At 69.0% G+C, this 114,519-nt stretch carries 105 protein-coding genes, 1 tRNA gene and 1 riboswitch (2 of these 107 cut by a window edge); of the genes, 59 read left to right on the plus strand and 47 right to left on the minus strand.

Annotation, left to right across the window (positions count from 1 at the left end; translation table 11 throughout):
* Positions 1–1,075 carry the 3' portion of a glycerol-3-phosphate dehydrogenase/oxidase gene (locus OG876_RS33140; RefSeq protein WP_328520618.1) on the plus strand. 638 nt of this gene lie to the left of the window's left edge, so only the last 1,075 of its 1,713 coding nucleotides appear in the window; its start codon lies beyond the left edge, outside the window; the stop codon is at positions 1,073–1,075.
* Here OG876_RS33140 and glpK read toward each other — a convergent pair whose 3' ends face one another.
* From glpK to OG876_RS33165, 5 genes are read right to left on the minus strand one after another with little or no spacing between them, the layout of a single operon-like run.
* Positions 1,076–2,593, minus strand: coding sequence for a glycerol kinase GlpK (gene glpK, locus OG876_RS33145; RefSeq protein WP_328520619.1), 1,518 nt, complete (start codon positions 2,591–2,593; stop codon positions 1,076–1,078).
* Positions 2,594–2,653: 60 nt separating this feature from the next.
* Positions 2,654–3,412, minus strand: a complete 759-nt coding sequence (locus tag OG876_RS33150) for an IclR family transcriptional regulator (RefSeq protein WP_328520620.1) — start codon at positions 3,410–3,412, stop codon at positions 2,654–2,656.
* A 46-nt stretch (positions 3,413–3,458) separates the two neighbouring features.
* Positions 3,459–5,978: an ABC transporter permease gene (locus OG876_RS33155; RefSeq protein ID WP_328520621.1), complete on the minus strand. Its 2,520-nt coding sequence runs from the start codon at positions 5,976–5,978 to the stop codon at positions 3,459–3,461.
* Positions 5,978–6,727, minus strand: a complete 750-nt coding sequence (locus OG876_RS33160; RefSeq protein ID WP_328520622.1) for an ABC transporter ATP-binding protein — start codon at positions 6,725–6,727, stop codon at positions 5,978–5,980. The genes OG876_RS33155 and OG876_RS33160 overlap by 1 nt, the downstream gene beginning before the upstream one ends.
* A gap of 49 nt (positions 6,728–6,776) precedes the next feature.
* On the minus strand, positions 6,777–7,664 hold the full coding sequence (locus OG876_RS33165) for a RecB family exonuclease (RefSeq protein WP_328520623.1): 888 nt from the start codon (positions 7,662–7,664) through the stop codon (positions 6,777–6,779).
* A gap of 208 nt (positions 7,665–7,872) precedes the next feature.
* Between OG876_RS33165 and OG876_RS33170 the strand changes: the two genes are divergently transcribed.
* The 4 genes from OG876_RS33170 (at position 7,873) to arc (ending at position 12,760) form a co-directional block, all read left to right on the plus strand.
* Positions 7,873–8,736, plus strand: a complete 864-nt coding sequence (locus tag OG876_RS33170; protein WP_328520624.1) for an intradiol ring-cleavage dioxygenase — start codon at positions 7,873–7,875, stop codon at positions 8,734–8,736.
* Between the two features lie 48 nt (positions 8,737–8,784).
* The gene (locus OG876_RS33175) at positions 8,785–9,936 is read left to right on the plus strand and encodes a site-2 protease family protein (protein ID WP_328520625.1); all 1,152 of its coding nucleotides are present in this window, start codon (positions 8,785–8,787) and stop codon (positions 9,934–9,936) included.
* Between the two features lie 52 nt (positions 9,937–9,988).
* Entirely contained in the window at positions 9,989–10,945 is a 957-nt protein-coding gene (locus OG876_RS33180; protein WP_328520626.1) for a tRNA (adenine-N1)-methyltransferase, read from the plus strand.
* 69 nt (positions 10,946–11,014) lie between these two features.
* Positions 11,015–12,760, plus strand: a complete 1,746-nt coding sequence (gene arc / locus OG876_RS33185) for a proteasome ATPase (protein ID WP_328520627.1) — start codon at positions 11,015–11,017, stop codon at positions 12,758–12,760.
* A gap of 62 nt (positions 12,761–12,822) precedes the next feature.
* Here arc and OG876_RS33190 read toward each other — a convergent pair whose 3' ends face one another.
* Entirely contained in the window at positions 12,823–13,671 is an 849-nt protein-coding gene (locus OG876_RS33190) for an alpha/beta fold hydrolase (RefSeq protein WP_328520628.1), read from the minus strand.
* A gap of 124 nt (positions 13,672–13,795) precedes the next feature.
* Here OG876_RS33190 and OG876_RS33195 point away from each other — a divergent pair, with 124 nt between their 5' ends.
* Both OG876_RS33195 and OG876_RS33200 read left to right on the plus strand, forming a co-directional pair.
* Complete coding sequence (locus tag OG876_RS33195) at positions 13,796–16,624, plus strand: ATP-binding protein (protein ID WP_328520629.1); 2,829 nt, start codon at positions 13,796–13,798, stop codon at positions 16,622–16,624.
* Between the two features lie 60 nt (positions 16,625–16,684).
* Positions 16,685–17,038 carry a hypothetical protein gene (locus OG876_RS33200; protein WP_328520630.1) on the plus strand — a complete coding sequence of 118 codons (354 nt, stop codon included), beginning with the start codon at positions 16,685–16,687 and terminating at the stop codon, positions 17,036–17,038.
* A 16-nt stretch (positions 17,039–17,054) separates the two neighbouring features.
* Here OG876_RS33200 and OG876_RS33205 read toward each other — a convergent pair whose 3' ends face one another.
* The 4 genes from OG876_RS33205 to OG876_RS33220 form a co-directional block, all read right to left on the minus strand.
* The gene (locus OG876_RS33205; protein ID WP_328520631.1) at positions 17,055–17,885 is read right to left on the minus strand and encodes a hypothetical protein; all 831 of its coding nucleotides are present in this window, start codon (positions 17,883–17,885) and stop codon (positions 17,055–17,057) included.
* On the minus strand, positions 17,882–18,463 hold the full coding sequence (locus tag OG876_RS33210) for an RNA polymerase sigma factor (RefSeq protein ID WP_328520632.1): 582 nt from the start codon (positions 18,461–18,463) through the stop codon (positions 17,882–17,884). The genes OG876_RS33205 and OG876_RS33210 overlap by 4 nt, the downstream gene beginning before the upstream one ends.
* 72 nt (positions 18,464–18,535) lie before the next feature.
* The gene (locus tag OG876_RS33215; protein WP_328520633.1) at positions 18,536–19,276 is read right to left on the minus strand and encodes a phosphotransferase; all 741 of its coding nucleotides are present in this window, start codon (positions 19,274–19,276) and stop codon (positions 18,536–18,538) included.
* The gene (locus OG876_RS33220; RefSeq protein WP_328520634.1) at positions 19,273–19,773 is read right to left on the minus strand and encodes an NUDIX hydrolase; all 501 of its coding nucleotides are present in this window, start codon (positions 19,771–19,773) and stop codon (positions 19,273–19,275) included. Before OG876_RS33220 ends, OG876_RS33215 begins: the two co-directional genes overlap by 4 nt.
* Positions 19,774–19,846: 73 nt before the next feature.
* Between OG876_RS33220 and dop the strand changes: the two genes are divergently transcribed.
* The 8 genes from dop (at position 19,847) to OG876_RS33260 (ending at position 27,384) form a co-directional block, all read left to right on the plus strand.
* Entirely contained in the window at positions 19,847–21,367 is a 1,521-nt protein-coding gene (dop, locus tag OG876_RS33225) for a depupylase/deamidase Dop (RefSeq protein ID WP_328520635.1), read from the plus strand.
* A gap of 58 nt (positions 21,368–21,425) precedes the next feature.
* On the plus strand, positions 21,426–21,635 hold the full coding sequence (locus OG876_RS33230) for a ubiquitin-like protein Pup (protein WP_328520636.1): 210 nt from the start codon (positions 21,426–21,428) through the stop codon (positions 21,633–21,635).
* An 8-nt stretch (positions 21,636–21,643) separates the two neighbouring features.
* Positions 21,644–22,486: a proteasome subunit beta gene (gene prcB, locus OG876_RS33235; RefSeq protein WP_328520637.1), complete on the plus strand. Its 843-nt coding sequence runs from the start codon at positions 21,644–21,646 to the stop codon at positions 22,484–22,486.
* 37 nt (positions 22,487–22,523) lie between these two features.
* On the plus strand, positions 22,524–23,369 hold the full coding sequence (gene prcA / locus OG876_RS33240; RefSeq protein ID WP_328520638.1) for a proteasome subunit alpha: 846 nt from the start codon (positions 22,524–22,526) through the stop codon (positions 23,367–23,369).
* A complete protein-coding gene (locus tag OG876_RS33245; RefSeq protein WP_328520639.1) occupies positions 23,366–23,980 on the plus strand; it encodes an NUDIX hydrolase in 615 nt (204 codons plus the stop codon). The genes prcA and OG876_RS33245 overlap by 4 nt, the downstream gene beginning before the upstream one ends.
* A gap of 12 nt (positions 23,981–23,992) precedes the next feature.
* Entirely contained in the window at positions 23,993–25,741 is a 1,749-nt protein-coding gene (locus OG876_RS33250; RefSeq protein ID WP_328520640.1) for a beta-N-acetylglucosaminidase domain-containing protein, read from the plus strand.
* Positions 25,742–25,785: 44 nt separating this feature from the next.
* Positions 25,786–26,418 carry a GNAT family N-acetyltransferase gene (locus OG876_RS33255; RefSeq protein WP_328520641.1) on the plus strand — a complete coding sequence of 211 codons (633 nt, stop codon included), beginning with the start codon at positions 25,786–25,788 and terminating at the stop codon, positions 26,416–26,418.
* Positions 26,419–26,423: 5 nt separating this feature from the next.
* A riboswitch (ZMP/ZTP riboswitch) is annotated at positions 26,424–26,513 on the plus strand.
* A gap of 28 nt (positions 26,514–26,541) precedes the next feature.
* The gene (locus OG876_RS33260) at positions 26,542–27,384 is read left to right on the plus strand and encodes a bifunctional 5,10-methylenetetrahydrofolate dehydrogenase/5,10-methenyltetrahydrofolate cyclohydrolase (protein ID WP_328520642.1); all 843 of its coding nucleotides are present in this window, start codon (positions 26,542–26,544) and stop codon (positions 27,382–27,384) included.
* 1 nt (position 27,385) lies between these two features.
* On the opposite strand, the gene OG876_RS33265 is transcribed toward OG876_RS33260, so the two are convergent.
* Positions 27,386–28,261 carry a phytanoyl-CoA dioxygenase family protein gene (locus OG876_RS33265; protein WP_328520643.1) on the minus strand — a complete coding sequence of 292 codons (876 nt, stop codon included), beginning with the start codon at positions 28,259–28,261 and terminating at the stop codon, positions 27,386–27,388.
* Between the two features lie 99 nt (positions 28,262–28,360).
* Between OG876_RS33265 and OG876_RS33270 the strand changes: the two genes are divergently transcribed.
* The 8 genes from OG876_RS33270 to OG876_RS33305 all read left to right on the plus strand — a co-directional run bounded on the left by OG876_RS33270 (position 28,361) and on the right by OG876_RS33305 (position 34,585).
* The gene (locus tag OG876_RS33270) at positions 28,361–29,299 is read left to right on the plus strand and encodes a helix-turn-helix domain-containing protein (RefSeq protein WP_328520644.1); all 939 of its coding nucleotides are present in this window, start codon (positions 28,361–28,363) and stop codon (positions 29,297–29,299) included.
* Positions 29,300–29,331: 32 nt separating this feature from the next.
* Positions 29,332–29,700 (plus strand): chorismate mutase, encoded by a 369-nt coding sequence (gene aroH, locus OG876_RS33275; protein ID WP_328520645.1) that lies wholly within the window; start codon positions 29,332–29,334, stop codon positions 29,698–29,700.
* Positions 29,697–30,761 (plus strand): prephenate dehydrogenase, encoded by a 1,065-nt coding sequence (locus OG876_RS33280; RefSeq protein ID WP_328520646.1) that lies wholly within the window; start codon positions 29,697–29,699, stop codon positions 30,759–30,761. Before aroH ends, OG876_RS33280 begins: the two co-directional genes overlap by 4 nt.
* A gap of 47 nt (positions 30,762–30,808) precedes the next feature.
* Positions 30,809–31,495, plus strand: coding sequence for a (d)CMP kinase (gene cmk / locus OG876_RS33285; RefSeq protein ID WP_328520647.1), 687 nt, complete (start codon positions 30,809–30,811; stop codon positions 31,493–31,495).
* A gap of 16 nt (positions 31,496–31,511) precedes the next feature.
* Positions 31,512–32,240 carry a lysophospholipid acyltransferase family protein gene (locus OG876_RS33290; RefSeq protein ID WP_328520648.1) on the plus strand — a complete coding sequence of 243 codons (729 nt, stop codon included), beginning with the start codon at positions 31,512–31,514 and terminating at the stop codon, positions 32,238–32,240.
* Positions 32,233–33,612, plus strand: a complete 1,380-nt coding sequence (gene der / locus OG876_RS33295) for a ribosome biogenesis GTPase Der (RefSeq protein WP_328520649.1) — start codon at positions 32,233–32,235, stop codon at positions 33,610–33,612. The genes OG876_RS33290 and der overlap by 8 nt, the downstream gene beginning before the upstream one ends.
* Positions 33,613–33,681: 69 nt before the next feature.
* Positions 33,682–33,755: transfer RNA gene (locus tag OG876_RS33300), tRNA-Pro, on the plus strand.
* A gap of 149 nt (positions 33,756–33,904) precedes the next feature.
* Positions 33,905–34,585 (plus strand): group I intron-associated PD-(D/E)XK endonuclease, encoded by a 681-nt coding sequence (locus OG876_RS33305; protein WP_328520650.1) that lies wholly within the window; start codon positions 33,905–33,907, stop codon positions 34,583–34,585.
* 33 nt (positions 34,586–34,618) lie between these two features.
* Here OG876_RS33305 and OG876_RS33310 read toward each other — a convergent pair whose 3' ends face one another.
* Both OG876_RS33310 and OG876_RS33315 read right to left on the minus strand, forming a co-directional pair.
* Entirely contained in the window at positions 34,619–36,787 is a 2,169-nt protein-coding gene (locus tag OG876_RS33310) for an MMPL family transporter (protein WP_328520651.1), read from the minus strand.
* A 66-nt stretch (positions 36,788–36,853) separates the two neighbouring features.
* Complete coding sequence (locus OG876_RS33315; protein WP_328520652.1) at positions 36,854–37,402, minus strand: TetR/AcrR family transcriptional regulator; 549 nt, start codon at positions 37,400–37,402, stop codon at positions 36,854–36,856.
* A 119-nt stretch (positions 37,403–37,521) separates the two neighbouring features.
* Here OG876_RS33315 and OG876_RS33320 point away from each other — a divergent pair, with 119 nt between their 5' ends.
* Positions 37,522–38,466, plus strand: a complete 945-nt coding sequence (locus OG876_RS33320; RefSeq protein ID WP_328520653.1) for a S1C family serine protease — start codon at positions 37,522–37,524, stop codon at positions 38,464–38,466.
* Here the strand turns inward: OG876_RS33320 and OG876_RS33325 are convergent.
* Positions 38,463–38,999 (minus strand): GNAT family N-acetyltransferase, encoded by a 537-nt coding sequence (locus OG876_RS33325; RefSeq protein ID WP_328520654.1) that lies wholly within the window; start codon positions 38,997–38,999, stop codon positions 38,463–38,465. The two genes, OG876_RS33320 and OG876_RS33325, sit on opposite strands and share 4 nt — an antisense overlap.
* 23 nt (positions 39,000–39,022) lie before the next feature.
* On the opposite strand from OG876_RS33325, the gene OG876_RS33330 reads away from it, so the two are divergent.
* Positions 39,023–39,655: a tetratricopeptide repeat protein gene (locus OG876_RS33330; protein ID WP_328520655.1), complete on the plus strand. Its 633-nt coding sequence runs from the start codon at positions 39,023–39,025 to the stop codon at positions 39,653–39,655.
* 4 nt (positions 39,656–39,659) lie between these two features.
* Here OG876_RS33330 and OG876_RS33335 read toward each other — a convergent pair whose 3' ends face one another.
* Positions 39,660–40,319, minus strand: a complete 660-nt coding sequence (locus OG876_RS33335) for an MBL fold metallo-hydrolase (RefSeq protein WP_328520656.1) — start codon at positions 40,317–40,319, stop codon at positions 39,660–39,662.
* Between the two features lie 236 nt (positions 40,320–40,555).
* Between OG876_RS33335 and uvrA the strand changes: the two genes are divergently transcribed.
* On the plus strand, positions 40,556–43,588 hold the full coding sequence (uvrA, locus tag OG876_RS33340; RefSeq protein WP_328520657.1) for an excinuclease ABC subunit UvrA: 3,033 nt from the start codon (positions 40,556–40,558) through the stop codon (positions 43,586–43,588).
* Position 43,589: 1 nt separating this feature from the next.
* Here the strand turns inward: uvrA and OG876_RS33345 are convergent, their stop codons facing one another.
* Positions 43,590–44,486: a hypothetical protein gene (locus tag OG876_RS33345; RefSeq protein ID WP_328520658.1), complete on the minus strand. Its 897-nt coding sequence runs from the start codon at positions 44,484–44,486 to the stop codon at positions 43,590–43,592.
* A gap of 382 nt (positions 44,487–44,868) precedes the next feature.
* Between OG876_RS33345 and OG876_RS33350 the strand changes: the two genes are divergently transcribed.
* Complete coding sequence (locus tag OG876_RS33350) at positions 44,869–45,426, plus strand: Rieske (2Fe-2S) protein (protein ID WP_328520659.1); 558 nt, start codon at positions 44,869–44,871, stop codon at positions 45,424–45,426.
* 51 nt (positions 45,427–45,477) lie between these two features.
* On the opposite strand, the gene OG876_RS33355 is transcribed toward OG876_RS33350, so the two are convergent.
* Positions 45,478–46,698 (minus strand): S8 family peptidase, encoded by a 1,221-nt coding sequence (locus OG876_RS33355; protein WP_328520660.1) that lies wholly within the window; start codon positions 46,696–46,698, stop codon positions 45,478–45,480.
* 149 nt (positions 46,699–46,847) lie between these two features.
* The gene (locus tag OG876_RS33360; protein WP_328520661.1) at positions 46,848–47,360 is read right to left on the minus strand and encodes a DUF6194 family protein; all 513 of its coding nucleotides are present in this window, start codon (positions 47,358–47,360) and stop codon (positions 46,848–46,850) included.
* Between the two features lie 82 nt (positions 47,361–47,442).
* On the opposite strand from OG876_RS33360, the gene uvrC reads away from it, so the two are divergent.
* From uvrC to OG876_RS33375, 3 genes are read left to right on the plus strand one after another with little or no spacing between them, the layout of a single operon-like run.
* Positions 47,443–49,473, plus strand: coding sequence for an excinuclease ABC subunit UvrC (uvrC, locus tag OG876_RS33365; protein ID WP_328520662.1), 2,031 nt, complete (start codon positions 47,443–47,445; stop codon positions 49,471–49,473).
* On the plus strand, positions 49,473–50,339 hold the full coding sequence (gene rapZ / locus OG876_RS33370) for an RNase adapter RapZ (protein WP_328520663.1): 867 nt from the start codon (positions 49,473–49,475) through the stop codon (positions 50,337–50,339). Before uvrC ends, rapZ begins: the two co-directional genes overlap by 1 nt.
* The gene (locus OG876_RS33375; RefSeq protein WP_442914045.1) at positions 50,336–51,277 is read left to right on the plus strand and encodes a gluconeogenesis factor YvcK family protein; all 942 of its coding nucleotides are present in this window, start codon (positions 50,336–50,338) and stop codon (positions 51,275–51,277) included. The genes rapZ and OG876_RS33375 overlap by 4 nt, the downstream gene beginning before the upstream one ends.
* Positions 51,278–51,286: 9 nt before the next feature.
* Here OG876_RS33375 and OG876_RS33380 read toward each other — a convergent pair whose 3' ends face one another.
* Together OG876_RS33380 and OG876_RS33385 are read right to left on the minus strand one after the other, a co-directional pair.
* Positions 51,287–52,735: a hypothetical protein gene (locus tag OG876_RS33380; protein ID WP_328520665.1), complete on the minus strand. Its 1,449-nt coding sequence runs from the start codon at positions 52,733–52,735 to the stop codon at positions 51,287–51,289.
* A complete protein-coding gene (locus tag OG876_RS33385) occupies positions 52,732–53,238 on the minus strand; it encodes a SigE family RNA polymerase sigma factor (protein ID WP_328520666.1) in 507 nt (168 codons plus the stop codon). The genes OG876_RS33380 and OG876_RS33385 overlap by 4 nt, the downstream gene beginning before the upstream one ends.
* A 138-nt stretch (positions 53,239–53,376) precedes the next feature.
* On the opposite strand from OG876_RS33385, the gene whiA reads away from it, so the two are divergent.
* From whiA to OG876_RS33425, 8 genes are all read left to right on the plus strand, one after another.
* Entirely contained in the window at positions 53,377–54,360 is a 984-nt protein-coding gene (gene whiA, locus OG876_RS33390) for a DNA-binding protein WhiA (protein WP_328520667.1), read from the plus strand.
* Positions 54,361–54,570: 210 nt separating this feature from the next.
* Complete coding sequence (gene gap / locus OG876_RS33395) at positions 54,571–55,578, plus strand: type I glyceraldehyde-3-phosphate dehydrogenase (protein WP_328520668.1); 1,008 nt, start codon at positions 54,571–54,573, stop codon at positions 55,576–55,578.
* Between the two features lie 83 nt (positions 55,579–55,661).
* Positions 55,662–56,864: a phosphoglycerate kinase gene (locus tag OG876_RS33400; protein ID WP_328520669.1), complete on the plus strand. Its 1,203-nt coding sequence runs from the start codon at positions 55,662–55,664 to the stop codon at positions 56,862–56,864.
* Positions 56,865–56,869: 5 nt separating this feature from the next.
* Positions 56,870–57,682: a triose-phosphate isomerase gene (gene tpiA, locus OG876_RS33405; RefSeq protein ID WP_328520670.1), complete on the plus strand. Its 813-nt coding sequence runs from the start codon at positions 56,870–56,872 to the stop codon at positions 57,680–57,682.
* Positions 57,679–57,912: a preprotein translocase subunit SecG gene (gene secG / locus OG876_RS33410; protein ID WP_328520671.1), complete on the plus strand. Its 234-nt coding sequence runs from the start codon at positions 57,679–57,681 to the stop codon at positions 57,910–57,912. Before tpiA ends, secG begins: the two co-directional genes overlap by 4 nt.
* Positions 57,913–57,925: 13 nt before the next feature.
* Positions 57,926–58,285: an RNA polymerase-binding protein RbpA gene (locus tag OG876_RS33415; RefSeq protein ID WP_405066820.1), complete on the plus strand. Its 360-nt coding sequence runs from the start codon at positions 57,926–57,928 to the stop codon at positions 58,283–58,285.
* A 113-nt stretch (positions 58,286–58,398) separates the two neighbouring features.
* Positions 58,399–59,379 carry an SMP-30/gluconolactonase/LRE family protein gene (locus OG876_RS33420; protein WP_328520673.1) on the plus strand — a complete coding sequence of 327 codons (981 nt, stop codon included), beginning with the start codon at positions 58,399–58,401 and terminating at the stop codon, positions 59,377–59,379.
* Positions 59,380–59,415: 36 nt separating this feature from the next.
* The gene (locus OG876_RS33425) at positions 59,416–60,270 is read left to right on the plus strand and encodes an LLM class flavin-dependent oxidoreductase (protein ID WP_328520674.1); all 855 of its coding nucleotides are present in this window, start codon (positions 59,416–59,418) and stop codon (positions 60,268–60,270) included.
* 90 nt (positions 60,271–60,360) lie between these two features.
* Here the strand turns inward: OG876_RS33425 and OG876_RS33430 are convergent, their stop codons facing one another.
* Positions 60,361–60,564, minus strand: a complete 204-nt coding sequence (locus OG876_RS33430) for a cold-shock protein (protein WP_012921273.1) — start codon at positions 60,562–60,564, stop codon at positions 60,361–60,363.
* 449 nt (positions 60,565–61,013) lie between these two features.
* Between OG876_RS33430 and OG876_RS33435 the strand changes: the two genes are divergently transcribed.
* Positions 61,014–61,289 (plus strand): protealysin inhibitor emfourin, encoded by a 276-nt coding sequence (locus tag OG876_RS33435; protein WP_328520675.1) that lies wholly within the window; start codon positions 61,014–61,016, stop codon positions 61,287–61,289.
* Here OG876_RS33435 and OG876_RS33440 read toward each other — a convergent pair.
* Genes OG876_RS33440 through OG876_RS33450 form a run of 3 tightly spaced genes read right to left on the minus strand, consistent with a single transcriptional unit; the run spans position 61,286 to position 64,739 of the window.
* Positions 61,286–62,746 (minus strand): beta-N-acetylhexosaminidase, encoded by a 1,461-nt coding sequence (locus tag OG876_RS33440; RefSeq protein WP_328526989.1) that lies wholly within the window; start codon positions 62,744–62,746, stop codon positions 61,286–61,288. The genes OG876_RS33435 and OG876_RS33440 overlap by 4 nt on opposite strands.
* A gap of 39 nt (positions 62,747–62,785) precedes the next feature.
* Positions 62,786–63,559, minus strand: coding sequence for a fructosamine kinase family protein (locus tag OG876_RS33445; protein WP_328520676.1), 774 nt, complete (start codon positions 63,557–63,559; stop codon positions 62,786–62,788).
* Complete coding sequence (locus OG876_RS33450) at positions 63,519–64,739, minus strand: MFS transporter (RefSeq protein WP_328520677.1); 1,221 nt, start codon at positions 64,737–64,739, stop codon at positions 63,519–63,521. Before OG876_RS33450 ends, OG876_RS33445 begins: the two co-directional genes overlap by 41 nt.
* A 51-nt stretch (positions 64,740–64,790) precedes the next feature.
* Between OG876_RS33450 and OG876_RS33455 the strand changes: the two genes are divergently transcribed.
* On the plus strand, positions 64,791–65,435 hold the full coding sequence (locus OG876_RS33455; RefSeq protein WP_328520678.1) for a CGNR zinc finger domain-containing protein: 645 nt from the start codon (positions 64,791–64,793) through the stop codon (positions 65,433–65,435).
* A gap of 175 nt (positions 65,436–65,610) precedes the next feature.
* Positions 65,611–66,027, plus strand: coding sequence for a VOC family protein (locus OG876_RS33460; RefSeq protein WP_328520679.1), 417 nt, complete (start codon positions 65,611–65,613; stop codon positions 66,025–66,027).
* Positions 66,028–66,075: 48 nt separating this feature from the next.
* Here the strand turns inward: OG876_RS33460 and OG876_RS33465 are convergent, their stop codons facing one another.
* On the minus strand, positions 66,076–66,822 hold the full coding sequence (locus OG876_RS33465; protein WP_328520680.1) for a phytanoyl-CoA dioxygenase family protein: 747 nt from the start codon (positions 66,820–66,822) through the stop codon (positions 66,076–66,078).
* Between the two features lie 69 nt (positions 66,823–66,891).
* On the opposite strand from OG876_RS33465, the gene OG876_RS33470 reads away from it, so the two are divergent.
* Positions 66,892–67,197: a hypothetical protein gene (locus OG876_RS33470; protein ID WP_328520681.1), complete on the plus strand. Its 306-nt coding sequence runs from the start codon at positions 66,892–66,894 to the stop codon at positions 67,195–67,197.
* 128 nt (positions 67,198–67,325) lie between these two features.
* The gene (locus OG876_RS33475; RefSeq protein ID WP_328520682.1) at positions 67,326–67,724 is read left to right on the plus strand and encodes a helix-turn-helix transcriptional regulator; all 399 of its coding nucleotides are present in this window, start codon (positions 67,326–67,328) and stop codon (positions 67,722–67,724) included.
* Here the strand turns inward: OG876_RS33475 and OG876_RS33480 are convergent, their stop codons facing one another.
* The gene (locus OG876_RS33480; RefSeq protein WP_328520683.1) at positions 67,725–68,573 is read right to left on the minus strand and encodes a DinB family protein; all 849 of its coding nucleotides are present in this window, start codon (positions 68,571–68,573) and stop codon (positions 67,725–67,727) included.
* Between the two features lie 64 nt (positions 68,574–68,637).
* On the opposite strand from OG876_RS33480, the gene OG876_RS33485 reads away from it, so the two are divergent.
* Entirely contained in the window at positions 68,638–69,579 is a 942-nt protein-coding gene (locus tag OG876_RS33485) for a helix-turn-helix transcriptional regulator (RefSeq protein WP_328520684.1), read from the plus strand.
* Here OG876_RS33485 and hrpA read toward each other — a convergent pair.
* The 3 genes from hrpA to OG876_RS33500 form a co-directional block, all read right to left on the minus strand.
* Positions 69,576–73,664 carry an ATP-dependent RNA helicase HrpA gene (hrpA, locus tag OG876_RS33490; RefSeq protein ID WP_328520685.1) on the minus strand — a complete coding sequence of 1,363 codons (4,089 nt, stop codon included), beginning with the start codon at positions 73,662–73,664 and terminating at the stop codon, positions 69,576–69,578. The genes OG876_RS33485 and hrpA overlap by 4 nt on opposite strands.
* Positions 73,665–73,707: 43 nt before the next feature.
* Positions 73,708–74,577, minus strand: coding sequence for a TIGR03619 family F420-dependent LLM class oxidoreductase (locus OG876_RS33495; protein WP_328520686.1), 870 nt, complete (start codon positions 74,575–74,577; stop codon positions 73,708–73,710).
* Positions 74,578–74,764: 187 nt separating this feature from the next.
* On the minus strand, positions 74,765–75,169 hold the full coding sequence (locus OG876_RS33500; RefSeq protein ID WP_328520687.1) for a universal stress protein: 405 nt from the start codon (positions 75,167–75,169) through the stop codon (positions 74,765–74,767).
* Positions 75,170–75,380: 211 nt separating this feature from the next.
* Between OG876_RS33500 and OG876_RS33505 the strand changes: the two genes are divergently transcribed.
* Both OG876_RS33505 and OG876_RS33510 read left to right on the plus strand, forming a co-directional pair.
* Positions 75,381–76,295 (plus strand): LLM class flavin-dependent oxidoreductase, encoded by a 915-nt coding sequence (locus tag OG876_RS33505; RefSeq protein WP_328520688.1) that lies wholly within the window; start codon positions 75,381–75,383, stop codon positions 76,293–76,295.
* Positions 76,296–76,415: 120 nt separating this feature from the next.
* Positions 76,416–77,105, plus strand: coding sequence for an SGNH/GDSL hydrolase family protein (locus OG876_RS33510; RefSeq protein WP_328520689.1), 690 nt, complete (start codon positions 76,416–76,418; stop codon positions 77,103–77,105).
* Between the two features lie 4 nt (positions 77,106–77,109).
* Here the strand turns inward: OG876_RS33510 and OG876_RS33515 are convergent, their stop codons facing one another.
* From OG876_RS33515 to OG876_RS33525, 3 genes are read right to left on the minus strand one after another with little or no spacing between them, the layout of a single operon-like run.
* Positions 77,110–78,714: an AMP-binding protein gene (locus OG876_RS33515; protein ID WP_328520690.1), complete on the minus strand. Its 1,605-nt coding sequence runs from the start codon at positions 78,712–78,714 to the stop codon at positions 77,110–77,112.
* The gene (locus tag OG876_RS33520) at positions 78,711–79,598 is read right to left on the minus strand and encodes an SDR family NAD(P)-dependent oxidoreductase (protein ID WP_328520691.1); all 888 of its coding nucleotides are present in this window, start codon (positions 79,596–79,598) and stop codon (positions 78,711–78,713) included. Before OG876_RS33520 ends, OG876_RS33515 begins: the two co-directional genes overlap by 4 nt.
* 10 nt (positions 79,599–79,608) lie before the next feature.
* Complete coding sequence (locus OG876_RS33525) at positions 79,609–80,403, minus strand: alpha/beta fold hydrolase (protein ID WP_328520692.1); 795 nt, start codon at positions 80,401–80,403, stop codon at positions 79,609–79,611.
* A gap of 76 nt (positions 80,404–80,479) precedes the next feature.
* On the opposite strand from OG876_RS33525, the gene OG876_RS33530 reads away from it, so the two are divergent.
* Positions 80,480–81,607: a M24 family metallopeptidase gene (locus OG876_RS33530; RefSeq protein WP_328520693.1), complete on the plus strand. Its 1,128-nt coding sequence runs from the start codon at positions 80,480–80,482 to the stop codon at positions 81,605–81,607.
* Between the two features lie 3 nt (positions 81,608–81,610).
* Here the strand turns inward: OG876_RS33530 and OG876_RS33535 are convergent, their stop codons facing one another.
* Positions 81,611–82,609 (minus strand): GlxA family transcriptional regulator, encoded by a 999-nt coding sequence (locus tag OG876_RS33535; protein ID WP_328520694.1) that lies wholly within the window; start codon positions 82,607–82,609, stop codon positions 81,611–81,613.
* 71 nt (positions 82,610–82,680) lie between these two features.
* Here OG876_RS33535 and OG876_RS33540 point away from each other — a divergent pair, with 71 nt between their 5' ends.
* The 3 genes from OG876_RS33540 to OG876_RS33550 all read left to right on the plus strand — a co-directional run bounded on the left by OG876_RS33540 (position 82,681) and on the right by OG876_RS33550 (position 86,682).
* Positions 82,681–83,955 carry an MFS transporter gene (locus tag OG876_RS33540; RefSeq protein ID WP_328520695.1) on the plus strand — a complete coding sequence of 425 codons (1,275 nt, stop codon included), beginning with the start codon at positions 82,681–82,683 and terminating at the stop codon, positions 83,953–83,955.
* Positions 83,956–84,005: 50 nt separating this feature from the next.
* Positions 84,006–84,485 carry a redox-sensitive transcriptional activator SoxR gene (soxR, locus tag OG876_RS33545; RefSeq protein WP_328520696.1) on the plus strand — a complete coding sequence of 160 codons (480 nt, stop codon included), beginning with the start codon at positions 84,006–84,008 and terminating at the stop codon, positions 84,483–84,485.
* 67 nt (positions 84,486–84,552) lie between these two features.
* Complete coding sequence (locus tag OG876_RS33550; RefSeq protein ID WP_328520697.1) at positions 84,553–86,682, plus strand: RecQ family ATP-dependent DNA helicase; 2,130 nt, start codon at positions 84,553–84,555, stop codon at positions 86,680–86,682.
* Here OG876_RS33550 and OG876_RS33555 read toward each other — a convergent pair whose 3' ends face one another.
* On the minus strand, positions 86,683–87,474 hold the full coding sequence (locus OG876_RS33555; RefSeq protein ID WP_328520698.1) for an ArsR/SmtB family transcription factor: 792 nt from the start codon (positions 87,472–87,474) through the stop codon (positions 86,683–86,685).
* Positions 87,475–87,582: 108 nt separating this feature from the next.
* On the opposite strand from OG876_RS33555, the gene OG876_RS33560 reads away from it, so the two are divergent.
* The 3 genes from OG876_RS33560 to OG876_RS33570 are packed head-to-tail and all read left to right on the plus strand — an operon-like array spanning position 87,583 to position 89,892.
* Positions 87,583–88,374 (plus strand): GNAT family N-acetyltransferase, encoded by a 792-nt coding sequence (locus tag OG876_RS33560; protein ID WP_328520699.1) that lies wholly within the window; start codon positions 87,583–87,585, stop codon positions 88,372–88,374.
* A 12-nt stretch (positions 88,375–88,386) separates the two neighbouring features.
* A complete protein-coding gene (locus tag OG876_RS33565) occupies positions 88,387–89,133 on the plus strand; it encodes an SDR family oxidoreductase (protein ID WP_328520700.1) in 747 nt (248 codons plus the stop codon).
* 18 nt (positions 89,134–89,151) lie between these two features.
* Complete coding sequence (locus OG876_RS33570; RefSeq protein WP_328520701.1) at positions 89,152–89,892, plus strand: TioE family transcriptional regulator; 741 nt, start codon at positions 89,152–89,154, stop codon at positions 89,890–89,892.
* Here OG876_RS33570 and OG876_RS33575 read toward each other — a convergent pair.
* On the minus strand, positions 89,837–91,399 hold the full coding sequence (locus OG876_RS33575) for an adenylate/guanylate cyclase domain-containing protein (protein WP_328520702.1): 1,563 nt from the start codon (positions 91,397–91,399) through the stop codon (positions 89,837–89,839). The two genes, OG876_RS33570 and OG876_RS33575, sit on opposite strands and share 56 nt — an antisense overlap.
* A 154-nt stretch (positions 91,400–91,553) precedes the next feature.
* On the opposite strand from OG876_RS33575, the gene OG876_RS33580 reads away from it, so the two are divergent.
* The gene (locus OG876_RS33580; protein WP_328520703.1) at positions 91,554–93,320 is read left to right on the plus strand and encodes a M1 family metallopeptidase; all 1,767 of its coding nucleotides are present in this window, start codon (positions 91,554–91,556) and stop codon (positions 93,318–93,320) included.
* A 157-nt stretch (positions 93,321–93,477) separates the two neighbouring features.
* Positions 93,478–94,155 carry a GntR family transcriptional regulator gene (locus OG876_RS33585; protein ID WP_328520704.1) on the plus strand — a complete coding sequence of 226 codons (678 nt, stop codon included), beginning with the start codon at positions 93,478–93,480 and terminating at the stop codon, positions 94,153–94,155.
* On the opposite strand, the gene OG876_RS33590 is transcribed toward OG876_RS33585, so the two are convergent.
* From OG876_RS33590 to OG876_RS33635, 10 genes are all read right to left on the minus strand, one after another.
* Entirely contained in the window at positions 94,137–95,894 is a 1,758-nt protein-coding gene (locus OG876_RS33590; RefSeq protein ID WP_328520705.1) for a gamma-glutamyltransferase family protein, read from the minus strand. The genes OG876_RS33585 and OG876_RS33590 overlap by 19 nt on opposite strands.
* A complete protein-coding gene (locus tag OG876_RS33595) occupies positions 95,891–96,883 on the minus strand; it encodes an ABC transporter ATP-binding protein (protein WP_328520706.1) in 993 nt (330 codons plus the stop codon). The genes OG876_RS33590 and OG876_RS33595 overlap by 4 nt, the downstream gene beginning before the upstream one ends.
* Positions 96,883–97,875, minus strand: a complete 993-nt coding sequence (locus tag OG876_RS33600; protein WP_328520707.1) for an ABC transporter ATP-binding protein — start codon at positions 97,873–97,875, stop codon at positions 96,883–96,885. Before OG876_RS33600 ends, OG876_RS33595 begins: the two co-directional genes overlap by 1 nt.
* Positions 97,872–98,753: an ABC transporter permease gene (locus OG876_RS33605; RefSeq protein WP_328520708.1), complete on the minus strand. Its 882-nt coding sequence runs from the start codon at positions 98,751–98,753 to the stop codon at positions 97,872–97,874. Before OG876_RS33605 ends, OG876_RS33600 begins: the two co-directional genes overlap by 4 nt.
* Positions 98,753–99,706, minus strand: a complete 954-nt coding sequence (locus tag OG876_RS33610) for an ABC transporter permease (protein WP_328520709.1) — start codon at positions 99,704–99,706, stop codon at positions 98,753–98,755. The genes OG876_RS33605 and OG876_RS33610 overlap by 1 nt, the downstream gene beginning before the upstream one ends.
* 55 nt (positions 99,707–99,761) lie before the next feature.
* Entirely contained in the window at positions 99,762–101,453 is a 1,692-nt protein-coding gene (locus tag OG876_RS33615) for an ABC transporter substrate-binding protein (protein WP_328520710.1), read from the minus strand.
* Positions 101,454–101,639: 186 nt separating this feature from the next.
* Entirely contained in the window at positions 101,640–102,140 is a 501-nt protein-coding gene (locus OG876_RS33620; RefSeq protein WP_328520711.1) for a GNAT family N-acetyltransferase, read from the minus strand.
* 170 nt (positions 102,141–102,310) lie between these two features.
* The gene (locus tag OG876_RS33625; RefSeq protein ID WP_328520712.1) at positions 102,311–103,510 is read right to left on the minus strand and encodes an SWIM zinc finger family protein; all 1,200 of its coding nucleotides are present in this window, start codon (positions 103,508–103,510) and stop codon (positions 102,311–102,313) included.
* Positions 103,507–106,431 carry a DEAD/DEAH box helicase gene (locus tag OG876_RS33630; protein WP_328520713.1) on the minus strand — a complete coding sequence of 975 codons (2,925 nt, stop codon included), beginning with the start codon at positions 106,429–106,431 and terminating at the stop codon, positions 103,507–103,509. Before OG876_RS33630 ends, OG876_RS33625 begins: the two co-directional genes overlap by 4 nt.
* Positions 106,432–106,487: 56 nt before the next feature.
* On the minus strand, positions 106,488–108,374 hold the full coding sequence (locus OG876_RS33635; protein ID WP_442914198.1) for an ABC transporter ATP-binding protein: 1,887 nt from the start codon (positions 108,372–108,374) through the stop codon (positions 106,488–106,490).
* A 171-nt stretch (positions 108,375–108,545) separates the two neighbouring features.
* Between OG876_RS33635 and OG876_RS33640 the strand changes: the two genes are divergently transcribed.
* The 4 genes from OG876_RS33640 to OG876_RS33655 are packed head-to-tail and all read left to right on the plus strand — an operon-like array spanning position 108,546 to position 113,835.
* Positions 108,546–109,316: a TetR/AcrR family transcriptional regulator gene (locus tag OG876_RS33640; RefSeq protein ID WP_328520714.1), complete on the plus strand. Its 771-nt coding sequence runs from the start codon at positions 108,546–108,548 to the stop codon at positions 109,314–109,316.
* A 42-nt stretch (positions 109,317–109,358) separates the two neighbouring features.
* A complete protein-coding gene (locus tag OG876_RS33645) occupies positions 109,359–110,030 on the plus strand; it encodes a TetR/AcrR family transcriptional regulator (protein ID WP_328520715.1) in 672 nt (223 codons plus the stop codon).
* Positions 110,030–111,763: an ABC transporter ATP-binding protein gene (locus OG876_RS33650; RefSeq protein WP_328520716.1), complete on the plus strand. Its 1,734-nt coding sequence runs from the start codon at positions 110,030–110,032 to the stop codon at positions 111,761–111,763. Before OG876_RS33645 ends, OG876_RS33650 begins: the two co-directional genes overlap by 1 nt.
* Positions 111,760–113,835: an ABC transporter ATP-binding protein gene (locus OG876_RS33655; protein WP_328520717.1), complete on the plus strand. Its 2,076-nt coding sequence runs from the start codon at positions 111,760–111,762 to the stop codon at positions 113,833–113,835. The genes OG876_RS33650 and OG876_RS33655 overlap by 4 nt, the downstream gene beginning before the upstream one ends.
* Before the next feature lie 42 nt (positions 113,836–113,877).
* On the opposite strand, the gene OG876_RS33660 is transcribed toward OG876_RS33655, so the two are convergent.
* Positions 113,878–114,336 (minus strand): hypothetical protein, encoded by a 459-nt coding sequence (locus tag OG876_RS33660; RefSeq protein ID WP_328520718.1) that lies wholly within the window; start codon positions 114,334–114,336, stop codon positions 113,878–113,880.
* Positions 114,333–114,519 carry the 3' portion of a hypothetical protein gene (locus tag OG876_RS33665; RefSeq protein WP_328520719.1) on the minus strand. 143 nt of this gene lie beyond the right edge of the window, so only the last 187 of its 330 coding nucleotides appear in the window; its start codon lies off the right edge, out of view — the gene reads right to left on this strand; it ends in the stop codon at positions 114,333–114,335. The genes OG876_RS33660 and OG876_RS33665 overlap by 4 nt, the downstream gene beginning before the upstream one ends.

Below are 114,519 nucleotides of genomic sequence, written 5' to 3' on the forward strand. Positions count from 1 at the left end.
CGGGGTGCAGGCCAAGGACCTGGAGAGCGGCCGCGAGTTCGAGGTCCGGGCCAAGCAGGTCGTGAACGCGACCGGCGTCTGGACCGACGACACCCAGGCGATGGTGGGGGAGCGCGGTCAGTACCACGTGCGCGCCTCGAAGGGCATCCACCTGGTCGTCCCGAAGGACCGGATCCAGTCCAGCACCGGGATGATCCTGCGGACCGAGAAGTCCGTGCTGTTCATCATCCCGTGGGGCCGGCACTGGCTGATCGGCACCACCGACACCGACTGGCACCTGGACAAGGCCCACCCGGCCGCGACCAGCAAGGACATCGAGTACCTGCTCGAGCACGTCAACGCGGTCCTCACCACGCCACTGACTCGTGAGGACGTCGAGGGTGTGTACGCCGGATTGCGACCGCTGCTCGCCGGCGAGTCGGAGAGTACGTCGAAGCTGTCCCGCGAACACGTCGTCGCGCACGCGGCGCCCGGCTTGGTGGTCGTTGCCGGCGGCAAGTACACGACGTACCGGGTGATGGCCAAGGACGCGATCGACGCCGCCGCGGCGGCCCTGGACGGCCGGGTGCCGAAGTCGGTCACCAAGACCACCCCGCTGGTCGGCGCCGACGGCTACCACGCGCTGTGGAACCAACGGCACCTGATCGCGCAGCGCTCCGGCCTGCACGTGGCCCGGATCGAGCATCTGCTGAACCGGTACGGCGCGATGATCGACGAGGTCCTCGCGCTGGTCGAGGAGGACCCGACGCTCGGTGAGCAGCTGCCCGGCACGCAGGACTACCTGAAGGCCGAGATCGTGTACGGCGCCAAGGCCGAAGGCGCGCGCCATCTCGACGACATCCTGGCCCGCCGGACCCGGATCTCGATCGAGGCCTGGGACCGTGGGGTCGGCGCCGCCGAGGCCGCGGCCCGCCTGATCGCCCCGACCCTCGGCTGGGACGAGGCGGCGATCGAGCGCGAGGTCTCGGTCTACCTCCGCCGGGTCCAGTCCGAGCGCGACTCCCAGGAGCAGCCCGACGACGAGTCCGCCGACAAGGTCCGCCTCGAGGCGCCCGACATCGTGTCGCCGGCCTGACTACAGGCTCTGGTCCTCCGGGCGGATCCAGTTGAAGGTGCGCTGGACGGCGGATTTCCAGTTCGTGTACTCGGTCTCCCGGCGGGCGGGATCCATGTGCGGCAGCCACTGGCCGGCGCGGTGCCAGTTGCTGCGGAGCCCCTCGAGGTCGGGCCAGTAGCCGACCGCCAGGCCGGCGGCGTACGCCGCGCCGAGCGACACGGTCTCGGTCACCATCGGCCGCACCACGGGTACGTCGAGCAGATCGGCCTGGAACTGCATCAGCAGATTGTTGGCCGTCATCCCGCCGTCGACCTTCAGCGCGGTCAGCGCGATCCCGGAGTCGGCGTTCATCGCGTCGACCACCTCGAGGGTCTGGAACGCGGTCGCCTCCAGCACCGCGCGGGCGAGATGGCCCTTGGTGATGTAGCCGGTCAGCCCGGCGATCACCCCGCGCGCCTCGCTCCGCCAGTGTGGCGCGAACAGGCCGGAGAACGCCGGCACGATGTACGCCCCGCCGTTGTCCTCGACCGTCCGGGCCAGCGTCTCGATCTCGGCCGCGGTATGGATCATCCCGAGCCCGTCCCGGAACCACTGCACGAGTGAGCCGGTCACCGCCATGGACCCTTCGAGCGCATACGACGCCGGGTGGTCACCGATCTGGTACGCGACCGTGGTCAGCATGCCGTGCTTGGACCGGACGATCTCCTGCCCGGTGTGCAGCAGCAGGAACGAGCCGGTGCCGTAGGTGCATTTCGCCTCACCGGCACTGAAGCAGGTCTGCCCGAACAGCGCGGCCTGCTGATCACCGAGGGCCGCGCCGATCCGGACCCCGGGCAGCACCTCGGTCGCGGTCGCGAAGACCCCGGACGACGGGCGGATCTCCGGCAGGATCGCGCGCGGTACGTCGAACGACTCCAGCAGCCTGTCGTCCCATTCGAGCGTCTCGATGTTCATCAGCATCGTCCGGCTCGCGTTCGTCACGTCGGTGGCATGCAGTCCACCGGCCGCACCGCCGGTGAAGTTCCAGATCAGCCAGCTTTCCATCGTGCCGAAGAGGATCTCGCCGCGCTCGGCGCGTTGCCGCAGCCCGGGTGTGTGGTCGAGCATCCACTTGACCCGCGGCGCCGAGAAGTACGTCGTCAACGGGAGACCGCACAGATCCGCGAACCGGTCCGGGCCTTCGGTGCCGGCCAGTTCGGTGATGATGCGGTCCGTCCGGGTGTCCTGCCAGACCACCGCGTGGCCGATCGGCCGCCCGGTGATCCGGTCCCAGAGCAGGCTGGTCTCCCGCTGGTTGGCGATGCCGATGGCAACAATTTGGGCCGGCGAGGCACCGATCTGCCGGATCGCGGCGGGCACCACGCGGGTGACGTTGTTCCAGATCTCGCCGGCGTCGTGCTCGACCCAGCCCGGCCGGGGGAAGAGCTGGTGGTGCTCCCGTTGCGCCACCGACACCAACCGCCCGCGCCGGTCGAAGAGGATGCACCGCGTCGAGTTCGTTCCCTGATCCACCGCGGCCACGTATTGCTCAGCCATCTGCCCAACCCCCGATCACCCGCCGGCCGGCTCTCCTCGACCGACCCGACGGCCCACCCGTCAAGTGTCCTCCCGGAGGTCACGACCGATGGCCTCCGCGGTGGCACGAACCATGCTGACCAGGTCGGCGCGGTGCCGCAGGCGGCTGTCGCAGATGCGCTCGACCCGCCCCGCCAACCCGACCGCGCCGACCACCAGGCCGCCGAGGCCCCGGATCGGAGCGGCGATGCCGGCCAGCTCGACCGTGTACTCCTCGAACTCGCTGGCCCAGCCCTTGGCCCGGACCGCGGCCAGTTCGTCGGCGAGCCGGGCCGGGTCGGTGATCGTCCGGGTGGTGTACGCCTCCAGCTTGTGCGGCCGGGCGGCGCCGCTGGTGTCGAACGCCAGCACGGCCTTGCCGAGGGCGGTCGCATGCGGCGGGAGCGTCGTACCGACGTCGAGGTCCTGGTCGCTGTCGTCCGGCCGGAAGACGTGGTGGACGACCACGACCTTGCCTTCGACCAGGCGGCCGACGCGGACCACCTCGCCGCTGCGGGAGGCCAGCGAGTCGGCCCAGTTGATCGCGCGGCTCCGGAGCTCGTTCGGATCCAGGTAGCTGTCGCCGAGCCGGCCGAAGGCGTCGCTCAGGTGGTAGTGCGCGCCGGTGTGGTCCTGTTCGACGAAGCCGACCTGGTGCAGAGTGCGCAGAATGCCGTGCACGGTCGTCTTCGCCAGCCCGAGGGAGTTGCCGAGATCGGCCACCCCGAGCCCGTTGGGCGCGGCGGCGAGCAGTCGCAGCACGGCCGCAGCCCGCTCGATCGACTGCACAGTGCCCGGCACAATCGCAGGCTACCTGTGAACGCAGTGGTATGGCTGTAGGTCGCCTCTACTCCGTGGCGATCGCCTGCAGGACGTCCAGACGCGCTGCGCGCCGTGATGGCCAGACCGCAGCGAGTACGCCGACGACCGCGGCCGCCAGCGCGGCGACCATCAGTTGGAGCACCGGGATGTCGCGGACGTTCAGGCCGTTGTCGACCATCGCGGACTGGATGGACGCCGCGAACAGCACGCCGATCGCCAGCCCCAGCAGGGCGCCGAGCAACGAGATCGCGATCGACTCGACCCGGAGCATCCGGCGCAGCTGCGGGCGGTCCATGCCGATCGCCCGGAGCAGGCCGATCTCACGGGTCCGCTCGACCACGCCGAGTGCGAGCGTGTTGATGATGCCGAGGATCGCGATCAGGATCGCCAGCGCGAGCAGCATCCCGATCGCGGCGAGCGCGCTGTTGACCGGTCCGCGCGCGCCGGCCGCGTATGCCTGCTGATCGCGGACCTGGATCGACGGGTAGTCCTTCAGCTGCCCGAGGATCAGGGCGGCGACCGGCGCCACTTGGGTGCCCTGGGCAACTTCGACGTACAGGACCGAGTCGCTCGCGGCGCCGCCGACGGACTCGTACGCCGGGAGCGACAGGACGATCGCGTTCAGTTGACGGTTCGGGACCAGGATGCCGCCGACGGTGAGGCGGTGCTTGCCCGTCGTCGTGGTGAGGTCGAACGTCTTGCCGACACTCAGGCCGAGGGTTTTCGCCAGATTCCGGGGGAGGACAGCCTGGCCGTCGTGCAGTCCGGCCGCCGAGCCCGCGTCGAACTTCGTGGTGATCGACCCGTCGAGGGTGCCATCGCTGACACCGCTGACCTGCACCGTGGAGGCACCGACCTGCCCGGCCTGTTGCCGGAGCTGATGCACCGATTGGACGCCGGAGACCGTCGTGACCCGGTCGGCGACCTGCGGGCTGAAGCTGGCCGGGCCGTCGGAGGTGATGACGAGCTCCGCCGTACCGAGCTCGTCGGCGATGTTCTTGTCGATCGACGCCTTGGCCGACGCGGCGATCACCAGCAGGCCGCTGATCAGCGCGACCGAGATCATTAGCGCAGAAGCCGTGGCCGAGGTCCGCCGTGGGTTCCGCTCGGCGTTGCGGCGCCCGAGGGTCACCGGGGCCTTGCGCCCGAACGGCCACATCAGGGCGCGGACGACGTACCTGCTGATCAGCGGGCTCACCATGACGACGCCGAGCACGGTGATCGCGGCGGCGAACCCGATCAGGACGGCGCCGGGGAGATCACCGGCCTCCAGCCCGATCAGATACAGCGTCACGGCCATCAGCAGCATGAACGCGCCGATCAGGACGCGGACCAGCAGCGAGCGCTCCGGCAGCGCCACGTCGTCGCGCATCGCGGCGACCGGCGGGAGCTTGCCGGCCCGGCGCGCCGCCGGGTACGCCGACGCGATCGTGACACCGATGCCGATCAGGTAGCACGCGATCACCGTGGCGGCGCTGACCTGCATCGGCGCGTTCGGGATCTGGATGTCGAGGTGCTGGTAGAAGAACCGGATGCCGGCCGCCACGCCGATGCCGACGAGGAGACCGAGGGTCGAACCGATCACGCCGATGACGAGCGCCTCGGCCAGGACCGTGCCGGTGACCTGGCCGCGGGACGCGCCGATCGCCCGGAGCATCGCCAGCTCGCGAGATCGCTGGGCGACGACCATCGCGAACGTGTTGACGATCAGGAACGTCCCCACGAACAGCGCCAGGCCGGCGAACAGCATCAGCACGGTGCTGAAGCCGCCGAACGTGTTGTCCAGGTCGTTCTGGCCATCGACGGTGACCTGGGCGGCGGTGCGGACCTTGACCGAGTCGCCGATGGTCTGCGCGATCGCGTTGCTCACCGTGCCGGCATCGGCGCCGGGTTCGACGGCCACGCTGATCGAGGTCCAGCCCGGCTTGCCGAGCAGAAACAGTTGCGCGGTGACGGCGTCGAAAGTGACGAGCGGGGCGCCGGCCGAGATCCCGGCCAGGCCGGGCGTGGTGATGGCGGTGAGCTTGGCGGTCACGGCCCTGGTCGGGGTGACGATCCGGACCTGGTCGCCCAGGTCGTAGCCCAGGCGGGTCGCGGTCGACCGGTCGAGGCCGAGCTGGCCCACGCCCCAGGGCAGGTCGCCCTCGAGGAGTTTGAACTGTGCGGTCCGGGAGTCCCGTGGCCACGCGGACCCGAAGCTGGGCAGGCCGTACGTCTCCATCGGCTTCCCGTCCGGGGCGAGGATCTGTACGTCCCTGACCAGGAGCTGCGGGCTCGCACTCGCGACACCCGGTACGGCGGCGACGCGCTCGACCAGTGTGGACTGGAAGGTGGCGGGCCGGTCGGGTCCGGCGTCGATCGGCGTGACAGGCGTGACGGTGACGTCCGCCGTACTGGTCGTGAAGTTCTTCTTCAGGGCGGCGGAGAGGGTGTCGGTGAAGACCATCGCACCGCCGGCGAACGCGACGCCGAGCAGGACCGCGACCGTGCACAGCACGAAGCGGAGCCGGTGCGCGAGGACCGACCGCAGGCCGAGCTTGAGCATCAGCCGGCCACCGCGGGGTCGAGCTTCTTCATGGTGTCGAGCACGGTCTCGGCGGTCGGGTCGAGCAGCTCGGACTCCAGCCTGCCGTCGGCCAGGAACAGCACGCGGTCGGCGTACGAGGCCGCGGTCGGGTCGTGGGTGACCATGACGACGGTCTGGCCGAAGTCACGGACGGAGCGGTGCAGGAAGCCGAGTACGTCGGCCGACGAGCGCGAATCGAGGTTGCCGGTCGGCTCGTCGGCGAACACCACGTCCGGCCGGGAGACCAGCGCGCGGGCGCACGCCACCCGCTGCTGCTGGCCGCCGGACAGCTCGGACGGTTTGTGACGGAGGCGGTCGGTCAGGCCGATCGTGTCGATCACGGTGGTGAGCCAGTCCTGGTCCGGCTTGCGGCCGGCCAGATCGACGGGCAGCGTGATGTTCTCGAGCGCGGTCAGCGTCGGGACCAGGTTGAACGCCTGGAACACGAACCCGATCCGGTCCCGGCGCAGGTGGGTGAGCTGCTTCTCGGGCATCCGGGTGAGGTCGACGTCGCCGAGGAAGATCTGTCCGTCGGTCGGCTTGTCCAGGCCGGCGAGGCAATGCAGCAACGTCGACTTCCCGGACCCCGACGGACCCATGATCGCGGTGAACCGGCCCTTCCCGAAGTCGGCACTCACGTCTGCGAGCGCGTCGACCTGCGTCTGGCCGCCGCCGTACCGCTTCCACACTCCGACAGCACGCACCGCAGCCGTGTCAACCACACTCATGCGACGAACGCTATCCACCCAGGGTTCCTCCGCGGGCGGGTGGCTGGCCTCAGCCGTCGACGCCGACCAGATCCACCCCGGCGGACTCGGCGGCAACCTCTTCCACCGAGCGGATCGGGAGGGGTGGGGGTGTGCCGCCCCAGGCGGGGCAGAGGGCTTTGTGGTCGCACCAGTCGCAGAGCGGGCCCGGGCTCGGGCGCCAGTCACCGGACTCGAGGGCCCGGGTGATCGCCGTCCACAGGGCCGTGATCTTGCGTTCGCAGGCGCGGAGGTCGGCCTCGTCGGGGACGTAGCGGACGATCTCGCCGTTGCCGAGGTAGACGAGCTGGAGCATCGCGGGCACCACGCCGCGCAGCCGCCAGAGCACCAGCGCGTAGAACTTCATCTGGAACAGAGCCTTGGCCTCGAAGAACTCCGACGGCGACCGGCCGGTCTTGTAGTCGACCACGCGGATCTCACCGGTCGGGGCGACGTCCAGGCGGTCGACATACCCGCGCAGGACCAGGCCGGACTCCAGCGCGGTCTCGACGTACAGCTCCCGCTCGGCCGGCTCGAGAGCGTTCGGGTCTTCGAGGGTGAAGTACTTCCCGAGCAGCTGGTGCGCCTCGGCCAGCCACTTGGCCAGCTCCTCGCCGCTCGCGTCCTCCGCGAACAGCTCCGCGACCTCCGGCTCCAGCTCCAGGACGTGTTGCCACTGCGGCTCGAGCATCTCGGCCGCGTGCTCCAGCGTCCGCTGACCGCGCGGCAGATCGAACAAACGCTCCAGCACGCCGTGCACGACGGTGCCCCGGACGGCGGCGGACGACGGCTTCTCCGGCAACCGGTCGATGACGCGGAAGCGATACTTCAGCGGGCAGCTCATGAAGTCCGCGGCCCGGGACGGCGACAACGCCCCACGGGGATGCCCATGCACATCGACTTCGGCTGCAGAACTCATCCACGTCCTCGCTTCGCTCCGGGCGCGGCTGAGGCACAAAACGCGCTGTGCCTGATGATGACCTCGCTCCGCTCGCTCATACCCAAGACCCTAGGCGAGTCCATGGACACTTCGCGTGCGCACCACCCGGGTCTGTGGAAAACCTGTTCACAGCGAACTCCCAGCGGACTTTCGGCCGACCATCGGCTCGACTTGTCAGGCTGGATGCATGACGCCACCACCGAAGCCACCCCGTGAACACGACCTGGGCCTGGAGTACGACCTGGGCACGCTGCACCGCCGGCGTTTCCTCGGTCTCTTCGCCGGCGCCGGCCTCGCCGCGGTGGCCGGCTGCTCGGCGGACGACACCGGCTCGGTCTCAGCCGATCCGACCACCGCCTCGTCCTCGCCGACGGCGTCCACACCGTCGAGCTCGCCGACCGCCTCCACCACCTCCGGTACGACGGACGTCGACGAGATCCCGCAAGAGACCGGTGGGCCCTTCCCGGGCGACGGCTCGAACGGACCGAACGTGCTGACCGAGTCCGGCATCGTCCGCAGCGACATCACCAAGTCCTTCGGATCCGCATCCGGCGTGGCGAGCGGCGTACCCCTCACCGTCGAGCTCACCATCCTCGACGCGGACAAGGACACCCCGCTGAACGGCGCGGCCGTCTACCTCTGGCACTGTGACGCCCAGGGCCGCTACTCGCTGTACTCCGACGGCGCCACCGACGAGAACTACCTCCGCGGCGTCCAGGCCGCCGATTCCACCGGCAAGGTCACCTTCACCACGATCTTCCCGGCGGCGTACATGGGCCGCTGGCCGCACATCCACTTCGAGGTCTACTCGAGCCTGAACGACGCGACCGCGGCCGGGAAGATCACCAGGACCTCCCAACTCGCCCTGCCCAAGGACGCGTGCGACACGGTCTACGCCACCGACGGCTACGACGGCAGCGCCCAGAACCTGGCCCGGACATCCCTGGAGAACGACAACGTGTTCGGCGACGACGGCGGCGTACATCAGCTCGCAACGGTCACCGGAAACGCAACCGAGGGGTACGTCGCCACGCTCGGCGTCGGCGTGTGAGGTGGGTATGTAGCGCGGTGTTACCGCCGGACAAGTAGCGTTGGGTCGATGCCAGAACCGCGCGATCCCCAGAACCCCGCCCAGCCGGCCGGCCCACCGCCGGGAACCTGGGTGATCGGTCGCGTCCGCGGCATCCGGCTGACCATGCGGTTCACCTGGCTGCCGGTGGCGATGCTGCTGGCGATCGGGTTCGCCGCGATCATCGGGCAGCAGTTCCCGGACCTGGGCGGCTGGCGCTATCTGGCCGCGTTCGCCTTCGTGGTCGCGTTCACACTGTCGATCCTGGTGCACGAGCTGGCGCACGCGCTGATGGCGATGCGGTTCGGCATCCCGGTGTCCGAGATCAACCTCGGCTTCTTCGCGGCCGGCACGCACATCGAGGGCGAGCGGAAGTCACCCTTCGAGGAATTCGCCGTCTCGGTGGTCGGCCCGGTCGCCTCGCTGATCGTCGGCGGGCTCGCCTACCTCGGCTCCCGCGCCTTCGACGAGGGCGTCGGGTACGTCGCGCTCTGGGAGCTCGGCATCGCGAACCTGATCGTCGGCGTCACCAACCTGCTCCCCGGCCTGCCACTGGACGGCGGCTGGGTGCTGCGGGCGGCGGTCTGGAAGTTCACCGGCAACATGCACACCGGCACTGTCGTGGCGGCATGGGCCGGCCGGGTGCTCGCGTTGCTGGTGCTGTCGGCCCCCGTCCTGATCGAGGAGATCTGGAACCGGCAGCCGTCGTTCATCGACTTCATCATCGCGGCACTGGTCGGATGGTTCCTGTGGATGGGTTCGACCGCGTCGCTGATGCAGGCCCGGCTCCGGCGCAAGCTGCCCGCTCTGCAGGTCCGCACGCTGGCCCGCCGCGCGATCGCGGTCCACTCCGGTACGCCGATCTCCGAAGCGGTCCGGTTGGCCGGTGCGTCGCAGGCCGGGGCGGTCGTGGTCATCGACGGAGACGGCAAGCCGCACGCGCTGGTGTCGGAGTCCGCGGTGACTGCCGTGGCGCCGAACCAGCGCCCGTGGACCACCGTGAGCGAGGTTGCGACGCGCATCGGCGCGGGCCACATCATCGGCGTCAACGACACCGGCGAGGAGATCCTCGCCACGGTCCGCGAGCACCCCGCCTCGGAGTACCTGGTCCTGGACGCCACCGGCGCCGTGTACGGCGTACTCGCGACTGCCGACATCGAACGGGCGTTCAGAGGTCGTTGACGGGCCGCTGAATTACTGCTCACGGGTGACTCAAAGTTAAGGTGAGCGCCTTATGGCTGACTTGCGCGACTTTCCCGACCAGGCGTTCTCCGGGGTCCATCACGGCCCGTTGCAGGCGGGGGAGTGGATCACCCTGCAGGACTCCAAGAACCGGCGGCACTCGGTGTTCCTGGAGCGCGGGAAGATCTTCCACACCACCAAGGGCGGGATCGCGCACGACGACCTGATCGACGGGCCGGACGCGGTGGTGATCAGGTCCAAGGGCGGTGTCGAGTACCTGGCGTTGCGGCCGTTGATGGCCGACTACTCGGTGTCGATGCCGCGGGGCGCGGCGGTGATCTACCCGAAGGACACCGCGCAGATCGTGACGATGGCCGACATCTTCCCGGGCGCGAAGGTGGTCGAGGCCGGGGCCGGCTCCGGCGCGTTGACCACGGCGCTGCTGCGGGCGGTCGGGATCCACGGGCAGGTCGTCTCGTTCGAGCGTCGGGAGGACTTCGCCGAGGTCGCACGGAAGAACGTGACCGGTTTCTTCGGCGGCGAGCACCCGGCCTGGCGGCTCGAGGTCGGCGACCTGGTCGAGAAGCTGAACGAGCAGGACGTGGACCGCATCGTCCTGGACATGCTGGCGCCCTGGGAGTGCGTTGACGCCGCCGCTGAGGCGCTTTCACCCGGTGGGGTGCTGTGTGCCTATGTGGCCACCACGACGCAGCTGAGCCGGTTTGTGGAGACGCTGAGGGCACACGGTGAGTTCACGGAGCCGCGCGCCTGGGAGTCGCTCGTGCGAGACTGGCATGTAGAGGGTCTCGCGGTTCGCCCGGGACACCGAATGCAAGGTCACACAGCTTTTCTGGTCACCGCCAGGCGGATGGCGCACGGGGTGCAGGCACCCCGCAAGAAGCGCCGGCCCGCACCAGGCGCGTACGGCGACGACTACCAGGGGCCGCGCCGTGCCGAGACATCCGACGACATGCCGAAGGCAACTGATTCATCCGCAACCGACACGTGATGGGATACAGCTTGCCCGGCGAGGTTTTCTGGGTAAGGTCCATAGGGTCGAGCCCCACATGGTGAGGTGATGATCGTGGCTGGAGACGAGAGTCCTACCGCGGCAGAGCTGCGTAACCAGGTCCGGTACCTGGAAGCCGAGGTCGCGGCGTTGCGACGTCGGCTGCTCGAGCACCCGGCGGACAGCCGGTCGCTCGAAAGCAGACTGTCCGAAACCCAGGCCTCCTTGGCGAGTGTCACCGCTCAGAACGAGCGGCTGGCCGACACGCTGCGGGAGGCGCGAGAGAAGATCATCGCCCTGAAGGAGGAAGTCGACCGGCTGGCCCAACCGCCGTCCGGATTCGGCACCTTCCTCGGACGCAACGAAGACGACACGCTGGACGTGTTCACCGGTGGCCGCAAGCTCCGGGTCGCGGCCAGCCCATCGGTCGACCTGGACGCGCTCAAGCTCGGCCAGGAGCTGATGCTGAACGAGGCGCTCAACGTGGTCGAGGCCTGCGAGTTCGAGGTCGTCGGCGACGTGGTGATGCTGAAGGAGCTGCTGGCCGACGGCGAGCGGGCGCTGGTGATCGCGCAGGCGGACGAGGAACGGGTCGTCCGGCTCGCCTCGCCGCTGATGGACCAGGCCCTGCGGGCCGGTGACTCGCTGTTGCTGGAGCCCCGCTCCGGCTACGTCTACGAGAAGATCCCGAAGTCCGAGGTCGAGGAGCTGATCCTCGAAGAGGTCCCGGACATCGACTACACGCAGATCGGTGGTCTGAGCGGTCAGATCGAGCAGATCCGGGACGCGGTGGAGCTGCCGTACCTGCACAAGGACCTGTTCCTGGAGCACGAGCTCAAGCCGCCGAAGGGCGTGCTGCTCTACGGCCCGCCGGGCTGTGGCAAGACGCTGATCGCGAAGGCGGTGGCGAACTCGCTGGCCAAGAAGGTCGCCGAGCGGACCGGGGTGGACGGGCAGAAGTCGTTCTTCCTGAACATCAAGGGCCCGGAGCTGCTGAACAAGTACGTCGGTGAGACCGAGCGGCACATCCGGCTGGTCTTCCAGCGGGCCCGGGAGAAGGCCTCCGAGGGCATGCCGGTGATCGTGTTCTTCGACGAGATGGACTCGCTGTTCCGCACCCGCGGAAGCGGTGTCTCCTCCGATGTCGAGAACACCATCGTCCCGCAGTTGCTGAGCGAGATCGACGGTGTCGAGGGCCTGGAGAACGTCCTGGTCATCGGTGCCTCCAACCGCGAGGACATGATCGACCCGGCGATCCTGCGGCCGGGCCGGCTGGACGTGAAGATCAAGATCGAGCGTCCCGACGCCGAGGCGGCCCGGGACATCTTCTCGAAGTACCTGACCACCACCCTGCCGCTGCACGCCGATGACCTGAGCGAGTTCGGCGGCGACAAGGCGGAGTGCGTGAACGGGATGATCCAGCGCACCGTCGAGCGGATGTACACCGAGGCCGACGAGAACCGGTTCCTCGAGGTCACCTACGCCAACGGTGACAAGGAGGTCCTGTACTTCAAGGACTTCAACTCGGGCGCGATGATCCAGAACATCGTCGACCGGGCCAAGAAGATGGCGATCAAGGCCTTCCTGGACGAGAACCAGAAGGGCCTGCGGGTGCAGCACCTGCTGCAGGCGTGCGTGGACGAGTTCAAGGAGAACGAAGACCTCCCGAACACCACCAACCCGGACGACTGGGCCCGCATCTCCGGCAAGAAGGGCGAGCGGATCGTCTACATCCGTACCCTCATCTCCGGCAAGCAGGGCACCGAGCCCGGCCGCTCCATCGACACCGCCACCAACACCGGTCAATACCTGTAAGAACACCGAGACGGCCGCCGATCAGCCCCTGAGCTGACCGGCGGCCGTTCGGCGTTCCAGGACTACCCGGAGACCCGCCGGCTGAGCGCGGCCAGTTCGCGGTTGAAGTGCTCGGGTTGCTCCAGGTGCACGGTGTGGCCGACTCCGTCGTACCAGGCGGCCTCGGCGGTCGGGCAGGTCGCCAGCACGTGTTCGGCCATCGCCGGGAGCACCACCGTGTCGGCGCGGCCGTGGGTGACCACGAGCGGCACCGTGAGGGTCCGCAGTACGTCGTCCTCGTCGATCTCGCGGGCCAGGTTGGCCCGGATCCGGGCCGGCACGGTCATACTCGCCGCGAGCAGCAGCTCTGTGTCGTCGGCCGTGAACGGGGTGGCCGGGAAGGCCTTGATCAGACCGCGCGCACCGCGGATGTTGGTCGGCAGGTCGTCGGCGATCAGGTCGGGGAAGTTGTCCAGGAAGCCGGGGCCGATCAGGGTGCCGTACGCCGACGGACCGAGGCGGACCGCGCCGCCGACGAAGTCGATCCCGCCGATCCGGTCCTCGCCGTACGCTCGCACGTAGTCGCAGATGACGAACGCGCCGTACGACCAACCGACCAGGACCGGCCGGTCGAGCTGCAACCGGTCGATGACCGCGGCGAGGTCGTCGGCCCACAGGCGGGCGTCGGTGTACTGCTCCTGCTCCAGCGGCGCCTCTGACATGCCATGGCCGCGCAGGTCGTACGCGACGAGGCGGAACTCGCCGGCCAGCGCGCTCTCGTACTGCTTGTGCCAGCACAGATGGCTCTGCGACAGACCGTGGATGAACACGATCGGTGGCCCGTCCGTCCGGCCCCATTCGCGCACGTGCAGGCGCAGGCCGCCACCGCCCGTCACGGTATGGACTGTCGGCTGCTCGATGACTGCTGTCATGGCCCCTCCTCGGCTCGTTCGGTCGACTCGATCGTCACCGTGCGGCGGCAGGGACGGCATCCGGAACGGACTACGTATCCCTGCTCTGCCGCCTACGTAGTCGATGCAGCGTGATACTGACCAGATGACGGCTCGCGCGAGCGATGTGTTCGTCGGGCGCGCCCGTGAACTCGAGGCGCTCGAGGGCGTACTGGACGCTGCCCGGAACGGCCGTGGCGGGACCGTCCTGATCGCGGGCGACGCCGGCATCGGCAAGACCCGGCTGACCGCCGAGCTGTCCGCACGCGCCCGGGACGCCGGCTTCGAAGTCCTGCTCGGGCGCTCGATCGACCTGGTCGGCACCGAGCTGCCGTACCAGCCGTTCGCGCAGGCGCTGCGTCCGGTCGGTGACCTCCCTCGAGCCGACGGCCAGCAGTTCCGCGTCTTCGAGAACATCCTGGGTCTGCTCACGGACCGGGCGGAGTCCGCACCGGTGCTGCTCGTCCTCGAAGACCTGCACTGGGCGGACACGTCCACGCTCGATCTCGTGGTGTACCTCGCGCAGTACGTCGACGACCGGCCGGTGCTGCTGGTGGCGACGTACCGGGCGGACGAGCCGTCGTCGAGTGAGCGCATGCTCCGGCTCGCCAACGGAGTACGCCGTTCGGGATCGGCACTCCTCGTGGATCTCGGACCGCTCGACCGTCACGATCTGGCCGCACTCGTCGCGGCGTACGACGTCCCGCCACGGGCCACCGCCGACGCTGATGCGATCGTGGTCCGGTCCGAGGGCAATCCGTTCTTCGCGCAGGAACTGATCGCCGCGGCCGGCGATGGCGGTCTGCCGCGAGGCTTGCGTGAGCTCTTGCTGCAACGGGTCGACCGGCTCGATCAGCAGTCCCGGACGGTCGTCCGGATCGCCTCGGCCGCCGGCCGGGAGGTCGGATACGCGCTGCTGCGATCGGTCGCAGTGATGCCCGAGCAGGACGTTCGCGCAGCGCTGCGCGAGGCAGTCGAGTACGGCGTGCTGGTCGCCGAGCCGACGGCGAGCAGCTTTCGGTTCCGCCATGCGCTGCTGGCGGAGGCGGTCTACGCGACTCTGCTGCCGGGTGAGCGCGAGGAGATCCACGAACGCCTCGCTGAGGAGTTGGCGCGCAGTGAAGCGGCCGCGCCGGCTGAGCTGGCACCGCACTGGGCAGCGGCGGGACGCGCCGCGGAGGCACTGGCAGCTTCCGTCGCCGCCGCCCGCGAGGCGATCGCCGTCGCCGGTCTTGCCGAAGCGCGCACCCATCTGGAACGGGCCATCTCGCTGTGGCCGGCGGTGGCGAACGCGGCCGAGCTCGCCGGGTCCGATCTGGCCGGCATCTGTGCGTGGGCCGCCGAGGTCGCCAGCGAGACCGGCGCGGCGCCGCGGGCGGTCGAGCTCGCCCGGCGTGCGATCGACCTGGTCGGAGACCGCGATCGGCGCCGCGCGGCGCTGCTGCAGATGCGGCTGGGTGAGTACCTCCACGAGATCGGCAGCGATCTGTCCGGACTCGCGGCGCTCGAGCGCGCGGTCGAACTTGCCCGGGCCGAGCCGTTGCCGGACCGGGCGTACGTACTCGCCTCGTTCGCCGGCGGCCTGATGGTCGCCTGGCGCCACGCCGAGTCCGCGCGGCTGGCGGAGCAGGCATTGGCGCTCGCGCGCGACGCCGGTGCCGGAGCGGCTCTGGTTCGGGCGCTGACCGTGCGTGGCGCCGACCACGTCTATCTGGGCAGGACGGAGGAGGGCCTGTCCGATCTCGGCGAAGCGCTGCGGCTGGCCGAGGAGATCGGCGACTGGATCGGGCTGGATCGGGTGTACGTCAATCTGACCGATGCGCTGACGATGCTGGGCCGGCTACGGGAGTCCGTCCAGGTCGGTCGCCAGGGTCTGGAGGCGGTCCATCGCTACGGCATCGACAGCGCCGTACTGGTCTCGAATCTGATCGAGGCGCTGCTCGCCCTGGGCGACTGGGACGAGGCCGAGGCACTGAGCGCGGCCGCGTTGCGATCGACCTTGGCGAGCTTCCCGTACATGCTGCTGATGCTTCGAGCCGATCTCGAGGTCGGCCGCGGTGACTTCGTCGCGGCCCGGGAGCACCTCGACGCCGCGCTCGAGACCCTGCGTCCGGACCGTGGGCTCGGCATCTACGACGTTTGCCTGGCCGAACTCGCGCTCTGGGACCGGCGGTGGGCCGACGCCGCGGATCACACGAACGCGGCCTTGCAACGGATGGGCTCGGTCGAGGCCCCACAGCTTCGGGTGTGGTTCTGTGCAAAGGGTTTGCGAGCACAGGCAGAGCTTGCCGCGGTCGCCAGGACCCGGCGCGATGACGCCGCGGAGCGGAGGGTGCTCGACCGCGCCGATCAACTGATCGCGGTCGCCCGTGGTGCTGCCGAGGACGCCGCATCGGTGACGCCGGTCGGCAGCGCCTGGTTCGGTTTGGCCGACGCCGAGTACCAGCGCGCCCGGGGCGTCGCCGGTCCTGAGTTGTGGGCCGACGCCGCGGGCCGCTGGGCAGACCTCGGCCGTGTACCGCTCATCGCCTACTGCCGGTGGCGCCAGGCGGAGGCCTTGGTCACGGCCGGAGCGTCCCGGACCGAGGCGAGCATTCCCGCCCGTTCGGCGTACGAGGTTGCGGTCCGGATCGGTGCGCAGCCGTTGCGGCGCGAGCTCGAGTTGCTCGCCGAACTGGCCCGTCTGCGGCTCGCGACCCCGGCGGCCGAGGCTGAGCCCGGCGAGGGTCTTGACGAGGTTCTCGGGCTGACAGCACGTGAGGCCGAGGTGCTGACCCTGCTGTCCCGCGGCTGCACCGACCGGGAGATCGCGGTGGCGCTGGTGATCAGCGTTCGGACGGTCGGCGTCCACGTGTCGCACATCCTGCAGAAACTCGGCGCAGCCAACCGGATCGAGGCCGCCGCGATCGCCCACCGGATGTCCGGGCCGAGCTGAAGGGTGCGACCGGGGTTTCCCCTGATTACGGGGAGGCGCGGGCGGGTTTAGCTTGCTGGTATGGCGACGGATGAGGTGCGGAAGGACCTGCGGGCGGCGGTGGCCGCACGGCAGGAGCTGGGGCCGGAGTACGAGGCGGAGCTGATCGACAGCTTCCTGGAGAAGCTGGATGCGCGCGCTGCCCAGGTCCCCGTCGCCGCGCCGGCCAAGCCGGTCAAGGAGAGCCGGGAGACCGATCCAGGCGGTCTCGCGCTCGCCATCGTGTCCGTGGTCATGGGTATTCCGATCACCGCGATCGCGGCCACTCAGGAGGGCACGATCGCGGTGATCGTCTGCTGGGGTGGACTGGTCGGGATCAACCTGGCTCGCTCGATCTCGCGGATCGCGGGCAGGCCGGACTACCGCCGGCGCTGACCCGAGCCCGGCCCGGCTACCCGTTGACCGGTACCGGCCTGCCGGCGGCGTCGAAGGCGCGGACCTCCGCCTTGAGGCGCTGGCCGACCGTGAACTTCCCGTGTGCCTGGACCTCCGTGTAGGCGAAGCCGCCGTCGACGACCCCCTTGGTCCACTCACCGGCCTTGCCGTTCACCACGTACCGGGCTTCGACTCTGGCGATATCCGGCCGAGCCAGGTAGATGGTCCACGCCTGCAGGGTGCCGAGGTCGTTCGTGAAGTCGGTGTCCGACCCGCCGAGCGGCACCAAGCCTCGCTCGGCCGTCGGGCGGGCGGTCCAGGCCTTGTCGGCGACGATGCCGACGCTGCCGACGGCTCCGAGTTTGGCGGACGGCGGCACGCGCGTCATGCAGAACCTGTATCCCAGCCTGGCGGATGCGGGATGACTGCCCGTCGAGTTCACCGCCACCGCCACCGACGTCGTGCTGTCCTTGGTGATACCTCGCACGTGACGGCTCCAAAGCAGCTTGACGGTGCCTTTCTCCTGCGGGAACGTGCAGTCGCGGAGGAGGCCAGACAGATCGGCCCGTGGAACCGCTCCGAGATCCACACCGCCCCGGGCCGGAGTGTCGACACTGGTCTGGGACGGTGTGCCGGCGACTCCGGGATCGCTGGACTGCTTGCTGGTGACGACGAGCGTGCCGGCGACCACGGCTGCCACGGCTGCGACGGCAACCATCGGTGCGACCCAGCGCCGGTTCGAGTGATCGCGTCCGGGCATCGACTTGTCCATCACCCGGTTCCGGAGCCGGGACCGCTGGGACGAGGTCAACGGAGGAACCTTTGGCGGGTCGAGCTGGATGTTCATGAGAGCTCCTCGGTGAGCGCGACCCGCGTCAGCAGGTCCGGGAAACGGCGACGGGTGCGGTGGAGCCGGGCCTTGACCGTCCCGACCGGTACGCCGAGCGCGTCCGCGGCCTCGGCCATCGTGAGGCCGGACCAGACAACGAGCTCGAGGGTCTCCCGTTCGTGCCGGGGAAGTTGGGCCACGGCGCGACGGATCGCCGACATGCGGCGCTCGTCGTCCAGCCGGCGGGCGACCTCGGCGGCGTGATCGCCGTCGGGCGCCGGGTCGGGCAGACGATCCAGCAGTTTGCGCAGCCGGCTCGCCGTACGGAAGAGGGTCCGGCACTCGTTGCTGGCCACCATCAGCAGCCAGCCGCGGGCGCTGGGTCCGGTCAGCGGGCCTGGTGGGTTGCGCTGGAATCGCCGCCAGGTGCTCAGGAATGTCGCCTGGACCACGTCCTCGGCGGTACTCCAGGAAGCAGTCCGCCGGAACGCGAAGGCGTGCACCTCGTCCGCGTAGCGGTCGAACAGCTCGCCCAGCGCGAAGTGGTCCCCGGTGCGCAACCGCTCCCAGAGCTCCGGATCGGACCCCGTAGCCATGACCGGCTCCGTATCGTCAGTCAGGATGATCTTCACACCGGGTAGTGACCGGATACCGTCGCGATGGTTGCATCAGAGTGCGGCCAGGATGTCGCTGAGTCCGTGCTCGACGTCCTCGGGGAGGTCCAGGAGGAGTCCGCGGTGTACGCCGTACCACGGGCCGAGCCTGCACCAGTCGAGGGACCGTTCCCGCAGCTCAGGGCTCGGCTCGTAGGTCTCGGCCACGCCGACGCGCACTGAGGCCGGTGCGTCGTTCAGGAGCCAGCACAGGTCCAGTGCGGGGTCGCCGATCTCGGCATCCGTCCAGTCGATGATGCCGGTGATCCGCCCGTCCGCCACCAGGATGTGGTCAGGCCCGAGGTCGCAGTGCACCAGCGAAGTGCGCACCTGGGCGACACGATCGAGGAGCTCGCCGGCGGGCGCACGGCGGTCGGCCGGCAGCAGCGGGACCACACGCTCCCGGCACTCCGCGAGAAACGTCGCCTTCGCCGCGAAAGCCGTCTCAGCGTCCTGGGCGCCGTGGGCTACCGCATCCGCCGGGTCGACGGCGTGCAGGACCCTGAGGAAGGCGCCGAGCTCGCGGCCGAGCGCAGTACTGCCCTCCTCCAACGGCGTACCAGGCAGCATCAGGTGGCGTACGCCGTCCTCCGTCGTCTCCGGGACGGGTACGGGCAGCGGGAGCTGTGGGGCGAGCCAGGGGAGGAGTGTGGCCTCGGCCAGGAGCCGGGGACGGACCTCGGCGCGGCGAGGTGAGCGGTGGATCCACGGGCCTTCGATCCACGCGTGGCTGTCCCAGCCCTGCGTGATCGTCACACCAGACTCCTGACCAGCGGACCGAGCAGGGCGGCGGTGTCGGGCATGAAGGACCAGGTCGGGTCGTCCAGCTTGGCGACGAGGTCGGCCGGGGACATCCACGCGCCCCACTCGACCTCCTCCGGCTGGTGCTTGACCGGGCCGTCCCAGACGCAGCTGTACAGGTACGCGCGGTAGCGGGTGTGCTCGTCGGCATAGTCGCCCTCCGGCAACCGCACCAGCTCGGCACCGGTGATCCCGAGCTCCTCGGCCAGCTCCCGGACCACGGCGTCGTACGGGTCCTCGCCGGCCGCGACGACCCCTCCGGCGGCGAAGTCGTATCGGCCCGGGTAGACGTCCTTCGTCGGCGTACGACGGTGCACGTAGATGTCGCCGGCCGGATTCCGGACGAGTACGCCGGTGGCCGCGTGGCGCAGGTTGTCCCGGCGCATGACCGACCGAGGCGCCGATCCGGCGACACGGTTGTCCTCGTCCAGGATCGCCACCAATTCGTCCACGGGCGCAGTTTCACACGTAACCCTGTGGACACGGCAACACCTTTAGGCGGCGGCACCGCGTAGGCTCGTTCGCATGAGTGTTCGGCGGATCATGGGAACCGAGACGGAGTTCGGCATCTCGGTGCCCGGCCAGCCCGGGGCCAACCCGATGCTGACCTCGAGCCAGGTGGTGAACGGTTACGCCCAGACGCAGCCGCTCGCGCGGAAGACCCGGTGGGACTTCGACGAGGAGCACCCGCTGCGGGACGCGCGCGGCTTCGACCTCAGCCGGGAGGTGGCCGATTCCAGCCAGCTCACCGACGAGGAGACCGGCCTGGCGAACGTGATCCTCACCAACGGCGCCCGGCTGTACGTCGACCACGCCCACCCGGAGTACTCCGCCCCCGAGTGCACCAACCCGCGCGACGTCGTGGTGTGGGACAAGGCCGGCGAGCTGGTGATCATGGAAGGCGCCCGGCAGGCCCGCCAGATCCCCGGCGCCCCGCCGCTGAACCTGTACAAGAACAACACCGACAACAAGGGCGCGTCGTACGGCTCGCACGAGAACTACCTGATGCGCCGGTCCACGCCGTTCGCGTCGATCGTGCGGCATCTGACGCCGTTCTTCGTGAGCCGTCAGGTGGTGACAGGCGCCGGCCGCGTCGGCATCGGGCAGGACGGCGCAGCCCACGGTTTCCAGATCAGCCAGCGCGCCGACTACTTCGAGGTCGAGGTCGGGCTGGAGACGACGCTGAAGCGGCCGATCATCAACACCCGCGACGAGCCGCACGCGAATCCGGACCGCTACCGCCGCCTGCACGTCATCATCGGCGACGCGAACCTGTCCGAGATCTCGACGTACCTCAAGGTCGGGACGACGTCGCTGGTGCTGTCGATGATCGAGGACGGCTGGCTGACCGACGACCTCGGCGTGGACCGCCCGGTCAGCGCGCTGCACGAGGTCAGCCACGACCCGACCTGCACGTACCTGCTGACGCTCAAGGACGGCCGCAAGCTGACCGCGGTCCAGTTGCAGACGGAGTACCTCGAGCAGGCCCGCAAGTACGTCGAGGACAAGTACGGCGACGACGCGGACCGGCAGACCAAGGACGTGCTGCACCGCTGGGAGCAGGTGCTCGACCAGCTCGCCACCGACCCGATGAGGCTGGCCGACCAGCTCGACTGGGTGGCGAAGTACAAACTGCTCCAGTCGTACCGCGACCGCGACGGCCTGGACTGGGACGACTCGAAGCTCCATCTCGTCGACCTGCAGTACGCTGACCTGCGCCCGGACAAGGGTCTTTACTACAAGTTGGTCAAGGCCGGCCGGATGCAGCGGCTGGTGTCCGACGAGGAGATCCGGATGGCGGTCTCGCACCCGCCGACCGATACCCGGGCGTACTTCCGCGGCCGCTGCATGCAGCAGTACGCGCCGCAGGTCGCGGCCGCCTCCTGGGACTCGGTGATCTTCGATCTGCCGGGCAAGGAGTCGCTGCAACGGATCCCGACGCTCGATCCGCTGCGGGGCACGAAAGCGCATGTCGGGGCACTTCTTGACCAATGCGACACCGCGAGTGACCTGGTTCGCACCATTACTGGGGGCGCCGCCGGGTAGGGTCGCTATTGAGAGTCGGTTGGGCGACTCTCCCAGCGGTTCTAGGAGGTGTGTGGCCATGGCGAAGGACGGCGGTCAGCAGCACAAGCAGCCGAAGCGTTCGTCGACCGAGGAAGAGGTCGAGCAGGTCGAGGCGTCGGAGGACGCCCAGGAGCGCAAGGAGCGGCTCGACGACGACGTCGACTCGATCCTCGACGAGATCGACGAGGTGCTCGAGGAGAACGCCGAGGAGTTCGTCCGCGGATTCGTGCAAAAGGGTGGGGAGTGAACCGCTCGATGACTTTTGATGCCTCCGGCCGGTTGCCGGAAGCCTTCCTGATCCCAGGTGGCTCGTCGTTCATGGACTTCCTGGCCGGGCACGCGCCCGACCTGTTGCCGGGACGGCGCAGCCTGGGGTCGGCCGACTTCTCCCAGGACGTCCCGCACGGTACGACGATCGTCGCGGCCACCTTCCCCGGTGGCGTGGTGATGGCCGGCGACCGGCGGGCCACGATGGGCAACATCATCGCCCAGCGTGACATCGAGAAGGTGTTCCCCGCCGACGAGTACTCCGCGGTCGCGTTCGCGGGCACCGCCGGCTTCGGGATCGAGATGGTCCGGCTGTTCCAGGTGGAGCTGGAGCACTACGAGAAGCTCGAGGGCGCCACCCTCAGCCTGGACGGCAAGGCCAACCGGCTGAGCGCGCTGATCCGGGGCAACCTCTCGATGGCGCTGCAGGGCCTGACCGTGGTGCCGTTGTTCGCGGGCTACGACCCGGACATCAAGGGCGGCCGGATCTTCTCCTACGACCCGACCGGCGGGCGCTACGAGGAGCACCACTTCCACAGCGTCGGCTCGGGCTCGGTGTTCGCCCGCGGCGCGCTGAAGAAGCTCTACCGCGAGGACAGCTCGGTGACCGACTGCGTCACGGCCGTGATCCAGTCCCTGATCGACGCCGCCGACGACGACTCGGCGACCGGCGGTCCGGACATGCTGCGGCGGATCTTCCCGGTGGTCGGTGTGGTCACCGCGGACGGCTACCGGCGGATGCCGGAGGACGAGGTCGCCGCGATCGTCGACGCGGCCTGGGCCGAGCGCCACAACCGCCCCGACGGCCCGGCCTCGGCGTCCCTGACCTGACCTGATCCCGATCGACTGATAGAGGACGACACCTTCGATGAGCGTTCCGTTCTACGTCTCGCCCGAACAGCTGATGCGGGACCGGGCCGACTTCGCCCGCAAGGGCATCGCCAAGGGCCGCAGCGCGATCGCCCTGCAGTACGCCGACGGCATCCTGTTCGTCGCCGAGAACCGCTCGCCCGCGCTGCACAAGGTGGCCGAGATCTACGACCGGATGGCGTTCGCCGCCGTCGGCCGGTACAACGAGTTCGAGAACCTGCGGATCGCCGGCGTCCGGCTGGCCGACATGCGCGGGTACTCCTACGACCGGCGCGACGTCACCGGCCGGGCGCTGGCCAACGCGTACGCGCAGACCCTCGGCGCGATCTTCTCCTCCGGCGGTGAGAAGCCGCTCGAGGTGGAGATCCTGGTCGCCGAGGTCGGCACCAGCACGGCCGAGGACCAGATCTACCGGCTCACCTACGACGGCTCGATCGCGGACGTCCGCGGGTACGCCGTGATGGGTGGACCGGCCGAGCAGGTCGCGGACTACGTCGGCGAGCACTTCAAGGAGGGCATCTCGCTGGCCGGCGCGCTCCGGCTGGCCGTGGATGCGCTCGGCCATGACGGCACCGAGGTCCGCCAGTTGACCCCGGACCAGATCGAGGTCGCCGTCCTGGACCGGACGCGGACCCAGGTGCGCAAGTTCAAGCGGATCTCCGAGGAGACGCTGGCGCGCATCCTGTCCGAGTCCAAACCGGACGAGACTCCCACTGAGCCCGTCGAGGCAAAACCCGGTGGGGACGCCACGCCGGCTTCCTCGGCCGACGACACCCCGGTCGCGCCGGCGGACGACGTACCCATCGCGCCACCTGAGGAGCCGGACGACAACCGGCCGCTGTGAGCGAGTCAGCTGAAGGTTCAGCCGCCGCGGACTCCGCGGCGGCTGACCTGTCTCGTCCCGGCGATCCACAGCCGTGGGAGTTGCTCGGCGAGGAGCCGGGGTTCCACCGGTTCCTGACCGTGCAGCTTCGGCGCTACCGGTTGCCGGACGGTCGCGAGGCGGAGTGGGACGTGCTCGGCCCGGAGTCGTCCGCCGGGATCTCGGCCGGCATCACCGTGCTGCCGCTGACCCCGGAAGGCCGGATCGTGACGATCCGGATGTTCCGGGCCGGACCCGACCGGATCGTCACCAACCTGCCCGGCGGGCTGGTCGAGCCGGGGGAGGACCCGGCGTTGGCCGGTGCCCGCGAGCTCGAGGAGGAGACCGGGTACACCTGCGAGTCGCTCGACCTGGTCGGCTGGCAGTGGTCCTCGGCGTCCTCGACCTTTCGCAAGTACGTCGCGATCGCCCGCGGCTGCCGGCCGGACGGGAAGCAGGCGCTCGACGAGTTCGAGGACTGTGTGCCGGTCGAGCTGACCGTGGACGCGTTCCGCACCGAGCTCCGGACGCCTGGCGCGATGACGGGAATCGATGCCGCGTACCTCGCTCTCGACCACGCCGGACTTCTCTGAAAGCTTGGGATCGTGACTCCAGAACCGCAGCAGACCACCCGCCGCGACGACGGCATCGACCTCGGCGACACGATCGGGCTGGTGCACGGTCCGACCACTGACCCGGACGCCGAGCGCGTCGTCCGCGAGGCTCTCGCGCGCGTCGGCGTACAGACCATCACCGACGGGGAAGCGGACGTGACGGTCAGGCTCGGCGCGAGCGCTGCCGCCGTTGGCGTGGAGGCGGCCGAGGGATTGCCGGCCGAGGGGTACGTCGTCGTCGTGGGCGGAAACCAGATCGTGCTCGACGGCGTCGACACGGACGGGACCTTCTACGCCGCGCAGACCTTCGCACAACTTGTCCAGGGCAACCATCTGGACGGTGTGGAGATCCGCGACTGGCCGACGATGCGGTACCGCGGCTCGATCGAAGGCTTCTACGGCACGCCGTGGTCGCACGCGGACCGGCTCGACCACCTGGATTACCTCGGCGCCCACCGGATGAACACGTACCAGTACGCCCCGAAGGACGACCTGTACCACCGCGAGCAGTGGCGCGACCCGTACCCGGCCGACAAGCTGGCCGAGCTCGGCGAGCTGATCGAGCGCTCGCTGCGGAACAAGGTCGACTTCACCTTCGCGCTCTCGCCCGGCCTGTCGATCCGCTACACCGACGACACCGAGTTCCAGGCGCTGATCGCCAAGTTCGAGGCGCTCTACGAGCTCGGTGCCCGGGCGTTCAACGTGCCGCTGGACGACATCGAGTACGAGAAGTGGCACTGCGCCGAGGACGAGGAGAAGTACGGCGCCGGTGGCGGTGGAGCCGGACGGGCGCAGAGCGACCTCCTGAACCGGATCCAGCGCGAGTGGGTCGCGACCAAGCCCGATCTCGCCCCGCTGCAGATGGTGCCGACCGAGTACTACGACGTGACCGAGTCGCCGTACAAGCAGGCGCTCCGGGAGCAGCTGGACAGTGCGATCGTCGTGCACTGGACCGGGATCGGTGTCGTCCCGCACACGATCACGAGCGCACAAGCGGCCGAGGCGAAGGCCGTGTTCGGGCACGACATCCTGATCTGGGACAACTACCCGGTCAACGACTACGCGCACGGCCGGATCCTGCTCGCGGACTACAGCAACCGCGAGCCCGGCCTGGCCGACCAGGTCGTCGGCGTGATCTCGAACCCGATGAACCAGGCCGGGGCCAGCAAGCTCGCGCTCTACTCGTTCGCGGAGTTCGGCTGGAACCCGGCGACGTACGACCAGCAGGCGTCCTGGCATCGCGCGATCGCCGAGCGGGCCTCCGGCGACCCCGAGACGATCGCCGCGCTCGAGGTCTTCGCCGACCTGACGACGTACGACGGGAAACTGCACCTGGCGAACGCGCCGGTGCTGGCCGCGAAGATCGCCGCGTTCTGGGCGACCTGGGAGGGCGGCGACCTGGCCGGCGCGATCGCGGGGCTCGAGCCGTACTTCGAGGCGATCGAGAACGCTCCGGCGCAGATCCGCGCCGGTGTCTCCGACCCGTCCTTCGCAGACGAGACCGATGCCTGGCTCGACGCGAGCTTCTACTGGGGTCAGGCGCTCCGCGAGGCCCTCCGCGTCCTCGAAGCACGAGCCGAGGGCAACAGCTCGGACGTCGCCACCAGCCGGGCCCAGATCAACCACCTGGTCACCCAGGCCGAGGAGATCCGCGACATCCGCCTCCCGCACTCCCAGACCTACCCCCGCATCGCCGACGGCGTCGCCGACATGTTCCTGACCAGGGTGATGGACTCGTAGGAATTTGGCTTGCCGCGTCTCGCCCGGACCGGGAGGATGACCCGGTGCTGATCGATCACTGGCCGCTGCGCGGCCTCCGACTCGTCACTGAACGGCTCGTACTGCGACAGCCGGACGAGGGGGAGTTGGCGGCGCTGGCCGACGTCGCGGCCGCCGGCGTCCACCAGCCGGGCGAGCAGCCGTTCCTCACCCCGTGGACAGACCGTCCGCCCTCCGAACGCGCTCGGAGCGTGCTGCAGGGCTACTGGGAGGACCTGTCGTCCTGGACGCCGCAGAACTGGGCACTGCAGCTCGGTGTGTTCCGCGACGGCGTCCCCCTCGGCATCGTGGCGCTGCGGGCAACTGACTTCGCCATCCTCCGCGAGGTCAAGACGTGGTCGTGGCTCGGGCTCGAGCACCATGGCCAGGGCTTCGGCACCGAGGCCCGGAGAGCACTGCTGCACCTCGCCTTCGCCGGGCTGGATGCCGAGGCGGCGCTGACCGAGGTCTTCCAGGACAACGCCGGCTCGCAGGGCGTGTCGCGCAAGCTCGGCTATCGCCCGGACGGCATCTCCCGCGACGTGCTGCACGGCAAGCCGGTGGTGTCGGATCGGCTCCGCCTGACCCGCGAGGACTGGCAGGAGACCCCGGTCGAGGTCGTCGGCCTGGAGGACTGCCGGTCCTGGTTCATCGCGTAGGCTGAACGGCGGACCGCGACTGGCGCTGAGGTGGGCCACCACCGGGGAACGGTCCGCCGGGAACTCCGGCCGAGCCGCGCGCCTGGGCACACGACCTGTCGTCGACGCCCGAAGGAGCGCGCTGTGACTGCTGAACTGATGACCGGGACCGACCTCGCCGCGGAGATCGTGGCTCAGTCGGCCGCCAGGGCGAAGGCCCTGCAGGAGAAGGCCGGCGTGCAGCCGTGCCTGGCGACGGTGCTGGTGGGCGATGACCCCGCGTCGGCGACGTACGTGCGGATGAAGCAGAACCGGTCGAAGAAGGCCGGCATCGCGTCGCGGAGCGTCGTACTGCCCGCGGAAACGACCACCGGCGAACTGGTCGCCGAGATTCACAAGCTCTCCAGCGACCCCGCGGTACACGGGATCCTGCTGCAGCACCCGGTGCCGGCGCAGATCGACGAGCGGGCCGCGTTCGAGGCGATCGATCCGGCCAAGGACGTCGACGGCGTGACGATGCGGTCGTTCGCCGCGATGGCGTTCGGCGATCCCGGGTTCCGGTCCGCGACGCCCGGCGGGATCATGCGCCTGCTCGAGGCGTACGACGTACCGATCACTGGGGCGCACGCGGTCGTGATCGGCCGCAGCCCGATTCTCGGCAAGCCGGTCGGGATGTTGCTGCTGGCATCGAACGCGACCGTCACCTACACCCACTCGCGGACCCTCGGCCTGCCGGAGATCGTCCGGACCGCGGACATCGTGGTGGCGGCGGTCGGCAAACCGAACTTCGTCCGCGGCGACTGGCTGAAGCCGGGCGCGGTGGTGGTCGATGCCGGGTACAACGAGGGCAACATCGGCGACGTGCACTTCGAGGACGCGGCCCAGGTCGCCCGCCTGATCACGCCGGTGCCGGGCGGCGTCGGACCGATGACGATCGCCCTTCTGCTGGAGCAGGCCGTCGACGCCGCCGAGGCTCAGGCGGGCTGAGTCAGCGGTCGCACCCGCCGTCCTTGTCCCGGCGGGAGTGCGGGCGGGCGAGATCGTCGATGCCCTTGTAGGCGTACGGATCGGTCCCGGCCACCATCACGATGTCGCGGTAGTCATGCTTGCCGACGTGGACGCCGGGTGGCACGGACTGCCAGGGGAGCAGCGACTCCGCGCTCATGTAGTGGTTGGCGAGCGCCCGGCGGAGTCCGTGCCGGCCGGTGTTCGGCAGTGATCGGTGCAGCAGGTAGCCGTTGAAGATCACCGCCGAACCCGCGGGCACCTCGACCGGGACGGCGTCGTCGTCGGTGTACGGGAAGTCGAACGCCTCCACCGTGCAGTCGAAGCGGAGATCGTCCTGCTCCCGGTCGGGATAGATGACCCCGCGGCGGTGGGAGCCCGGCAGAACCCACAGGCAGCCGTTCTCCACGGTGGCATCGTCGAGCGCGATCCACACCGCGGTCAGCGAGCGGTCCCTGGTCGGGATGAAGAACTCGTCCTGGTGCCAGGCCTGGCCCGGCTTCCCCTCGGGCTTGATGAACAGCATCGACTGCATGGCCTTGACGTTCGGCCCGATCACCGCGGTCAGCGCGGCCACCACCCGTGGCGCCTGTAACGCGGCGAGTGCCACGTCGGACGCCTTGTGCGGCTGGTGGATGCACAGGTACTTGCGCAGGACATCCGCGGTCGGCTCGGCGGCTGGACCTCCGTCGATGACGCCGAGGTCACCACGGCACAGAGCCTCGGCCGCGGCATGGAGCGCCGTGACCTGGTCGGGTGTCACGGCGTGATCGAGGACGACGAAGCCGTCCCGCCGGAAGGACTCGACCAACTCCTCGGTGACCTCGGCGAAGCTGGGTACGGCGGTGACAGGCTGCATCTGATGCTCCATCCGGCCTTGGGGGCGATGACCGGCTTCACAGTCTCAGAGCACACCGGGCCCGGCCAATGTCGCGGGCGTGCGCATTACTATCTGTTTGTGACCTCGCAACCCCCGGTGATCAGCGTGAACTCCGTGGTCCAGGTCGCGGACTATCCGCCCGGGGCAACCTATGGCCCACGCACGCTGCCGAACTACGAACTGCTCTGGATCCTGAGCGGTTCGGCGCGGTGGCGCACCGACGTGTACGACGATGCCGGCGTCCGGCAGGCGACCGTGGAGGAGGACCTCCGCCCGGGCACCGTGGCATTGGCTCGGCGCGGGAACCGGGATGCTTATATCTGGGACTGCGATCGCTCGTCACGGCACGCGTACGTGCACTTCCAGATCGAGGACTTCGGCGGACTCGGCGATCCGTCGACTTGGCCGTCGGTGCGATCCCAGTCCGATCCGAGCCTGCTGGACGGGCTGTGCACCTACCTGCTGGACCTTGCCGGCGTACCGTCATCGTCGGTCCGGGGACACAGCGACCGGTTGGTGGCGACGATGCTGGAGGTCTTCCTCAGCGCTCCGGCCGGCCAGCCGCGCGAGGAGATGCCGGATGCTGTAAGCGGCTTGGTCGACCATGTTGCGACCGTGTGGGCGAGGAGCGGACCGCGGATCATCCCCGTCCCCGAGTTGGCCGCTGCGGCGAACCTGTCGGCGGGACACCTGCACCGGCTTTTCCGGGAGAGGTACGGCTGCGGACCGGCGTACGCCCTGGATCTGATCCGGCTGGCCCGGGCTGCGACCGCGCTCCTGCGTACCAACGCGACGATCGCGGAGATCGCGTCCGACTGTGGCTACAGCAATCCGTACCACTTCTCCCGCCGCTTCTCCCTCGCCTACGGCCAACCGCCGGGATCGTTCCGGCGTCGCCGGCAACTGACCGATCCGCTCGCACCGGTCCGGGAGGCCGGGCTGCTTCCGGTGGCCCGGAGGCTGCTCGAGGCGGCACTATCCGAGACGGCCGTCCACTCTCTGACCACTCTGCTCTAGGGTTGGAGACAGACGACCAAGGAGGCGAAGACGTGGCGGTACGGGCGATCCGGGGTGCCACCCAGCTCGACGTGGACGAGCGCGAGCATCTGCTCGAGCGGTCCGCGGAGCTGGTGCGGGCGGTCCTGGAGGCGAACGATCTGGAGAACGAGGATCTGATCAGCATCCTGTTCACCGTCACGCCGGACCTGCACTCGGAGTTTCCCGCCGTGGCGGGGCGTCAGATCGGGCTGACCGACGTACCGCTGATGTGCATGCAGGAGATCGCCGTCCCGCACGCCCTGCCGCGCGTGGTCAGGCTGATGGTGCACACCGAGACGCCGCGTTCCCGGGAGAAGATCCAGCACGTCTACCTGCACGGCGCGGTAGCTCTCCGCCCCGACCTGACCGGCGCCCAGTGACCGAGTTGCGCGGTCCGGTCCGGATCGTCGGCACGGGACTCATCGGTACGTCGATCGGCCTGGCGCTGGCGCGGTTGGGTGTCGTGGTGGAGCTCGTCGACGCCGATCCGGACAACGCGCTGATGGCCGAGCGGATCGGCGCGGGTTCGCGGCTGGTCCAGATCGAGCCACAGCTCGTGGTGGTCGCCGTACCGCCGGATCACGTCGGCGCGGTGATCGCCGAGCAGCTGGAGCAGACCGACGCGGTCGTCACCGATGCCGCCAGCGTGAAGTCGAAGCCGCTCGCCGACGCGGGCAAGCTCACCGGCGACCTCAGCCGGTACGTCGGCAGTCACCCGATGGCCGGCTCCGAGCGGAACGGGCCACTCGCCGCCCGCGCGGACCTGTTCGACGGCGCGACCTGGGCGATCACTCCGCACGGCACCAGCTCGCCCGCTGCGATCGAGCTGGTACGGCGGCTGGCCGAGGCGGCCGGGGCCCGGACCGTCGAGCTGTCTGTCGAGGACCACGACCTCGGCGTCGCCCGGGTGTCACACCTGCCGCACCTGATGTCGGCGCTCGCCGCGGGCACGCTGGCCGACGCGCCGACCTCGCACCTGCAGCTGTCCGGCCAGGGCGTCCGGGACGTGACCCGGATCGCGGCCGGCGACCCCAAGCTGTGGACCCAGATCGTGTCCGCGAACTCGACCGCCCTGACCGGCCTGCTGGAGCAGATCCGCGGTGAGCTCGACCGCCTGCTCGTTGCCTTGGGCAAGGAAGAGGCCGCCGAGGAGCTGACCTCGATCCTCGGGCTCGGCGTCTCGGGTGCGGTCCGGGTGCCGGGCAAGCACGGTACGCCGCACATCGACCTGGTGACCGTCCTGGTGACCATCCCCGACCGGCCGGGGCAGCTGGCCCGTTTGTTCGCGGACGCGGCCGAGTCCGGCGCGAACGTCGAGGACCTGCGGATCGACCACAGTCCGGGCCGTCCGGTCGGTGAGGTCGAGCTGGCGGTCAAACCCGGTTCGGTCGACCAGTTGGTCGACGTACTGACCGAGCGCGGCTGGGTCGTCCACCGGTAGGCGGTCCTGATCGGTGGATTGTCCCCTGTCACAGGTAATCTTCGGGCATGATCATCGCTGTGGACGGCCCGAGCGGCTCCGGTAAGTCGAGCACCGCGCGAGGCGTCGCCAGCCGGCTGGGGCTGCGCTTCCTGGACACCGGAGCGACCTATCGGGCGGTGACCTGGTCGGCCCTCGAGCACGGACTCGACCTGGACGACACCGCGGCGGTCGCGCAGCGGTCCCGGGAGCTGCGCCTCGAGGTCAGCACCGACCCGGCGCATCAGTTCGTGATCGCCGACGGGACCGACGTGACGACCGCGATCCGGGAGCCGCGGATCAGCGAGACGGTCTCCAAGATCGCCACCAACCTGGACGTCCGCAAGGAGCTGATCCGGCGCCAGCGGGCGATCATCGACGACGCCCAGCCGACCGGCGGGATCGTGGTCGAGGGCCGCGACATCGCCACCGTGGTCGCGACCGACTCCGAGCTCAAGGTGCTGCTCACCGCCGACCAGGAGGCCCGGATGGCGCGCCGCGGCGCCGAGCTGGCGGCCGGGGCGGTGACCGCCGAGCAGCTCCGCGACCAGATCGTCCGCCGGGACGCCGACGACGCGACCGTGTCGGAGTTCCTGGTCGCGTCCGACGGCGCGGTCACGATCGATTCGACCCATCTGTCCCTGGAGGAGGTCATCGACGTGATCAGCCGTCTCGCGAAGGAGGCCGAGGCCGCCCCGCGCGACCCGAAGTCATGAGAGAGCGCATCGCCGCATGACCGCGGAGCTGACCGGGCACCTGGAGTTGCCACGCACTGACGATCTGCCTCGGCTGCCGTACCGGCTCGCGCTGCCGATGCGCACGGTCGCCAAACCGTACTTCCGGCGCAAGTACAAGCTGACCATTCACCACGAGGACCGGTTCCCGCGAACCGGTCCGGTGCTGATGACTCCGAACCATCTGAGCCTGCTCGACGGGCCGCTGCTCGGGGCGATCGCGCCCCGGATGCTGCACCAGCTCGGCAAGATCGAGGTGTTCGGCGGGCTCCAGGGCAAGATCCTCCGGCGGATCGGGCAGATCCCGGTCGACCGATCGGCGTACGACGTCCTCGCGGTCCGGCAGTCGATCAAGGTGCTCCGCGACGGCCGGGTACTGAACATCTACCCCGAAGGAACCCGCGGTCCGGGCGACTTCAGCCGGATCCGGACCGGAGTGGCGTATCTGGCCATGGTGACGGGCGCGCCGATCCTGCCGGTCGCGCTGCTCGGGACCAGGCTGCCGCACGGCGACGTCGAGGGTTTCCCACCGGCCGGGAGCCGGGTCGATGTGGTCTATGGCGAGCCGTTCACGGTGGAGCGCGTACCCTTTCCCAGGAGGCATTCCGACGTACGCGCGGTTGCCGACCAGATCGGCGACGTGCTGCGAGCCCATGTGAGGGCGGCCGTCGAAGCCACCGGCCACCCCCTCCCGGGCGCGCCAGACAAGAAGGACCCTGATGACTGACCTGCCCACCGGCTACGACTTCGCCGAGCCTACGCACGACCGCGAGGACACCGGGCCGCTGCCCGTGCTCGCGATCGTCGGCCGGCCGAACGTGGGCAAGTCCACGCTGGTCAACCGCATCATCGGCCGCCGCGAGGCCGTCGTCGAGGACACCCCGGGGGTGACCCGGGACCGCGTCTCGTACGACGCGAACTGGGCCGGCCGCGGCTTCACGGTCGTCGACACCGGCGGTTGGGACCCGGACGCGGTCGGGATGGCCGCCCTGGTCGCGGCGCAGGCCGAGGTCGCGATCAATGCGGCCGACGCAGTGCTGTTCGTGGTCGACGCGACGGTCGGGATCACGGATGCGGACGAGGCCGTCGTACGGGTGCTGCGGAAGTCGGGTAAGCCGGTCGTTCTCGCGGCGAACAAGGTCGACGACCAGCGGGTCGAGGCCGAGGCGATGAACCTGTGGAGTCTCGGTATCGGCGAGCCGTTCCCGGTCTCGGCGATGCACGGCCGCGGCACCGGCGACATGCTCGACGCCGTACTGGCCGCCCTGCCCGAGGCACCGCCGGAGCGCGACCCCGAGACCGGCGGCCCGCGCCGGGTCGCGATCGTCGGCAAGCCGAACGTCGGCAAGTCCTCCCTGCTGAACAAGGTCGCCAAGGAGGACCGCGTCGTCGTCAGCGACGTCGCCGGTACGACGGTCGACCCGGTGGACGAGCTGATCACGCTGGCCGGCAAGGAGTGGCGGTTCATCGACACCGCCGGCATCCGCCGCAAGGTGAAGAGCGCCCAGGGGCACGAGTACTACGCCTCGCTGCGGACCAACGCGGCGATCGAGCGGGCCGAGGTCGTCGTGGTCGTGATCGACGCGTCCGAGCCGATGGCCGAGCAGGACCTGCGGATCATGAGTGCGGTCGAGGAGGCCGGCAAGGCACTCGTGATCGCCTACAACAAATGGGACCTTGTCGACGAGGACCGGCGGTACTACCTGGAGCGCGAGATCGACCGCGACCTGGTGCAGTTCCGCTGGGCTCCACGGGTGAACATCAGCGCCCTCACCGGCCGGCACATGGAGAAGCTGGTCCCGGCCATCGAGGCGGCGCTGGACGGCTGGCAGACCCGCGTCCCGACCGGCCAGCTGAACGCGTTCCTCGGCCGCCTGGTCGCCGCGCACCCACACCCGGTCCGGTCCGGCAAGCAGCCGAAGATCCTGTTCGGCACCCAGGCGACGACGATGCCGCCGACGTTCGCGATCTTCACCTCCGGCCAGATCGAGGCGTCGTACCAGCGCTTCATCGAACGCCGCCTCCGCGAGGACTTCGGCTTCGTCGGCAGCCCCGTCCACGTCCAGATCCGAGCCCGCCAAAAGAACAAGAAGCGCTGACCCCTTGGTCAAAACCAGCCCCTCGGATGAGGTATGGTTTACCCCGTTCACCTCTTCGGAGGGGAGCAGCGGGCTGTGGCCTAGCCGGGTAAGGCGCCGGTCTGGGGGACCGGAGATCCCGAGTTCAAATCTCGGCAGCCCGACGTAAAAGAGGGGCACCGATTCTGTCGGTGCCCCTCTTTACGTTGTCCCCATGAACACCACGGGGGATACGCGAACCTGGACTGACGAGCACTTGCGTGTGGCAGTAGAGGGCAACCATTCCTGGCGTGCGGTCGCACGCGCTCTGGGCTTGAAGGGGACGTCTGCCGGCGTCGTCCGGACCATCAAGCGGCATGCCGGTCGCCTCGAACTCGACACCTCGCACTTCACCGGGCAACGTCGGTGGTCCGACACCCAACTGCGGCAGGTCATGCTCGGGGCGACCTGCTGGGCTGACGTGCTCACCGGCCTGGGCGTCGTCGACAACGCCGAGAACCGGGTTCGGGTCAAGGGGCATTCTGCTCGGCTGGGCCTGGACTGCACGCACCTGAGGACGCCGCAAGCCGCATCGCCAGCAGGCGAGGTGTTCGATCAGCCGTTCCGGCCGGAGCTGCTCCGGTATGCGGCTTCGGCTGTGGCGATGGCCTGGTTCAGCCTGCGTGGCTGTGCCGTCGCGTTGCCGATCGAGCCTCAGGAGTACGACCTGCTGGTGACGACCCGGACGGGCATCCAGCGTGTGCAGGTGAAGACGTGCGCAGCCCGCGACAGCAAGGGCCGTTGGCAAGTCGGAGTGGGCCGGCGTCCCTATGTCCTCGACAAGTCAGCCGGCAAGATGCCTTACGACCCCGATTCGCTTGATCTGTTCTTCATCGTCCTCGGCGACGGCAGCATCTATGTCATCCCGAGTTCTGTCCTGGCGGGCAGAGTCGGCATCGACGCGGCAACCTACGCGCGGTTCCGGGTAGGTGATGCTTCGAGTCTGATGCAGTGAGGCATCGGCTTCGGCCGATGCCTCACGGGTCGGTCAGTGGACGTCGGCTAGTTGTTTGGGCTGTTCGGGTACGTGGAGGGATTCGCCTTCGATGTCGACCTTGGGGGTGATGCGGTCGAGCCAGCGGGGGAACCACCAGGCTCGGTCGCCTAGGAGGGAGAGGACTGCCGGTACGAGGGTCATGCGGACTACGAAGGCGTCGATGAGGACGCCGATCGTGAGGCCGAAGCCGATCGCTTTGATGATCGGGTCGTGGACCATGATGAAGCCGGCGAAGACCGACGCCATGATCAGGGCCGCCGCCGTCACCACGCGGGCGCCGTGGCCGAGGCCCTCGATGGTTGCCTCGGTCGCGTGTTTGCCGTGCACGAACTCCTCGCGGACCCGGGACACGATGAACACCTCGTAGTCCATCGCCAGCCCGAACAGCACGCCCAGCATGATGATCGGCAGGAAGCTGACCAGCGGCCCGGGGGAGTCTACGCCGAGCAGGTTCGCACCCCATCCAAGCTGGAACACCGCGACCGTGATGCCGAACGTCGCCCCGACCGTGAGCACAAAGCCCAGCGTCGCCTTGAGCGGCACGAGCACCGACCGGAACGCCAGCAACAACAGCAGGAACGACAGCCCGATGACAACCAGCAGGTACGTCGGCAATGCGTTGGCCAACTTGTTCGACACATCGACCCCGACCGCGGTGTTGCCCGTCACCGAGATGCTCGCGTCACTGGTCGCCAACGGCTGCACCGCCGTCCGCAGGTTCTTCACCAGCTCCGAGGTCTCCTGACTCGCCGGTCCGCTCTTGGGGATGACCTGCAACAACCGCGTCGATCCGTCCGCACTGGCCGGCCCGGGCTGGGCCGCCACGACATCCTTCAGCCCTTGCGACTTCGCGAGTACCTGCTTGACCAGCGCATCGGACGTCGCCGGGTTGTTGCTCTTCACAACGACGACGAGGGGACCGTTCGCGCCCGGCCCGAAGGCGGCCGCGGTCAGGTCGTAGGCGACCCGCTGGTTCGTGCCGGCGGCAGCCGAGGCGCCGTCCGGCAGCGCGAGCTGCATGTCCTTGACCGGAATCGCCAGCAACCCGAGCCCGAGGATGCCAACGGCAACGATCGGGACGCGGAACCTGGTCACGAGCCGGCCCCAACGGAAGCCGAAACCTTCCTTGACCGGAGCGGCCGTCGGCGCCTTGCGGATCTTGCGGGGGAGCACCCGGTTCCCGACGAATCCGAGCATGGCCGGCAGCAGTGTCAGCGCGACCAGCACCGCGGTGAGCACAGTCGCCGCGGCCGCCAGGCCCATCGCGGTCAGGAACGGTACGCCGACCACACTCAACCCGGCCAGCGCGATCACCACCGTCGCGCCGGCGAACAGCACCGCCGACCCCGCGGTCGCCGTCGCTCGCCCGACCGACTCCTCCGGATCCATGCCCTGGGCAAGCTGTGTCCGATGCCGCGAGCTGATGAACAACGCATAGTCGATACCCACCGCGAGTCCCAGCATCAACGCCAGGATCGGCGCGGTCGACGACACATCCACGAACGCGGTGACCAGGAACAGCCCCGCCATCCCCGCCAGTACTCCGAGGAGCGCGGTCAGCAACGTCATCCCGGCCGCGACCAGCGAACCGAACGTGACGACCAGTACGACGGCCGCGACTGCGACCCCGATCACCTCGGTGGCTCCGATCTCGGGTACGCCGCCGGCCACCTGGCCGCCCGGGACCACCCGAAGATCCCCGGTGCTCAGTCCGCTGAGTCCGTCGTACGCGGTCGTGCTGTCCTTGGAGAGCTCGTCGGCGGGCTTGTCGAACTGCACGCTGATCAGGCCGGTCGTGCCGTCGGGGCTGATCGCCTTGCTGGTGAACGGATCGATCGCGGCGATCACCTCCGGCACCTTCGCGACCTTGCCGACCGTCGCGCCGACGGCCGCCTTCACCGCCGGATCCGCGAGCGTCTTGCCGTCGGGTGCCTTCACCACGACCGTGGCTGAGGCGCCGCTCGCCGCGGGCAGTTCCTGCTTGAGGGCGTCGAGCGCGCGCTGCGACTCGGTGCCCGGGATGGAGAAGGTGTTCGCGGTCTTGCCGCCGAGCGTCAACGCGCCGACACCGAGCAGGACGAGGAACAACGCCCAGACGGCGGCGACGAGGCGCCGGCGCTGGTAGGAGAACCGGCCGAGCCGGTACAGCAGATTGGCCATCGGGAGTGCGTCCGTTTCGAGTCGGTACGTGCGTGCAGGGGAGACCGTCCGTCGGACGGGATCGGTTCAGGCGCGTCTGAGCAGCCGGCGCAGGGCGATGTCGCAGAGTCTTCGGAGCTCGTCGTCGGTGCGTTCGCCGGGATGCCGGCACTCGCCGAGCAGGCCGTTGACGGCGAACTTGGCCAGGTCGTGTTCGAGCGGGTCGTCGGAGCCGGCCAGGTACCTGGTCATCCTCATGCCGTCCGCGACCAGTCCGGCGATCTCGGGCATCTCCACGATCACCGGGATCACGTCCTGGAGGACGTCGATGACGCCGCGGTGCACCACGGCGAGGTCGATGAAGCGCTGGATGGCGAACTCCTGCGTCTCCGCCTGGGGGAGCGCGTCGGCCGCCGCGATGAGCTCGGCCAGATCGGCGGCGGCTGGCTCCAGGACGGCCGCCAGGACCGCGGGCTTGCCGCTGAAATGGTAGAGCACCGTCGCCTTCGAGCAGCCGGCCGCGGTCGCGATGTCCTGCAGTGACGTCGCGTTGTAGCCCTTGGCCTGGAACAGGTCCATCGCCTGCCGCACGATCTCGTGCCGGGTCCGCTCCCGGGCGGGGGTGGTGACTGCCATGTCAGCCATCATCCTGACCGATCGGCCAGTTTTCAACCGATCGGTCAGGATTGTGGCTCGGTTCACGCGATGGCCGGGGCTTGCTCGCGGTGTAATGATGTAATTCGGGAGGCAGAACCATGGCTGATGAGATTGCCGGCGACGACGTATTGGATGCCTACTCCCGAGTGGTCTCGGGCGTGGCGGAACACCTCATCCCGCGGGTGGCGAGCCTGCGGATCCACAGCCGGCGCGGCGACTCGTCGGGATCGGCGGTCGTGCTGACTGGCGACGGGCACCTGCTGACCAACGCGCATGTCGTCGGCGAGGGCGAGCAGGCGAACGCCGAGTTCGCGGACGGTACGACGGCGCAGGCCCGGGTGGTCGGGGTCGACCGGCTGTCCGATCTCGCCGTACTGCGAGCCGACCGGGAGATCCCGGATCCGCCGGAGTACGGCGACGCGGATCACCTGAAGGTGGGGAACCTGGTGGTTGCCGTGGGCAACCCATTGGGGCTGGCCGGGAGTGTGACCGCCGGCGTGGTGAGTGCTCTCGGCCGTTCGCTGCCGGTGCGGAGCGGGTCGGCGCAGCGGATCATCGAGGACGTGATCCAGACCGACGCGGCGCTGAACCCGGGCAACTCCGGCGGTGCACTTGCCGACGGCAACGGCCGGGTCGTCGGCATCAACACGGCGGTGGCCGGCATCGGTCTCGGGCTGGCCGTCCCGATGAACCAGACCACGCGCCGGATCATCTACTCGCTCCTGCATGACGGCCGCGTCCGCCGCGCGTACCTCGGTCTCGTCACCACCCCCGCGCCGCTGCGGCCCGCCCTGGCCGAACGGTTCGACCAGCGCACGGCTCTCCGCGTCGTCGAGGTGATCGCGAACAGCCCCGCCGCCGACGCCGGCCTTCGCCCGGGCGACCTGGTCCTGGCTGTCGACGGCGCTCCGCTCCGCGACGCTCAGTCCCTCCAACGACTTCTCTTCGCCGACGCCATCTCCCGCCGCACCGAAATCACCGCCATCCGCAACAACGCCCTCGTGGACGTCATAGCCCATCCCACCGAACTGACCGATCGCTAACTCAGTTCGGCGCGGAGGAGGACGCCGGTGCCGGGTTTGAGCGGGGCGCGGGGGAAGGTGAAGTCGCGGGTGACCTCGGTGAAGCCGAAGCTCTGGTGGAGGTCGAGGATCGGGCCGTTCGCGAGGTTCGCGAAGTAGTAGACGGCGTCGGCGCGCTCGGCCGTCCAGCGGATGCGTTCGGTGGTGAGAAGCTCGCCGATGCCGTGGCGTCGCCAGTTGGGGGACACGATCAGACCGACGAGGTAGTAGCCGGTGGGGGCAGTGGTTGGTGGATCGTCGGGGGAGATCTCGTGGTGGATCACGGCGGCGTAGCCGACCACTTCAGTCCCGATGCAGGCGACGACGGAGTAGCGGGTCGGATCGTGGAGGTCGGACAGCAGGCGGCTTCGGCGCTCCGCGACGGGTCCGCCGGTGCGCGAGACGATCAGTTCAGCGCAGGCGTCGAGGTCGTCGGCGCCCATCGGACGGATCTCGACCGGACTGTCAGGGACCTGCCGGCCGGCGTCCGGCTCGTATTCGGCGAAGTTGGTCACGACGGCAGCCTAGGATCTGCCGGATGGAACAGTTGGTGCGGGCCAAGGAACTGTACGAGCGAGCGATCTTCAACGGCGAGTACGACGGACTGCCGCAGGCTGACCGTGAGCTCGACGCGGTCGAGGCCGCGTTGCTGATCGGTCGTGGCCGGATCATGCACGGCCAGTACCTGGAGACGCGGATCGAGGTCCCCGAGGAGTTGCCGGCCTTCGAGCGAGCGGCCGACCTCTATCGGGCCCTGGGCGACGAGCGCGGCGAGGCCGAAGCCCTGTTCTGGATCGGCTGCTTCCACCAGGTCGTCCGCGACGACAACACGTCCGCCGGCCCGCCTCTCACTGTTGCGAGCGAACTGGCCAGAAAGACCGGCGACCAGCTGACCCTCTCCTACGCCCTCCGCCACCTGGGCATCGCGGCCCACACGGGCGGCGACCTCGACCAGGCCCGCTCGTTGCTCGAGGAGTCCACCGCTCTCCGCCGTACCCTCGGCTTCACGGCAGGTGTGGCCGCCAACCTCGTCGGCCTCATCTACCTGGCCGCCGCACAAGGACGATCCGACGACGCGCAGGCGCTGGCTGATGAGGCGGCTGCCCTGGCCGCTTCAGTGGGAGCCGTGCTGATCAGTGCCCAGATCGAGGCGGCCCGCTCGGGGATCTAGCGACTCACCAGCCGCGTTCGCGCCATTCCTTCAGGTGGGGGCGTTCGGTGCCGAGGGTAGTGTCGGAGCCATGGCCGGGGTAGACCCAGGTCTCGTCGGGGAGGTCGGCGAAGAGTTTGGTCTCGACGTCGTTGATCAGGGACGTGAAGCGCTCGGCGTCACCCTGGGTGTTGCCGACGCCGCCGGGGAAGAGTGAGTCACCGGTGAAGAGGTGCGGTGGGCCGTCCGGGTCGTCGTACACGAGGGCGATCGAGCCGGGTGTGTGGCCGACCAGACGGATGACGCGCAGGCTGCACTGGCCGACGGCGATGTGGTCGCCGTCGTCGACGAGTTGGTCGGTGGGGACCGGGATGCCCTCGGCGTCGTACCGGCCGGCGACAGTGGTGGCGCTGGTCCGGGCGACGACCTCGGCGAGCGCCTCCCAGTGGTCCTGGTGGCGGTGGGTGGTCACGACGCGGGCGAGCCCACCGTCGCCGATCAGCTTGAGCAGCGTGTCCGCGTCGTTGGCGGCGTCGATCAGCACCTGCTCGTCGGTCTGCCGGCAGCGCAGGAGATAGGCATTGTTGTCCATCGGGCCGACCGCGACCTTGGTGATCATCAACCGGGCCAGCTCGTGTGTCTGAGCCGGTCCGCCGACCTTGACGTTCCCGTGGTACTCCGGCATGCGCCCTCCCTGGAAGTCGTGAACAGCCCCGATCCTTGCACTCCTGCGACCGTCCGGTCATCTCGGGGCCGACTTGCATGAACCACCGCCCGCGATCGAATATACTTTCGAAGCGGCCGGTGCGGTCGGGCGTCCTCCGGGCACCTCGATCCGCCGCCGGAAGTTTTTGTCGGTGGGCCTCGTTAGCATGACCGGGCATGCCCTGGATACCCTCGAGAACGGCTGAGAGTGAGCTTGTGTCTGACCGTCTGATCGTGCGTGGAGCGCGTGAGCACAACCTGAAGGACGTCTCGGTCGACCTGCCCCGGGACGCCATGATCGTCTTCACCGGGCTGTCCGGGTCCGGCAAGTCCAGCCTGGCCTTCGACACGATCTTCGCCGAGGGCCAGCGCCGGTACGTCGAGTCACTGTCGGCGTACGCGCGGCAGTTCCTCGGTCAGATGGACAAGCCCGACGTCGACTTCATCGAGGGCCTGTCCCCGGCCGTCTCGATCGACCAGAAGTCCACCTCGCGGAACCCGCGCTCCACCGTCGGCACGATCACCGAGGTGTACGACTACCTCCGCCTGCTGTTCGCCCGGGCCGGCCGCCCGCACTGCCCGGAGTGCGGCGAGCCGATCGCGCGCCAGACGCCGCAGCAGATCGTCGACCGGGTGCTGGAGCTCGAGGAGGGCACTCGCTTCCAGGTGCTGGCCCCGGTCGTCCGCGGCCGCAAGGGGGAGTACGTCGACCTGTTCCGCCAGCTGAGCGGTCAGGGGTTGTCCCGGGCCCGCGTGGACGGCGAGACGATCCAGCTCACCGACCCGCCGAAGCTCGACAAGCAGAAGAAGCACGACATCGATGTGGTCGTCGACCGGCTCGCGGTGAAGAGCTCGGCCAAGCAGCGGCTGACCGATTCGGTCGAGACCGCGCTCGGTCTGGCCAGTGGTCTGCTCGTGCTGGACTTCGTCGACCTGCCGGAGGACGACCCGCACCGCGAGCGCCGATTCTCGGAGAAGCTCGCCTGCCCGAACGACCACCCCCTCGCCATCGACGAGCTGGAGCCACGGTCGTTCTCGTTCAACTCGCCGTACGGCGCCTGCCCGGTGTGCACCGGTCTCGGCACCCGGATGGAGGTCGACCCGGAGCTGCTGATCCCGGACCCGTCCAAGTCACTCGACGAGGGCGCGATCCAGCCGTGGTCCGGGCAGAACGTCTCGCAGTACTTCGAGCGTCTGCTGGCGGCGCTGGCGAGGGACCTGAAGATCAAGACGAGCACGCCGTTCGGCGAGCTGCCGGCGAAGGCCAAGAAGTCGCTGCTGACCGGCCACGACAAGCAGGTCCACGTCTCGTACCAGAACCGCTACGGCCGCGAGCGCTCGTACTACACCACCTTCGAGGGTGTGATCCCGTACGTCGAGCGACGGCATGCGGAGGCGTCGAGCGACACCGGCCGGGAGCGCTTCGAGGAGTACATGCGCGAGGTCCCCTGTCTGGCCTGCAACGGCGCCCGGCTGAAGCCGATCTCGCTCGCGGTCACCCTGGGCGGTAAGAACATCGCGGAGATCAGCGCGATGTCGATCGACGAGGTGCACGGCTTCCTCACGCAGATGGAGCTGTCGCCGCGGGAGAAGCAGATCGCCGAGCGGGTGGTGAAGGAGATCGGCGAGCGGCTGCGGTTCCTGCTCGACGTCGGCCTGGACTACCTGGCGCTGAGCCGGCCGGCGGGTTCGCTGTCCGGTGGCGAGGCGCAGCGGATCCGGCTGGCGACCCAGATCGGCTCGGGGCTGGTCGGCGTTCTGTACGTGCTCGACGAGCCGTCGATCGGCCTGCACCAGCGGGACAACCGGCGGTTGATCGAGACGCTGGTCCGGCTGAAGGAGCTGGGCAACACGCTGATCGTCGTCGAGCACGACGAGGACACCATCGACCACGCCGACTGGGTGGTCGACATCGGCCCGGGTGCCGGTGAGCACGGCGGCCAGGTCGTCGTGTCGGGCACGGTCGAGGACCTGCGCAACCACCCGGACTCGATCACCGGCCAGTACATCTCCGGCCGCCGGGAGATCCCGATCCCGCCGGTCCGGCGACCGCTGACCGAGGGCCGCGAGCTGACCGTGTACGGCGCCCGGCAGAACAACCTGCAGGACATCGACGTGACCATTCCGCTCGGGGTGTTCGTCGCAGTGACCGGGGTGTCCGGGTCGGGCAAGTCGACGCTGGTCAACGACATCCTCTACACCTCGCTCGCGCGGCAGATCTACGGTGCCCGGGCGGTGCCGGGCCGGCACACGAAGATCTCCGGGATGGAGCTGGTCGACAAGGTCATCCACGTCGACCAGTCGCCGATCGGCCGGACGCCGCGGTCCAACCCGGCGACGTACACCGGCGTCTGGGACCACGTCCGCAAGCTGTTCGCGGACACGCCCGAGGCGAAGGTCCGCGGGTACCAGCAGGGCCGGTTCTCCTTCAACGTCAAGGGCGGCCGGTGCGAGGCCTGCTCGGGTGACGGCACGCTGAAGATCGAGATGAACTTCCTCCCGGATGTGTACGTGCCGTGCGAGGTGTGCCACGGCGCCAGGTACAACCGCGAGACGCTCGAGGTGCACTACAAGGGCAAGACGGTCGCGGATGTGCTGGACATGCCGATCGAGGAGGCGTCGGAGTTCTTCGCGGCGATCCCGGCGATCTCGCGGCATCTGACCACGCTGGTCGAGGTCGGCCTCGGGTACGTCCGTCTCGGGCAGCCCGCGCCGACGCTGTCCGGTGGTGAGGCGCAGCGCGTGAAGCTGGCGTCCGAGCTGCAGCGGCGGTCGACCGGGCGGACGGTCTACGTGCTCGACGAGCCGACGACCGGTCTGCACTTCGAGGACATCCGCAAGCTGCTCGGTGTGCTCGGCGGCCTGGTGGACAAGGGCAACTCGGTGCTGGTGATCGAGCACAACCTCGACGTGATCAAGACCGCCGACTGGATCATCGACCTCGGGCCGGACGGCGGTCGCCGCGGCGGCACGCTGGTCGCGGAAGGTACGCCGGAAGAGGTCGCGGCGAACCCTACGTCGTACACGGGTGAGTTCCTGGCGGAGATCCTCGAGGGTCGCGCCGCCAAGCCGAGCGCGAAGCAGCAGGCCGCCACCGCTAAGCAGCAGGCCGCCACCGCTAAGAAGGCGCCCGCCAAGAAGACTGCGGCGAAGAAGACGGTAGCCAAGAAGACCGTTGCCAAGAAGGCGACTCCGGCGAAGCAGGCGCCGGCGAGGAAACGGGTCGCCGGCGCCTCACCGGGTCAGTAGCTCACCGGCCGAAGACCTGACCGAACAGATGCCGTAGCCACGTCCGGCGGGGTTGCGGCTTCAACGCAGACGGCAGTACGACGGTCGGCGGCGTCGCCAGCGTGACCGGAACCTGCACCAGCCGATCGCCCTGCAGCCAGAAGAGGTCCGGGCAGCACTGGTCCGGCGCGTCGCGGTAGCTTTCGACGACGAACCGCGCCAACGCGTCGGCCTGATCCTGTCCGGCGTCGGCGCCGCAGTAGGCAACCATGCTCAACCGCGGCACCCCGACCAGCACCCCCGCCCCCAGGGAGGACGCCGGCAACAAGTCTTCCCGGGCGACGACAGCCATCGATACCAGCGGATCGCCGTCCCGGCTGAGCACGGTGAAGCCGTCGTGCTCAACCGGCTCCAGGTCCGTGATCTGCGCCAGACTCAATCGCACTGGCGACGGCACACCCGGATCGCCTAGCCCGAGCATCGATCGCCGTACGACGGTCAGTCGCCGCAGCTCTGCGCCGGTCTGGATGAACACCACCACCTCGAAGTGTTCGCCGAACGGGATCAACGCGTCCGCGACCGGTCCGGCCGTCCGTGCCGACCAGCCGCGCTGCACGAGCACAGCACGCTGCCGCTCGGCGACGTCGCCGTAGCGATGTTCCTCGGTGGCAAGTTCACCTTCGGCGACCACGGCCCGCAACCAAGCCTCGATCTGTTCCGGCCACCGTTGCTGTGGTACCTGAAGACATCGGTCGACGATCTCGCCGACGCCGACGACGGCGGACATCTGCAACGCGCCACGCCCCCAGCCGACCTCGACCGTACGCTCCTCGGTGTCGACGACACAGCCGGGCAACCACATCGGCGCGAGATCCGCGATCACTTCGACGACAGCGAAACTCTCGCTCGTGCTTGTCATGTCTCGACCTCTGCCACCACTGAAGTGTCTCGCGCATCCGTTCCAGAAGCAGGACGAAATCCCCCCGCGTCCGCGGGCTGGTCACTCGCGGGCTGGTCAGCGGAGGCAACCCTAGTGGGCGGGCCGGAGTGTGCACCACCCGGCGCGATGATCCAGTTGGTGCCCCGCGCGGGCGGCCGGCCGCCTCCGAGTAGCCGCGACGGTCACCCGCGCGACCAGCTGATTCACAGCAAACTCTCAAACTGCGGTTGAATCCGGCGCTGGTTGAACCGATCGGATGATCCGGTCGTTTGACCCGGTATCGGCCCGGTTTGGCAGGGTCGGCTACACAGAAGCAAAGCGTTCAACTACTTCGACCGGCAGCTCCTGGAGGTCCAGATTCATGAGCGATGACACGATGGCACCAACCACCCCGCAGCAGACCCCGGCGGGGGACAACCTGCGCGACCGGAGGTCGGTGCTCCGCTGCGCGGCAATCGCCGCCCTCGCGGGTGCCAGCGCACCGATCCTTGCGGCCTGCGGCGGCAGCGACAACGCCGGCGGGGACAGCGGCGCCAGTTCCGCACCCGCGACCGGCACGAGCTCCGCCCCGACCAGTGCACCGACCAGTACGGCGCCGTCCTCGAGCGCGCCGGCGAGCACCAGCGGGGGCACGGTCCTCGGCCCGGTGTCCGACGTACCGGTCGGTGGCGGCAAGGTGTTCTCGGACGCCAAGGTCGTGGTGACCCAGCCGACCGCGGGCCAGTTCAAGGGCTTCTCCGCGATCTGTACCCACCAGGGCAACCCGGTCGGCTCGGTGCAGGGCGGGCAGATCGTCTGCCCGTTCCACAACAGCCACTTCAACATCACCGACGGCAGCCCGGTCAGCGGACCGGCGCAGTCGCCGCTCCCCGCGGTGAACGTCGCCGTACAGGGCAGCAACATCGTCCAGTCCGCCTGAGCACGAGCGAAGGGCCCGGCTGTTGCCGGGCCCTTCGGGTTCGGGCAGTCGTCAGTTCTGGGCCGGGTCGACCTTGCCGACGAACAGCAGCTTGTTCGGCGAGCCGGTGCCCGGGTCGCCCACCTTGTCCGGCGTCGACGCGCCGACCAGGGCGGTCGCGACATCGGCCGGCGTGGCGTCCGGGTGGTCGGCCAGGTAGAGCGCAACCCCACCGGCCACGTGCGGCGTGGCCATCGACGTACCGCTCATCTTGGCGGTCGCCTCGGGGTCGGTGATGCCGACCGATGTGATGTCGACGCCCGGCGCGAACAGGTCGACGCACTTGCCGAAGTTGGAGAACGTCGCCTTCTTGTCCTGGTCGTCGGTCGCGCCGACGGTGATCGCCGAAGGCTCCCGGGCCGGTGAGCCCTGGCAGGCGTCCGCGCTTTCGTTGCCAGCGGCAACGGCGTACGTGACGCCGGAGCCGACCGAGGCCTTCACCGCCGCGTCCAGCGCGTCGTCGGCGCCGCCGCCCAGGCTCATGTTCGCCACCGCGGGCTTCTTCGCGTTCTTGGTGACCCACTCGATCCCGGCCACCACGGACTCGGTCGAGCCGGAGCCCGAGCAGTCGAGCACCCGGACGCCGTACACGTGGGCGCCCTTGGCCAGGCCGTACGTCGTACCGGCGATGGTGCCGGCCACGTGACTGCCGTGCCCCATGCAGTCGACGCCGTTCTGGCCGTCGCCGACGGTGTCGGTGCCGACCGACGCGCGATCGCCGAAGTCCTTGTGTGCGGCGTAGATGCCGGTGTCGATCACGTAGACGTTCACATTGTCCGCGGTGGTGGACGCCTCGTACTTCTTGTCCAGCGGCAGGTCACGCTGGTCGGCCCGGTCCAGGCCCCACGGCGGGTCGTCCTGCGCGACGGTGATCTTCTGATCCTGCTGGACGTAGGCCACCCGCTTGTCGCCGGCCAGCTTCTTCGCCTGGTCCGCGCTCATGCTCGCGGAGAAGCCCTTGATCGAGGCGTCGTACTGGTCGCGCACCTTGACGTCGTAGCTGGTCGCGAGGCCGGCGTTGGTGGCCCGGGTCTCGGCCTGCGAACGCCGGCCCGCGAGTACGACGATGTAGCTGCCGGGGATCGCGGCCGGGCTGCCGGCGCCGCGGATGGTGACGGCGGCCGTCTGCGACGCGTCACTGTCGGCCGCGGTGGCGACGATCCCGGTGACGGCGAGAGCGGATGCGGCGACCGCTCCGAACACGGCACGCGGTCTGCGAATTCTGGGGGACATGGGCGGAACTCCCTCGAGTCAGCGCAAGGCCCAGTTGCCTCACGCAAAGGTCCTGCACGTCTACCCTGGGTGACACGCTAGGACTCCCGCTCATCCCAACCGGGGGTCAAACCAGCCTTATGAGACAACCCGCAACACGACCGCAACGTTTACTGCGTTTGCCGCGCCTGGAAGTTGACGTGCTTGCGGACGGCGAAGTCGTAGGCCTCCTGGAGCAGGGGCAGCAGGGGAGTGGCGTCGGCGGGCGAGACGATGCAGACCCAGTGCTGCGAGGCGTAGAAGGGGTGCGGCATCAGGGTGTCGCGGGCGGTGTAGTCATGGCCTGAGTCGAGCACCCAGTCGGCGTCGCGCTCGGTCGGCACCGCACCGAACAACGAGGTGTACGTCGCCTTGGTCAGGCCGATGTTGAGTCGCCAGGCGCCGGGGTCGTCGAGCCGCGACACCTTCTCGTAGTGGTCGCCGGTGACGATGGTGGCGAACGGCTGCTGCCGCTCCGGCGGCAGGTCCGCGGCCGGGTCGTACAGGTAGAACAGATCGTGCTCTGCATTTTGGGACAGCTCATCGCGCTCTGCATTTTGGGACAGCTCATCGCGTCCGGGGGCCTCGAGCACCCGGATGCCGTCGTACGCGCGGATCACCTGATCCATCTCTTCAACAGTCATGCCTTCAAGTGTGTCATTGAAGTCGCGATTGAGACTTCGGCGGAATTCCGGATTTGTCGGCAACCCGAACTAGGGTGGTTGAGTGGCTGATCCGTCCTCGTACCGTCCCGCTCCAGGGTCGATCCCCGACTCGCCTGGTGTCTACCGCTTCAGCGACGCCGCCGGGCGGGTGATCTACGTCGGCAAGGCGAAGAACCTGCGCGCCCGGTTGTCGTCGTATTTCCAGGATCTGGTCAACCTGCATCCGCGCACGCAGGCGATGGTGACGACAGCCGCGAAGGTCGAGTGGACCGTCGTCGCGAGCGAGGTCGAGTCGCTCCAGCTGGAGTATTCCTGGATCAAGGAGTACGACCCGCGCTTCAACGTGAAGTACCGCGACGACAAGTCGTATCCGTGGCTCGCCATCACCCTCAACGAGGACTACCCGCGGGTGATGGTCGGCCGGGGCCAGAAGAAGAAGGGCGTGAAGTACTTCGGTCCGTACAGCCACGCCTGGGCGATCCGGGAGACCGTCGACCTGTTGCTGCGGGTGTTCCCGATGCGCTCGTGCAGCAAGGGCGTGTTCAACCGGCACCGCCAGATCGGCCGGCCCTGCCTGCTCGGCTACATCGGCAAGTGCGCCGCCCCCTGCACCGGTCAGGTGAGCCAGGAGGAGCACCGCAAGATCGTCGACGACTTCGCCGCGTTCCTGTCCGGCCAGACCGCGACGTACGTGCGCCGGCTGGAGAAGGAGATGAAGGCGGCCGCGGCCGAGCTCGAGTACGAGCGGGCCGCGAAGATCCGCGACGACCTGGCCGCGCTGGAGAAGGCCCTGGCCAAGAACGCGGTCGTCCTCGGCGACGGGACCGACACCGACGTGATCGCGCTGAGCGAGGACCCACTCGAGGTCGCGGTGCAGATCTTCTACGTCCGCGGCGGCCGGATCCGCGGTGAGCGCGGCTTCATCGCCGACAAGGCCGACGGTACGGCGACCACCGGCGACCTGGTGTCCCGGTTCATCCAGCAGACGTACGCCGGTGATTCGGCCGACGCGATCCCGCGGGAGATCCTGGTTCCGACCGAGCCCGAGGACGTGGACGCGTTGACCGAGTGGCTCTCCGGGCTGCGGGGTTCGAAGGTGTTCATCCGGGTCCCGCAGCGTGGCGACAAGAAGGCGCTGATGGAGACCGTCGAGCGGAACGCGCTGCAGACGCTGACCATGCACAAGACCAAGCGGGCCAGCGATCTGACCACCCGGAACCAGGCGCTGGAGGAGATCCAGGCCGCGCTCGACCTGCCCGAGGCCCCGCTGCGGCTGGAGTGCTACGACGTCTCGAACCTGCAGGGCACCGAGGTGGTCGCCTCGATGGTCGTCTTCGAGGACGGCCTGCCCCGCAAGAGCGAGTACCGCCGGTTCGTGATCAAGGGCGTCGACGGGCAGAACGACGTCGCCTCGATCGCGGAAGTGCTGACGCGAAGGTTCAAGCGGCTGCTGGACGAGCGGGCCACGCTGCAGGAGGACGAGGACCCGTCGGCAGCGCTGATCGACCCGGAGACCGGACGCGCCCGCAAGTTCTCCTACGCCCCCGGACTGGTCGTCGTCGACGGCGGTCCGCCGCAGGTCGCGGCCGCGCGCCAGGCGATGGACGAGCTCGGCCTGGGCGACATCCCGGTCGTCGGCCTGGCCAAGCGGCTGGAGGAGGTCTGGGTCCCGGACGAGGAGGACCCGGTCATCTTCTCCCGCACGTCCGAGGGTCTGTACCTGCTCCAGCGCCTGCGGGACGAGGCCCACCGGTTCGCGATCACCCACCACCGCAACCGGCGCTCGAAGTCGATGGTCGAGAGCGTCCTGGACGAGGTCCCGGGGCTCGGCGAGGTCCGCCGGAAGACGCTGCTGCGGCATTTCGGCTCGCTGAAGAAGTTGCGGCAGGCGACGATCGACGAGGTGGCCGAGCTGCCCGGATTCGGCCGCCGGACGGCGGAGTCCGTCGTACTGGCGGTGAACGCTGCCGCAACGACGGCGGAAACCGGCCGGGCGCCGTCGGTGAATACCGCCACGGGCGAGATACTGGGCGACGACGTCCCGGCGCCGGCCGGGGCGCCCGACGGGGACCCAGGGAGAACTGAGAGCTGATGGACGACACGGGCGGCAACCTGATCATCGTGTCCGGGATGTCCGGCGCGGGACGGAGTTCGGTCGCCGACGTACTGGAAGACCTCGGCTGGTTCGTCGTCGACAACCTGCCGCCGATGTTCCTGACCACCCTCGTCGAGCAGGTCATCGGCACCGGCGCGGCGCCACGGCTCGCGGTCGTCGTCGACGTCCGGACCGGGTTGTTCTTCGAGGAGCTGAGCTCGGCCATCCACGACCTGCGGCTGAAGGGGTACCGGCCGCTGACGCTGTTCCTGGAGGCCTCCGACGACGTGATCGTGCGCCGGCAGGAGAGCGTCCGCCGGCCGCACCCGCTGCAGGGCGAGGGCCGGTTGCTGGACGGGATCCAGCGCGAGCGCGCGCTGCTCGGCGACATCCGGGCCGGCGCCGACCTCGTCATCGACACCTCGAACCTGAACATCCACCAGCTCGCCGCGAAGATCGTGAACGCCTTCGGCGACGAGGAGAACGCCGAGCTCCGGGCGACCGTGGTGTCGTTCGGGTTCAAGTACGGCATCCCGGTGGACGCCGACGTGGTCGCCGACATGCGCTTCATCCCGAACCCGTACTGGCAGCCCGACCTGCGCCCGATGACCGGGCAGGACAAGCCTGTGTCAGACTTCGTGCTCGGCCATCCGCTGGCCCAGCAGTTCCTGCAGAACTACGTGGACGTGCTGGACACCCTGCGGACCGGCTACCTGAACGAGGGCAAGCGCTTCGTCACCGTCGCGATCGGCTGCACCGGGGGAAAGCACCGCAGCGTGGCGATGGCCGAGGAGATCGCCCGGCGGCTGCGTGAGAGAGGGTCACCGACGTTGGTGGTACACCGGGATCTGGGGCGGGAGTGACGCGAGCGCCCCGGGTCGTCGCACTGGGTGGGGGACATGGCTTGGCCGCCTCCCTGTCCGCACTTCGGCACGTCACCGACCAGCTGACGGCAGTCGTGACGGTCGCCGACAACGGCGGCTCGTCCGGTCGCCTGCGGCGTGAGCTCGGCGTGCTGCCACCCGGGGATCTGCGGATGGCGCTGGCCGCGCTGTGTCGCGACGACGAGTGGGGCCGGACCTGGGCGGACGTGCTGCAGCACCGGTTCCGCAGCAACGGTGAGTTGCACGATCACGCGGTCGGCAACCTGCTGATCGTCGCGTTGTGGGAGCTGCTCGGCGAGGCCGTCGACGGGCTCGACTGGGTGGCGCGATTGCTCGGCGCACAAGGGCGCGTGCTGCCGATGTCCGCCGTACCGCTGGACATCACCGCGCGGGTGCTCGGACTGGACCCGGACCATCCGGAGGTGATCACCGAGATCCGCGGCCAGGCCGAGGTGGCGACGACCGAGGGCCAGGTCGTCGACGTCGCGCTCGACCCGGCCGACCCGCCGGCCTGCCCCGAGGCGCTGGTGGCGATCGCGGAGGCCGACTGGGTCGTGGTCGGACCGGGGTCCTGGTTCACGTCGGTGATTCCGAACCTGCTGGTCCCGGCGTTGTCCCGGGCTCTCGAGCAGACCAGCGCGCGTCGTCTGGTGACGCTCAACCTGGGCGAGCAGAAGGGCGAGACCGCCGGCTTCTCGCCCGAGACCCACCTCGAGGTGCTGGCCGCGCACGCCCCCGACCTCCGCATCGACGTCGTGCTGGCCGATACCGACCATGTCCCGGATCCCGCGTCGTTGCGCCGTACGGCGGAATCCCTCGGAGCGGAGGTGGTCATCGCCGACATCGCCGACGACGACCGTCACCTCCACCACGCCCCGGACAAGCTGGCCAAGGTCTACCGGGAGATCTTCGCCTAGCCGGTCAGCTCAGTCGAAGTCGACGTCGAGCTGCTGCTGCTTGTCGTACACCTTCTTGCCCTGGGCATCGAACCCGCGGACCCGCACCTTCTGGATGCCCGCGTTCCCGCCGGTCAGTCCCCAGGTGTAGAAGCCGTTCGAGATCAGCGCGCGGGTCGGGCCCTGCTTCGGCAGATCGACGATGATCTGCGCGACGCCGTCCGGCACCATCTCGAAGTCGAAGTTGTCCGCGAACTTCCCGTTGGCCTGCACCGCACCCCGCGTGTAGTCGTAGGCGCCCTTGGCCGTGGGCGTCAGCATGTGGCACCAGGCGAAGACCCGTTTGTCCGGCGAGATCAGTACGGCGGTGAGCTTGTCACCGGTGCCGGTCTTGAGCGCGACCTTCCAGGACGACGTGACCGGCCCGGCGGCCTTGATCACCGCGTTGGCCGCGGTCGCCGCCCCTCCGTTCTCGAGGTCCTTGAAGTAGATGTCGTCCACTGCACGGCACCGGGTGGTGACCTGTTCGTCGGTCAGCGGACTGACCGGTGGTGCGGGAGCGAGGGCCTTCCCGGTTTGCGGATCCTTCGTGAGCACGACCTGGGGCGTGATCGGGTCGGCGGTCTTGACGGTCACCGTTGGATCGACTGTTGCCTGCGACGGGGGAGAGTACGGCTTCGTGACCTGGTCGTAGACCTTCGTGCCGCCGGCGTCGTAGCCCCGGATCCGGTCCACCGTGATCAGCTTGTCGTTCTTGCCCGGGTTGCCCAGGGTGAGGAACCCATCCGTTCCGACCAGCGCCTCACGAGGACTGCTTTCACCGGTGATGTCCACCAGCGCGCGGGTGACACCAGGGGCAGAAATCTGGAGACCCTGCTCCACGGTCTGTTTCTGCTGGATCCGGCTCCTGAAGGAGATCTCTGTCGTCATGGTGCGCTGGAGGCTCCGCGGCTTCTGCGGGCCGGACATGGTGCAGATGAAGACGACCGACTTGTCCGGCGAGAGAAACAGCGCGTTCAGCACGGACCGGTCGCCGCTCTTCACCACGATCTTCCACCGGGCATCGACAGGACCGGCCTTGTCCATCGTCTGGTGCATCTGAGCCCGGTGCAGGTACGCGGGGTCGTACGCCTTGCAACGGCGCAGGACCTCGGCGTCGGACAGTGGGCTCACCGGAGGTGCCGGAACGACTGTCTTCCCGGTCTCGTTGTCGACGATCCGGCCGGTCTTCGCGTCGATCGTGATGGTCTGGTTCTTCGGCGTGCCCGCCGGTCCCGCGCTCTCGGAACGCGTCGCGGACCAGGCGGCGATGCCGCCGAGGATCGCGGCGGTGGTGACGATCGCTGTGGACGCGGCGGCGATCCGGCTCTTGCGGACCGAACGCCGGGCACGGACGAGGATGTCCCCGACGTCGGTGTGCAGCGGCTGGTCCGAGTCGTCGGCCGCGGCGGCCAGCAGGCGTTCGAGGTCGGTGCTCACGAAGCGCTCCTTTCGGTCTGGTCGAGTAGTTCGCGCAGGCGGCCGAGGCCGCGGGAGGTCTGGCTCTTCACGCCGCCGACACTGATGCCGAGGATGTCGGCGGTCTGTTCGAGGCTGAGGTCGGCGTAGTGCCGCAGCACGACGCACGCGCGCTGGCTGGCTGACAGGTGGTGCAATGCCTCGATGACGAGCAGGCGGTCGTCGACCGATCCGACTGTGTCCGGTAGCGGTCTGAGGTCGTCGCCGGTCTCGTCGAGACGCTCGCGCCGCCACGGCTTCCTGGACTGGTCGAGGACCGCGGTGACGACGCAGCGATGCGCGTAGCCGATCAGGCTGTCGCTGCGGTTGATGCGGTTCCAGTGCCGGTAGACCTTCACCAGAGCGTCCTGCGCCGCGTCCTCGGCCCGGTGCCAGTCGCCGCACATCAGGTACGCCGTACGCCGCAGCCGCCGGATCGTGGTCGCCGCGAACTCGGTGAACTCGGCTTCGTCCCGTGCTTTCATGCCCCTCCTCGTACTCTCGCTGAGGGAACGCGACCAGCCACGGGAAAGGTTGCAGGCCCCCGTAACAGGGTCCCCGATCGGCCCGTTGGTCCTGGTACGACCCCCGAGGGTCTTTGACAGCGGTGGGAGGATGCCTTCATGGCGATGACAGCACAGGTGAAGTCCGAGTTGACCAGTATTCAGGTCACAAAACCCTGTTGCCGCAAGGCCGAGGTGTCGTCCGTGCTGCGCTTCGCGGGCGGGCTGCACCTGGTGTCCGGCCGGATCGTCGTGGAGGCGGAGCTGGACAGCGGTGCGGCGGCCCGGCGGCTGCGCAAGGACATCGCCGAGATCTTCGGGCACCCGTCGGACGTGGTCGTGATCTCCCCGTCCGGAATCCGGAAGCAGACCAAGTACGTCGTCCGCGTCGTGCGCGACGGCGACGCGCTGGCGCGGCAGACCGGCCTCGTGGACAACCGCGGCCGGCCCGTGCGGGGCCTCCCGCCCGCGGTCGTCTCCGGCGCGTCCTGCGACGCGGTGGCGGCTTGGCGCGGAGCCTTCCTGGCGCACGGCTCGCTGACCGAGCCCGGCCGGTCGTCCTCGCTCGAGGTGACCTGCCCCGGTCCGGAAGCGGCGCTCGCGCTGGTCGGTGCGGCCCGCCGGCTCGGCATCGGCTCCAAAGCCCGCGAGGTGCGCAACGTCGACCGCGTGGTGATCCGGGACGGCGACGCGATCGGCGCCCTGCTGACCCGGCTCGGCGCGCACGAGTCGGTGCTCGCATGGGAGGAGCGGCGGATGCGCCGCGAGGTCCGCGCGACCGCGAACCGGCTCGCCAACTTCGACGACGCGAACCTGCGCCGCTCCGCCCGCGCGGCGGTCGCCGCGGGCGCCCGGGTCGAACGCGCGCTGGAGATCCTCGGCGACGACGTACCCGATCACCTGCAGGTGGCCGGCAAGCTGCGGCTGGAGCACAAGCAGGCCAGCCTCGAGGAGCTCGGTCAGCTGCACGAGCCGGCCCTCACCAAGGACGCGGTGGCCGGCCGGATCCGCCGGCTGCTGGCGATGGCCGACAAGCGGGCCGCCGACCTCGGGATCCCGAACACCGAGGCCAACCTGACCCCGGAGATGCTCGACCCGGCGTAGGTCCACGTCACCAGCAGGACAACTGGTATTCAACTCGCTGCCCCGGAAGATTTCCGGGGCAGTGGTGCGTGGGGGTGGTCTGCTGCGAAAGCTTCCGCTCAGTGCGGGTGGTCTGCTGTGGACACTACCAGTTGGCTCACTGGGCTGTTGGGCTAATGTTCGGGCTGTAGCGGCAGTGCTCGAAAGCTAGTTCTGAGGAGACGCAGTCCCGTGACCGTACGCGTAGGTATCAACGGCTTCGGCCGGATCGGCCGTAACTTCTTCCGCGCCGCGCAGGCGTCCGGTGCCGACATCGAGGTCGTCGCCGTCAATGACTTGACCGACAACCAGACTCTCGCTCACCTGCTGAAGTACGACTCGATCCTGGGCCGCTTCCCGGGCGAGGTCTCCGCCACCGACGACGACATCACCGTCGCCGGCAAGAGCTTCAAGGCGTTCGCCGAGCGCGACCCCGCGAACCTGAAGTGGTCCGACGTCGGCGCCGACGTGGTGATCGAGTCGACCGGCTTCTTCACCGACGCCACCAAGGCCAAGACGCACGCCGACAACGGCGCCAAGAAGGTCATCATCTCCGCCCCGGCGAAGAACGAGGACCTGACCGTGGTGATGGGCGTGAACCACGAGCTGTACGACGCCGAGAAGCACACCGTGATCTCGAACGCGTCCTGCACCACGAACTGCATCGCCCCGCTGGCCAAGGTCCTGCACGACGCGTTCACGATCGAGCGGGGTCTGATGACCACGATCCACGCGTACACCCAGGACCAGAACCTGCAGGATGGCCCGCACAAGGACCTGCGCCGCGCCCGCGCCGCCGCGCTGAACATCGTGCCGACCTCGACCGGCGCCGCGAAGGCGATCGGCCTGGTGCTGCCGGAGCTCAAGGGCAAGCTGGACGGCTACGCGCTGCGGGTCCCGGTCCCGACCGGCTCGGCCACCGACCTGACCGTCACCGTCGGCCGCGAGGTCAGCGTCGACGAGGTCAAGGACGCCTACAAGGCGGCCGCCGCCGAGGGCACCCTGAAGGGCTACCTGACGTACACCGAGGACGAGATCGTCTCCACCGATATCGTCACCGACCCGGCCTCCTGCATCTTCGACGCGGGCCTGACCAAGGTGATCGGCAACCAGGTCAAGGTCGTCGGCTGGTACGACAACGAGTGGGGCTACTCGAACCGCCTCGTCGACCTGGTCAACCACGTCGGCGCTTCGCTCTGACCCTTCACATCCACAGCCTGCGTCCGGACGGCCTGGTGCTCACCGGACGCAGGCTCGTGCCCGAGCCTGAGGAAAGCTGAACCGTGAAGACCATCGAAGACCTCGGCGACCTGGGCGGGCTGCGGGTGCTGGTCCGCTCCGACCTGAACGTGCCGATCAAGGACGAGACGATCGGCGACGACGGCCGCATCCGCGCGTCGCTGCCGACGCTGATCAAGCTGGCCAGGGCCGGCGCGAAGGTGATCGTCACCGCGCACCTGGGCCGCCCCAAGGGCAAGCCCAACCCGGAGTTCACCCTGGCCCCGGTGGCCAAGCGGCTCGGCGAGCTGCTGCAGCCCGAGGGCATCACCGTGCACTTCGCCACCGATGTCACCGGTGACAGCGCGCAGACCGCCGTACAGAAGCTGGACGAGGGTGAGGTCCTGCTGCTCGAGAACGTGCGGTACGACCCGCGCGAGGAGAGCAAGGACGAGGCCGAGCGGGGTGCTCTGGCCGACGAACTGGCGGCGCTCGCGGACGTGTTCGTCAGCGACGGCTTCGGTGTCGTGCACCGCAAGCAGGCCAGCGTGTACGACGTCGCCCGCAAGCTGCCGCACGCCGCCGGTGGGCTGGTGCTCGCCGAGGTCGGCGTACTGAAGAAGCTGACCGAGGACCCGGCCCGCCCGTACGTCGTCGTGCTCGGCGGCGCGAAGGTGTCGGACAAGCTCGCGGTGATCGACAACCTGCTGGCCAAGGCCGACAAGCTGCTGATCGGCGGCGGCATGGTCTTCACCTTCCTGAAGGCGCAGGGCCACGAGGTTGGCAAGAGCCTGCTCGAGGACGACCAGCTGGACACGGTCAAGGGCTACCTGGAGACCGCGAGGTCGAAGGGTGTCGAGATCGTGCTGCCGACCGACATCGTGGTCGCGCCCGAGTTCAAGGCGGACTCGCCGGCGACCGTGGTCGCCGCGGACGCGATCCCGGCCGACCAGCTCGGTCTGGACATCGGCCCGGAGTCCGGCAAGGCGTTCGCCGCCGAGATCGCCGGCGCGAAGACGGTGTTCTGGAACGGGCCGATGGGGGTCTTCGAGATGGCCGCGTTCGCCGGCGGAACCAAGGCCGTCGCGCAGGCGTTGACCGAGGTGGACGGGCTGAGCGTCGTCGGTGGCGGTGACTCGGCCGCGGCGGTGCGCCAGCTAGGCTTCGCGGACGACGCGTTCGGGCACATCTCCACCGGTGGTGGGGCGTCGCTCGAATACCTGGAGGGCAAGGAGCTCCCTGGTCTCGCCGTACTGGAAGAGGATTGAGACACATGGCCGACAGCACAGCTGCCCGTACGCCGTTGATGGCGGGCAACTGGAAGATGAACCTCAACCACGTCGAGGCCGTGCACCTGCTGCAGAAGCTGTCGTGGACGCTGCAGGACAAGAAGCACGACTACGAACGGGTCGAGGTCGCGGTGCTGCCGCCGTTCACCGACATCCGCAGCGTGCAGACGCTGGTCGACGGTGATCGGATGAAGATCAAGTACGGCGCCCAGGACGTGTCGACGCACGACGCGGGCGCCTACACCGGCGAGATCTCGGCCGCGATGCTGAGCAAGCTCGGCTGCACCTACGTGCTGACCGGTCACTCCGAACGCCGGCAGTACCACAACGAGGACGACGCGCTGGTCAACGCCAAGACGGCCAAGGCGCTCGAGGCCGGGCTGATCCCGATCGTCTGTGTCGGCGAGGGCCTGGAGGTCCGCAAGGCCGGCGAGCAGGTCGAGTACACGCTGGCCCAGGTGGACGGCGCGCTGGCCGGGCTGAAGCAGGACGACGTCCGGAAGCTCGTCTTCGCCTACGAGCCGGTGTGGGCGATCGGCACCGGCGAGGTGGCCACTCCGGAGGACGCGCAGGAGGTCTGTGCGGAGATCCGCGGGCGGCTGGAGGAGACGATCTCACCGTCCGTCGCCGACTCGGTACGGATTCTTTACGGTGGATCGGTGAAGATGGCCAGCGCAGGTGGCATCATGGCCCAACCGGATGTCGACGGCTGCCTGGTCGGGGGCGCGAGCCTCCAGGCCGACGAGTTCGCCGGTATCTGCCGTTACCTGGACCTTCAGTTAGGCTACTCCTCGTGATTCTCGCTTTTTCGATCGTCGTCATCATCTGCAGCCTGATGCTCACCCTGCTGGTGCTGCTGCACAAAGGCCGCGGTGGCGGTCTGTCCGACCTGTTCGGCGGCGGTGTGTCGTCCAGCCTGGGCGGCTCCTCGGTCGCCGAGCGGAACCTGGACCGGATCACGATCGGCATCGGTCTGGTCTGGTTCGCCGCGATCGTCGCGCTCGGCCTGCTCTACAAGCTCGGCTGAGGGGCGGGTTCCCGTGGCTGGTGGTGGCAGTGCTATTCGTGGCAGCCGGGTCGGTGCCGGGCCGATGGGCGAGGAGGAGCGTGGTGAAACCGCGCCCCGTCAGCGCATCGTGTTCTTCTGTGCCAACGGGCACGAGACCGCGACGGTGTTCGCGGTCGAGGCGGCCATCCCGGAGGCGTGGGACTGTCCGCGGTGCGGTCTGCCGACCAGCACCGATGTGAACAACCCGCCTCCGCCGCCGAAGATCGAGCCCTACAAGACGCACCTGGCCTACGTGAAGGAACGGCGCTCCGAGCAGGAGGCGGCCGAGATCCTCGAGGAGGCCTTGGAGAAGCTCCGCGCCCGGCGTGCCCGCGGCGAGGTCATCTTCTGACGGACGGCACGGACAGCCCGGACCGATGAGCCATCGGCCCGGGCTGTGTCGTTCGCGCCTCTTCGTGTCCACCCACTGACCGTCGGTGCGGAGTACCCGCTAAGGTCTGCGGCATGAAGTCGTCGATCGCGCCCGTCCGCTGGACACCGCCGCCCGCGCCGCCGGCGCGGCACCCGAAGACCGTCGACGTGGAAGTGGTCGCGGTGCCAGGGCCAGGTCCGGAAGACGCCTTGATCGACGATGACGGCAGCGTGCTGACCGGTCTGCTGGACGGGCGGATCCTGCGCGTGAGTGCGGACGGCAAGACGATCACGACCGTCGCCGACACCGGCGGCCGGCCGCTCGGACTCGAGTGGCTGCCTGACGGCAAGGTGCTGATCTGCGACGCGAACCGCGGCCTGCTGACGCTCGACAAGGACGGCCGGGTGACGACCCTGCTGTCCGAGATCGACGGCCGCCCGATGCGCTTCTGCAACAACGCGGATGTGACGCCGGACGGCACGATCTACTTCACCGACTCGTCCACGCGGTTCGGCGTCGACGAGTGGATGGCGGATCTGCTCGAGCACTCCACGACCGGCAGTGTCTACCGCCTGACTCCGGACGGCGAGGTGACCCGGCTGACGACCGGCCGAGCCTTCCCGAACGGCGTTGCCCTCAGCGGCGATCGCCGTACCCTCTTCTGGGCCGAGACCGCGACGTACGCGCTCTACAAGCTCGACCTCACCGTGGAGGGCGCTGAGCCCGTGCAGGTGGCCGCGATCCCTGGGTTGCCGGACAACATCGCTCGCGGCTCGGACGGCCTGATCTGGGTGGCCGTCGGCTCGCCGCGCAATGCGGTGCTCGACTTCCTGCTGCCCAAGCAACCGGCCCTGCGCAAAGTCGTCTGGAGCCTGCCCGACGCCCTGAAGCCGAAGGCCGCCGACATCATCGAGATCCAGGCGTACGACGACGCCGGCACGCTGGTGCACGACCTCCGGGCCAAGCACCCCGACTTCCACATGCCCACCGGTGTGCGGGAGCGCGACGGCCGGGTCTGGCTCGGCAGCATCGGAACCAGCTCCCTGGCCACCTTCCGGACCCCACCCCGCTAGCCGGCTGCCCGCAAGCCCATTCGTTAGGGTGCGGGCATGCGATTCGGGATCACGATCCTGCCGGAGTACCGGTGGAAGGACGCCGCGCGGTTGTGGCGGCGGGCGGAGGAGCTCGGCTTCGACCACGCCTGGACGTACGACCACCTGACCTGGAGTGGCCTGCAGGACTCGCCCTGGTACGGGACGACGCCGACCCTGACGGCGGCGGCACTGGTGACGACGACGATCAAGCTCGGCACCTTTGTGACCTCGCCGAACTTCCGTCATCCGCTGGCGCTGACCCGCGACATCCTCGCGCTCGACGACGTGTCCGACGGACGTTTTCTCTGTGGCATCGGCTCGGGCGGCAGCCTCGACGCGACCATCCAGGGCGGTCCGGACCTGACGCCGCGGCAGAAGGTGGATCGCTTCGAGGAGTTCGTCGTACTGCTGGACAAGCTGCTGACCACGGACGGCGTCGACTTCCGGGGCGAGTACTTCGAGACCCGCAACGGCCGGACGTTGCCCGGGTGTGTGCAGCAGCCGCGGGTGCCGTTCATCATGGCCGCCAACGGGCCGCGTTCACTCCGGCTGGCGGTGAAGTTCGGCGCCGGGTGGGTGACGACCGGCCCGAAGTCGCCGGACTTCGAGACCTGGTTCGCCGCGGTCACGGACCTCAGCCACCGCCTGGACGACGTACTGGAAGGCCGCCCGTTCGACCGCTACCTCGCCCTCGACTCGGCTCGTTACTCGCTCTCCAGCCCCGCAGCCTTCGAGGACGTCGTCAGCCGCGCCGCCGCCCTCGGCTTCACCGACGTGATCACCCACTGGCCCCGCCCCGAAGGCGTCTACGCCGGCTCCGAGGACACCCTGGAGAAGATCGTCACCGACGTGATTCCCCGCTTGCGCTAAGTACGCCGGCCCCAGGCGGGGACGGCGAAGGGGCCGCACACCGGTGTGGTGTGCGGCCCCTCCATCAGTTGCGAGAAGGGTGATCCAGGATCAGATCGGACGGATGTTCTCCGCCTGCAGGCCCTTCTGGCCCTGGGTGATCTCGAACTCGACGCGCTGGTTCTCGTCCAGGGAACGGAAGCCCGAGGTCTGGATGGCCGAGTAGTGCGCGAACACGTCCGCGCCACCGTCATCCGGGGTGATGAAGCCGAAGCCCTTGTCAGCGTTGAACCACTTGACAGTACCGACAGCCATTTGTGTCTATCTCCTTGATGGCTTGTAACAAACCGCGACCCACACCTCATGAGCCACGTGTCGCCGAAAGGCCCCAGAAGACAGAACCGGCCATGCAGCACAGCGAAAGTCAGTGGGAGTCCAAAAGTGCAACGCGATAACTGTAGCCGATCTGCGGCCGCGTGGAAGGGGTGACCAGGAACACGTGTCGCTGATTGTCGCCGCCCGCCACGCTGTGTGGCCGCTCGGATCCAGGTCCGCGAGGTCCGGTCCGGACCCGGAAACCCCGCGCCGACCTGCTGGTTCGCGCTCGCGAGCGGGGTTCGCGGGATGGCAACGAAGGACAATCCATCGGTACGCCGGGTGATGGGCGCGTCGAATTGATCGATTTTCCCGGCGTGTCGCGCGGCTCTGGACATTCGTTGCGCCGCGCGCAATCGTGAGCCACCACAAGCCGAGGGAGACGTTGGTTGATCGTCAAAGTAACTCGCAGCGGCGGTTTCGCCGGTCTGAAGGCTCAAGGCGAGCTGGACACCAGCGCAGAGCCGGACACGGATCGGCTCGAGGCCGCAGTGCATGCGCTGGGCTCGGCTGACCTCGGCTCCGGCCGCCCGCAGCCGGACCGCTACGTCTATCGGCTGGAGGTGCGTGACGCCCCGGATGCGGACGCCACGCACCACACCGTCGCCGAGCAGGACCTGGACGAGACCACCGCGTGGTTACTGGACCGGGTCCTGCGGCACTAAGCCCAGTCGATCTCCGGCGCGCGGTAGAAGTTGACGCCGAGCACGTCCCACCGCGTCGCCTGGCCGGCCAGACGGACCTTGTACGTCGTCCAGTCCAGCGCGGACGCCGGCGACCAACCGAGCTCGGCGATCCCCGGCAGCCGCGGGAAGGCCATGAACTCGAGCTTGGCCATGTCGTCGAGGGTCTCCGACCACAGTGGCCCCTCGACGCCGATCACGGCGCTCTCAGCGAGGCCTGGGATGAGTGTCGCGGGATCCCAGCTATAGGACGTCTCCACGCTGATCAAACCGGCCCAGTCGAGCCCGTACGGCGTGTCCTGGTCGTACTTCATGTCCAGGTACGCGCGGTTGGCCGGCGACATCACCACCTCGGCACCCTGGGCCGCGGCGTTGCGCGTGAGGTCCTGCGCCCGGTCGTCGTCGGTTCCCCAGTACTGGACGATGCTGCCGGCCGGCAGCGAGGCGTCGGCGATCTCGTGCCAGCCCATCACCCGCTTGCCGTGCTTGACGACCAGCTCGGCCGCCTTCGGCACGAACGCGAGGTAGTCCGAGTGCGGAGTCGAGTGCGCCTCGTCCCCACCGAGATGGATGACGTCACCCGGGGTCTGCTCGGCCACCTCCCGGAACACGTCGTCGAGGAACTCGTAGGTGAGGTCCTTGTGCACCGCGAGCGAGCTGAACCCCACCTCGGTGGCGGTGTAGTACGGCGGCGCCTCGCCGTCGGCGTTCAGGTCCGCGTACGACGACAACGCCGCGTTGGTGTGTCCCGGGGTGTCGATCTCGGGCACCACGGTCATGAACCGGTCCGCGGCGTACATCACGATCTCGGCGTAGTCCGCCTTCGTGTAGTGGCCGCCCGGCCCGCCACCGACCTCGGAGCTGGCGCCGTGCTTGGTCAGATCCGGCCACGAGTCCACCTGGACGCGCCAGCCCTGGTCGTCCGACAGGTGCAGGTGGAGCCGGTTGAGCTTGTAGAGCGACGCGAGGTCGATGCACCGCTTGATCTCCGCGACGGAGCGGAAGTGCCGGGACACGTCGACCATGACGCCGCGATAGGGGTAGCGCGGTGCGTCGGAGATCTCTACACCGTCGATCTCCCATGGACCAGCCTGCTCGGTGCCGGCCTCGGCCTTGGCGGGGAGCAGCTGACGGAGGGTGGTGACTCCGCGGAAGAGGCCTTCCGGTGTAGCGGCGGTGACGGTCACAGCCGTGCTATCCACGCGGAGCTCATACCCCTCCGCCCCGAGCGAGCTCGGTCCGTCGGTGGAGAGCGTGATAGTGCCGGTGCCTGGCTCGACAGGCAGTGGGAAGCCTGTGGAGACGCGTAGCAGGGTGGCGAGGTGGTCGGCCACCCGGCTGGCGGCGTCGGAGTCACCGACCAGGCCGACAGTGGCAGAGGACTGCAGCGTGAAGGTCTGGTCGGGCAGGGGGCTCTGGGTGACAGGTTGCGGAATCAGGGTGGGCTCCGGTGGGTGCGTGAGTTGTTAGGAAGAGTCTCATCCATATTTGTGCGCCATGGCGATCGCTTGAGGCACATAACTCCCACCGAACATCACCACGTGCGTCAGCAGTGGGTGCAAGCGGTGCAGCCCGACCCGGTCGCGCCAGCCGTCCGCGAGCTGGTGTGCCTCGTCGTACGCGCGGAGCACACGCTCGAGCTGCGGTAGGCCGAAGAGGCCGAGCATGGCGAGGTCCGTCTCCCGGTGACCGCCCTGGGCGGCCGGGTCGATCAGGTGTACGCCGTCGGTTGCCCAGACGACGTTGCCCGACCACAGGTCGCCGTGGATCCGGCTCGGCTCGTCGGACGGGTCGTCGTACGCACCTGCTTCCAGACGTGTGCACACCTGCTCGAGGACGTGCAGTTGGTGGCCGTCGATCGTGCCCTGGTTGTAAGCCGTCCGCAGATACGGCCGCAGCCGCAGGTTCGCGTAGAACTCACCCCACGACTTCAGCGGCTCGAGTGCATGCGGCAGTCCGATCGTGCCGATGTAGCCATCCGCCTGCCAACCATCAGGGGGTACGCCGTAGTGGTGGGCGCCGGCGTCATGTGTGACAGCCAATCGCCGACCGAACTCGTCAGCGGCAGCACCGGTCGGCGGCCGCAGGTCGAGCTTGACGGTGGTCAGGTGGTCGGGGGAGACGTCGATCGGCTCCGCGACCGGTACTCCACCGGGTACGGCGAGCCAGCGCAGTCCGGCCGCCTCGACCTCGAAGTACCCCGCCGGCGCGTCAGGCCGCCTCTTCACGAACCTGTCGCCCAGGACGGTCATGTTCGCACTCTCCCATCACCATGCCGCGCCGAGCCAGCACCGGTTGGTCGGCAGTCATGATCACCAGAGCTACGACCGCGAGCAGGCCGCCGACAAGTGCGACGCTCCGCACGCCGGTGCTGTCGAGCAGCCCACCACCGATGAACGCGCCTCCCGCGATCCCTATGTTGAACGCCGTGCTGATACCCGCTGACGCCAGGTCTGTGTTGCCGGGAGCCACCTGCATAGTCCTGCTCAGTACGGCGACCGCCAGCGCGCTGAACGCCATTCCCACGGTGGCGACGAGCAGGACTGCCGGCACCTGCCAGTGTCCGAGCGTGTAGAGGCCGAGCAGCGCCGCACTGATCAGGGCGAGCGGCAAGGCGATCGCAGCCCACGGATGCTGGTCGAGGATCCGGCCGACAAGCAGAGTCCCGGTCAGTCCGCCCAATCCGCTGGCCAGCAGGACTGGACCTAGTGCACCGGAGGCGAAGCCGCTGACATCCAGCAGGAACGGCGCGACGTAGGTGTTGAAGGTCAGGAAGCCGGCTACACCGATCGCCGTGGCGGCGACGAGCACGGCGTACCGGCGGGCGTCGGGAGCGCTGCCGCGCCCCGACGCGGACTCCTGGGCGTTGACCCGGGGCAGCAGGATCGCGATGCTCAGACAGGTCGCAGTCCCGAGCACTGCCATCAGCGCGAAGGGGATCCGCCACCCGAACTGCTCACCGAGCCAGGTACCGAGCGGTATGCCGATCACGGGAGCGAGCGCCGAGCCTATCGAGATCTTCGCGACCACCCGGCCGCGGACAGCCGGCGGGAACAATCCGGTCGCGATCGGGAAGATGATCGACCAGAAGAGCGCGTGTGAGAGCGCCGTGAGCAGCCGTGCGACGAGGAGAACCTCGTACGTCGGTGCCAGCGCGGTGATAGCGGCTCCGACGGCCATCAGGCCGAGTGTGGTGCCGAGGACGAGTCGGCGCGGGAGCCGCAGGGTGAGCCGGGCCAGCGGGATCGAGGTCAGGACGACGACGGCGGCGTACCCGGTGACGAGGAGACCGACGTCGGAGCGTGAGCGGCCCAGGTCGGCGGCGATCACCGTCAGCAGTCCGATCGGGAGCACTTCGATGGTCACGTAGGAGAAGGTGCCGACACCGAGCACGACCAGCGCGGCACGGGCTCTGCGGGACGTGATGAACATGACGTCACCTGCGATTCCAGTAAAAGTGGTTATGGTGGTAGCATGTCATGTATGGCAGACAACCGCAACGACGTACTCCGGATCGTCGGCGGCCATCCGGCCCTCGACCTGGTGAACACGGTCGCGCCCCGCGTGCCCGGTGGTACGGCCGACGAACTCGACTACCTTCAGGCGCCTGCTGCACTGCTGGCCTGGAGCCGGCGGATCGGGTTGACCGACGACAATGAGGCGACTGCGGTCGCGGCAGCATGGGACAGCGCCGCCGGCACGGCCGAGCAGGCACTCCATGCGACGATCGAGATCCGGGAGGCTGTCTATACCGTGCTGGCCCGGCGGGACGAATCCGCTGAAATGGCTGCTGCGCTTGAGCTTTTGACGCTGCGATGGTCGGCGGCCGCGGCTCGGTCGGTGCTTGTGCCCGGCGGCGCTGTCGCCGAGCTCCAGGTCGGTACGTCGCCGGTGCTGATGATTCCGGACCGATTGGTGGCGGCGGCGGTCGAGTTGCTGCGGACGGTCGAGCTGCGCCAGTTGCGGGCCTGTCCGATCGAGGAGGGAGGCTGTGGCTTCCTGTTCCTCGACCGCAGCCGGAACGGGTCGCGGCGCTGGTGTGCGATGGAGGACTGCGGCACCCAGGCCAAGATCCGGAAGCTGAGCGAGCGCCGCCGCGCTACCACCGTCGATGGTGTTCAGCGGTAACAACTGCAGCTGTTGACTGTCCGCGACCGCCTGACCGGTCAAGAGGGCGTGTCGAAAGATGCGAAGTGTCCACTCGACCTGTCATCGTAGGCGGCCGGGCCTTCCGACCAGATGGGCCCTGGCCGGTCCTGCCCCGACACGGGCAGGCAGTCATGAAACAGAAGCTGGAGGACAGATGACGCAGGTGGCAGAGCAGCCGGGCAGTACTGCCGGGCGGCTCGGCTCGGTGGTGCTGGACTGCCCGGACCCACTCGAGCTCGCCCAGTTCTACTCGGCGCTGCTGGGGCTCGACATCGACGAGAACGGTGACGACGACTGGCGGAGCCTGACCGGCCCCGGCTCGTCGCTCGGCTTCTCGACGCTGGCCTTCCGGCGCTCGGAGGAGTACGTGCCGGCCACCTGGCCCGGCACCGACGCGCAGGATCTCCACCTCGACCTGATCGTCGAGGACCTCTCCAGCGGCCACGCCACCGTGGTCGCGCTCGGGGCCGAACCGCTCGACCCCCTCGACCCGCCGCCCGCCGAGAACGATCGCGGCTGGCGCATCTACGCCGACCCCGCGGGTCACCCGTTCAGAATCTGCCTCGAGTAGGCATCGACATCTGCCCGCCCCGGACTCGCCGGGGCGGGCTTTCGTGTGTCATGACCACGCACTGCTTCCCGTGAACGGGAAGTGGCGGCCCTCGACGTACGCGGGCCGTGGCTGGTAGCTGTTGACGCCGGGCTCGCCGCGCAGGTGGAAGGCGCTCGGGTAGGGCACCTCCGGATCCGTGATCCGGGTCGACGTCGGGATGTAGCGGATCGTCAGTCCGCAGCGCCGGTTCGGCGAGGTGTTCGCGTTGCTGCCGTGCACGATGTTCGGGTGGTGCACCTCGACATCACCGGGCGCCAACACCATGTCGACCGCCGCTGACTCGTCGACCTCGACCGCGATCTCCTTGCCGAGGACACTCTCGACCTCGGTGTTGTCCCGCATCCCGGCCACCCCCGACCGATGACTGCCGGGGATCACGCGCACGCAGCCGTTCTCCGGCGTCGAGTGGTCGACGGCCAGCCACAGTGTCACGACCTGCATCGGATCGAGCGGCCAGAACGCCGCATCCTGGTGCCACAGCACCGGCTGCCCCGAGTACGGCGGCTTGGAGATGTAGTGCGATGCGAACAGCGCGAGGTCTGGTCCGACGAACTGCTCCGCGATGTCCAGGAGCCGGTCGTCACTGATCAGCCGGACCCAGAACGGGTCGTCGCGCAGGTACACGTGCCCGAGCTGCTCGGGCCGTACGTCGGGATGCCGGGCCTGCAGCCACTCGACATGATCATTCACTTCCTTGATCAGTTCCTGGTCGATGACGTCGCGGAAGATGACATAGCCGTCGGTCTCGAACATGTCTTCATGCTGCGGTGGGGCACGGCTCGGTACTAGCAACGAGCTGACGAGAACTTGTAGCGTGTTGATGTGGAGCAGGCGCTGCGGTTCGAGTCGCATGCGTTCGGCCGGCCGTACCACGCGGCCCGGGTGCGGATCCCGGCGCGGACCCGCGACACCGAGTTGCACACGCACGCGGACTTCCACGAGTTCATGGGTGTGCTGTCGGGTCGCGGTGAGCACCTGCTGACCCGCGGGGTCGACGACCTGGTCGCCGGCAACGTGGTGCTGGTCCGGCCGCACGATCGCACGCGGTCCGCGGCTCGGCGCCGGACGGACTCGAGTTCGTCAACGTCGCCTTCCCCAGCTCGGCCTGGCGAGGCTTCCTCGACCTGACCAGGACCGACCCGGCCGGCACTTGGGCGGCGTCGCCCGGTCCGGTCACGTTCCACGCCCCGGCCGCGACCGCCGTCTTCGAGCACGCCCTCGGACGATTCCAGGACGAGCCCGGCCCGTACGACCTGATGCGCTTCTGGATCGACCTGCTGCCGTTGATCTCCCCGGCCGACAGGACAGGCCGCCCGGGCACACCGCAGTGGCTCGCCAAGGCCTGTTCGGCGATGCGCTCGGAGGACAACCTCCGAGGCGGAGTACCTCGCCTGCTGGAGCTCGCGGCCGTCAGCCCGGCCCACCTGTCCCGCTCGATGCGATCGGCTTACGGCGTCACTCCGACGGCGTTCGTCGCCGACCTCAGGCTGGAGCACGCCGCATCTTTGCTAGCGGCAACAAACGCTCCGGTCGCGACGATCGCCACCCGGTGCGGCTTCACCAGCCAGTCCTATTTCACCCGCTGCTTCACCACGGCCCACCAACTCTCACCCCGCGACTTCCGCCGCCGATCCCAGCGCGCCTTCGTGCCCTGATCAGAGCTCGGAGAGGAACTCGACGGCCTCGGGTTGCTTGAACCACTTCGCCCAGCCGAGGACGTCGGCACCGAACCGGGGATCCGTCGCGGACAGATCCGCGCCGTGCTCCACCAGGAACCGCAGCGTGTCCAGCGATCCGGTCCCCGCGGCCAGATGCGCTGCGGTCCTGCCGTCCGCGGTCCGTTCGTTGACGCCGAAGCCCAGGTCGGCGAGCTTCGGGATGATCTCCCATCGCTGCGCCGCGGCGGCTTCGGCGAGCAGCGCCGGGCGCTGCGCCGGCGTCACCTCGCCGGCCAGGGCGGCGGCGAAGGGATCCTCGGCTCGCAGTCCGCCGTAGAAGTCCCGGACAGTCCCGACCTCCGCGCCGTGGTGGATCAGTTCGTCCAGGATGTGCAGCACGAACGCGGTGCCGTCGTGCTCGGCCCACGGACCCGCGATCTCGCCCATCGGGCGGTCGAGGTCGTCCTGGTTGAGCGCAGCAAGACGTCGGCGCCAGACGTCGTACGCATGGTCGAGCGCTGTCAGCGCGGCCTCGGCCGATTCCGGCACCGGCGGCTCGCCGTCGTCGGCCGCCGGTTGGTGTCCGAGCCACGTGGCGGTGCGCTCCTCCTGCAAGATGTCGACGATATGGGTGATCCGCCACGCGAGGGTGGTGAACGGCGCCGGATCCGGGGGGATCCAGGCCCAGTCGGCGGCAGATCCCGTCTCGGTCTTCCGGACCGTCCAGCAGCCGTCGAAGGGCTCCCAGAAGTACTCCTCGTCGGTCAGGCCCTTCACCCGGTCGCGCAGCCGCTGCCAGGCGAAGTCGGACAGGTCCAGGAGGTTCTGCTTCAGCGTGGTCGTCATGAGCTCACCGTAGAACGACCTGCGGACAGGATCGGTCCGCAGGTCGAGGCAGAATGGTCGGACCATGGATACCGCGGCCCGGTTGCTCCGCCTGCTGTCGTTGCTCCAGTCGCGCCCGCAGTGGGACGGCGCCGACCTGGCGGCCAGGCTCGACGTCACGCCTCGCACCGTACGGCGGGATGTCGCCCGGCTGAGGTCACTCGGCTACCCGGTCGACGCCGAGGCGGGGATCGGTGGTGGCTACCGCCTCGGCCCCGGCGGTCGGCTGCCGCCGCTTCTGCTCGACGACGAGGAAGCGGTGGCGATCGCGGTCGGCCTGCGCGTCGCGACGACCACGACGGTGTCGGGCGTGGAGGAGGCGGCGATCTCCGCGCTGGCCAAACTGCATCAGGTGCTGCCCACCCGCTTGCGCGCGCAGGTCGCCGCGATCGGGGCGCACACGACCCAGTTGCCGCAGGGCGACCTGCCGACCGTCGACGGCGAGGTGCTGGTCACGCTGGCCGCCGGGTGCCGAGATGTCGAAGGGATCCGGTTCCGCTACCGCACCCACGATGGCACCGAGTCGGAGCGCAGCGTCGAGCCGCTGCAGATCGTGCACACCGGCCGGCGCTGGTATCTCGTCGCCCGCGACCGCGATCGGCAGGCCTGGCGCACCTTCCGCGTCGACCGCATCGCAACCCCCGTGCTCACCGGCTCGCGCTACCACTTTGACGAGACGCCCGATCCGGTCGCACTCGTTGCCGAAGGCACCGGAGTGGCACCCTGGGACATCGTCGCCCGGATCCGCGTCCGCGCGGACGCGGCCACGGTGACCAGGATGATTCCACCGAGCCAAGGGGTGGTCGAGCCGATCGACCTTACCACCTGTGAAGTCCGCATCGCCGCCAACGAGCTAGGCCCGTTGGTTGCCCAGGTCGCCCGCATCTACTGGCCTTTCGAGATCCTGGACCCACCCGAGCTACGCGCCGCCGTCCACGACCACGGCCGGCGCCTGCTCGATTCCTAGCTCTCCGCGAGCGCCTTCCGGATCCGCTTCTCGGAGACCGGGTACGGCGTACCGAGGGTCTGGGCGAAGAGACTGATGCGGAGCTCTTCGAGCATCCAGCGGACTTCGAGGAGCTCGGGGCTCGGGTACTTGCCGGTGGGGACGGCTCGCAGATGCTTGTGGTACTCGTCGGTGAGGTTCTGCACGATCGCCATGCCGGAGCGGTCGCGCATCGCGTTGGCGCCGATCTTGTCCAGGCGTTGCTCCATGCCGCGCAGGTAGCGGACCAGATCCGGAAGGCGCTTGGCTCCGGTCTCGGTGATGAAGCCAGGGTGGACGAGCGCTTCGAGTTGGCCGCGGACGTCGGACAGCGCCGCGAGAAGCGCTGGGCTCGATGCGCGGGAGATCTGCTTGTCCACAGTCCGCGCATGCGCCAGTACCTGCTCGACCTGGCGCAGGATCGTCAGGACCGTGTCCGCGAGCTCCGACCGTACGGCGTCGCGCAGTACGGAGAAGGCGGTCAGATTCCACGCCGGGCCATGCGCGTCGGCCATCAACTGGTCGACAGCCGCCGCGATCGCGTCGTCGAGCAGTTCACCGACGTTGCGGTGCGGTCCTGCCATCAGCGTCATCTTCTGCTGGTTGGTCAGATTCCGCTGTACGACGTCGATCACGGACGGCATCGTCAGCAGCAGGAGCCGGCGAGTGCCGTTCCACATCGCAGCGGCTTGGTCGCGTTCGGTCTCCTGCAGCCGGATCGCGACGCTCTTGCCTTCGTCGACCAAGGCGGGGTAGCCGGCCACCGTGAGGCCGTTGCGGTGTTCGGAGAAGCTGCGCGGCAGGTCGCCGAAGGTCCAGTCGGTCAGCCCGGACTTCTCCAGTCCGCTGACCGCCTTCGAGGCGACCTTGGAGATGGCCGCGGTGGTCTTCGGCTTCAGGCGTTCCTTGAGCATGGCGAGATCCTTCCTCTCGGCCACGGTCTTGCCCTTGTCGTCCACCACCCGGAACGTCATCCGCAGGTGCTCGGGCACCCGGGACCAGTCCCAGTCGGCGGTCTCGATCACCACACCGCGCAGTTCCCGCAGCTCGCGGGCGAGCGCGTCAGTGAGCGGGCCGGAGGACGGGTCGAGGTGGGGGAGGACCTGCCGGGCGTGGTCCGGTGCCGGCACGATGTTCCGCCTGATTGCCTTCGGTAAGGACTTGATCAGGGTGGTGACGAGCTCCTCGCGGAATCCGGGCACGCTCCACTCGAACCCGTCCGCGGTGACCTGGTTCAGCACCAGCAGCGGGATGTGCACGGTCACGCCGTCCGCGTCGGTACCGGGCTCGAAGGCGTAGGTAAGGTCGAAGGTCATCCCGTTCTGCGTCCAGTGCAGCGGGAACTCCTCCGCCTTCACCTCGGCGCCCTCGCGGACCACCAGCGACCGCTCGAAGTCGAGCAGGTCGGGGTCGCGCTGGCGGGCCTTCTTCCACCAGGTGTCGAAGTGCGTGCCGGTGACGACCTCGGTGCCGATGCGCTCGTCGTAGAAGGCGAACAGCGTCTCGTCGTCGACGAGCAGGTCCCGGCGCCGGGTCCGCTCCTCGAGCTCCTCGACTTCCTCGATCAGCTTGCGGTTCTCGTGGAAGAACTTGTGGTGGGTGTCCCAGTCGCCCTCGACGAGTGCGTGCCGGATGAACAGCTCGCGCGACACCTCCGGGTCGACCTTGCCGTAGTTGACCTTGCGCCGGGCCACGATCGGTACGCCGTACAGCGTGACCTTCTCGTAGGCCATGACAGCGCCGGCCTTGCGTTCCCAGTGCGGCTCGGAGTACGTGCGTTTGATCAGGTGCTGGGCGAGGTCCTCAGCCCACTCCGGCTCGATCTTCGCGTTCACCCGCGCCCACAGCCGGGACGTCTCGACCAGCTCGGCGGCCATTACGAACTGCGGCGGCTTCTTGAACAGACCGGAACCGGGGAAGATCGCGAACTTGGTGCCGCGGGCACCGATGTACTGGTGCTGGTTGGCCGGATCCTTCATGCCGAGGTGACTCAGCAGTCCGGACATCAGCGAGACGTGCACACTCTGCGGGTCGGCGGGCGCACCGCTGTTGAGCGTGACGCCGATCTGCGCGGCGACCTGACGGAGCTGGGCGAAGATGTCCTGCCACTCCCGGACGCGGAGGTAGTTGAGGTACTCGCTGCGGCACATCCGGCGGAACTGGTTGCCGGAGAGCTCCTTCTGCTGCTTCTTCAGGTAGTTCCAGAGGTTCAGGAACCCGAGGAAGTCGCTGTTCGGGTCGCGGAACCGGGCGTGTGCCTGCTGGGCCTGAGCCTCGGCCTCGGTCGGGCGTTCGCGCGGGTCCTGGATGGACAGCGCGGCGGCGATCACCATCACCTCGCGGACGCAGCCGTTCTTGTCGGCTTCGACGATCATCCGGGCGAGCCGTGGGTCGAGCGGGATCTGGGCGAGCTGACGGCCGATCGGCGTGAGTCGGCGGTGCCGCTCGGACGCCTTCGCGGCCTCGATCGCGCCGAGCTCGGTGAGCAGTTGCAGGCCGTCGGTGATGCTGCGCTTGTCCGGCTCGTCGATGAACGGGAAGGCCGCGATGTCGCCGAGGCCGATCGAGGTCATTTGCAGGATGACGGACGCGAGGTTGGTGCGCAGGATCTCCGGATCGGTGAACTCAGGCCGGTTCTCGAAGTCCTCCTCGGAGTACAACCGGATGCAGATACCGTCGCTGGTCCGGCCGCTCCGGCCCTTGCGCTGGTTGGCGCTGGCCTGCGAGACGGGCTCGATCGGCAGGTGCTGGACCTTGGTGCGGTGGCTGTAGCGCGAGATCCGCGCCGTACCCGGGTCGATCACGTACTTGATACCGGGCACGGTCAGCGAGGTCTCGGCCACGTTGGTGGCCAGGACGATCCTGCGGTTCGAGTGCGATTGGAAGACGCGGTGCTGCTCGGCGTTCGAGAGCCGCGCGTACAGCGGCAGGACCTCGACCGCGCCCGGCCGGCCGCGTTGCTGGGCGAACTTGTCGTTCAGCGCGTCCGCGGTGTCGCGGATCTCCCGCTCACCGCTGAGGAACACCAGTACGTCGCCATCGGCCTCGTATTCGAGTTCGTCGACGGCATCCAGGATCGCCTGGGTCTGGTCGCGGTCGATCGTGCTCGGGTCGTCCGGGTCGTTGATCGGGCGGTAGCGCACCTCGACCGGATAGGTCCGGCCGGAGACCTCGACGATCGGCGCCGGCGTGCCCTGGCTGTCCGCGAAGTGCTCGGCGAACCGCTCGGGGTCGATGGTCGCCGAGGTGATGATCACCTTGAGGTCGGGGCGGCGGGGGAGGAGCCGCTTGAGGTAACCGAGGATGAAGTCGATGTTCAGGCTGCGCTCGTGCGCCTCGTCGATGATGAGCGTGTCGTAGCGGGTCAGGTCGCGATCGCGCTGCAGCTCGTTGAGCAGGATGCCGTCGGTCATCAGCTTGACCAGCGAACGGTCGCTGACCTTGTCGGTGAACCGGACCGCGAAGCCGATCGTCTCGCCCAGCTCGGTGCCGAGCTCCTCCGCGATCCGCTCCGCCACCGTCCGCGCCGCGAGCCGCCGCGGCTGCGTGTGCCCGATCATGCCCTGCACACCGCGCCCGAGCTCGAGACAGATCTTCGGAATCTGCGTCGTCTTCCCGGACCCGGTCTCACCCGCGACCACCACGACCTGGTGATCCCGGATCGCCGCCGCGATCTCGTCCTTCAGCTGACTGACCGGCAACTCCGGCGGATACGTGATCTCCGGCACGGACATCCGCCGTACCTCGACCCGCCGCTCAGCCTGCTCGACCGCTGCTTGAACCCCGCGCAGCGCTTGCTCGCGCTTCAGCGCGTCCTTGGTCGTCCGAACCCGCTCGAGCCGCCGCCCGAGCTGGTCCCGGTCGTAGGTGGTCAGCCCATCAAGCCGGGCAACCACGTCAGCCAGCGACGGCCCATCCTCAGCGATCGGGTGATCGGCGGCCTCGGCCGGACGGGCACCGCCCGGCTTCGGTCCACGCCGGCGACGAGGCCGACGACGTACGGCGGGGTCCTGGACGGGACCGGTGGCTGGGGAAGGACTCGACGACTCGGTCCGGGCATCAGGCATAACCCGTCCAGTTTAGGCGGCCGGGCACAGCCACTCACCCGGATTACCAAAGGCGCCCTGCCAGGGCCTTGAACGCCGCGAGCTGGTCGGCGATCGGGGTCTCGACGATGTTCAGATCCCAGTCGACGCGGGTGATGCCGGACTCGGCCGCCAACTGGAGATCGTCGAGGATCGCCGCCGGGGTGAAAGTCAGTGGGCCGTTGAGCATCGGGTGCGGTTTCAGCGGCCCGGCACGGAGGATGATCGGGCCGGAGCCGCCGGCGTCGTGGTACCAGCCGATGGCCGCGCGGGTGGACTCCCAGTCGCGGTGGGCCAGTGTGAGTCCGTCGGCGATCCGGGCGGCCCGTTCGATCGCGGGCCGCGCGACACCACCGCCGTACAGCGTCAGCGGTGCCAGTGGTTTGGGCCCGATCTTCGCCGGCGGGACGGTGAAGTGCTGACCGGCGAACTCGACCGGATCAGGTCCCCAGCACGCCCGCAGTACCGCGACCGCCTCCTCGTACGCCGCCACCCGCCCGTGAGCGGGGACGCCGGTCGCGATGAACTCCTCCGGCAGCCAGCCGAGCCCGATGCCGAGATCCATCCGGCCGCCCGAGAAGTGGTCGATCGTCGCGACCCGCCGCGCCAGCACCACCGGCTGCTGGAACAACGGCATCAGCACCGCCGTGTGCAACCGCACCCGCTCGGTCCGCGCCGCGACGTACGTCAACGTCTCCAACGCGTCGTACGCCGGATACTCCGGCAAGCCGGCGTGGTTCACCCAATCCGGCGCCGCCGGCAACAGCAACCGCTCGAACACCGACACCGCGGCGAAGCCCAGTTGTTCCACCGCCACCGCGATGTCCGCGATCACCCCCGGACTCGCCTCCGGCCCGATGATCGGCAGTCCGACTCCCACCTCGGGGTAGCTCATGCGTACATCCCTCCAACCCGGAGACGCACCACTGCGCCCCCTCCACCCATCAGTCGACGCCAATCCCCTCACTTTGCGCCGGTGTACCGAGCCAGGCCGTACCCGCAAGCAGGCTGGACCCACAGGGGTCGGGGGTTGCGTTTCCACCCCGCCCCGGGAGCCAGCGCCCGGCTGGCGATCGGGGCGGTCAGTCGGGGAGGGAGGTTGCCTTGACTGCGAGGACAGGGACGGGGGACTCGAGGAGGACTCTTTGGGCGGTGCTGCCGAGGATGAGTTTGCCGACGGGGCTGCGGCGGCGGAGGCCGAGGACGATCAGGCCGACGTCCTCGGCGGCGGCCGCCTTGAGGAGTTCGCCGGCTACGTCGCCGCTGGTGACGGCCTGCTGGATCGCCACCTCGACTCCCAGCTCGCGCAGTCTGGCCTCGGCGGCGGCCAGCTCGTCGGCGTTGGCGTAGCGGGTGTCGACGTACGAGTCACCGCGACTGGTGTTGAGCAGCAGGACGGACGCCCCCCGCAGTTCCGCCTCAGCGGCCGCGGCCGTCAACGCCGCCTCGCCCTCGGGAGTTGGCACGTAACCGACCAGGATCTTCACGCCCTCACTCTCCCATCAGTCTCCAAGCCACTCACCCCTCCACGCCGGTCCTGTACCACTCACCAAACAACCGAGAGCCGCGCAGCTCACGCTCGGCCACCGCTCGGCCCCGGTCAGGCATGTGCGTTGATGAGTGGCACACGTCCGGCCGGGCAAGTGAGGGCGCTCGCCTCAGCCGCTTGGCCCCCGCTGAGCGGCTAGGGTCAAGCGCATGGTGGAACTGCAGGTGGTCCTGCCGGACGAGTCGGCGGCCATGGCTCCCGAACGGTTGGTCGAGCTCGCCGTAGCCGCGGAGGAACTCGGCTACGGCACAGCCTGGTTGCCGGATCATCTGCTGCCGCCGGGCGAGTTCGGCTCGACGTACGGCGGCGTCTACGAGCCGCTCGTCACCATCGGGTACCTAGCCGCGCGCACGACCCGGATCCGCTTCGGCACGTCGGTGCTGGTGTTGCCGATGCGCAGCCCGTACGTCGTCGCCAAGCAGGCCGCGACGCTTCACCGGCTATCCGGGGAGCGTCTCGTCCTCGGCATCGGTGCCGGCTGGGACGCGACCGAGTTCGCGAGCGTCGGCGCCACATTCGAGGACCGAGGCCGCCGTACGGACGAGTCCCTCGCGATCATCCGCGACCTGTTCGCAGGCAAGGACCGCGGCGGCGTCTTCGAGCCGAAGCTCCGCGCTCGCCTTCCGATCATGATTGGCGGTACGACGAAGGCCGCCCTCCGCCGAGCCGCCCGCTACGGCGACGAATGGCAAGGCCTCGGCCTGGACGCCCCCGCCTTCGCCGCAGCCGTAACCAACCTTCGCTCCCTCCGCGAGGAGTCCGCGACGCCGAGCAAGGAGTCCGCAACGCCGAGCAAGGAGTCCACAACGCCGAGCAAGGAGTCCGCGACGCTGGACGAGGAGTTCGCAGCGCACGGCGGGGTGGAGCCGGCCTGGGCGGACGCAGCGCGGCCGGTGCGGGTTGGTACTCGCCTGGACTGGTCCGCCGGTGATCCGGGCCCGATCGTCGAGCTGGCCTACGAGCTCACCGAAGCCGGAGCGGAAACCATGGCCGTCTCCTTCGGCGACGAACACGACACCCTGGCCCGCATGACCCGCTTCCGCACCCTGTTCACGGCGGGCTGAGCCTGTTCCGGGCCGGCCTCCCACGCGGGCGATCACAGTCGATGGTCGGCGAGGTCTTGAGCATGAGGCGGAAGAGTTCTGTCCTGGAGTGAGGACTGGCGTCTTCGGAGGGGGAGAACCATGAAGCACCTTGCCATCCTGGGGAGTGCGGTAGCGACTGTCGCGTTGTTGGTCGGCATAGCTGTCCCGGCGCGGGCCGACTTCGGCTCCGGGACATTGGGAAACTGGCCGGCGATGTCTCACGGCAGTGTGGGCAACTGGTCGACCGCGGATGTCGGCCTGATCGGCGATTCGATCACCGCGCGGTGCTACCGATCATTCGCGACACTGGTAGCGGGACGAGGCCGGACGCTCGCGATCAATTACTGGTCCGGGCGTCCCACCGCTCCGACCGTCGACTGGCTGTTGGCCCAGCCGAGGACCCCGAGAGTCCTGCTGGTGCAGTCAGGCTCGAATGACATCTTCGATCCCCGTCCGGTCAGCGCGCAGGTCGTTCGGCTGAAGGCCGGCCTGCCGAGCGGCACCAGACTGCTGTGGTCGGATGTCCAGGTCGCCCGGACCCGCTACGCCCCCGCCGTGCAACTGGCGGATCAGCGCAACTCGATGTGGGTCAACAATCAGCTGCGAGAGAATCTCTCGAAGTCCCAGCTCATCCCGTGGTCCTGGTGGTTCGCCTCGAATCCGAGCCGCATCCCGTACTACCTCCAGGACGGAGTACACCCCTGGTCAGCGGCAGGGACCGGCCACGGCAACGGGTGTACGTTCTGGGCCTCGGCGATGATGTCCGCTGCGGCGAGTGCGATCGGGTGACACGTCACGGCGGGCTGAGTTTGGTGCGGAGGACTTTGCCGGTGGCGTTGCGGGGGAAGTCTTCGAGGATGACGATCTGGCGGGGGGTTTTGAAGCGGGCCAGGTTGGCGCGGACGTGGGCGATGAGGTCGTCCTCGGTGGTCGGCTCGTGGAGTACGACGTACGCGACCAGGCGCTGACCGAACTCGTCGTCGGGGACCCCGGTGACGACCGCCTCGGCGACCGCGGGGTGCGCGGCCAGGCATTGCTCGACCTCGACGGGGTACACGTTCTCGCCGCCGGAGACGATCATGTCGTCCTCCCGGCCGTCGACGAACAGCCGCCCGGCCTGGTCCAGGTGGCCTAGGTCACCGGTGCTCATCCGCCCGTCGACCACCGTCTTGCTCGAGCCGTCGGAGTACCCGCCGAACACCAGTCCGCCGCCCGCGAAGATCCGCCCGGTCTCGCCGGTCGGCACCGGCCGGTCCTGGTCGTCGAGGATCCGGATCGAGCTGCCGAGACACGGCCGCCCGACGGTCCCGGGCGCCGCGATCAGGTCGGCCGAGGTCGCGATGGTGGCGATCCCAACCTCGCTCGATCCGTACGCGTCGCACAACACCGGTCCGAACCGTTCGATGAACCGCTCCGCCAGCGGCGCGCCCAGCGCGGACGCCCCGGAGATCACAACCCGCAGCGCCCGCAGGTCGTACGTCGCGATCTCCGTCGGCCCGAGGTCGAGCATCCGCCGCAGCATCACCGGTACGGCGAGGATGGTGCCGGCTCGGGTCCGGTCGGCATCCGCGAGTACGGCAGCCGGGTCGAACCGCGGCCGCAGCACGAGCGGCGAGCCGAGGAACAGCGCGAGCATGGACGTGAGCAGGCCGAGTCCGTGGAACAGCGGCGGACAGATGACGACCGGCTCACCCGACCGGAGACCGAACCGATTGAGCGCGCTCCAGGTCAGCCCAGCGAGCCCCAGTGCGGTCGGCACCCGCGGCGCGGCCTTCGGCGTACCCGTGGTGCCCGACGTCAGGATCGTGATGTGGCCCGGGGAGTCCGGCGACGGTACGGCGGCGGCCGTCGACGCAGCCAGGTCGTCGAGATCCGAGCGGACCGCCGGGACGCCGGCCGGCGGTGTGAACTCGGCGTCGTGGATGAGCAGGTCCGGCCGGTGTCGCTCGAGGACCGCCTGCAGTTGCGGGGGAGCGAACTCGGTGTTCACGAAGAGCACGTCCGCGCCGATCCGAGACGCGGCCAGCGTCGCCTCGAGGAACCCGCGGTGGTTCCGGCACAGCACCGCGACCTTGCCGCCGGCAACGATTCCGTGCCGGTCGTGCAGCCCGGCTGCGATCCGCTCACAGCGCCGGTCGAGCTCGGCGTAGGTGATCTCGCCGGCCTCGTCGATGACCGCGGCGCGCTCGGGATAGCGGATCGCCGCAATGGCGCCGAGCGCGGCCATCGACTGACCCCAGGTGCGCAACGCTCGCTCGATGCCGATCAGCTGCGACGGCCGGGCCGAGCGCCACAGGCCGGACTTGATCAGCGCGACCGACAGCCCGCCGACCTCGGCCGCGCCCTGGATCAGCCACTCCGGCGGCCGCATCGGCGCGATCGGGCGGGGCGTCCTCATAGCTTACCCCGCTTCGTCCCGCCTCCGGTCCGACGGAAGTACTGCTCGAGCAACCGGTCGGTCGGGACGCGCAACAGGTTGCCCAGGGCATCGGCCGGGCGGACCATCGGTGGAGTGATGTTGTGCGGCCGCTCCGCGACCGCCGTACAGACCTGATCGGCAGCCTGCTCCGGGGTGAGCCCGGGCATCTTGTTCAGTACAGGCGTCGGCTCGCTCATCCGGGTGTGCACGAGGCCCATGTAGACCGTCGACGTGGTCACGCCGTCGCCGCGGATCTCCTGCGCAATGCACCGCAGCCAGACGTCGAACGCACTCTTCGACGCCAGGTACGCCGACCACCGCGCCATCGGTGGGGTCCGCACGCCTGCGGTCGACACGTTGACGATGTGCCCGGAGCCGCGCTCGCGCATCGACGGGAGCAACTCGAGCACCAGCTTGGCCGGGCCGAGGTAGTTGACCGCGTTCGTCCGCTCGATGTCGTGGAAGCGCTGGTACGAGTCCGCGACCGACCGGCGGATCGACTTGCCCGCGTTGCTGACCAGTACGTCGACGTGGCCGTGCTCGGCCAGCACCGTGCGAGCCAGCTCCTCGACCGCCGCCGGATCGGCCAGGTTCGCCGGGTAGACGAACGCCGCACCGCCGTCAGCCCGGATCTCGTCCGCTACAACCTCCAACTGATCCGTCGTCCGCGCCACGAGCAGCACGGTCGCCCCGGCCCGGGCAAGCCGCCGCGCGGTCGCCTCGCCGATGCCGTACGACGCACCGGTCACCAGGACCACCTGGTCGCGAACGGCCGCGGCCAGCCGATCGTCGGCGATCCGTGCCCGCCCATTGGTCAACGCGACAAGCAACGACCACCCGATCGGACGCTTCCCAGTCACCATGCGGCTGACATTACCCGCTGGTAGCCGCGGATGGCAGGCGCTGCAGCCATTCGCGGACCAGGGCGCCGAACAACGCGGGCTGCTCGAGTTGCAGGTTGTGCCCGGCGACGTCGAGTACGGCGAAGGTGGCGCGGGGGTAGTGCGGGAGCAGTGCGAACTGATCGGCGTACCCGGTCACGGAGTCTTGCCTGCCGCAGACGATCAGTGTCGGTCCGGTGTAGACAGGTCTGCTCTCTGGCTCGATCGACAGCGCCCAGTTCCGCTGGATTCGGTCGAGCGCCTCGGTGTCCGCGACGGCGAGGCCGGTTGCCACGTCGGAGCGGTACGCCGCCAGCGCGGCCGCCGTCTGGACCACGGCGAGGTCGGTGAAGTCCTCGCCCTCGGTCAGCGACTCGAGGACGCCCGGCTCGGTGCGCAGGACAACGTGTTCGGGCACGGTCCGCTCGCTGTGGACCAGCTTGCCGACCGGGCAGATCAGGCCGAGGCCGAGAATCTGCTCCGGTCGCTCCGCGATCAACCCGCGGGACAGGTAGCCGCCGTACGACTCGCCGATCAGGATGAACGGTTCAGTGCCGATCTGCTCGTCGATGAACGCCCGGACGGCGGCCTGGATGCCGTCGGAGTTGTCGATGTCGCCGGCCGGGCTCTGGCCCATGCCGGGCAGGTCGGGGTAGAGGCGCCGGTAGCCGGGCAGTTCGGCGAAGATCGGCTCCAGGCATCCGGTCATCAAGCGGTGGTCAGGGGTCCAGCCGTGCAGCGCCAAGACTGGAACGCCGTCGCCGTAGGACACGTGGTGCAGTGTCATCGTGGTTACCTTTCGCCGAGCTCGATGCGAGCGGACAAGTTGTAGCAACCGACGCCGACAGTCTTAGAGTCGCCTCATGTCGAGTCGTACACCTCAAGGTCCCGCACCCGAAGCTTCCATCCTTAACGCCCGGCTGCAACGCGCACGCGAAGCGGCCGCCGGCACCGGTCTGCTGATCGCTCCGGGTTCCGATCTGCGCTACCTGATCGGTCAGGCCGGCGGCTCGTTCGAGCGGCTGACCGCGCTGGTGATCCCGGCCGACGGCCCGGTCGCGCTCATCGTTCCGAAGCTGGAGGCGCCTGGATTCGCCGGGTCGCCGCTGGACGAGCTGGGCGTCGAGGTCGTCACCTGGGTGGACGGCGACGATCCGTACGGCGTTGCCGCGGACCGGTTGCGGGGCGTGGATCGAGTCGCGGTCAGCGACTTCACTCCGGCCTTGCACGTCCTCGCGGTCCGGGATGCGATGCCCAAGGCCGAGCAAGTGCTGGCTGGGCCGATCGTGCGTGAGCTGCGGATGCGCAAGGACGCGGCCGAGATCGAAGCGCTGCGGAAGGGCGGAGCGGCGATCGACCGGGTGCATGCGCGGGTCGGCGAGTGGCTGCGGGCCGGCCGGACCGAGGCGGAGGTCGGCGCCGACATCGCGGCCGCGATCGTCGAGGAGGGCCACATCCTGGCCGACTTCGTCATCGTCGGCAGCGGACAGAACGGCGCGAGCCCGCACCACGCGGTGTCCGACCGGGTGATCGAAGCAGGCGACGTGGTGGTCGTCGACATCGGCGGACCCGTTGCCGAGGGCTACAACTCGGACTCGACCCGAACGTACGCCGTCGGCGAACCCCGGGATGCGGACGTCGCCGCGACGTACGCCGTACTGCAGCAGGCGCAGCAGGCGGCGGTGGACGCAGTGCGGCCCGGCGTGTCGGCGGAGTCGGTCGATGCTGCGGCGCGGGAGGTCATCGCGGCGGCCGGGTTCGGCGACCTGTTTATCCACAGGACCGGACATGGGATCGGGCTCGACGTGCACGAAGAGCCATACATTGTCAGTGGGAACGAGTTGCCGCTGGAGCCGGGGATGGCGTTCAGCATCGAGCCGGGCATCTACCAGCCGGGGCGCTGGGGTGCGCGGATCGAGGACATCGTGGTGGTCACCGCGGACGGCGTCGAGTCGATGAACAACCAGCCGCACGAGCTGGTCGTGCTCTGAGGCTCAGCCCGCGCGGAAGGTCTTGCGGTAGGTGAGGGGAGAGACCCCGAGCTCGGAACGGAGGTGATGGCGCAGGGAAGCAGCGGTACCGAGGCCGGCCGACTCGGCGACGCGATCCACGGTCAGGTCGGTCGTCTCCAGCAGGTGGCATGCGTGGCGCACGCGTTGCTGCAGCAGCCAGGTGCCCGGGGACTGCCCGGTCTCGGCCTTGAAGCGCCGGCTGAAGGTGCGCACGCTCATCTGCGCATGAGCGGCCATCGCCGGCAGGCTGAGCGCTCGGCCGAGCCGCTCGAGCGCCCACGCGCGGGTCGGCGCGGTGCCTTCGCTGCCTTCCTCCGGTACGACGCGCTCGATGAACTGCGACTGACCACCGTCCCGCCACGGCGGTACGACGCAATGCCGCGCGGCCCGGTTCGCCACCTCGCTGCCGAAGTCGCGGCGGATCAGATGGAGGCAGAGGTCCACGCCCGCCGCGAGCCCGGCCGACGTGAGGATGTCGCCGTCGTCGATGAACAGCCGGTCCTCATCGAGCTGCACCTGCGGGTAGACGCTGCGGAACAGCTCGGCCCGCTGCCAGTGCGTGGTCGCGGGCCGATCGTCGAGGAGCCCGGCCGCGCCGAGGACGAACGCGCCGGTGCAGATCGACGCGATCCGGGTGCCCGGCCGGATGGTCGCGAGCGCGTCGGCCAGGTCGTCGGGCAGCGTGCCCTCGTAGCGTGGCTGCGCGATGTACGTGCCCGGGATGATCACGGTGTCCGCGTCGGCCAGTGCCTCGGGGCCGTAGTCCGGGATCAGGCTGAAGCCGGCGCTCGCCCGGATCGGCGCGATCTCGAGTCCACAGATGCGGACGTCGTACAGCGGGGTGCCGTCCGCCTGCGTGGCCGCCCCGAAGACCGTCGGCGGGATCGTCAGATCGAACCCGACGACCGGCGCGAGGGCCAGGACGGCGATCCGGTGCGGGCCGACCGCGGAGAGGTGCCGCTTGCCGCGAGCAGGAGTCATGGCCATATCTTGACACATGCTGGCATTCTGGCCACTAGTTCGATGGTGGTCGAACCGGCAGACTTGGCCGGGTGACGCAGATTCTGGAGACGAAGAAGGCTTCCCGGGTCCATCTGGCCTGGGCAGTCGCGGCCGTGGGGTTCGTGACGCTGATCGGTGCGGCCGGCTTCCGGTCGGTGCCCGGGGTGCTGCTGGATCCGCTGCACGACGAGTTCGGGTGGTCGCATGCGACGATCTCGTCGGCGGTGTCGATCAACCTGCTGCTCTACGGCCTGATCTCACCATTCGCGGCCGCGCTGATGGACCGGCTGGGCCTGCGTCAGGTGGTCAGTGGGGCGCTCGTACTGATCGCGCTTGGCAGCGGGCTGACCGTCTTCATGACCGCGTCCTGGCAGCTGCTGCTCTGCTGGGGTCTCCTGGTCGGCATCGGCACCGGGTCGATGTCCATGGTGTTCGTCGCAACGATCTCCGGTCGTTGGTTCGTCCACCGTCGCGGTCTGGTCACCGGAGTCCTGACGGCCGCCGGTGCGACCGGGCAGCTGATCTTCTTGCCGCTCATCGCGAGTCTGGCCGGCCACTACGGCTGGCGTGTGCCGGCGCTGGTTGCGGCCGGCTCCGCGCTGGCCGTCGTACCGCTGGTGCTGTTCTTCCTGCGGGACTACCCGAGCGATGTCGGACTGCGCGCGTACGGCGCTCCCGAGGGCAGCACGGCCGGACAGCGGGTCGAGTCGACCGGCAGTAGTGCGGTACGGGCGCTCAAGGCGTTGCAGACGGCCATGCGCCGGCCTGCGTTCTGGTTGCTTGCCGGTGGCTTCGCGATCTGTGGTGCGTCGACCAACGGACTGATCGGCACGCACTTCGTGACGGCTGCGCACGACCATGGCATGCCGGCCACGACCGCGGCGTCGTTGCTGGCGCTGGTGGGTGTGTTCGATGTCGGCGGGACGATCGCGTCCGGCTGGCTGACCGACCGGTGGGATCCGCGGTACCTGCTCATCGCCTACTACTCGCTGCGTGGGCTTTCGCTGCTGGTGCTGCCCTCGCTGCTCGGTCCGACGGCTCAGCCGAGTGTCTGGGTGTTCATCATCTTCTACGGGCTCGACTGGGTGGCGACCGTTCCGCCGACCGTGGCGCTGTGCCGGGAGTGGTTCGGAGTGGACGGGCCGATCGTGTTCGGCTGGGTGTTCGCATCGCACCAGATCGGTGCCGCGCTGGCCGCGACGGGTGCCGGCTGGATCCGGGACGCCCAGGGCAGCTACAACCTGGCCTGGTATCTGGCCGGCGGATTGTGCGCGGGCGCGGCGCTGATGTCCGCGAGTATCGGGCGCCGCCTCGTGACCGCCTGAGACCGTCTTTCGGCTAGCCTCGATCTAGGTTGAGGTTGGAGGGATGGACGATGGACATCGAGCCGGGTGAGCTGACAGTCGGGCAGTTGTCGCAGCGCAGTGGCGTGGCGATCTCGGCTCTGCACTTCTACGAGCGCCAGAACCTGATCGTGAGCCGTCGTACGTCGGGCAACCAGCGCAGGTACCGGCGGGACACCCTCCGCCGGGTCGCACTGATCCGGATCGCGCAGCGGGTCGGGATCCCGCTCGCAGAGGTGGCCGCGATCCTGGCCTTGCTGCCGGACAACCGGACGCCGACGCGCGCGGACTGGGAGCGCATCTCCGAGTGCTGGCAGGCCGAGCTCGATCGCCGGATCCTGCACCTGGAGCAGTTGCGCGACGACTTCAAGGACTGCGTCGGCTGCGGTTGCCTCTCCCTCGACCGCTGCGCCCTCGCCAATCCGTACGACGCCTTGGCCGCGAAGGGCCCGGGTCCGCAGCGACTGGTGACCGCCGAGGGCGAACCGTGCCATCCCGGGAAGTGCGCCTGATCCGGGTTTTCCACAGCCCGGCGGCTGGGCTCAGCGGACTGTAGGTGCGGGCGTCTAGTGTTTCGGCATGGCTGAGACCAACGCGACGCTGACTCTGACCGACGAGCGCGCCAAGATCGCCGGCGGTGTGATCCAGGCGATCGCGGGGGAGAGCGCGCGGCTGCGGGCAGACCAGGAGACCGCGGTCGCGGCCCTCTGTGAGCCGGCCGCGCGAGTGCTCGTGGTGCAGGCGACCGGTTGGGGCAAGTCGGCGGTGTACTGGGCGGCGACCGCGATCAGACGGGCCGAGGGCGCCGGTCCGACCCTGGTCGTATCGCCGTTGCTGTCGTTGATGCGCGATCAGGTCGCGGCCGCGAGCCGGGCCGGTCTGCGCGCCGCCACGTTGAACTCGAACAACATCGACGAGTGGTCGAGTATCGAGAACGATCTGCGCTCCGGGGCGATCGACGTCCTGCTGGTCTCACCGGAGCGGCTGGCCAACCCCGGCTTCGGGCGGCGCGTGCTCGACGGGCTGGCCGGACAGATTGGGCTGTTGGTGATCGATGAGGCACACGCGGTGTCCGACTGGGGGCACGACTTCCGGCCGGACTATCGGCGGGTCTCCGACGTGTTGCAGCAGCTGAACCCGAAGACTCCGGTCCTCGCGACCACCGCGACGGCGAACGCGCGGGTGACCGAGGACGTCGCGCATCAACTGGGCGAGTCGACGCTCGTACTGCGGGGTCCGTTGGCGCGATCGAGTCTGCAACTGGCGGTGGTCGATGCGTTGTCGCCGCTGGATCGGTTCGCGTGGGTGGTCGAATATCTGCCGAAGCTGCCGGGCTCGGGCATCGTCTACACCTTGACGGTTGCTGATGCGCAGCGGCTGGCCGCGGTGATTCAGGAGGTCCACGGTCGCGACGTACCGGTTGCGGCGTACACGGGTGGGTTGGAGGCGGGGGAGCGCGAGAGTCTCGAGGATGCGCTGCGCGCCAATCAGTTGAAGGCGCTCATCGCTACGTCGGCGTTGGGGATGGGGTACGACAAGCCCGATCTCGGGTTCGTCGTGCATGTCGGGTCTCCGCCGTCGCCGGTCTCGTACTACCAGCAGGTCGGTCGTGCGGGGCGCGGGATCGATCATGCGGTGGTGGCGTTGCTGCCGTCCGATGCGGATGCCGGTGTGTGGGACTACTTCGCGACGGCGACGATTCCGATCCCGGAGAACGTGCAGCGTCTGCTGCGCGGCTTGGACGGCTACGGGCCGGATCAGCCGGCGTCCGTTCCGGCGCTCGAGGCCGAGACGGGACTGCGCCGTACGCGCGTTGAGCTGATGCTGAAGCAGTTGGCGGTGGACGGGGTCGTCGACCGGGTCGAGCGGGGCTGGGTGCGGACCGGGGCGGAGTGGACGTTCGACGCCGCCCACTACGACGGGATCGTTGCCGTCCGGCGGCGCGAGGCGGATATCATGCGCGCCTACACGCGTGGTGCTCGTTGCCTTATGCAACTTCTACAGGAGTCGCTGGACGATCCGTCGGCCGAGGCGTGCGGGCGGTGTTCGGTGTGCCTAGGGGAGTTGCCCGATCCGCTGGGGGAGCGGCCGGAGGCGGAGACCGTGGCGACGATCACGCGGTTGCTCCGTGGCGAGGTGCACGTGCTGGAGCCGCGGAAGATGTGGCCGGGCGGTGCGTTCGGTGCGAAGGGTCGCATCCCCGCGGAGCTGGGCGCCGAGCCGGGCCGGAGTCTGATCTATGCAGACGCACCGGAGTGGCGTGAGGTCGTCCGTGCCACCTTCGGCGACGCCGAACCGCCCGCCGAAGCACTTGAAGCGCTGAAGGCCGGTGCCGTCGCGGCGCTGTCCCGCTGGCGCGGTTCGTGGTCAAGTCGCCCCGAGGTGGTCGTCGCCCTACCCGCTGCGGGCCACCGTCAGCTGACTGTCGCGATCGCTGAGCACGTTGCCGCCGTCGGTCGCCTGGACCAGGCAGAGCTGACGGTCGACCGCAGCGGCTTCACCGACGACCTGTCATCGGCCGAGGAGGCGAGGGTCTGGCGCGACGGCCTCCAGGTCGACGGCGCCACCGCCCAAGCTGTCACCGCCCGGACCGTCCTCCTGCTCGTCGACGCCACCTCATCCCAATGGCCCATCACCGTGGCCACCGCCAAACTCCGCGAGGCAGGCGCCGCCGCAGTCCTGCCTCTCCTCATCCACAAGCGCCCGTAGTCAGCCGGCTGCCAGTTCAGGGCTGGTCTCGGCGAACGACTTCAGGTCGGAGATCAGGCGCGTCCAACCGTCTTCGATCATGGCGCGGATGGCGCTGCCTGGTTCGAAGCCGGTGTGGATGACGGTCAGTTTGACCTGGTCGTCGACCGGTTCGAGCTCGAAGGTGGCCTTCGAGAGCGGCTCGCGGCTGGTCTTCTGATAAAGGTCGTCATCCATCTCGACCGCCTTCGCGAACTCCGGCGTGATGTGGTGCCAGGTGAAGGACAGCCGCGTGTACGGGTCGTGCTCGAGCACCACCTGTCCCGGGCCGGCCATCGCGACGTCCCCCAGGTGCCAGACCATCTCCGAGCCGACCTTCCAGTCGGTCTCGTGCTGGACGTGCCAGTACTGCTCGGTGAACTTGGGGTCGGTCAGCGCCTGCCACAGCCGCTCTGGCGTGGTCTTGATGTAGGTGGTGTAGACGAAGTCGTTGTCGCTCATGGTTTCGGCCTCCAAAGCCGTTTTGAGATCGGCGAACAGCTCGACCCGCCGACGGTCGTACCGGTTGATCCAGCGGTCCGCGATGGCGTTGATCGGCTCGGCGTTGACGTGGTGCAGCTTCTCCCGGCCGCGCCACACGGTGGTGACGAGGTTGGCGGCCTCCAGCACGGCGAGATGCTTGCTCACCGACTGCCGGGCCATGTCCAGGCCGGCGCAGAGCTCGCCCAGCGTCTGCCCGTTGCGCGCGTTCAGCATGTCGAGCAGCTGCCGGCGGCTCGGGTCGGCCAGGGCGCGGAACACCTCGTCGTCCATCACGCTCCGATCAGGTCATGCAGCCGTCTGGCTGCATAAGGACCATAGGCAGCCGAACGGCTGCATGTCAATCCGGAATGAGATTGACGGGGGCAGGAGGATGGCCCTGTGGAGATCACGAGCCTCGGTTATCGGACCGACCTGTTGCTGCTGGAGCTGAGCGGAAGCGTCTTCCGCGACGCCGGCGAGTACGTCGTCGTGCAGACGCCGGACAACCCGGGCTTCTGGTGGGGGAACTTCCTGCTCTACCGCACGCCGTTCGCGCCCGGGGACACGAAGACCCGCCTGGACACCTTCCACCGAGAGTTCCCGGCCGCGCAACATGTTGCCCTGGGCATCGACAGTGTGGACGGCGAGATCGGCGCCGAGGACGTGCTGACTGCGGCCGGCTTCACGATCGAGCGGAGCGTGGTGATGACGGCGAGCGAGGTCGTGGCACCAGGCCGGCCCAACGAGGAGTCGACGTACCGCTTGCTGGGCAATGACGACGACTGGGAGCAGTTGGTCCAGCTGAGCTTGGCGACCGCGGACATGCCGGTCGACGAGGGGTACGAACAGTTCACCCGGCGGAAGCTGGTGGCGAGTCGCGCTCTGGTCGAGGCTGGACACGGGAAGTGGTTCGGGGCGTTCGACGGGCATCGGTTGCAGAGCTCGCTCGGGCTGATGTTCGACGGGAAGGGGCTGGCACGGTTCCAGACCGTGCAGACCGCGCCGGAGGATCGCGGCCGCGGGCTGGCGAGCACGCTGGTCCACCGGGCGTCGACGTACGGGCTGACCGAGGGTGGGGCGCGGACGCTGGTGATGGTCGCCGACCCGGAGTACCTGGCGATTCGGATCTACCGCGCGCTCGGATTCACCGACTCGGAGACCCAGTTGCAGTTCTCGCTGCCGCCGGCGTGACAGGGTGAGGGCATGACTGACGTACGGCGTGGGGTTGTCCTGGTCACCGGTGGGAGTCGAGGGATCGGCGCCGCGTCGGCGATCGCGCTCGCGGCGGACGGATGGGACGTCGGCGTCAACTACCGGACCCGCGAGGACGAGGCCGCGCGCGTGGTGAAGGCGTGTGCGGGGCTCGGCCGGCGGGCGATCGCCGTACAGGCCGATGTGGTCGAGGCCGACCAGATCGAGCGGCTGTTCGACACCGTCACCGCCGAGCTCGGGCCGATCGGTGCCGTGATCAACAATGCCGGCATCGTGTCCCCACGCGGCCGGGTCGCCGAGTACGATGCCGAGCGGCTCGACCGCGTGTTCCGGATCAACTCCGTCAGCGCGTTCCTGGTCGCAGGCGCCGCAGTACGTCGGATGTCCACGACGTACGGCGGTTCCGGCGGAGTGATCGTCAACGTCTCGTCGCGGGCAGCCGTGCTCGGGTCAGCCGGCGAGTACGTCGACTACGCCGCGAGCAAGGCCGCGGTCGACGCGCTCACCACCGGACTGGCCAACGAGGTCGCCAAGGAGGGCGTCCGCGTGCTCGGCGTCCGCCCCGGCCTGATCGAGACCGACATCCACGAACCGGGCCGGCTCGAGCGCATCGGTACGACGCCACCACTGGCCCGTCCCGGGAAGCCGGAAGAAGTCGCCGAGGTGATCGCGTTCCTGGCCTCCGACCGCTCGTCCTACATGACGGGCACCACCATCGACGTCTCCGGCGGTCGCTAGTTCCGAGGGAGAGACGAGATGGGACTGCGCCCGGTTGATCTGGCGCGGCGAGCCGGCGTCTCGACGCAGCTCGTCCGGAACTACGAGGCGGCCGGAATCCTGCCGCCGGCACCGCGATCCGATACCGGGTACCGGCAGTACGGTCCGGAACATCTGTCCGCGTTGCTGACCTATCGGGCACTGGCGCCGGGGTTCGGGGCGGAGACCGCCACAGAGATCATGCGCGCCGTGCTCACGGGCGATGAGGCGCTGGCCTACCGGCTCGTCGACGCAGCCCATGCCGCGCTGCACGAGCAACGGCTGGCCACCGATGCCGCGAGTGAGGCGCTCGGTGCAATGGCTGCGGAGTATGTCGAGGAGTCACCGGTGACCGGGCCGTCGCTGCTGGTGGGGGAGCTCGCGCATCGGCTGGGCGTCCGCACCTCGGCTCTGCGGGTCTGGGAGGCCGCGGGCTTGTTGGCGCCTACGCGGGAGCCGGGGACGAAGTACCGGCGGTACGGTCCGGAGCAGGTGCGGGACGCGCGGGTCATCCACATGCTGCGCCAAGGCCGGTACTACTTCGAGCAGATCAAGCCGGTGATCGACGGACTGCGGCGTACCGGGAGCACCGAGGCGTTGCGGGACGCGATCGCGGAACGACGGGCCGCCCACGACCGCCAGACTAAAGCGATGCTGCACGGTGCGGCGCTGCTGCACGAGCTGATCACCGAGGAGCAGGGATCGCAAGATGGGTCGGCGCGGAGCGGCCGCGGACGGTGACCCGGTCGGTCGGCTGCCAGTGATCGGCCTCCGCAGGCGCCGATTCGTCGACCGCGGTCATCGATGCGATCAGCCGGCCCGGCGTCGACTTGGCCAGCTCGCTCAGGCGAGCCGCCTCGTTCACCGGGTCGCCGATCACCGTGTACTCGTGCCGTCGTACGTCGCCGACCGTGCCGGCCACCACGATCCCGGCGGTCACGCCGATCCCGGCCGTTGCCTCCGGCAACTCCTCGGTCAGCCGCCGGGCCAGCTCGCGACCCGCGCTCAGCGCGCTCCCGGCCGCGTCGGGCAGTTCGGCCGGCGCGCCGAAGATCGCCAGCGCGGCATCGCCGGCGAACTTGTTCACGAACCCGCCCTGCCGATCCACCTCGTCGACCACGATCTCGAAGAAGCGGTTCAGCAGGTGGACCACCTCGGTCGGCGGCCGGTCCGCCGCGAGCTCGGTCGATCCGACCAGGTCGACGAAGAGCACCGCGACGAACCGCTCCTCGCCACCGAGCTGGTCACTAGTGAGCGCCTCCTGCACGACGCCAGGACCGACGTACCGCCCGAAGAGGTCGCGGATCCGCTCCCGGTCGCGCAGTCCCTCCGCCATCCGGTTGAACCCCGCCTGCAGCGACCCGAGCTCCGTGCCGTCGAAGACCGGAATGCTGACGTCGAGGCGCCCGTCACCGATCAGGCTCAACGCTGTCCGCACCGAACGAACCGGCGCGACCACCGACCGGGCCGACAGCATCGTCAGCAGCCAGCCGTTGCCGAGCGCCACGACGCCCAGCGCCAGGATCACGACCGAGAGCCGGGTCGAGGACACGTCCTTCTCGATCAGCGCGAGGATGGCGGCCAGCATCAGCCCAGCCACCGGCACGCCGGAACCCACCGCCCAGAAGAACACCGTCCGCGCCTTCAAGCCGGCCGCGAGCAGCCGCCGCGGCGGCGGTGAGTCGACCAGCGCCCGGGCCGCGACCGGCCGGAGTGCGAACTCGGTCAGCAGGTAGGAGACCGCGCAGGTGATGATCATGCCGTCGAAGACGGTGACGGCGATCCGCAGGGCGTTCTCCGGCTGGAGCGCGAGCGTCATCACGGTGAAGATCACCCCGGCCACCAGCCAGAGCAGAACCTCGATCAGCGTGAGTCGCAGCGGCAGCTGAAGGGTCGCGATCTGCTCCGCACGGGTGGCCGGCCGCCCCTCGTCCACCCAGCGGGTCACGCGCCGGGTCAGGCACGTGCTCCAGATGCAGCCGACCGCGATCGCGATCAGGAAGTACGACGGGATGGCGATCGCCTCGAACAGCTTCAGGTGGTCGAGGAGCGGAGGGCCGGGCAGCACGAACACGGCGAGCACGAAGACGACCAGGGCACCGATCAGGTTGGTCCCGATCGAGAACGTCGTCATCAGCACCTGCAGCCGGAAACGCAGCAGCCGCGTGCTTTGGTCGGCGGGCCCCAGCAGCCATGATCCGAACGGCCGCCTTTCCAGCGTCAGTTCGGGACTTCCCTGCGACATCATGGTCACAGTCTGCTAGGAGACACCCCGGTTTTCGCAACCGGCGTCAGGATCAAACCAGGGTTTTGGCACCATGGTGCGGCTGGCTCAGAATGGCCGCCTGATCGGGCTGTCGCCTGGGTAGTGTTCCCCGGACACCTGACTCGGGGAGTTATCCGTGACGCACGATCGCCACTCCTACGCCGAACCTGCCCTGGTTCGGACCACCCATCTCGAGCTCGACCTCGAGCTGGACTTCGCTGCGAAGGTCCTGACCGGCAGCGCCACGCACACGCTGGCCTGGGCGGGCACCGGTGACCGGCTCGTTCTCGACACCCGCGACCTGACCGTGGTCGCGGTCGAGGGCGCGACCGGCGACGGCTGGGAAGCACTGGAGTACAGCCTGGCGGTGCCGGACAAGGAGCTCGGCTCGGCGCTGACCATTCGCACCGCTCGGCACGAGCGCGTGCGGGTCAGCTACCGCACCGCGCCGACCGCGACCGGCCTGCAGTGGCTGGAGCCGGCGATGACGGCGGGTGGCGTGATGCCGTTCATGTTCAGCCAGTCGCAGGCGATCCACGCCCGGAGCTGGGTGCCGGTGCAGGACACTCCGAGCGTGCGGTTCAGCTACTCCGCCCACGTCACCGCTCCGCCCGAGCTGATGGTGCTGATGAGCGCCGACAACGGTACGACGTCGCGCCGAACCGGCTCGTACGACGTGGTGATGCCCGAGCCGATCCCGTCGTACCTGCTGGCCATCGCCGCGGGCGACCTGGTGTTCGAGCCGATCGGCGAGCGGTCCGGGGTGTGGGCCGAGCCGGAGATGGCGCGGCGGGCGGCGACCGAGTTCGCCGACACCGAAGAGATGATGCGGGTCACCGAGGAGCTCTTCGGCCCGTACCGCTGGGGTCGCTACGACCTGCTCGTGCTGCCGCCGTCGTTCCCGTACGGCGGAATGGAGAACCCGCGGATGACGTTCGCGACGCCGACCGTGGTGATCGGGGACAAGTCGCTGGTCAGCGTGGTCGCGCACGAACTCGCGCACAGCTGGTCGGGCAACCTGGTCACCCAGGACAGCTGGGACGACATCTGGCTGAACGAGGGCTTCACGTCGTACGTCGAGAACCGGATCGTCGAGGCGGTCTATGGCGCCGAGTTCGCGGAGATGGAGACGGCGATCAAGCAGCACGCGACGGTCGTGAAGCTGGACCCGCTGACCCCGGCCGAGCTGGCCGTTGAACTGCCGGGACTCAACCACCACTCCGAGTACCACGGGACGACGTCGACCGGGCCGCTCAAGGGGTCGTGGTTCCTGTCGTGGCTGGAGGAGCGGTTCTCGCGTGAGGTGTTCGACCCGTTCCTGCGCGGGTACTTCGACCGGTTCGCGTTCCGCAGCATCAACAGCGACGACTTCGTCGCGCACCTGCAGGAGCACCTGCTCGAACCGCACCCGGGGGTCGTGACCGAGGCCGAGATCTCGGCGTGGCTCAACGAGCCGGGGATCCCGTCGTTCGCCCGCCGCGCGGTGTCGGAGCGCTTCCAGGCGGTCGACGAGGCCAGGGATCGGTGGCTGACGACCGGTGAGCTTCCGGCCGGTGCGGAGCGGTGGACCACGCAGGAGTGGCTGCGATTCCTCGACGCGGCCCCCGACGTACTGAGCCCGCTGCTCTTGCAGCAGCTCGATCGCGCCTTCGGCCTGACCGGCACGGCGAACGGCGAGATCGCCCGGCGGTGGTACCAGATCGTTGCCGCCAGCAGCTACGAGGCGTCGTACGCCGAACTGGCCGAATTCCTCACCAAGGTCGGCCGGATGAAGCTGGTCCTCCCCGTCTACCGGGCCCTGGCCGGCACGGACCGGGCCTTCGCCGCCGAAGTCTTCGCCAAGGCCCGCCCCGGCTACCACCCGATCACGACAGCCGCAGTCCAGAAGATCCTCGGCCAGTAGCCAACTGCTACAGGTCCAGCGTGCGGCGGTGGACGGCCCCGGTGGGTTTGTAACCGAGCTGGGTGTCGGTGAACCCGGCGATCGCGCCGGGATCACGTGCCGACGCCTGATCCATCGGCTAGCGTGGCGCGAAGCCAAGCGGGGAGAGGAGCCTGGGGTGGAGCAGCCGAGTGGGGGCCAGGTGCGCACGATCGGTGCCGATCATGTCGCTTTACGCGAGCAGGTACTCGAGGAACTGCGCCGGCGGATCGTCGACGGTGATTACGCGCAGGGCGAGCGGTTGACCGAGACCCGGCTCGCGGACGACTTCGGAGTGTCCCGCAACCCGGTGCGCGAGGCGTTGCGCGTGGTCGAGGCCGAAGGCTTCGTCCAGATTCTGCCCCGTCGCGGTGCGGTGGTGGCGACGCTCGACGACACCGCGGTCCGCGATCTGTTCGCCGTCCGCGAGCAGTTGGAGACTCTCGCCGCCGGACTCGCGGCCGAGCGGGCCACGGCGAACGACTTGGCCCGCTTGCGTCGCCTGCTCGATCAGGCGAGCTCGGCGACCGACGCGAAGGACTTCGACCTGGTCGCCGAGCTGAACAGCGCCTTCCATCGCGCGGTGATCGAGGTCAGCGGCAACCGCTGGCTGCTCTCGATCTCCGCCGCGATGTACCACCACGTGCACTGGGTCTTCCGCGTCGGCGCCGCCCAGCGCGCACCGCACTCGTGGGAGGAGCACATCCGCCTGGTCGAGGCGATCGAGGCCCGCGACCCGGCGGCCGCGACCACAGCGGCGCGCGAACATGTGGAAGCCGCCGCCAAGGCCGCGCTGACTCAGCGTCCGACCGCGTAGCCCTGCATCCCGCGCGGGTTGGCCGCGGCCGCCAGCACACCGTCAGACTCCTTGCGTACGGCGCACAACCGGCCGAGGCTCCACGCATCGGCCTCGGTGACGACGTGCCCGCGGCGTACCAGCTCATCGCGTACGGCGGTGCCGAGTCGGCTCTCCATCACCAGACCACCCGGCTCGGTCGCGCGCGGGTAGAACGACGACGGGAAGCCCGTGGTGTGCCAGGCCGGCGCGTCGATCGCCTCCTGCAGATCCGTCCCCTGGCCGAGGTGGCGCAGCAGGAAGAGCAGCTGCCACTGGTCCTGCTGGTCGCCACCGGGCGAACCGCAGGCCATCATCGGCCGGCCGTCGCGCAGGACCAAGGTCGGCGTGAGGGTGGTGCGCGGACGCCTGCCAGGCACGAGCGAGGCCGGCAGCCCATCCTCGAGCCAGAACATCTGCGCCCGGCTCCCGAGACAGAACCCGAGCTCCGGGATCGTCGGCGACGACTGCAACCAGCCGCCACTCGGCGTCGCGGAGATGATGTTGCCCCACCGGTCGATCACGTCGACATGACAGGTGTCGCCACGCGTCTCGCCGACGGACGAAACGGTCGGCTCTCCCGTGGTCGCATCGCCCTGATCATTGCCGACAGCAATCGAAGGCAGGACGGGCTGACGGCCGTCCGGGCGACCGGGCCGGAGCTCCAGGCTTGCGTCCGGGCCGATCAGCTTCGCGCGCTCGGCGGCGTAACCGGGGGAGAGCAGCGTCTTCAGCGGTACGTCGGCGCCGTCGCCGTACCAGGCCTCGCGGTCCGCGTACGACAGCTTCATCACCTCGACCGTCGTGTGCACACCCTCGGCACTGTCCAGGTCGACGTCGCCCAACTCGGCCAGGACGGCGAGCGACTGCAGCAGACCCGGTCCCTGGCCCCACGGCCCGGTCTTGGCGACGGTGTACCCGTTCCAGTCGAGCGTGGCCGGCTCCTCCCAGCTCGCCTGGAAGGCAGCCATGTCGTCGCCGGTAATCAGGCCGCCGTGGTCCGCACCGCTGGAGTCGCGATGCGGCAGCCGGGAGAACGCGTCGACCGCCTCCGCGACGAACCCTTCCCGCCAGGTCTTCCGGGCCCGCTCGATCTGCGCCTCTCGGTCCGAGCCGGCCGTCTCGCCCTCGGTCACCAGCTTCTCGAGGGTTGCGGCGTACGCCTCGTTGCGGAACTTGCCGGTCGGCGGACGCCCGTCCTTCAGCCACAGCGCGGCTGACGTCGGCCAGTGGTCCTCGAACAGGTCCTGCACTGTGTTCACCGTGTCACCGACCCGCGGCACCAGCGGGTGACCGTTGCGCGCATAGTCGACGGCAGGCTCCAGTACGACGCGCAACGGCAGCGTGCCGTGATCACGCAGCAGGAGCAGCCATGCGTCGACAGCGCCGGGCACTGTGGCCGCGAGCGGTCCGGAACCGGGGACAAGCGTCAGACCGAGTGAGCGATAGTGCTCGATCGTCGCACCGGCCGGAGCGACGCCCTGGCCGCTCAGCACACGCGGTGTGGGGTCGTCGGCGGTCGCGATGATCGCCGGCACCTCGCCACCGGGGCCGTTGAGATGCGGCTCGACCACGTGCAGCACGAACCCGGCGGCGGCGCCCGCGTCGAACGCGTTCCCGCCGAGCTCGAGGATCCGCATCGCCGACTGCGACGCCAGCCAGTGCGTGGACGAGACCATCCCGAACGTGCCGCGCAGTGTGGGCCGGGTGGTGAAGGTCATCGAGTAACTCCTTCTTCGACTGTGCGTACGTCTGGTCCGGTGCCGTCGGCGTTCACGAGATGACAGGCCACCTGGTGTCCACCCTCTCCGATCACCCGCGACTCCGGCACGACTGTCCGGCATGTGTCGATCGCGACCGGGCATCTGGTGTGGAAACGGCACCCGGACGGCGGATCGATCGCGGAGGGCAGGTCGTCACCGAGCAGGACCGGCTTCCGCGCCCGCTGCTCGGTCGGGTCGGGTACGGGCGCCGCCGACAGGAGCGCCTGGGTGTAAGGGTGAGCGGGCGCGCCGAAGATGCGGGACCGTGGGCCTTGCTCGACCAACTGGCCCAGGTACATCACCGCGACCTCGTCGGCGAGGTACTCGACGGCGGAGAGGTCGTGGGTGATGAACAGGCACGCGAAGCCCAGGTCGCGTTGGAGGTCCGCGAGCAGATTGAGCACTGCTGCCTGGACTGAGACGTCCAGTGCGCTCGTCGGCTCGTCCGCGACGAGAAGCCGCGGCTCTGAGATCAGTGCCCGGGCGATGCTGACTCGCTGGCGCTGACCGCCGGACAACTCGTGTGGTGAGCGCTGTGCAACCTCAGGTCGGAGTCCGACGCGGCGTAGTGCCTCTGCGACCTTGGCCGGGATGTCTTTGCGGCGCATGAGCCGGAGTGGTTCGCCAACGATGTCTCCGACCGACAGTCGCGGGTCGAGCGAGCCGGCCGGGTCCTGGAACACGATGGACACGTCTCGCCGGTGCGGTCGGAGTTGTCGGCGGTTGAGGTGCGTGATGTCGGCATCTGCGAGTCTGACGGTCCCACCGCTCGGTTCGAGCAGTCTGACGATGCATCGGCCGACCGTCGACTTGCCGGAACCGCTCTCGCCGACCAGTGCGACGACAGACCCTTGACGGATCCGCAGCGTCACACCGTCAACCGCCCGGACCGGGCCGAAGTGCATGACCAGATCTGCGACTTCCAGGGCGAGGGCTGTGGTCTCCATCAGACCTCCACTGGTTGTCGGACCGGATTCCAGCACGCGACACGGTGCGGACCGCCGATCAGTTCTGGCTGGGACGTCGTACAGGTGTCGAGTGCCCGCGGGCAGCGGTCGGCGAAGGTGCAGGCGTCGGGCTGTTCCTTGAGCACGGGCACCAGGCCTGGGATCTCGTTGAGCCGATGCGTCTCGGCATGGCGGCCCGCGGCCGGTGACGCGCCGAGGAGGCCGGTTGTGTATGGGTGTTGCGGATTGGCGAACAGGTCGTGCACGTCGGCTGTCTCGACGACGCGTCCGGCGTACATGACAGCCACCCGGTCGGCGAGGTCCGCGACCACCCCGAGGTCGTGGGTGATCAGGACGATACTGGTGCCGAGTCGTTCGCGGAGTTCACGCAGTACGTCGAGGATGCCGGCCTGGATCGTCACGTCGAGGGCCGTGGTCGGCTCGTCGGCGATCAGGACCTTGGGATCGCAGGCGACGGCCATCGCGATCATCACGCGCTGGCGCATCCCGCCGGAGAGTTGGTGCGGGTAGTCGCTGATCCGGCGCTCGGCGGACGGGATCCCGACGAGCTTGAGGAGTTCGATCGAGCGATCCCGGGCAGCCTGGCGGCTGACGCCGACGTGCGTGCGGAGGACTTCGCCGATCTGGTGGCCGACGGTGAAGACCGGGTTCAGCGAGGTCATCGGCTCCTGGAAGATGTACGCCACCTCGCGGCCGCGGATCGACCGGAGCGTGCGTTTGTCGGCGCCGATCAGTTCGACGCCGTCGAGCTTGACCGAGCCGTCGACGGTCGCGGTCCGGGGGAGCAGTCCGGCCAGGCTCATCGCGGTGACGCTCTTGCCGCAGCCGGACTCGCCGACCACGGCGAGCACTTCACCGTCGCCGACCTCCAGGCTGACCCGGTCGACGGCCGACAGCAGGCCGTCCTCGGTCCGGAAGGTGACGGACAAGTCGTTGACTTCGAGGACAGGCCTCTTCGTCGATACAGTCATCGGCGGCTCGCTTTCGGGTCGAGCGCGTCGCGGAGGCTGTCGCCGACGATGTTGAACGCCAGCGTCAGCAACATGATCGCGAGACCTGGCATCACCGCGGCCCACGGCGCCCGCGACGCGAACTGCTGCGCGTCAGACAGCATCGTGCCCAGGCTCGGCGCCGGCGGCTGGATGCCGAGCCCGAGGAACGACAGCACCGCCTCGCCGAGGATCGCCGCCGGGAGCGCGACGGTCGCCTGGACGATGATCACCGAGGCCGCGTTCGGCAGGATGTGCCGGCCGAGCACCCACGGATCGCCGGCCCCCTCGACGATCGCAGCCGCGACGAAGTCGAGCGACTTGAGCCGCAGCGTCTCCGACCGGACGATCCGGATCACGCCGGGGATCTGGGCGATACCGATCGCGATCGCCGCGTTGCCGAGACTCGCGCCGCGGATCGCCGCCAGCCCGACCGCGAGGATCAGGAACGGGAACGCGAGGACGAGATCGGTGAACCTCGAGATCAGTGAGTCGATCCCGCGGAAGTAACCGGCCATCAGACCCAGCGGTACGCCGACCACGAGTGAGGTGGCGACCGCGAGCAGTGCGACGTGCAGGGACGCTCGGAGCCCGAACATGATCCGGGAGAGCACATCGCGGCCGAGGTCGTCGGTGCCGAGGAGGTAGCCGGCCGTCCCGGGTGGCGCGAAGGCATTGTCGAGGTGGGTCTGGGTCGGCTCGTGCGGTGCGAGCCAGGGGGCGAACACGGCGAGGACGATCGCGATGCAGAGGACGACGAGTCCGGTGATCGCGAGCGGATTGCGGAGCATCCGGCGTACGACTTTGCGGCGGTTGCTGCGCAGTGACGGGCTGGCGGTGAGGGTTTCGGCGACGGCCATCACGCATCACCCCGAACGCGGATCCGCGGGTCGATCACCGAGTAGAGCAGGTCGACCAGCAGATTGATGACGATGTACGCCGTCGCCGTGACGAGGACGACGGCCTGGATGACCGGATAGTCGCGCTGGAAGACGGCGTCGACGGTGAGCTTGCCGAAGCCGGGGAGCGCGAAGATCCGCTCGGTGACGACGGCGCCCGAGATGAGGGCGCCGAGCTGGAGGCCGACGATCGTGACGACGACGATCAGGCTGTTGCGGAGCGCGTGGCGGCCGATCACCGCGCGGGGCGCGAGCCCCTTCGCTTCGGCAGTCCGGATGTAGTCGGCGCTCAGCGCATCGAGCATCGACGATCGGGTCTGGCGCATGATCACCGCGGCCAGGCCCGTGCCGAGGATGAGTGCGGGCAGGATCAGGTGGTGCAGATTGTCGACCGGGTTGCTGAAGAACGGTACGAAGCCGGACGCCGGAAAGAGGCCCAAGGCAACGGACAGGTAGAGGATCGCCATCAGCCCGAGCCAGAAGTTGGGCACCGACAGGCCGAGCAGCGCGAGCGCGTTGGCCGCCCACTCGGCCGGGCCGCCCCGGCGTACGGCGGCCACCACGCCGGCGCCGATGCCGATCACACTCGCCACCAGGATGGCCAGCACCGAGAGCTCGATCGTCACCGGCAACGCGCTCACGATCATCGTCCGGACCGGCTCACCGGTCCGGATCGACTGCCCCAGATCGCCGCGGACCGCATGGCTGACGAACTGCCAGAACTGCACCAGCTCCGACTTGTCCAGCCCGTACTGCTGCCGGATCGCGCGCAGGGACTCCGGATCCCGGTCCTCACCGGCGAGCGCGAGCGCCGGGTCACCCGGCAGCGCGCGGACGCCGGTGAACACGACGATCGTTGCCAGGACCAATGTCACGACCGACTGCCACAACCGATTGAGCAGATACCGTCGCACGAACACGACCTCCTCTCGCTCGTCGTCATCCGCCCGCCTAAGGCGGAGGAAGCGCTCACTTCGCGAAGCCTGCGAAGGCCGTCCGGATCACGCCGTCCGGGTAGACCTGGATGCCGAGGAGCTTCTTGCTGACGCCGGTGAGGTTGCGCTGGCGGTACATGTAGATCAGCGGGTCGTCCTGCTGCAGCTTCGTGACGACGTCGCCGTACAGCTTGATCCGTTGTGCCTTGTCGGTGGCCTGACGGGCGTCGGTGAGGAGCTTGTCGACCTCGGGGCTGCTGTAGCCGGCCACGTTCTGGCTGCCGGTGGTGCCGACGAAGTTGTAGGTGTTCGCGTCGGGGTCGACCCGCCCGGACCACCCGAGCTGCAGGAGCTCGAAGTCACCGCGGTCCTGCTGGTCGAGCAACGCGGCGTACTCGACCGGCTTGATCACCAGGTCGAATCCACCCTCCTTCACCATCGCCTGCAGCGCCTGCGCGAGCCGCAGGCTGTCGGGGTTGTTCGAGGTGATCATCGTGACCTTGTACGGCGTCGTGACGCCGGCATCCGCGAGTAGTTGCTTCGCCTTCGCGGTGTCATGTGCGGGGCAGACCTGCGCGGCGTCGGAGGTGAACTCGCTCTTCGGCGAGATCTGCGAGCAGGCGACCGTGCTCAGGCCGTTGAAGATCGACTTCACCAGGGCCGCGCGGTCGATCGACAGGTCGAGTGCCTGGCGGACCCGCGGGTCCTTCGCGATCGGGGTGTCGAGCTGCTTGAGCGGGTTGCCGATCCCGTTCGCGTTCGCGATGTTGATGGTCAGGCCCTGGTACCCGAGCGACTGCGACTCCAGCACGGTCATGCTGCTGTCCTTCTGCAGCGTGGGCGCGTCCTGCGTCGACAGCGAGTCCGCGACCTGCGCGTCACCGGACTTCAGGTTGGCCGAGCGGATACTGGAGTCGGTGATGATCCGGTACTCGATCGCGTCCAGGTGCACCTTGGCGGCGTCGTAGTACAGCGGGTCCTTCACCACCTTGATGGAGTTCTGCGCGACCCGGCTGGCGAACTTGAACGGGCCGACGCAGACCGGCGCGGTGGAGAAGTTCGCGCCGAGCTTGGCGACCGCGGCCGGGCTGAGTACCATGCCGGCCCGGTCGGCCAGTGCGGCGGTGAGCGGGGCGAACGGCTTCGACAGCTTGATCACCACGGTGTTCGGGTCCGGGGTCTCGACCGAGGTGATCGGGCCGAGCTCGCTCTTCCGGCCGGAACCGGCCAGCGTCAGACCACGGTTGATCGAGATCTTCACCGCGTTCGAGTCGAGGGTCCCGCCGTCGGCGAACTTCACGCCCTGCTTCAGCGGGATGGTCAGGCTCAGACCGTCCGCCGAGACCGTCGGCAGCGCGGTCGCCAGTTGCGGCACGATCTTCGCGTCCGGTCCGAGGTCGTAGAGCTTCTCGCACATGGTGTGGAAGACGTACCGTGAGTACAGGCTGCGCGACAGCGTCGGGTCGAGCTTGTCCGGGTCGGCGGACAGCGCGACCGTGAGAGTGCCGCCCTGCTTGACCTGTGCCGCGTCGGCCGGGTCGCCGAACACGTCCTGCCCGGTTGCCGACTGGCTCGCGCCACTCGTGTCGTTGCCGGCGGGTTCGACAGGGGAGCAGGCGGTCCCGGCGAGGGCCAGCACGATCACCCCCGCCACGGCTCCGGCCACCGTACGGCGGCGGCTGCTCCAGCTGGAGCGGTTCAGTGGATATGGAAGTCGACGAGTCATGGCGGAACTCCTGGGTAGGCGGTCTCGACGACTGTTTCATGTATACAAGGCACGTGCGCAAGTGATTCGGCGAGTTTGACTGAACCTTTTACGAGTCCTCGCCGTACAGCTTGTCGAACGCCCAACGCCGACCGCCGCCCGGGCCGCCGGAGGCTTCCCCACGGCCTCCGACGGCCCGGGTGCGGGTCAGGCCGTGACCGGATAGGTCAGATCGCCGGCCGGTACGGCGTGACCGTCGAGCGCGAGCGCCATCAGGTTCGGCCCGTCGTACTGCGGGTGATGGACGCCGAACTCGGTCGCCTGCCGGAACCCGAATCGCGGGTAGTAGTCCGCATGACCGAGCACGACAACGCTCTGCTCACCACGATCACGTGCAGTGGCGAGGGCTGCCATGACCGAAGCGCTCCCGGCGCCTTGCTTCTGGTACGCCGGCAGCACGGCGACCGGCCCCAGCGACAGGACCGGAGTGCCGCCGATGTGGCAGCGGGTCAGTAGCGAATAGGCAATGGGCTGGTCGTCCGGAGTGGTCGCGACGATCGACAGCCCGGGAAGCCAGGCGGCCGGGTCGGCTCGGAGTGCATCGAGGAAGTCGACCTCGAACTGGCGACCGAAGGCGTGCAGGGTGATGTCGCGGAGCGTGTCGACGTCGGCTGGAGTCTCGACGCGGGTGTTCCAGGTGAAAGACAACGGAAAATCCCTTTCGGGCGAGGGGTTCAGGCAGAACCCACGGTGAGTTGACTGATCGGACCGGCTGCCGGACGGACGGCAGCGCCGGTTGGCGCGGTCATCAACTCACCTCCTCGATCCTCCGAAGTAGTCGCGATCTTAGTCAGGTCGCCGGTGTTGTCGCACGGCAATTACCGACCGGCCGTGTCGTCGGCGAGCGCCGTGAGTGGATCGGTGGTCGCGGGTGCGGTTGGAGTCCAGCGATCGTCGATGAGGGCGTACGGATGCCAGCGGCCGTGGTGATCCAGGCGGAGCTGAACGGTGTTGCCGAGGGTGAGGTGGTTGTGGCTGGCCTGCAGTGTGAGCTCGTCGTCGGCGGCCAGCAGTTCGGTCCGGGCCCGGGCGATGTCGGTCGGGTCGGGCGTCCAGGTGTGTTCCAGCACGTCCAGGCCGGGTGCGCCGCCGTACCGCCAGGCTTTGATGCCGAGGGCAAGCGCTTCGGGCCGCCCGGTCGCCTCCGCCAGCGGCGTGGTCAGCTCGGGGAAGTCAGCGGCAAGCCGGACGGCGTCTGACCATTCGTCGAGTGGCTGCGGCTCCGGCGTACCGCGCAGGAGTGCGCTGAGGATCGCCCGGGCCCGGCGGGACGCATCAAGGACCAGCAGCGAAAGGGTCGCCGGCGTGAAACCGGACGGGGGCTCGATCCCACTGACCGCCAACTCGTCGGCTGTCACCTTCCCCGGCAGCTCTGGCAGGTCAGGCAGCTCGCGCACCGGCGCCGCGAGTACGTCCTGCAGGGATGCGCCTGGCTCGGCCGCTTCTGGCGCGGCGGTACTTGAGCTTCTGGCTTGGAGCTCGTCGAGGACGTCTTCGCGGGAGCGGCCGCGGAGCAGCAGGAGGATGAACGGGTCGTCGTCGAGGAGCCAGGCGACCTGGTAGCAGAGCGCGGCGGCGTGCTGGCAGGGCAGCTCCCAGCCGTCACAGGTACAGGTCGGGTCGAGGTCACCGATGCCGGGCAAGAGCGCCGCGTCGGCGTCGGCCGCAGCCTCAACCAGATCGTGCGGCATGTCGCCGTCGAGCAAAGCGGCAATGTGCCCGGCCCGCGCGGCCACCTGATCCAGAAACCTCCGCCACGCGTCCTCGCTCAGCAGATCGATCTGAACGACGGCCTCGTAGGTGTCGTCGGGGGAGTAGACCAGCGCCGCGATCCGCCCCGGACTGATCGTGATCGCTCCAACCTGCCCCGAGTTCGCGTACCGCCGGCCCTTCCGCAGTTGATCCGAGTCCAGCGACGTATCCTCCAACGCCTGCACCCAGGCCCGAGCCCACCAGGACCGCCCCCGAGTACTCCGCCGCTGAGCTCCGAACGCCCCGAACCCCCGCGCCTCGCTCATCGGCCACCTCCACGGAGTTCGACCAGGTTGGCGAGGTCGATGTCGGAGAGTTCGGTCAGGGCGGCCTCGCCGGTGGCGAGGACGGCGTCGGCCAGCTCGCGCTTGGTGGTCAGCATCGTCGCGATCCGGTCCTCGATGGTGCCCTCGGCAATCAATCGGTGGACCTGCACCGGGCGGGTCTGCCCGATCCGGTAGGCGCGGTCGGTCGCCTGGTCCTCGACCGCCGGATTCCACCACCGGTCGTAGTGCACGACGTGATCCGCGCGCGTGAGGTTGAGCCCCGTCCCGGCCGCCTTCAAGGACAGCAGGAACACCGGCACCTCACCGGCCTGGAACCGCTCGACCATCTCCTCCCGCTTCGCCACGGGCGTCCCGCCGTGCAGGAGTTGCGTGCCAACGCCACGGTCGGCCAGATGGCGTTCGAGCAGTCGCGCCATGGCGACGTACTGCGTGAAGACAAGGACGGCGCCGTCCTCGGCCAGGATCGTCTCGAGCAGTTCGTCGAGGAGTTCGAGCTTGCCGGCGCGGCCGTTCAGCCGTGCGTCGGCGGCCTCCTTCAAGTACTGCGCCGGGTGGTTGCAGATCTGCTTCAGCCCGGTCAGCAGCTTCACGATCAGACCGCGCCGGGCCATCCGATCGCTCGTCTGCACCTCGGCCATCAGCTCGCGGACGGTCGCTTCGTAGAGGACCACTTGCTCGCGGGTGAGCGACACCGGCTGATCGGTCTCGGTCTTCGGCGGCAGCTCGGGCGCGATGCCCGGATCGGACTTGCGCCGTCGCAGCAGGAACGGCCGCACCAGCTTCGCGAGCCGCGCCGCGACCTCCTCGTCCTTGTCCGCCTCGATCGGCGTGGCCCACCGGCTCCGGAACGCGCCGAGCCGCCCGAGCAAGCCAGGTGTCGTCCAGTCGAGGATCGCCCACAACTCGGACAGGTTGTTCTCCACCGGAGTGCCGGTCAACGCCACCCGCGCCTGCGACGGCACGGTCCGCAGCGCCTTCGCCGTACTGGACGACGGGTTCTTCACATGCTGAGCCTCATCGGCGACGACCAGTCCCCACTGATGATCAGCCAGTCGTACGGCGTCCCGCCGCAACGTGCCGTACGTCGTCAGCACGAAGCCCTCCCGTGCGTCGTCGAGTGATCGCGACGAACCGTGGAAGCGCCGTACCGGCGTACCAGGAGCGAACCGCTGGATCTCACGCTCCCAATTGCCCAGCAGGGAAGCCGGGCAGACGACGAGTGTGGGGCCTGCAGTGTCGGGTGACTGCTGGCGGTGGAGGTGGAGCGAGATCAGGGTGATCGTCTTGCCGAGACCCATGTCGTCGGCCAGGCAACCGCCGAGGCCGAGCGAGGTCATCCGGGCCAGCCACCGCAGGCCGCGCAGTTGGTAGTCGCGCAAGGTGGCGTGCAGGCCGGCGGGCGCGTCGATCGGTTCGTCGACTCGGTCGGGATCGGCGATGCGGGCACGCAGCTGGTCCAGCCAGGCGGCCGGGGTGACGGTGATCTGGCGGCCGTCGATCTCGGTGCTGCCGGTCAGCGCGACACCGAGCGCGTCGATCGCGGGGACCGGCTTGAGGATCCGCTCGCGGGCCTTCCGGGCCAGGTCGGGATCGATCAGCATCCACTGGTCGCGCAGCCGGACCACCGGGCGGGTCGCCTCCGCGAGCTGATCCAGCTCCGCCTCGGTCAGCGGGTCATTGCCAAGAGCAACCTGCCAGCTGAAGTCGAGCGTCGCCCCACCACCGAAGAAGCCAGGCAGGTCGCTCGGCGGACCGTCCGCCGAGGTGATCGCCGCCCGCGCCGTGAGCGCCCGCCCGAGACTCCGCGGCCAATGCAGCTCGACCCCGGCCGCCGCCAACCGCTGCGCCGCCCCAGCCAGCAGCTCAGCGACGTCCTCATCCGCCAACTCCATCCGATCCGGTACGGCGGAATCCAGCAACCGACCGAGTGGCGTCCACACGCGGGCCGCCCGACGAATCGCGAGCGTGGCGTCGATCCGGGCCCGGGGCCCGAACCCGGCGACGTCCTCGGCCCGGACGTCGTACGCATCCCGAACCAAGGTCGGATCCTTCAGGCTGTGCAACTGCACCACCGCGCTGAAAGCCAGCGATTCGGCCATCTCGATCCGCAACGAGATCCGCACCCCGGTGTCGAGCCCCACCGACACCTCATCAGCCCACGACCGCAACCGCTCAGCCCGCTGCGGCGCAACCCCCGCGAACAGCCCGACCTTGTGCGCCGTCGCAGCCGCCGGCGATCGAGGCATCCCATCCGCCACCGCATCAAGAAACTCCCGCAACAATTCCTCCGCCACAGGCAGCCGCACCTCAACACCCGATCCCGGGCGAGCGCCGGACGGGGGCAGGGCGTTAGCCGTGCGCGAGCCGGGGCGTGGGTCCTGGGGCGCGGGGGAGCCGGGGTGGTCGTGGGATGAAGGCGAGCGCGGAGCGCGAGGCGAGAGCGAGCCGGTGGTCGAGTCCTGGGGTGGGGGAAGGGGGAGGGCGCGGGCGGCCGGGGGCATTGCCTCGGCGAGGGTGAGGACTCGGGTGACGTCGTCGGCGTCGAGTGGGCCGACCCGCCAGGCGTCGTGGCCGGCGGGGGAGAGGCCGGGTAGGAGTTTGCCTCGGGCAACCAGTTGGAGGGCGGCCAAGGCTGCGGCTCCCCAGAAGGCTGCGGAGGGGTGGGAGCTGGGTGCCTGGCGGGCGCGGCCGAGGAGTGGGACGGCGTCGGCGACCGGGAGTTCGATCGCGCGGACGGTGCGTGGAGCCGCCTCGACGATCAGGTCGAGCTCGGTCTGTTCACCGACGCCGAGGGGGAGTGGCCCACCCTCGGGATCCCAGAACGCGACGCGGCCCTCCCGCGGCGGATCCGCCGGCTTGAACACCACCGCACACCCAGCCAGCTCCTGCCCCGCACCCACCAACCCGACGCCCTCCTACCGAGAGATCAGAACCCGGCGACACCCGCACACGTGCCTCAGACCGTGACTACCTCCGCGTTCCCAGTGCCGGGTTGGTCGAATTGGGTTCGGTAGAGCTCTTCGTAGCGGCCGCCGGCGGCGAGGAGGGCGCTGTGGGTGCCCTGCTCCACGATGCGGCCCGACTCGATCACGAGGATCTGGTCGGCGGCGCGGATCGTGGACAGGCGGTGCGCGATGACGACCGCCGTACGACCGGCCAGAGCCTCGGTCAGAGCAGCTTGGACGGCAGCCTCGTTGGTGGAGTCCAGAGCGGCGGTCGCCTCGTCGAGGATGACGATGCGCGGCTGGGCGAGGAGCAGCCGGGCGATCGTGAGGCGCTGGCGCTCACCGCCCGACAGGCGGTAGCCGCGCTCGCCGACGACCGTGTCCAACTGGTCCGGCAGCGACCGGATCAACTCACCGAGCCGCGCCCGACTGATCGCATCCCACAGGTCGTCCTCGGTGGCCTCGGGCCGGGCGAGCAGCAGGTTCTCGCGGATGCTGTCGTGGAAGAGGTGACCGTCTTGCGTGACCATGCCGAGCGTGTCCCGCAGCGACTCCGCCGACACGTCACGGACATCCACTCCGGCGAGCTTCACTGCGCCCGCGTCGACGTCGTACAAGCGCGGAATGAGCTGTGCGATCGTCGACTTCCCGGCGCCGGACGACCCGACGAGCGCGATCATCTGCCCCGGCTCGGCGCGGAACGACACGTCGTGCAGCACCTCGACACCACCGCGCGTGTCGAGCTTGGCGACCTCCTCGAGCGACGCCAGCGAGACCTTGTCCGCCGACGGATACGCGAAGCGGACCCCGGCGAACTCGACCGACACCGGCCCGTCCGGCACGCGTCCCGCGTCCGGCTTGTCCTTGATCAGCGGCTCCAGATCCAGCACCTCGAAGACGCGCTCGAAGCTGACCAGCGCGGTCATCACCTCGAGCCGCGCACTCGCCAGGGCGGTCAGCGGCGAGTACAGCCGCGTCAGCAGCAACGCCATCGACACCACCGCGCCGGCGTCGAGCTGCCCGCGCAACGCGTAGAACCCGCCCAGCCCGTAGACCACGGCGAGCGCCAGCGCGGACACCAAGGTCAGCGCCGTCACGAAGATCCACTGCACCATCGCGGTCCGCACCCCGATGTCGCGCACCCGCCGTGCCCGGATCGCGAACTCCGCGGACTCCCGCGTCGGCCGCCCGAACAGCTTCACCAGCGTCGCGCCCGGCGCCGAGAACCGCTCGGTCATCTGCGTACTCATGGTCGCGTTGTAGTTGGCCGCCTCCCGCTGCAGGCCCGCGAGCCTGGCGCCGATCCGGCGGGCCGGTACGACGAAGATCGGCAGGAGGATCAGCGCGAGCAGAGTGATCTGCCACGACACCCCGATCATCACGACCAGCGTCAGCACGAGCATCACCAGGTTGCTGACCACGCCGGACAGTGTGTCGCTGAACGCCCGCTGCGCCCCGATCACGTCGTTGTTCAGCCTGGAGACCAGCGCTCCGGTCCGGGTCCGGGTGAAGAACGCGATTGGCATCCGCTGGATATGGTCGAACACGGCCGTCCGCAGATCGAGGATCAGCCCCTCACCGATCCCCGCCGACAGCCAACGCGTGAGCATGCTGATCCCCGCCTCGGCGATGGCGATGACAGCGATCAGCACGGCCAGCTTCAGCACGACGCTGAACGCCTCGCCATCCACGATCGCGTCGACCACGTGGCCGGCCAGCACCGGTGTGGCGACCGCGAGGACGGCCGCGCCGATGCTGAGCACCAGGAACCAGATCAGCTGCCGCCGATGCGGCCGCGCGAAGGCGAGGATGCGTTTGAGGGTGGCCCGCGAGAACGGGCGTTTGTCGTCCTGGGCGTGCATCGCGTGGTACAGCGAGTTCCACGCGGTCATCTCCATGCTCACGGTTGCGCTCCGCTTCCGGTCGATCGGGACAGCCGATGATTCCGGAGACCACCGACAGTTCCCGACCGTAGGACCTCGACAATGCTTGAGGTCAACTGAAAACCTAACTGAGTACGCTGTACGAAGTAACCGCACGACTATAGCCAATCCGGGAGAGTCCCGCACATGAATCAGGAGTACAGCGGCAGCGGCGACCCGGCGAAGAGCCTCGAGCTGCTGTGGCGCCGCCGCCCGCAGCCGACCCGCGGGCCCAAGCCGGCGCTGACCGCCGACCAGATCGTCGAGGCCGCGCTGCGCGTCGCCGACGCGGAGGGCCTGACCGCGATGTCGATGCGCCGGGTCGCCGACGAGGTCGGTGCCGGCGCGATGACGCTGTACCGCTACTTCCCCGGCAAGGGTGAGCTGCTCGACGTCATGCTCGACACCGTGTACGGCGAGCTGCCGCGCCGCGACGTACCGGGGGACTGGCGCGCCAGGCTCGACGAGGTCGCGCGGTCGAACCGGGCGCTGTACCTACGGCACCCGTGGATGCTCCAGGTCGCCGTCAGCCGCCCGCCGCTCGGTCCGAACCTGATGGCCAAGTACGAGTACGAGCTCGCCGCAGTCGAGGGGATCGGCCTGACCGATCTCGAGATGGACGCGACCATCTCCCTGGTCAACGGCTACGTGCACGGCGCCGTGCGTACGGCGGTCGAGGCGCGCCAGGTGATCCAGCGGTCGGGGATCACCGACAAGGAATGGTGGTTGGCGCACGTGCCCCACCTGGATCAGATCAGCGACGCCAAGAAGTTCCCGCTGGCGTCCCGGGTCGGGACCACGGTCGGGAATGAGTTCGACGCGCCGTACGACTCCGATCATGCGTTCGAGTTTGGTCTCGAACGGCTTCTGGACGGCGTTTCCACGCTGCTGGAGAACCGGTCTGCGCCAAAAGGGTGAACCAGGTTGTGAGTGAGTACTCACTCAGTTACCCTCGAACCCGTGACACCACGAGCGACTCCACTACCACCCGAGGAACGGCGCGCCGCCATCATCGAGGCCGCGCTGCCGCTGCTCGAGGAGTTCGGCCCGGACGTCAGCACCAAGCAGATCGCCGAGGCGGCCGGGATCGCCGAGGGCACCATCTTCCGGGCCTTCGGCAGTAAGGACGCGCTCGTCGAGACGGCGATGGCGACCGCGTTCGACACCACCGACCTGATCCGGGCGCTCGAGCGGGTGGACCGCTCGCTGCCGCTGCGGGAGCGGACCATCGCCGCGGTCGACATCGGCCAGAAGCGGCTGCGCGGGGTGTTCAAGCTGATGTTCGCGCTCCGCATGCGCCGGCCGCCGGAGTGGAAGCACACCACGCCGATGGACGAGGCCCGTCGCAAGCGGCAGTCCGACCTGGCCAACGCCGCGTTCGCCGATCTGCTCCGGCCGGACCAGGACCAGTTGCGCTACTCACCCGAAGAGGTGGTCCGGCGGATCGGCCTGATCACCTTCTCGGCCACCCACCCAATGATTTCCGGCGGCGTCGTGCTGACCGCCGAGGAGATCGTCGACTTCGCGTTCGACGGCCTTCGCAAGCACACATCAGGTCAGCCACTGGCCACCGAGGACATCGGCGAGTTCGCGCTCGACGGTGGCCGCCATCACGACTCTGGGGAAGATTGATGTTACTTCGCATCTTGCGTACGCGCCTGCGTCCGTACGCGGGAAACCTGTCCCTGGTGGTTGTCCTGCAGCTGATCGCGACGATCGCCTCCCTCTACCTACCCACCCTGAACGCCGACATCATCGACAACGGCGTGTCGAAGGGTGACACCGCCTACATCATGCGCATCGGCGGCTGGATGCTCGCGGTCAGCCTGCTGCAGATCATCTGCACGATCATCGCGGTGTACTTCGGCGCCAAGACGGCAGCGTTGTTCGGACGCGACGTCCGTGCCGCGGTCTTCCACCGGGTCGGCGAGTTCTCCGCCCGCGAGGTGAACCAGTTCGGCGCGCCGACGCTGATCTCGCGCAGCACGAACGACGTCACCCAGATCCAGATGCTGGTGGTGATGGGCTGCACGATGCTGGTCGCGGCGCCGATCACCATGATCGGCGGCATCTTCATGGCGGTCCGCCAGGACATCGGGCTGTCCTGGCTGGTGGCGGTCGCCGTACCGTTGCTGGCGATATCGGTCGGGTTCATCGCCAGCCGGATGGTTCCGCAGTTCCGGAAGATGCAGAAGAACATCGACGGGGTGAACCGGGTGCTGCGCGAGCAGATCACCGGCATCCGGGTGGTCCGGGCCTTCGTCCGGGAGCCGCACGAGGTCGAGCGCTTCGGTGTTGCGAACGCGAACCTGACCGACACGGCCATCCGGGCCGGCCGGCTGATGGCGCTGGTCTTCCCGGTGGTGATGCTGATCCTGAACATGTCGAGCATCGCCGTGCTGTGGTTCGGCGCCTCCCGGGTGGAGAGCGGGACGATGCAGGTCGGCGCGCTGACCGCGTTCCTGAGCTACCTGATCCAGATCCTGTTCTCGGTGATGATGGGCGTGTTCGTGATGATCATGGTGCCGCGGGCCTCGGTCTGCGCGGACCGGATCACCGAGGTGCTGGACACCGATTCCTCGGTCAAGCCGCCGGTCACCCCGATCACGACCTTCACCGGGCGTGGACAGCTGGTCTTCGAGGACGCCTCGTTCCAGTACCCGGGGGCGGCGGAGCCGGTCTTGCGCGACATCAGCTTCGTCGCGTCACCGGGTCAGACGACCGCGATCATCGGCAGCACCGGCGCGGGCAAGACCACGCTGCTGTCGCTGGTGCCGCGCTTGTTCGACGCGACCGGCGGGCGGGTGCTCGTGGACGGGATCGACGTACGCGACATCGAGCCGGAGGCGCTCTGGGAGCGGATCGGCCTCGTTCCACAGCGGCCGTACCTGTTCTCCGGGACGGTCGCCAGCAACCTTCGTTACGGCAACCCGGACGCGACCGACGAGGAGCTCTGGCAGGCCCTGGAGATTGCCCAGGGCAAGGACTTTGTCGAGGCGATGGCCGAGGGGCTGGACGCACCGATCGCGCAGGGCGGGACGAACGTGTCCGGCGGTCAGCGGCAGCGGCTCGCGATCGCCCGGGCGCTGGTCCGCAAACCGGAGATCTACCTGTTCGACGACTCGCTCTCCGCGCTCGACCTGTCCACCGACGCCCGGCTACGGGCGGCGCTGCGGCCGGTCACGGCGGACGCCTGTGTGGTGGTCGTCGCGCAGCGGGTGTCCACGATCATCGACGCCGACCAGATCCTGGTCATCGAGGACGGCGCGATCGTCGGCAGCGGTACGCATGACGAGTTGCTCGAGACCTGTCCGACGTACCTCGAGATCGTCGAGTCCCAGCAATCCGCGGAGGAGGCGGCATGAGCGGGGAGAACCAGACTCCGCCCGCCTCGCCCAACGGCCAGGCTCCGTCGGTGAACGGCGAGGCCGGCGGTACGCCGAAGACCGTGAAGGCGACCGAGCGGCCGACCACCGGCCGCGCGTTCGGGCCGCCCGGTGGGATCCCGGGCGACAAGTCCCTGAACTTCCTGCCGTCGGCGAAGCGGCTGCTCGGCCGGCTGCGGCCGCGCATGCTGCAGGTGAGTACGGTGATCGTGCTCGCCGTCAGCAGCGTCACGCTGTCGGTGCTCGGGCCGAAGATCCTCGGCCGCGCGACCGACATCATCTTCTCCGGCGCGATCGGCAAGCAGTTCCCGAGCGGCATGAGCAAGCAGCAGGTGATCGAGCAGACCCGGGCGGCCGGCAACGGACGGCTCGCGGACCTGCTGGGCGGGATCGACCTGATCCCGGGCGTCGGCATCGACTTCGATGCCCTGCGCAACGTCCTGCTGGGCGTCCTGGCGCTGTACGTCGGCGCGTTCTTCCTGTCCTGGATGCAGGGCTACATCCTGAACGGCGTCGTCCAGCGGACGATCCTGGACCTGCGGTCCGAAGTCGAGGCCAAGCTGAACCGGCTGCCGCTGAGCTACTTCGACGGCGCGCCGCGCGGTGAGCTGCTCAGCCGGGTAACCAACGACATCGACAACATCTCGACCAGCTTGCAGCAGACACTGAGCCAGTTGCTCACGTCCGTGCTCACGGTGATCGGCGTGGTGACGATGATGATCGTGATCTCGCCGGTGCTGGCGCTGATCGCGCTCATCACGATCCCGATCTCGATGGTCCTGACGGCGGCGATCGCCAAGCGCTCGCAGGTGCGGTTCGTTGCGCAGTGGCGTCATACCGGCGCCCTGAACGGCCAGATCGAGGAGGCGTTCACCGGGCACGAGCTGGTGAAGGTCTTCGGCCGGCAGAAGGAGATCGAGGCGAGTTTCGCGCAGAAGAACGAGGAGCTGTACCAGGCCGCGTTCGGCGCCCAGTTCATCTCCGGGCTGATCATGCCGCTGATGATGTTCATCGGGAACGTCAACTACGTGATCATCGCGGTCCTCGGCGGTCTGCGGGTCGCCTCCGGCACGATGTCGCTGGGCGACGTCCAGGCCTTCATCCAGTACTCGCGGCAGTTCACGCAGCCACTGACGCAGGTGGCCTCGATGGCCAACCTGCTGCAGTCCGGAGTCGCCTCGGCCGAGCGGGTCTTCGAGGTGCTGGACGCCAAGGAGCAGATTCCGGACGACGCGACACCGGAGAAGGTCACCGATGCGCGCGGGCGGGTCGAGTTCGAGCACGTGTCGTTCTCGTACGACCCGGAGAAGCCGCTGATCACCGACCTGAGCCTGGTCGCGGAGCCCGGCCAGACGGTCGCGATCGTCGGCCCGACCGGAGCCGGCAAGACCACCCTGGTCAACCTGATCATGCGGTTCTACGAGCTGAACGGCGGCCGCATCACGCTCGACGGCGTGGACATCACCGAGCTGACCCGGCACGACCTGCGCTCGCGGATCGGCATGGTGCTGCAGGACACCTGGCTGTTCGGCGGGACCATCCGGGACAACATCCTCTACGGCAACCTGGAGGCCACCGAGGACGACATGCTGGCCGCGGCCAAGGCGACGTACGTCGACCGGTTCGTGCACAGCCTGCCCGACGGGTACGACACGGTGATCGACGAGGAGGGCAGCAACGTCAGCGCCGGTGAGAAGCAGCTCCTCACCATCGCTCGTGCCTTCCTGGCCGACCCGCAACTGTTGATCCTGGACGAGGCCACGAGCTCGGTCGACACCCGCACCGAGGTCCTGGTCCAGCGGGCGATGGCCGCGCTGCGGTCCGACCGGACCAGCTTCGTGATCGCCCACCGCCTGTCCACGATCCGCGACGCGGACCTGATCCTCGTGATGGAGGACGGCTCGATCGTCGAGCAGGGCACCCACCAGGAGCTGCTCGCAGTCGACGGTGCCTACGCCCGCCTCTACAACGCCCAGTTCAGCGGCGCCGTAGTAGACATCGACGAAGAAGCCGCAGCCATCCCAACCCCAGTCCCCGCCGCCCGCCGCTGACCGACGGAAGGGGACGCCCACTCGGGCGTCCCCGTCCGACGACTATCTGTTGCGCATCTTCAAGGTGCAGCCGATCGAGAACAACGCGGTGCCCAGAACGCCGAGCATGACGGCCAGGACGCCTACCCACAGCGCGATGTGGACCGGAGTGATGAGCAGGGCAGCACCGAACCCGCCTGCGATGCCGAGAATCATGCCGCCCACCGCCATCTGGACGTCGGCGCTCGCGGACGGTGAATGCAGGTAGAGCCGGTCGCTCGCCTGTCGCACGTACTCCGGGCTGACCGAGCTCGCCTTGGCGCGTACGGCGATCCGCTCGGCCTCGTCCCGGAGCTCCCTGGCGTTGTGGCGAACGACGCGGGTGGCTGCATCACTGGCATCCGCCTCCCATCGCATCAGGTTCTTCCACAGCTCCCGATCATCGGTCGGGGCAGCAGGCCTGGGCGCGGGGGGCGGCGCGGTGCGTCCCCGCCCGGCCGCCTTCCTGGACAGCCGGCTCATCGGCCGTCCCGCGCGATCCCGAGGCCGCGCCGGCGATGTACCGGTTCGATCGGCAGTACTTCGCGGTCGGTCAACTGTTCGGACCAGGCCCGGTCAGCGACGGCCCAGACGTGTGGCGGGTCTGTGCGCTCGTCTCTCCTGAACCGCAGCCGCTGCCGGATGTTGATGACAATCGAGGCGAGC

The sequence above is a fragment of the Kribbella sp. NBC_00359 genome, assembly GCF_036097425.1.
Taxonomy (GTDB): domain Bacteria; phylum Actinomycetota; class Actinomycetes; order Propionibacteriales; family Kribbellaceae; genus Kribbella.

Excerpts from the sequence above, each read along its gene's own strand:
- OG876_RS33160 (WP_328520622.1), bottom strand. The coding sequence starts at position 6,727 with ATGAGTGTGGTTGACACGGCTGCGGTGCGTGCTGTCGGAGTGTGGAAG.
- prcB (WP_328520637.1), top strand. The coding sequence starts at position 21,644 with ATGACTTTTGATGCCTCCGGCCGGTTGCCGGAAGCCTTCCTGATCCCA.
- OG876_RS33595 (WP_328520706.1), bottom strand. The coding sequence starts at position 96,883 with ATGGAGACCACAGCCCTCGCCCTGGAAGTCGCAGATCTGGTCATGCAC.
- OG876_RS33480 (WP_328520683.1), bottom strand. The coding sequence starts at position 68,573 with ATGACGACCACGCTGAAGCAGAACCTCCTGGACCTGTCCGACTTCGCC.
- OG876_RS33660 (WP_328520718.1), bottom strand. The coding sequence starts at position 114,336 with ATGAGCCGGCTGTCCAGGAAGGCGGCCGGGCGGGGACGCACCGCGCCG.
- OG876_RS33530 (WP_328520693.1), top strand. The coding sequence starts at position 80,480 with ATGTCGAGTCGTACACCTCAAGGTCCCGCACCCGAAGCTTCCATCCTT.
- rapZ (WP_328520663.1), top strand. The coding sequence starts at position 49,473 with ATGGACGACACGGGCGGCAACCTGATCATCGTGTCCGGGATGTCCGGC.
- tpiA (WP_328520670.1), top strand. The coding sequence starts at position 56,870 with ATGGCCGACAGCACAGCTGCCCGTACGCCGTTGATGGCGGGCAACTGG.
- OG876_RS33510 (WP_328520689.1), top strand. The coding sequence starts at position 76,416 with ATGAAGCACCTTGCCATCCTGGGGAGTGCGGTAGCGACTGTCGCGTTG.
- OG876_RS33575 (WP_328520702.1), bottom strand. The coding sequence starts at position 91,399 with ATGATGTCGCAGGGAAGTCCCGAACTGACGCTGGAAAGGCGGCCGTTC.
- OG876_RS33165 (WP_328520623.1), bottom strand. The coding sequence starts at position 7,664 with ATGAGTTCTGCAGCCGAAGTCGATGTGCATGGGCATCCCCGTGGGGCG.
- OG876_RS33590 (WP_328520705.1), bottom strand. The coding sequence starts at position 95,894 with ATGACCTTCACCACCCGGCCCACACTGCGCGGCACGTTCGGGATGGTC.
- OG876_RS33655 (WP_328520717.1), top strand. The coding sequence starts at position 111,760 with ATGAGCGGGGAGAACCAGACTCCGCCCGCCTCGCCCAACGGCCAGGCT.
- OG876_RS33635 (WP_442914198.1), bottom strand. The coding sequence starts at position 108,374 with ATGGAGATGACCGCGTGGAACTCGCTGTACCACGCGATGCACGCCCAG.
- OG876_RS33625 (WP_328520712.1), bottom strand. The coding sequence starts at position 103,510 with ATGAGCGAGGCGCGGGGGTTCGGGGCGTTCGGAGCTCAGCGGCGGAGT.
- OG876_RS33175 (WP_328520625.1), top strand. The coding sequence starts at position 8,785 with ATGCCAGAACCGCGCGATCCCCAGAACCCCGCCCAGCCGGCCGGCCCA.
- OG876_RS33210 (WP_328520632.1), bottom strand. The coding sequence starts at position 18,463 with ATGGCTACGGGGTCCGATCCGGAGCTCTGGGAGCGGTTGCGCACCGGG.
- OG876_RS33355 (WP_328520660.1), bottom strand. The coding sequence starts at position 46,698 with ATGTCCCCCAGAATTCGCAGACCGCGTGCCGTGTTCGGAGCGGTCGCC.
- OG876_RS33465 (WP_328520680.1), bottom strand. The coding sequence starts at position 66,822 with ATGTTCGAGACCGACGGCTATGTCATCTTCCGCGACGTCATCGACCAG.
- OG876_RS33345 (WP_328520658.1), bottom strand. The coding sequence starts at position 44,486 with ATGACAAGCACGAGCGAGAGTTTCGCTGTCGTCGAAGTGATCGCGGAT.
- OG876_RS33535 (WP_328520694.1), bottom strand. The coding sequence starts at position 82,609 with ATGACTCCTGCTCGCGGCAAGCGGCACCTCTCCGCGGTCGGCCCGCAC.
- OG876_RS33520 (WP_328520691.1), bottom strand. The coding sequence starts at position 79,598 with ATGGTGACTGGGAAGCGTCCGATCGGGTGGTCGTTGCTTGTCGCGTTG.
- OG876_RS33170 (WP_328520624.1), top strand. The coding sequence starts at position 7,873 with ATGACGCCACCACCGAAGCCACCCCGTGAACACGACCTGGGCCTGGAG.
- OG876_RS33265 (WP_328520643.1), bottom strand. The coding sequence starts at position 28,261 with ATGCAGCCTGTCACCGCCGTACCCAGCTTCGCCGAGGTCACCGAGGAG.
- OG876_RS33555 (WP_328520698.1), bottom strand. The coding sequence starts at position 87,474 with ATGGACGACGAGGTGTTCCGCGCCCTGGCCGACCCGAGCCGCCGGCAG.
- OG876_RS33475 (WP_328520682.1), top strand. The coding sequence starts at position 67,326 with ATGCGCTTCTGGATCGACCTGCTGCCGTTGATCTCCCCGGCCGACAGG.
- OG876_RS33230 (WP_328520636.1), top strand. The coding sequence starts at position 21,426 with ATGGCGAAGGACGGCGGTCAGCAGCACAAGCAGCCGAAGCGTTCGTCG.
- soxR (WP_328520696.1), top strand. The coding sequence starts at position 84,006 with ATGGACATCGAGCCGGGTGAGCTGACAGTCGGGCAGTTGTCGCAGCGC.
- OG876_RS33445 (WP_328520676.1), bottom strand. The coding sequence starts at position 63,559 with ATGACCGTCCTGGGCGACAGGTTCGTGAAGAGGCGGCCTGACGCGCCG.
- OG876_RS33155 (WP_328520621.1), bottom strand. The coding sequence starts at position 5,978 with ATGCTCAAGCTCGGCCTGCGGTCGGTCCTCGCGCACCGGCTCCGCTTC.
- OG876_RS33385 (WP_328520666.1), bottom strand. The coding sequence starts at position 53,238 with ATGAAAGCACGGGACGAAGCCGAGTTCACCGAGTTCGCGGCGACCACG.
- OG876_RS33195 (WP_328520629.1), top strand. The coding sequence starts at position 13,796 with ATGACGGCTCGCGCGAGCGATGTGTTCGTCGGGCGCGCCCGTGAACTC.
- OG876_RS33485 (WP_328520684.1), top strand. The coding sequence starts at position 68,638 with ATGGATACCGCGGCCCGGTTGCTCCGCCTGCTGTCGTTGCTCCAGTCG.
- OG876_RS33310 (WP_328520651.1), bottom strand. The coding sequence starts at position 36,787 with ATGGCCAATCTGCTGTACCGGCTCGGCCGGTTCTCCTACCAGCGCCGG.
- OG876_RS33330 (WP_328520655.1), top strand. The coding sequence starts at position 39,023 with ATGGAACAGTTGGTGCGGGCCAAGGAACTGTACGAGCGAGCGATCTTC.
- OG876_RS33360 (WP_328520661.1), bottom strand. The coding sequence starts at position 47,360 with ATGACTGTTGAAGAGATGGATCAGGTGATCCGCGCGTACGACGGCATC.
- OG876_RS33565 (WP_328520700.1), top strand. The coding sequence starts at position 88,387 with ATGACTGACGTACGGCGTGGGGTTGTCCTGGTCACCGGTGGGAGTCGA.
- OG876_RS33605 (WP_328520708.1), bottom strand. The coding sequence starts at position 98,753 with ATGGCCGTCGCCGAAACCCTCACCGCCAGCCCGTCACTGCGCAGCAAC.
- OG876_RS33640 (WP_328520714.1), top strand. The coding sequence starts at position 108,546 with ATGAATCAGGAGTACAGCGGCAGCGGCGACCCGGCGAAGAGCCTCGAG.
- OG876_RS33515 (WP_328520690.1), bottom strand. The coding sequence starts at position 78,714 with ATGAGGACGCCCCGCCCGATCGCGCCGATGCGGCCGCCGGAGTGGCTG.
- OG876_RS33615 (WP_328520710.1), bottom strand. The coding sequence starts at position 101,453 with ATGACTCGTCGACTTCCATATCCACTGAACCGCTCCAGCTGGAGCAGC.
- OG876_RS33190 (WP_328520628.1), bottom strand. The coding sequence starts at position 13,671 with ATGACAGCAGTCATCGAGCAGCCGACAGTCCATACCGTGACGGGCGGT.
- arc (WP_328520627.1), top strand. The coding sequence starts at position 11,015 with ATGATCGTGGCTGGAGACGAGAGTCCTACCGCGGCAGAGCTGCGTAAC.
- dop (WP_328520635.1), top strand. The coding sequence starts at position 19,847 with ATGAGTGTTCGGCGGATCATGGGAACCGAGACGGAGTTCGGCATCTCG.
- OG876_RS33455 (WP_328520678.1), top strand. The coding sequence starts at position 64,791 with ATGGCAGACAACCGCAACGACGTACTCCGGATCGTCGGCGGCCATCCG.
- OG876_RS33425 (WP_328520674.1), top strand. The coding sequence starts at position 59,416 with ATGCGATTCGGGATCACGATCCTGCCGGAGTACCGGTGGAAGGACGCC.
- OG876_RS33350 (WP_328520659.1), top strand. The coding sequence starts at position 44,869 with ATGAGCGATGACACGATGGCACCAACCACCCCGCAGCAGACCCCGGCG.
- OG876_RS33290 (WP_328520648.1), top strand. The coding sequence starts at position 31,512 with ATGACCGCGGAGCTGACCGGGCACCTGGAGTTGCCACGCACTGACGAT.
- OG876_RS33200 (WP_328520630.1), top strand. The coding sequence starts at position 16,685 with ATGGCGACGGATGAGGTGCGGAAGGACCTGCGGGCGGCGGTGGCCGCA.
- glpK (WP_328520619.1), bottom strand. The coding sequence starts at position 2,593 with ATGGCTGAGCAATACGTGGCCGCGGTGGATCAGGGAACGAACTCGACG.
- OG876_RS33460 (WP_328520679.1), top strand. The coding sequence starts at position 65,611 with ATGACGCAGGTGGCAGAGCAGCCGGGCAGTACTGCCGGGCGGCTCGGC.
- OG876_RS33335 (WP_328520656.1), bottom strand. The coding sequence starts at position 40,319 with ATGCCGGAGTACCACGGGAACGTCAAGGTCGGCGGACCGGCTCAGACA.
- cmk (WP_328520647.1), top strand. The coding sequence starts at position 30,809 with ATGATCATCGCTGTGGACGGCCCGAGCGGCTCCGGTAAGTCGAGCACC.
- OG876_RS33420 (WP_328520673.1), top strand. The coding sequence starts at position 58,399 with ATGAAGTCGTCGATCGCGCCCGTCCGCTGGACACCGCCGCCCGCGCCG.
- der (WP_328520649.1), top strand. The coding sequence starts at position 32,233 with ATGACTGACCTGCCCACCGGCTACGACTTCGCCGAGCCTACGCACGAC.
- OG876_RS33180 (WP_328520626.1), top strand. The coding sequence starts at position 9,989 with ATGGCTGACTTGCGCGACTTTCCCGACCAGGCGTTCTCCGGGGTCCAT.
- OG876_RS33550 (WP_328520697.1), top strand. The coding sequence starts at position 84,553 with ATGGCTGAGACCAACGCGACGCTGACTCTGACCGACGAGCGCGCCAAG.
- OG876_RS33570 (WP_328520701.1), top strand. The coding sequence starts at position 89,152 with ATGGGACTGCGCCCGGTTGATCTGGCGCGGCGAGCCGGCGTCTCGACG.
- OG876_RS33495 (WP_328520686.1), bottom strand. The coding sequence starts at position 74,577 with ATGAGCTACCCCGAGGTGGGAGTCGGACTGCCGATCATCGGGCCGGAG.
- OG876_RS33650 (WP_328520716.1), top strand. The coding sequence starts at position 110,030 with ATGTTACTTCGCATCTTGCGTACGCGCCTGCGTCCGTACGCGGGAAAC.
- OG876_RS33205 (WP_328520631.1), bottom strand. The coding sequence starts at position 17,885 with ATGAACATCCAGCTCGACCCGCCAAAGGTTCCTCCGTTGACCTCGTCC.
- prcA (WP_328520638.1), top strand. The coding sequence starts at position 22,524 with ATGAGCGTTCCGTTCTACGTCTCGCCCGAACAGCTGATGCGGGACCGG.
- OG876_RS33505 (WP_328520688.1), top strand. The coding sequence starts at position 75,381 with ATGGTGGAACTGCAGGTGGTCCTGCCGGACGAGTCGGCGGCCATGGCT.
- hrpA (WP_328520685.1), bottom strand. The coding sequence starts at position 73,664 with ATGCCTGATGCCCGGACCGAGTCGTCGAGTCCTTCCCCAGCCACCGGT.
- OG876_RS33525 (WP_328520692.1), bottom strand. The coding sequence starts at position 80,403 with ATGACACTGCACCACGTGTCCTACGGCGACGGCGTTCCAGTCTTGGCG.
- OG876_RS33600 (WP_328520707.1), bottom strand. The coding sequence starts at position 97,875 with ATGACTGTATCGACGAAGAGGCCTGTCCTCGAAGTCAACGACTTGTCC.
- OG876_RS33430 (WP_012921273.1), bottom strand. The coding sequence starts at position 60,564 with ATGGCTGTCGGTACTGTCAAGTGGTTCAACGCTGACAAGGGCTTCGGC.
- OG876_RS33315 (WP_328520652.1), bottom strand. The coding sequence starts at position 37,402 with ATGGCAGTCACCACCCCCGCCCGGGAGCGGACCCGGCACGAGATCGTG.
- OG876_RS33450 (WP_328520677.1), bottom strand. The coding sequence starts at position 64,739 with ATGTTCATCACGTCCCGCAGAGCCCGTGCCGCGCTGGTCGTGCTCGGT.
- whiA (WP_328520667.1), top strand. The coding sequence starts at position 53,377 with ATGGCGATGACAGCACAGGTGAAGTCCGAGTTGACCAGTATTCAGGTC.
- OG876_RS33320 (WP_328520653.1), top strand. The coding sequence starts at position 37,522 with ATGGCTGATGAGATTGCCGGCGACGACGTATTGGATGCCTACTCCCGA.